The sequence below is a fragment of the Neisseria sp. S1 genome (assembly GCF_048060015.1).
GTDB lineage: Bacteria > Pseudomonadota > Gammaproteobacteria > Burkholderiales > Neisseriaceae > Neisseria > Neisseria arctica.
Window position 1 is genome coordinate 57,672 of sequence record NZ_JBLUPI010000005.1, and the last position, 115,343, is coordinate 173,014.

Genomic DNA, 115,343 nt, shown 5'->3' on the forward strand with positions numbered 1-115,343 from the left:
CGTTCGGCAGGTTTTGAGGTCCGCTTGGGCAGTTTGAATCCTGAAATTACGGAACCTACCGAATTAACCACAGCCTTAGGCGATAAGGTTTTGTTGGAACCTTTGCAATATACGCGCAACCGTGTTCATTTGGCAGACGGCTTTTCACCTTGTTTGGTGTTGTTGAATAATGATTTGTCCGCAGGTGTACCGGAAATTCTGAATGGCTTGAGCCAAAAAGTGCTGCCCCCGTTGCACGGTGGCTGGACTTCGCGTCGGAAAACGGCGCATTTTGCCGCCTATAATGAAGTGGCGGCAGAATTTGCCGAATTAATCGGCATTGACGAGTGGCAGATTAACCCGTATTTCGAACAAATCAGCGGTTTGAATTTCCAAGACCGTGAGGGTGAAGACGCACTGGCCGATGCGGTGGAGAGAATGCTGGCAAAGATTCAGGCCAAATACGATGAAAAAGGTATTACCGATAAGCCCTTCGTGATTGTAAAAGCGGATGCCGGCACTTATGGTATGGGTGTGATGAGCGTGAAATCGGCAGACGAAATTCGCGGGCTCAACCGTAAAAACCGCAATAAAATGGCCAAAGTGAAAGAGGGCCTAGAAGTTAGCGAGGTTATCGTTCAAGAGGGTATTTATACTTACGAAACCCTAAACGGCGCGGTTTCCGAACCGGTGGTTTATATGGTAGACCGTTTTGTTGTGGGTGGTTTTTTCCGTGTACACGAAGGCCGCGGCACGGATGAAAACCTCAATGCTTCGGGTATGCTGTTTGTGCCTTTAGAGCAAAATATTCCGGTAGCGGGCGACGAAAGCGGAGGGGAGGAACGCTGCAAACGGGTATTTGCCCAATGGGACAGCTTGGGCGTACCGCAAACCAACGGCGATCTTGATTGCGAATGCAACCGACTTTATGTTTACGGTGTATTGGCAAGGCTTTCATTGTTAGCCGCAGCATTGGAGCTTGAGCAGACCCAACCTGCCTCGTAAGTGCACACTATAAAAACATGCCGTCTGAAACTTTCAGACGGCATGTTTTTTATCTAAATGATAAATTAGTGTTTACAGCATTTTTTCATATCCAACACCATACGGCCTTGGATTTTACCATCGTGCATTTCTTGGAAAATGTCGCCTACTTCATCCAATGCGCGAGTCTGCACCACTGGCACGACCAAGCCGCGGGCGCCGAAGTCGAAGGCTTCCGCCAAGTCTTGGCGTGTGCCGACTAAGGAACCGACAACTTCGATGCCGTCCAAAACCGTGCGCGGGATAGACAAATCCATAGTTTCCACCGGCAGACCGACCGCAACCACACGGCCACCTGCGCGAACGCTGTCTACCGCGTTATTGAAGGCCACTTTGGATACCGCCGTAACGACAGCGCAATGACTACCGCCGTCGGTAATTTCTTTGATACGGGCGACGACATCTTCTTTAGCGCTGTTGATGACTACTTCAGCGCCTACTTCTTTGGCTAATTGCAGTTTGTCGTCATTAATATCAACGGCAATCACGCGCGCACCGAATACTTTAGCGGCGTATTGAACGGCCAAGTTGCCCAAACCACCTGCACCATACATGGCAATCCATTGACCGGGACGTACACCTGCTACTTTGGTGGCTTTGTAAGTGGTCACACCCGCACAGGTAATCGAGCTGGCTTGAGCCGGATCGAGATTATCCGGCACTTTAACCGCATAATCTGCTTCAACGACACAATATTCAGCCATGCCGCCGTCTACGGTATAGCCGGCATTTTTTACGGTACGGCATAAGGTTTCACGCCCGCTGTTGCAATATTCGCAATGCCCGCAGCTTTGGTAAAGCCAGGCGATGCTGACACGGTCGCCCACTTTTAAACTGGTCACATCAGGCGCGATTTCCTTAACGATGCCTATGCCTTCATGACCTAATACGCGACCGGGTTGTTTGCCGTAATCGCCGGCTGCCACATGAAGGTCGGTATGGCATACACCACAATACTCCACCTCAACCAAAGCCTGGCCGGAGCCTACTTGGGGAATGTCTTTTTCTACTACTTCTACGCCGTTACAGGCTTGATTGACAACTGCTGCTTTCATATCGTTACTCCTTATCAAAAAATATTGGAAACCGGTTGAATGAAACAGATGCAATAACCGTTTGATCGTAGCTGTCTTGCGGTAGGATTGTTGCTTCATTCGAAATAAGCAATCTTTTACAAGACAATATCAGTATTGCCTAAGCAGGTTGTTGATTCAAATTAAAAATCATAAAGGTTTTTCCAAAGCCGAAAAAATTGGCCAATGTGACTTTATAACGTTATGGTTGGCGGATAGGGTAGATATGTAAGTTTTGTATCACACACTGTTCTAGTATGTTATCAAACATATGTGTATCTAAAATGTAGGCTTAAATAGTGGTATTTCGCATAGCAGTGATGATTTTGCTATAATCAAAGACTTTAAGAGCCGGCTTTTCAGACGGCTGCCAATCGGAAAATAATCATGACTAAACGCGTATTGACGGGTGTTACTACCACAGGTATTCCACATTTGGGCAATTATGTCGGCGCAATCCGCCCCGCCATTCGGGCCAGCCAAGAAGAGAATACCGAATCTTTCTTATTCTTAGCCGATTACCATGGCCTGATCAAATGCCGTGATCCCGAAATGATTCATCAATCTACGCAGGCTGTTGCCGCTACTTGGTTGGCTTGCGGCTTGGATCCTGAGCGGACGACTTTTTACCGCCAGTCTGACATTCCCGAAATTATGGAATTAAACTGGATCCTCACCTGTATCACGGCCAAAGGCTTGATGAATCGCGCACACGCTTACAAAGCGGCTGTTCAGGCCAACGAAGAAGAGGGTAATGATCCCGATGCAGCGGTCGATATGGGTTTGTTTTGCTATCCGATGTTGATGAGTGCCGATATTCTGATGTTCCGCGCACATGATGTGCCGGTAGGTCGCGACCAAATCCAACATGTTGAAATGGCACGTGATATTGCAGGACGTTTTAATCATCTTTACCGTGATTTATTTGTATTGCCCGAAGCCAAAATCGAAGAAAACGTTCAAACTTTGGTAGGCTTGGACGGCCGGAAAATGAGTAAAAGCTACGGTAATACTATTCCGCTTTTTGAAACCGAGAAAAAATTGCAAAAAGCCGTGAATAAAATCGTAACCAATTTGAAAGAGCCGGGAGAGCCCAAAGGTACGGATGAAAGCCCTTTATTTGAAATCTACAAAGCTTTTGCTACCGAAGAGGAAACCGCTGCTTTTGCCGCTTCTCTTGCCGAGGGTTTAGCTTGGGGAGAAGCCAAAAAAATATTGGGTGCGAAGCTGAACGAAGAATTAGCCGACAAGCGTGAGCGCTATCACGAGTTGACCGCCAATCCTGCCAAAATCGAAGAAATTTTGTTGGCAGGTGCTGAAAAAGCACGTGCAGAGGCGCGTGAGCTTTTGGCACAAGTGCGCGATTCAGTGGGTATCCGCGTATTGAAGTAAATTTTTAACAATAGAATGAAAAGGCCGTCTGAAATTTTCAGACGGCCTTTTTGTTTTAGAATACCTACAGGTAATTGTTTTTAAAATAGTTCAATATCATTAGAATAGATTTTTAAATGTTGATTGAATAATAAAATTTTTTATTGGGAAAATCTCTGCATTGGTAAGGGCATATGAATTTACTCTTCTTATATTGGTTGGGTGTTATTTGAAAAGTAAACAGTGCCGTCTGAAATTTTCAGACGGCACTGTTTATCAGCTGTCATCAAGCAGGTTTGCTTGAATTGGGGGCATGAAGAATACAAATTCGGATTGGTTGATAGGACAACACGGTGTTTATAAAAAAGCAGGAGCTAAACGGGTAATCGTATCGCGCAGTGCAATTAGTTTGCCGTGGAAGAAATGAGAGGCTTGGGGTACGGTTATAACAGGAATGTCTTGGACAGCGGCCCATTTCAGCGCATTATTCAGGGGAACGACATCATCGGTTTCGCCGTGAATCAACAAGGTTTGCGCAGGTACGGGAGAAGCTGGTTCGCTCCGTTCATACATACCGACGGCAGGTCCCATTAACACTAGTAAATGGGGCGTTCGTGTTTGAGAGGCGAAAAGTGAGACATAACCGCCAAATGAAAAACCGCCAAGTACAAATTTGGGCGCATCAGGATGTTGGGTACGGGCATAATCGATTACAGCAATACAGTCTTCAGTTTCACCTTGGCCGTAATCATGTGTGCCATCGCTGTTGCCCACTCCGCGCAAATTAGGCAGGTAACAATGGAAGCCCAATTGACTGAGTGCTTTGGCAGCGGTTTGTATTACTTTGTTGGTATTGGTTCCGCCTTGGCGGGGATTGGGATGGTTGATAACCGCCACACCGCAAGCATTACCTTGGGCGGGAATATAAATGGTTTCCAGCAAACCTGCCGGACCGGGAATCATAATAGGAGTAGGGGCTTTTAGCATAATGTTTCGTTAATAGGGAGGCCGTCTGAATTTGGGTTAGAGGGGAGCAGAATGCGGTATTTATTCGGATGCCGGCGGATCAATCAATAAACGCTCGACAGCTTTGCCTTGTGCCAAATCTTGGGAAAGAATGTCTTGCAGATCTTCTTCATCAACATAGGTATACCAGCGGCCTTCAGGATAAATGACCATAGCCGGGCCGGATTCGCAGCGCCCGAGGCAGCCCGTGCTGCTGATACGCAGTTTGCCCGGGCCGATTAAGCCTTGCTGTTTGGCGCGGCCTTTTAAAAAATCAACTGCTGCATCACCTTCGCCGTTATCGTTACAGCTTTGTTTGCAGTTATCGTGGCGGGCATTGGTGCAGATAAATAAATGTCGTTCGAAATAGCTCATGAGATATCCTGTGGGTGCCGTCTGAAAAGTTTATAAAAATAAATTTTTACCGTTGTTCACATTATGTGATTTTATGGCTGAAAGCATACGCTTGAAATCCAAATTGTATTTTTCGCTCAATTTCTCGGCACGTTTTTTCAGATTGTCGAAATTTTGTTCGCGCGGAGCGCTTTGAAAAGCAAAAACCGCCATATTCCCGTGGCTTTCTGCAGGCAATTCCAACACACGACCTTCGAAGACGTCAAGCAGGCTTTCGACAAACCGTTGGTAGCGTTTGTCGCCGCTCCACCAGTTGGTTACGAATATACCGTCCGCCGATAAAGCGCGGCGGCAGTCGGCAAAAAAAGTTTCGCTTACCAGTGCATCGATAATTTGTTCACCGTCAAAGCCGTCTACTAAAATCACATCAGTACCGCCGCGTACGGTTTTAATATATTCGGCTCCATCTGCCTCAACGATTTCAAATTGCTCTCCTTCAAACGGCAATTCGAACAAACTGCGCGCGACACTGATAACTTGCGGATTAATATCTACAGCGGTTTGTTTGGTATGCGGCAGATAAGCATCAATCCAGCGTGCAAACGAACCACCGCCCAAGCCGATTTGGGTAATATGTTCGGGTTCCTTTTCGGTAAACAGTAGCCAAGCCATCATGGCACGACTGTAAGACAATACCAATTCGGCAGGGTAATCCAGATTCATAGAGCTTTGAATTGTGGCGCTGCCTAAATGCAGCGAGCGGATGTTGCCTTCTTCGGAAATACCTACTTCGGGCAATTCGAATTTCTGTGCCCTAAGGCGGCGGTAGGGATGTTGTGCCATAGATGAAAGCGATGGATATAAAGACGTTTATTTTAATACAAATCAGCTTTGCAGACAGATTTTTATCAGAAAAGGTAACTGGATTTATACTTTGTATAGCTTAATCTGAAAAATAATTCAGATAAAAAACATGATATTATATTTAATTTGTAAAATTTTTTACCGATATCGCTTGCCAATGTTAAAAAAAATAGGCATAATGCGTGCTTCTTTAGCCGGTATAGCTCAGTTGGTAGAGCAGCTGACTTGTAATCAGAAGGTCCCGAGTTCGACTCTTGGTGCCGGCACCAAAAAATTTAAAAATAGCCTAGTTTGATAACTAGGCTATTTTTCATATGTGGCCTGCTTAAGTTTGGGAAAATTTTATTAGATATTGGCAAACTCTTCATTGTGATTGATGTTTTGGGTAAGCGCGCTTTTTTATATTTTATAAATTTATATTTTATGAATAAGGCATTATTCAAATATTAAATAAATTTCAAATAAGGTAGTTGGCAAGTAGAATTGTAAAATCAGGCCGTCTGAAAATTATCATGATTGAACCAAAGTTGTAATCATCAAAAGTTACTTTGAAGTTAAAATGGCACAAAATATAAAAAGCCGCCCGGTAATTCCGGGCGGCTTTTTGTTGTGGATTTTTTATACCTCAGACATCGTCATCAGGCTGGCATTGCCACCCGCTGCGGTGGTATTGGTACTACGGCTGATTTCTTCGAAAAGCTGCAACGTATCCACGCCGGCTTGAGCATTGGCGATACGGATCAGTGCTCCGTCGGTTTCGGCCAGGGCGCGTTTGATTTCAACGGGTAAGCTTTCAAGTGCGACGATATGGCTGATGCCGGTTTGTTCCGGATAGGCCGATACTTCCAAATGATTGCCTAAATGCTCTTGCCAGATGGCCAATGGATGGGCGGGTAACACCGATGCCTTGATATTGGCTGCGCCCAAGTGGATAAGCGCGGCGTAAGCGCTTTCCAGTGTGCCGCCGTAGAGCCATACTTTTTTCGGTGCTTTCCAGGTTAGCACGTTGTTTTCTCCGGTAGGCCCGGTTAATACGGATTTGGCTCCGCGTAAAGTATTAACGCGGCATTTGCCCAATTCGGCGGCCAAGCGCAATTTGGTTTCTTGGTCGAAACCCATTTGGTGCATTTGGCTTTCCAATTCGGCCAGAGCTTTTTCATCCGCTTTTCCAATACGGTTGAGTGTCGGAGACTTCCAATATTCGGCTGCGGTAAGGCGTTGCAGGTAGAAAGGGCCGCCTGCTTTTGGTCCGGTACCTGATAGACCGTGGCCGCCGAAGGGTTGCACGCCTACTACTGCGCCGACAATATTGCGGTTCACATAGATATTGCCTGCTTCGATGCGTTCGGCGATATGCTCGATAGTGCTGTCGATACGGCTGTGGATGCCGTGAGTTAGGGCATAGCCTTTGGCATTGATTTGGTCGATCAGCTGGTCAAGCTCTTCTGCGCGGTAGCGTACGACATGCAATACGGGGCCGAATACTTCGCGTTGCAGCTCGTTGAGGTTGTTCAGCTCAAATAAAACCGGGGCTACGAAAGTAGCGTTTTCGGCACCTTCGGGCAGGGCGGTTTGATGATAAGCCTTGGCGGCTTTTTTCATCTTTTCAATGTGGGTGAGCAGATTATGCTGTGCTTCTGCATCAATCACCGGGCCGATATCGGTATGCAGCTTGATAGGATTGCCGACGCGTAATTCGTTCATGGCGCCTTTAATCATAGTCAGCATGTGATCGGCAATGTCTTCTTGCAAACAGAGGATACGGAGTGCGGAGCAACGCTGGCCGGCACTGTCGAATGCGGAATTGATGACATCGCCGCATACTTGTTCGGCTAAGGCGGTACTGTCGACGATCATGGCGTTTTGGCCGCCGGTTTCGGCGATTAATACGGGTGTATCCGCACGGTTTGCCAAAGTGCGGTTAATGAGCTTGGCCACTTCGGTAGAACCTGTAAAAATCACACCGTTGATACGTGAGTCTTGTGTCAATGCGGCTCCGGCCTCGCCTGCACCCAATACCAGTTGTAGGGCATCTTTAGGGATACCGGCTTCGTGCATCAGCCGTACGGCGTAATAGGCAATCAGGCTGGTTTGTTCGGCAGGTTTGGCGACTACCGTATTCCCTGCGGCCAAAGCGGCTACTACTTCGCCGGTAAAGATGGCCAGCGGGAAGTTCCACGGGCTGATGGCAACAATGGTACCGAGTGCGCGTTCGTTGCGCAGGGTTTGTTCTGCCTCCTCGGCATAGTAGCGGCAGAAGTCGATGGCTTCGCGCACTTCTGCAATGGCGTTTTGCAAGGTTTTTCCGGCTTCGCGCACTGCCAGCATCATGAGCTGTGGTGTGTGTGCTTCAAGCAAGTCGGCAAAGCGGCGTAGGCATTCTGCGCGCTCGGTTGCTGTTTTGGCTGACCATGTGGTTTCGGCGGTATTGGCGGCAGCGATAACGTCGCTGATAGAGGCCGTCTGAATAAAGGCCGCACTGCCTACCGTGTCATTATGGTCGGCCGGATTGAGCACCGGATGGGCGGGTTGGCTTTCTACCGGTACGGCGGTAATGGAAACAGCCTCGATCAGTTGGGCTGCCGCTTCATTCATTTCGCGCTCAATCGCTTGTAAAACAAACTCGTTACTTAAATCGACACCGGCAGCGTTCAGACGGCTTATGCCGTATAGATGTCGGGGCAGCGGCAGTGCGGCATGCATACGGCCTGCGGTTTGTTCGGCGGTATCAAGCGGGCATTTTACCAAGTCGTCTATGCTGACTTTTTCATCGACGATTTGGTTAACGAATGATGAGTTTGCACCGTTTTCTAGCAGGCGGCGTACTAAGTAGGCCAATAGGGTTTCGTGTGTGCCTACGGGCGCATAGATACGGCAGCGGCGGCCTAGGTTTTGCGGGCCGACAACTTGGTCGTACAGGGTTTCGCCCATACCGTGCAGGCATTGGTGTTCGAAGTCTTTGCCTTCTCCCATTTGGTAAATGGCAGCAAGGGTATAGGCGTTATGGGTAGCGAATTGGGGGAATATGGCATCTTGTGCCGCCAGAAGTTTGCGCGCACAGGCGAGATAAGAAACATCCGTATGTACTTTACGGGTGTAAACCGGATAGCCGTCTAAGCCGTCAACCTGCGCCCATTTGATTTCACTGTCCCAATATGCGCCTTTAACCAAACGGATCATGAGTTTTTGGTTATTGCGGCGGGCTAGGTCGATCAGATAATCGATGACAAAGGGGCAGCGTTTTTGATAAGCCTGTACGACAAAGCCGATACCGTGAAAGCCGGCCAAATCGGGATCGGACACCAGAGCTTCCATCAAATCAAGTGATAATTCAAGGCGGTTGGCTTCTTCGGCATCAATATTCAGGCCGATATCGTATTGTTTGGCCAATAGGAATAATTGTTTTAGGCGCGGCAATAATTCGTTCATCACACGCTCATGCTGGGCGCGTACATAACGGGGGTGAATGGCCGAGAGTTTGACTGAAATACCGTTGCCCTCGTATACGCCGGCTCCTGCGGCATCTTTGCCGATGGCATGGATGGCGTCAACATAGTCTTGGTAGTAGCGGTCAGCATCTGCTTGGGTCATAGCGGCTTCGCCGAGCATATCAAATGAGAAGCGGTAGCCCATTTTCTCGCGCTCTTTGCTGTTTTTCAGCGCTTCTTCAATGGTTTGTCCTGTAACGAATTGTTTGCCCAAAAGGCGCATGGCGTAATCGACGCCTTTGCGGATGAGGGGTTCGCCGCCTTTGCTGACAACGCGGGTTAGTGCAGAACCGAGATTTTGCTGTTTGGTGTTCGCAGAGGTGAGTTTGCCGGTAATCAACAAGCCCCAGGCGGCTGCATTGACAAACAACGACGGACTGTTGTTCAGATGGCTTTTCCAGTCGCCGCCGGAGAGTTTGTCTTGAATCAGTTTGTTACGGGTGGCGGTATCGGGAATGCGCAGCAGGGCTTCTGCCAAACACATTAAGGCAACGCCTTCTTCGCTGGAAAGTGAAAATTCGTGCATGAGGGCATCAACGCCGCTGGCTTTGCTGCGGTTTTCACGCACTTGGGTAACTAGGCGGCGAGCCAGTTTGGCGGCGGCCTCGCGCTCCAGCGAGGTCATTTGCGCTTGGTTGAGCATATCTGCAACGGCTTCGGCTTCATCGCGGCGGTAAGCGGCAGTGATGGCATTGCGTAATTCTGATTGAGAGTGAGAAAAGGCGAACATTTAGGTGTAATCCTTTTAATAACAGTGGAAAAGCACGGCTGGTTTATAAAACCGGCTTTTGTGGGTACAGGATGGCTATTTTACTTGGAAGGCAGCTTGTTTTGCCGTGTTTTCTTTTGTTCCAAGTCAATGTTCCGCATAGCTGTCATGCTATGTAGGTATATTGTTTTAAAAATAGTTTTTGTAAGCCATATTGTGCTAAACAAGCTTATATATCAGAAGCGGCCTGTTCGGGCAAGCAGGCCGTCTGAAAATATAGTTACCAGGTTGTATGCTTATTGGTTCTCATCGCGTGTATAAACTAAAACCGCGGCAGCCAGATCTTCGGCAGCTGTGCCGACCGCTTTATATACGGTAATCTCCTCCTCGCGGCTGCGCCCGGGATGTTTGCCTTGGCAGAGGCTTTCCAAATCGGCGCATACTTGTTCTCGTTTGAAAATGCCGGCGGCCATAGGCGAAAGCAAATCTCCGGCTTTATCGAGAGCCTCGTCCGTATCGACAAATACTGAGGTGTCGGCAAACATGGCATCATCCGTTTCGCGCATATCAGGCTTGAAACTGCCAATTAAATCAATGTGTGTGCCGGGACGGACCCATTCACGCAGAACCAGAGGGGCGGTAGATAAGGTAGCGCAGCTGACGATATCACTGCTTTGCACTGCACTTTGCAAATTTGTTACGGCCTCGGCATTGAAGCCTTGCTGCCGTAGCGTTTCGGCAAGCTGTTCTGCCTGTTTGGGATAGATGTTCCAAATAAGAATTTTTTCCAGACGGCGCACTTCCGCATATGCCGGAGCAATTTCACGGGCAACATTACCGGCTCCGACAATCAGTAAACGGGAAGCATCTTCGCGTGCCAAATATTTGGCGGCCAATGCCGAAGCGGCAGCAGTGCGGCGGCAGGTGATTTGGTTGCCGTCCATTACGGCAACGGGTACACCGTTTCGAGCGTCAAACAACGTGTAGGTGGAATGTAGGCCGGGCAATTGGAATTTGGCACTGTTATCCGGGTAAATGGTAACGTGTTTAATCCCCAGATATTTGTTTTTTTGCCAAGCAGGCATCAATAGCAGGGTGGCAGCAGTATCATCACTGTCGATAGCGTGTATGTGGCGGCGCGGTACGGTACAGCCTTCGTTGAAAACTGCGTGGATGGCTTCGATTAATTCGGGATAGGGCATGCGTTCGCCGGTGCTTTGGTAGTCGAAAATCTGCATATCGGATTCCTGAATGATTGTGAGATAGTAGGGAATAATCGTTATCTTATCATATTGTATATTTTCGTATAGTGGAATTTTTATAGATGCTTAAGTGCAAAACAGGGGTTGTGATAAAATGCGCTAGATTCAGCCCGCCGCGCATATAACTGGCTAACTTGCTCGGTGTGCTTTTATAAACCGCATATCAATAAAAATTGATTCCTCCTTATCGCCGATATTCCAAATTTATTATGAAAAACCAAGAACAAGCAGGAAGCACGCACGAACAAAGTAATAATTTTTTGGCCAACCGTTTACATACTTTGCGTAAGCAAGCCGGGTTGACTTTGCAGCAGTTGAGTGAAAAAAGCCATATTTCCGTATCGGCTCTTTCCAAGATTGAAAAGGGGCAGTTGTCGCCTACTTATGAAAAAATCGCTTCTTTGGCGCGCGGTTTGAATATCCATGTTGCAGAACTATTTCATGAAGAGACTGCCGCTATGCCAAACGGGCGCTTGACGGTTAGCCGTGCCGGTAGCGGGCGGATACACAGTACCGACCAATACGACTACCGGCCATTATGTGCGGAATTGAGCAATAAACAATTTGTGCCGCTGTTAACGCGTATCAAGGCCAGAAACGTGCATGAATTTCCTACCTTGCTGCAACACGAAGGGGAAGAATTTATTTATGTGTTGGAGGGCGAAGTAACACTCCATACCGATTTTTACCGTCCGACAATGCTGAGCCAAGGCGATTCCTGCTATTTCGATAGCGGTATGGGACATGCTTGTGTGGCGGGCTCGGAAGATGCTTTGGTATTGTGGGTATCTTCGCATACTTCGTTCGCTTAGATCCGTATGCAGTTTATCTAAAAAATATAACCGTTGATTATAGAGTAAAGGCCGTCTGAAACTTTCAGACGGCCTTTGTTTACCGGTTCGACAGATAGTTAATGATCCAGTTTTTTACCTGCCGCTTCACTTACCGCAACAATGGCCAACAACGATACCACGCCGGTAAAGATGATATAACAGGCAATCGGCACGTAAGAATGGTCAAACTCTTTAAGCAAGAATGTAGCAACCAACGGTGCTGTACCACCTGCCAAGGCCGCACCGATTTGATAACCCAGCGTAATACCGGTATATCGTACATTGCTTTTGAAAATTTCAGAAAACATCGTACCCAATACTGCGGTAGTAGGGGCCCAGATAATGCCCAAGCCGATTACAGTTGCCAATACCAGCATGAAAAACGATTGGCTTTGCAGCAACCAAAAATAAGGGAAGGCGTACAACATCATCAGCAGAACACCACCGATATACACGGTTTTACGACCGATTTTATCGGAAAGCGCACCCATCATCGGAATCAGGATAGTCGTGATGATGGTAGCAATGGTAACGGCATTAAGCACCTGAGTACGGCTGAAGTCCAGCTCTGTTGTCGCATAGTAAACAATGAAGGTAGACATGATATAAAAGGGAGCGGTTTCAACGAATTTCGCACCCACGGCAATTAATACTTCACGTTTGTGATGTTTGAGTGTTTCAAACAAAGGCACGGCTACTACATTGCCACTCTCTTGGTTTTTCTTGAAGGAAGGCGTTTCATCAATGCCTTTGCGAATCCACAGACCGACAAATACCAATACCGCGCTCAACACAAACGGCACGCGCCAGCCCCATGACAAAAATGCTTCGTCGGGCAGCATACTCATCACGGTAAGCGCCAAGGTAGCCAACAGCATACCGATGGTAACCCCCATTTGCGGTACGCTGCCGAAAAAGCCGCGTTTGTTATCGGGTGCGTATTCGACCGCCAACAACATAGCTCCACCCCATTCACCGCCAATGCCCAAGCCTTGCACCAAACGCAGCGTAACCATCAAAATCGGCGCAGCAATACCGATGGCTTGGTAAGTAGGCAGAAGCCCCATCAGTACAGTCGCACCGCCCATTAGAGACAGGGTGAGTACCAGCGTTTTCTTACGGCCGATTTTATCGCCGATATGACTGAAGATAATGCCGCCGAACGGGCGGATGAAAAACGACAAGGCAAATGAAGCAAATGCCAACATCGTGCCGACAGCAGGGTCTTCGGCAGGGAAAAACAATTGATTGAATACCAATGCCGCTACCGTGCCATAAAGGAAATAGTCGAACCATTCGATTGAGCTGCCGACCAAGCTGGCGAGCAATACCCGGTTGGATACTTTTTTACTGTGCATAGCTTCTCCTCTGATGCATGTTTTAAAAAATGTAAATTTATTTTATACGCTATTTAATTTTCTTAAAAGAAAATTTTATCGAAAAATATAAATCACATACTGATTTTTCAGACGGCCTTCAATTTAACTGCAAGACAAGCAGCGAAAGGCGTACAATGAACACATATTATTGATTTCGAATAGCTATGAATGCCCGTTTGCCTTCGAAGTGGCTGCCTTTGCTGCTGGCGGTTGCGATTTTTATGCAGTTGCTGGATGCCACAATTTTGAATACGGCCTTGCCTCAGATGGCGGTTGATCTGAATGCGTCGCCTTTAAATATGCAGTCGGCAGTGATTGCCTATGCGCTAACTTTGGCTTTGCTGATGCCTTTGAGCGGCTATTTGGCCGACCGTTTCGGTACGCGCAAAGTGTTTATTGTGTCGGTAGCGGTTTTTATGCTCGGTTCGACTATGTGTGCAGCCTCAACCAATGTTTCCGCTTTGGTAGCGGCAAGGGTGGTGCAGGGGATAGGCGGTTCGATGCTGGTGCCTATTCCGCGGCTGACTTTATTGAGGGTATATGAGAAGTCGCAATTGCTCAATGCGATTAATTATGCCGTTATGCCGGCTTTGCTCGGTCCTGTGTTGGGGCCTTTGGTGGGTGGTTATTTAGTGGAATATGCCGGTTGGCATTGGATTTTTCTGATTAATCTGCCGATTGGTGCATTAGGTATTGTGATTGCATTAAAAATTATGCCTGATGTCAGAGGTAAGCTGAGCCGTTTTGATTTGCCGGGCTTTTTATTGTTTGCTATTGCCGCATGTTCGTTCAGCTTGGGCGTTGAGTTGGCGACCCATTCGCGGGCTTGGTCGTTTTCTTTATTGTTGGCTTTAGCGGGAGTAGCGTCCGCTTGGCTGTATTGGCGGCATAGTGCCCATAGCAAAGCACCTTTGTATGCCCGCAATTTGTTCATGGTGCGTACTTACAGATTGGGTTTGGCCGGAAATTTATTCAGTCGTTTGGGTATCAGTGCGGTACCGTTTCTATTGCCGCTGCTTTTTCAAGTCGTACTCGGCTTGAGTGCGAGTTTGTCGGGTTGGCTGGTTGCGCCGCTTGCTATGGCTGCTTTGTTGATGAAGCCTTTGATTAAACCTGTGATGGATAGATTCGGTTATCGGCGGGTTTTGGTGTTTAATACCCGGCTGCTTGGCGTGCTTATTATGTGTTTGGCCCTGCCCGAGGGAGATGCTCCTTTGTGGCTGTGGGCGGTTTTGCTGTTTTTAATCGGCAGTAGCAATTCATTACAGTTTTCGGCAATGAATACCCTTACTATTTCTGATTTGCGCCCCTATCAAACGGGTAGCGGCAACAGCTTGATGGCGGTCAACCAGCAGCTGGCGGTTAGTTTGGGTATCGCATTGGGAGCCTTGGTATTGCAGGTTTTTAGTAAAAGTACCATCGGAGAAGAAAATCTGCATAATGCATTCAGATATACTTTTGTGTATATTGGTATGGTAACGTTTGCTTCTGCTTGGATCTTTGCACGTTTGCACCGTTCCGATGGTCAAAATCTCTTAGTAAAAACACCTAACCACTAATGAGAGGGGAATATCCGATGTCTTTTCCTATTCATAAATATCGTGCCGGCGGTAAAAAGCTGGATTTCAAACAACGTAGGCCTGATGATAAATCCGATGTGCCGCAAAAAAAGGCTGCCCGCCGTGCGGAAACCGAACAGCTGGGTCAAGAGCTCAATAGCTTGCAGGATATTCTTTATGCAGAATCAAAGCACCGTTTTTTAGTGGTTTTGCAAGGTATGGACACTTCGGGTAAAGACGGTACGATTCGTGCTGTTTTCAGAAGCGCAGATCCTTTAGGTATGCGTGTACAGGCTTTTAAGGCACCGAGTGAAGAAGAGAAGGCGCGGGATTATTTGTGGCGCGTACATCAGGTAGTGCCGAAAAACGGTGAAATCGTAATTTTTAACCGCAGCCATTATGAAGACGTTTTGGTTACGAAAGTGCGCGGTTGGATAGACGAAGCCGAATTTGAACGCCGTATCCACCATATTAATGATTTCGAACGTATGTTGGCTGAAACAGGCACTACGGTGATTAAAATCTTCTTGCATATTTCGAAAGAAGAACAACGTGAACGTTTGCAGGCCCGCTTAGATGAGCCTGATAAAAATTGGAAATTCAATCCCGGTGATTTGGAAGACAGGAAATATTGGGATGATTTTATGCAGACTTACCAAAACGTAATTGCCGCTACCGATAAAGATCATGCACCGTGGTATGTGGTACCGGCCGATTCCAAATCAGCGCGCAACGTGGTTATCGTTAATATTTTGCTTGAGCATTTGAAAAAGCTGAATCCGGCTTATCCTGTGGTCGATAAAACAAATTGGCCGGATAAAATCGAATGATATGGAATACTTCTATTAAAAATGCCGTCTGAAATTTTCAGACGGCATTTTTTGTAAAATCAATCATGCGTATTTTATTTTCAATAAAAAAGCAGTTGAAAATAAAACAGCTGCTTTGATTGAATGCAAAAGCAAAATTTATTTACGCAAAAGCTCTTCGGTTGCAGCGCGTGCTTTGTCGCGGATTTCTTCTGTGAGATAGGCCTTCATTTGGGAATAAACCAATGCGATGACGGCAATATCGTCGGTGAAGCCGAGCGGACCCAGTAAATCGGGAATGCTGTCGATAGGGCTGAAGAAATAAACCAGTGCGCCCAAAATAATCATCTTGGCGCGCTTAGGTGTGCTTGGCTCTTTAAACAGAAAATATAAGGCGTAAAGCTGTTTGATAGCCGGTGCGCCCAAGCGGCCGGCAAAGCGTGCCAGCTTGCGCAGGAAGCCAGGTTCGTCGAGCTTTTTACGGCGGAATTTGGGGATAAACTCTTCGGGCGAAGGGTTTTGCTTCATACGGCATCCTTTCTGAGTAAAACAGAGCCTTATCGGCATTAATGAAACCACGATAAGCAGCGGTAAGCCGGTTTGCTTTCGGGCTGAGTTCAAAATGGAGTAATGTGCTTGTTATTTCAAGACCCTGTGTTTTCAGGCGGCATTGAAAAATTATGTTTGGGAACGTTTGCGTCTTTTTTCACGGTTCATAAGGGCCAGATACATCATGGCGACATTAATCGAGTCGTTTAAGGCATCGTGGCGGGGCAGGTCGGGGATGCCGAGTTTTTCTACCATGGTAGCCATGCGTAGGTCGATATAGGCATTATGTATGGTTTTATTCATTTCTTGCTGGTAGAAAATACTGGAAACCTCTACCTGACGGTTGGGCAGTTTAATACCGAGCAGGGGTTTTAAAAATTTGTTAACCATGGCGATATCGTATTCCAAATAATAGCCGACCAAAGGCCGCCCGCCGATAAAGTTTAAAAAGCGGTGCAGGGCTTCTTCTATCGGCATGCCGTCTGAAAGATCTTTAGGCCGTAAACCATGTATGGTAACGTTGGCCGCCTCCATAATGCCTTCGGGCTTGACCAATACGTAAAAAGATTCGCTGGTTAAGATTTCGTTGCCGCGTATTTTGACTGCGCCGATGGAAATAATTTCACCTTCTTTCACATTCAGGCTGGTGGTTTCGCAATCAAAGCTGACCAATTCGGTAGGATGCTCTTCATAAAGAAAATCGTAGCGGGAATCGCGCAGTTTTTTACGCTCGCGCTGCTTGAAAAAGTTTTCAAACATCAGTGCACCCCCAAATGGAAATGATGGCTGACCATGGCTTTGAAGCGTTTGACTACTTGCAAGGCGTCTTTAAGCAAATCACGCTCAAGGGTGGAGAGCTGTTCGGTGTCGACTTGGTTAGGCTCGATCAGGCCATGCTCGCTTAATGCGCTCAAGCCGGATTTCAGGCGCAAGTCCATCAGATAGCCGAGTGCTTCGGCAGTATCTTTGCCCAATTGTTCATCCAATACTTTCAGCTGTACGAGTTTGGCGATGCGTTCGAAAGAGTTGGTTTCCTCTACCCGCGCTTCTAAAGCTAAGGCCCGGAGGCCGTGAACAACGGGGAAAGTTCCCATTTTTTTGATATCCATTTTATCGTGTTTGCCACGACCGAGAAGCTGGGTGAAAAATCCTTTGCTGTGGGTATCGAAAAGCTCAATGGCACGGGCAAAAGCCATCAGCATGCCGGCATCGTTGCTGAGGGTTTTCTGAAGATGCTGCTTCAATTCGGCTAACATATTTTCCGGGCCAGCAACGGCTTTGGCATCAATAAAAATAGCCAGATTCATCATGGATTCGGGGCTGGGCGAAAGGCACCAGCGGGTAAGCATTTTCTTAAATTCGGGCAGGGTTTTGCGCCATAACGGGTTGTTGACCATGATTTTGCCGTTGCAGGGCGGGTAGCCCAAACGCTCCAGTGTGGCGGAAAACTCGGCGGCGGTTTTTTCCGCCAAGGCCAAATCGGCTTGCTCGGTGAGGATAAGGGCGTTGTCTTGGTCGGTTTTGAGAATCTGTTCGCCCCGGCCTTCGGAGCCCATCACAATCAAACATGAGTTTTCATAAAGTTCGGGCGGAGCCAACAGCCGCCACACTTTTTCAAACAGGCTTGAATTCAATACCTGCATCAGTTGCGCTAATTGCGGCGCGCGCACGCCGTTGTTGCGTAAGATTTGTATGGACTGAGTCATTTGGGAGGCGATGTCGACCAGCTCGTCTATCGTTTCCGCACGTTCCAAACGCTGGGCGACAAGGTGGGTGTGGTTGGAGAAGTAGGCCAATACGTCGATTTGCTCCAATGCGCCGACAGGCTCACCGTCTTCCAACACAATCACCCGCTGGATTTGGAATTGGGTCATACGCAGCAGGGCGTTGAAAACAAAATCTTCAATATCAATAGCAATCAGGTTGAAAGTAGACCATTTGCTGACGGCTTCTTCGGCAGACGCGCCGGCAATCGTAATATCTCGAAATGCCGACTCGGTAAACAAGCCGACTTGGCCTTCATGCTTCACCAATACCGATTTGCTTTTACGCTCTTTCATCACCTTTGCGGCATCTAAAATACTGGCCGAGCCGTCTAACCATACCGTATTGTGGCGGTAGGCATCGCGCACTTTTGCTGTAAAGAGGCTTTCAAACTCGTGCTGTTTGCTGTTTACCGAAAGGCTGGACAGTTTTTCCGCAACGCTGGCATAGAAATAAGCGCCGAAGCGGGGATTGGATTCCATCAGCTGCATCACGGTAGCTTTGGGAATGGTGTAAACAAGCGCCTGTTCTTCTACGGCAAACTGGTGAGAACTCGCTCCTTCAACCAAAGCCCGAGCTTCGAAAGTATCCCGTGGGCGGTAGATAGCCAACACCTCGCCATCCGGCCCCGTTTCCTTAATCATGCCTTTAATCACGACATACAGATGATCGATATTTTGCTGCGGGCTGATGATGATTTCATCGTCATTAAAAAATGCGATATTCAGCGATTCTTGCAGGATTTTTTGCTCGGAATGACTGAGCATATCGTAAGGCGGATAGTCGAAATCGAAGCGTTCCATTAGCACATCCCTTGATAATAATCGGATTGACGAGAGGCCTGCGAAGCGGAAATACAAATAAGAAGTGAAGTTGTTTTGCGGGTTAAAATGCCCTTGTTATATTTCAATCGGGTATACCACCTACTATACATAAAATTTTCGGGATTCGGTTATGTTTTTTATAGTGATTAGGGAAGGGGAAGGGATTACTTTGATTGATAAAATAGGATTAGGGTAGGCATAAGGCCGTCTGAAAAAATACGTTTCAGACGGCCTTTTATTGATAAATAGCAGGATTAAGCAAGTTTACTGCTTACCCATCCTTCCACTCTATCTAATGCTTCAGCCAGCTTGCCGACTTCCGTACCGCCGGCCTGTGCCAAATCGGGGCGGCCGCCGCCTTTGCCGCCGATTTGTTCGGCGACGAATTTGACCAAATCGCCGGCTTTGACTTGAGCGGTTAAGGGTTTGGATACGCCCGCACACAGCGATACTTTACCGTCGTTCACCGCCGCCAGCAGCACAACGGCTTGGTTGGATTTTCCGGTCAGGTCGGTAACGATATCCCGCAGAGCGGCAGCTTCGGCGTCGATTTGAGCGACTACCAAGCGGGCGGTGCCCAAGTCTTTGGCGTTGTCGAGCAGTTTGGCAGCGGCGTGTACGGCCAGTTCGCCTTTGGCTTTGGCCAGTTCTTTTTCCACCGCTTTGGCTTGTGCGGCCTGGGCTTGGATTTTGCTCAAAACGTCTTTTTCGGTTTGCGCTTTCACTTCGCCGATGATGTCTTTAATCAGGCGTTCTTGGTTTTGCGCCCATTGCAGCGCGTTCAGACCCGTGATGGCTTCCAAACGGCGGACGCCTGCGGCGATACCGCCTTCGCTGATGATTTTAAACAGGCCGATGTCGCCGGTGCGGGCAACGTGGGTGCCGCCGCACAATTCGGTAGAGAAATCACCCATTTTTAATACGCGCACTTCTTCGCCGTATTTTTCGCCGAACAGCATCATGGCACCGGCGGCTTTGGCATCGTCCATGCTCATCACGGCGGCTTCAACGGGTACGTTGGCCAAGATGGCGGCATTGACGCGGCGTTCCACTTCGGCGATTTCTTCGGCGCTGACTGCTTGCGGGTGGGAAATATCGAAGCGGGTAAGTTCGGCGGTAACCAGCGAACCTTTTTGTTCGACATGGCTGCCCAATACATCGCGCAATGCTTTGTGCATCAAGTGGGTTGCGCTGTGGTTACGCATATTGGCATTGCGGATATTGTTGTCGATTTTGGCGGTAACGGTGTCGCCGACTTTCAGACGGCCTGAAACCAACACGCCGAATTGGCCGAATACGGTGGCTTTGATTTTTTGCGTATCGCGCACTTCAAAGCGGTTTTCGCCGGCAAAGATATAGCCGACGTCGCCGATTTGGCCGCCCGATTCTGCATAGAAAGGCGTAGTGTCGATCACGACGGCGCCGCTTTCGCCCTCGGCTAGTTCGTTAACGGCTTCACCATCTTTATAGAGTGCCAATACGGTGGCTTCGGTTTGGCGTTCGCTGTAACCGCGGAATTCGGTATCGCGGCCTTCGTAAGCCAGTTGCGCATCGGCTTTGAAGCTTTGGGCTGCGCGGGCGCGGGCGCGTTGGGCTGCCATTTCGCGTTCAAAGCCTGCTTCATCCATGTCGATACTGCGTTCGCGGCAGATGTCGGCCGTGAGGTCGTAGGGGAAACCGTAGGTGTCGTAGAGTTTGAAGATTACTTCGCCGTCAAGCTGTTTGCCGCCGTTTGCCAGGGCTTCTTCCAACAAGGCCATGCCGGTTTCCAGCGTTTGCGCGAAGCGGGTTTCTTCGTTTTTCAAGGCTTCGGTAATCTGCGCTTGCTTTTCTTTCAGTTCGGGATAAGCGCTGCCCATTTCGGCAACCAAGTCGCCCACGAGTTTGTGGAAGAAGGCTTGTTTTTGGCCGAGTTTGTAGCCGTGGCGTACGGCACGGCGGATGATGCGGCGCAATACGTAGCCGCGGCCTTCGTTGCTCGGCAACACGCCGTCGGCAATCAGGAAGGAGCAGGCGCGGATGTGGTCGGCAATCACTTTCAGGCTGGGCTGTTCCATGCTGAAGGGTGTGCTGGTTTCGCGGGCGGCGGCTTTAAGCAGGTTTTCGAACAGGTCGATTTCATAGTTGCTGTTCACATGCTGCATCACGGCGGCCATGCGCTCCAAGCCCATACCGGTATCAACCGAAGGCTTGGGGAGCGGATTCATATTGCCTTGTTCGTCACGGTTGAACTGCATGAATACGCAGTTCCAAATTTCGATAAAGCGGTCACCGTCTTCTTCCGGGCTTCCCGGAGGGCCGCCCCAAATATGGTCGCCGTGGTCGTAGAAAATCTCCGAGCAAGGGCCGCAGGGGCCGGTATCGCCCATTTGCCAGAAGTTGTCGGAGGCGTATTTGGCGCCTTTGTTGTCGCCGATGCGGATGATTTTTTCAGACGGCAGGCCTATTTCGTTTTGCCAGATATCGTAGGCTTCATCATCTTCGGCGTAAACGGTGGCCAAGAGTTTTTCTTTAGGGATGTTCAGCCATTCGGGCGAGGTGAGGAATTCCCAAGCAAAATGGATGGCATCGCGTTTGAAGTAATCGCCGAAGCTGAAGTTGCCCATCATTTCGAAAAAGGTATGGTGGCGGGCAGTGTAGCCGACGTTTTCAAGGTCGTTGTGCTTGCCGCCGGCGCGTACGCATTTTTGTGCGGTAGTGGCGCGGTTGTAAGGGCGTTTGTCGAAGCCTAGGAATACGTCTTTGAATTGGTTCATACCCGCATTGGTAAACAGCAGGGTGGGATCATCGTGCGGTACTAATGAAGACGAGGCCACAATCTGATGGCCTTTGCTTTCGAAGAATTTTAAGAATTTTTGGCGTAGTTCTGCGGTTTTCATGATGTTTTCTATTTGAAAGTAAGAGGTTTTTCGAAGCGGCGCATATTGCTTTGAGGCCGTCTGAAAATGAAAATAAAATCTTGCTAATATTACCGCAGATTTAGGCCGCCGCCTACCCAAAACAAGCCCGTTGCTTTATACTTTTGCGGAATATTCGAAGCCTGCGGTATGGTTGTAGCCGCGGGCTTGGTTATTTCCGACTAACCTTTTGCATAAGGAACTTTAATGATTAAAAAAATATCATTACTCGGCCTTGTGGTATTGGCGCTTTCGGCTTGCGGAGACAAGTCGAACGAAAAACCGCCTAGCACGGCTGCTTCTGCTGCTGAAAATACACAAGCTGCAACTGCCCTTCCTGAAACTGCTTATTTGAAAATCTATAACTGGTCGGATTATGTCGATCCGGAAACCGTAAGCGCATTTGAAAAGCAATACGGTGTCAAGGTTACGTACGATGTGTATAACAGCGATGAAGCACTCGAGGCTAAAGTGCTTTCCGGAAAATCCGGTTACGATATCGCCGGACCTTCCAATGCTTTTATCGGACGCCAAATTAAAGCAGGCACCTATCAAAAGCTCGATAAATCTTTAATTACCAATTATAAAAATATCAACCCTAAGCTGCTTGAGCTGATGCAGGAAGTGGATCCCGGCAATGAATACGCCGTGCCGTTTTTTTGGGGAACAAATACATTTGCTATTAATATAAACCGTGTAAAAAATGCTTTGGGTACCGACAAACTGCCTGATAACCAATGGGATTTGGTATTTAATCCCGAATATACGGCCAAGCTGAAAAAATGCGGTATTAGTTATCTGGATAGTGCCGCTGAAATTTATCCGATGGTATTGAATTATTTGGGTAAGAATCCCAATAGCAGTAATATTGACGACATTAAAGCCGCGACTGAATTGTTGAAGAAAAACCGACCCAATATCAAACGCTTTACTTCATCCGGCTTTATTGATGATTTGGCACGCGGTGATACCTGCGTTACCATCGGTTTCGGCGGTGATTTGAATATTGCTAAACGCAGAGCTCAGGAAGCTGGCGGTAAAGAAAACATCCGGGTGATGATGCCCAAAGAGGGGGTGGGTATTTGGATTGATTCTTTTGTGATTCCGAAAGATTCACAAAATGTACTGAATGCACACCGTTATATCAATCATGCTTTGGTGCCTGAAGTGGCGGCAAAAAATGCCGAGTATGTAACCTATGCACCTTCCAGTGTACCGGCGCGGGAATTGATGGATCCCCAATATCGTGATGACAATACTGTTTTTCCGACGGATCAAGATATGGAAAACAGTTTTATCATGGTGCCGATTGAGCCTGAAAGTTTGAAATTTATGGTACGCCAATGGCAGAGTATCAAAGCCGGTAAATAGTTTTCTTACTGAAAGAACCACTTAAAAATGTATAGCCCCTTGAAATGGTTTTTCATTTCGAGGGGCTATTTTTATGTGTAGGATAGTGAAAAAGTAGGCAATTTGTTCTTGGTAATTTATGGGGCGTTTGAATGGTAGTGATTGAAATGAGGTTTTTTTATATGGAGTAACGGGTTTGAAGATTGCTTTGGCAGGCTGTTTGGGAATAAATTTTTGAGACGGTTAGGAGCAATGAATCAGAAAATAGTTGGAAAGTTAAAAAATGCCGTCTGAAAAAGTTTCAGACGGCATCCATATATAAATTAAGTAAGGGGGTATTAATTAAACCATTGATGTTGGTTAAAAACGCCGCTTTAGTTTGCACATCTGCATGATGTTGACTGCCAGTTCCTCAACTGATTTATCCGTCGTATTGGTAAAGGGAATGTTATGGCGCCTGAATATGGCTTGGGCATCAGACACTTCGCGGCGGCATGTATTAATTTGGCTGTAGTTGGAATCGGGGCGGCGCTCTTGGCGTATGGCTTGCAGGCGTTCGGGCTGGATAGTCAGGCCGAATAATTTGTTTTTGTAAGCTTTTACCATGCGGGGTAAGTCGGTGCTTTCCAAATCATCGGGTGTAAGCGGGTAGTTGGCGGCTCGGATGCCATATTGCAGCGCAAGATAAAGGCAGGTTGGCGTTTTGCCCGAACGGGAAACGCCCATTAGAATCACATCGGCATCTTTTAAGTCTTTGCCGCTGATGCCGTCGTCGTGGTTGAGTGAGAAGTTTACCGCCTCCATACGTGCATCATATCTTTCGGTATCTGCGATGCCGTGGTTGCGGCCGGCTTTGTGGCGTGCGGGAACGCCTAGCTCGCACTCAATCTTATTTAAAAACGCATCGAAAAAACTTAAATGCATGCCGGCACTGGTTTTGACGATTTCGCGGATTTTTTCATCAATGATGCTTGTGAAAACCAAAGGGCGTTGGCCGCTTTGTTCTGCGGCATTATTAATAATATGTACTAAAGCCTGTGCTTTTTCAGGGGTATCGACGAAAGGATAGGTAGCCCGTTTAAAACTGATGCCTTCAAATTGATCAAGCAGGGCTTCTCCCATGCTTTCGGAAGTAAGGCCTGTACGGTCGGAAATAAAAAATGCAGGACGGCGTGCCATAGAGTTTCTCGCTTTAATATGGGTTCGGCTGTAAATGAAAACCGGCTTGTATTCTTTTAGGAAATAATAACTTGATTAATATATAGCCGATTGTGCAATTACATATCATACCAAGCCCGAAGGAGGGAATAAAGGGTTAAGCTGAAAACTACACATTATTACTAATGATTTTTAATAAAATGGAAATACACATATTTTTGAACTTTTTTGAATTTTTTTGGTATAAAATTGCAGAAATAAAACTTCATGTTATGCGGGGATAATTGTTAATTTATTCCGAAAGTCCTAATTTAACGGTGTTTAACATAGAAAAGTCGGTTATTGTAGTAGAGTTTCATTTAACTACAAATGCGAAAAGCCGCAATTTTAAAAGCCCGAAGGCCGATTCAGCAGCAAAGAAAAAGCATGACAGTCGGCAAGGGAATTAGGTAGAATAGCCGCGCATAATTCATTTCTTTTTTAACTGACATAACCTTGGATGAAAAATGTCTGCAAATTACGTTATCTGGTTTGAAAATCTACGCATGACTGATGTGGAAAGCGTAGGTGGTAAAAACGCCTCACTGGGCGAAATGATCAGTCAGCTTACCGAAAAAGGTGTGCGTGTGCCGGGCGGCTTTGCTACAACGGCCGATGCATATCGCGCATTCTTGGCACATAACGGCTTGAACGAACGTATTTCATCAGCACTGGCTACGTTGGATGTTGAAGACGTGGCGGAGCTGGCGCGGGTAGGCAAACAAATCCGTGAATGGATTTTGGAAACACCTTTCCCCGAACAGTTGGATGCCGATATTCAAACCGCTTGGGAAAAAATGGTGGCTGAAGCAGGCACCGATCAGATTTCGGTTGCCGTCCGCTCTTCTGCAACAGCTGAAGACTTACCGGATGCTTCGTTTGCTGGCCAGCAGGAAACTTTTTTGAATATCAATGGTTTGGAAAACGTTAAAGAAGCGATGAAGCATGTATTCGCCTCTTTGTATAACGACCGCGCTATTTCTTACCGTGTGCATAAAGGCTTCGCACACGATGTTGTAGCATTGTCCGCCGGCGTTCAACGCATGGTTCGTTCCGACAGCGGCGCGGCCGGCGTGATGTTCTCCATCGATACCGAAAGCGGCTTCGACCAAGTGGTATTTGTTACCTCTTCTTACGGTTTGGGCGAAACAGTAGTTCAAGGTGCGGTTAATCCTGATGAATTTTATGTTCACAAGCCGACTTTGCAGGCTGGAAAACCTGCTATTTTGCGTAAAACCCTCGGTTCTAAACTCATCAAAATGACCTTTACCGACCAGGCTCAAGCCGGTAAGTCGGTTCAAGTGGTTGATGTGCCGGAGAACGAGCGTAAGCAGTTCTCGATTTCGGACGAAGAAATTACCGAGTTGGCAAAATATGCGGTGATTATCGAGCAGCATTACGGCCGTCCGATGGATATTGAATGGGGTCGTGATGGTGTAGACGGCAAACTGTATATCTTGCAGGCGCGTCCGGAGACTGTGAAGTCGCAAGAAACAGGTGGTCGCAGCTTACGCCGCTACCGTATTGATCAAAAATCAACCGTATTGTGCGAAGGTCGTGCAATCGGCCAAAAAGTTGGCCAAGGCGTAGTACGTTTGGTAAAAGACGCTTCTGAGATGGAAACCGTAAAACCCGGCGACGTGTTGGTTACCGATATGACCGACCCGGATTGGGAGCCTGTTATGAAGCGTGCGGCTGCGATTGTTACAAACCGCGGCGGCCGCACCTGTCATGCTGCGATTATCGCCCGCGAGCTCGGTATTCCGGCTGTCGTAGGTTGCGGTAACGCAACTGAGGTATTGTCTGAAGGCCAAGAAGTTACCGTATCTTGTGCCGAAGGTGATACGGGTTTGATTTACGAAGGTTTACTGAATGTAGAAGTAAACGATGTGGCTTTGGATAATATGCCCAAATCACCCGTTAAGATTATGATGAACGTGGGTAATCCCGAGCTGGCATTCTCGTTTGCAAGTTTGCCTAGCGAAGGTATCGGTTTGGCACGTATGGAATTCATTATCAACCGCCAAATCGGTATCCATCCGAAAGCTTTGTTGGAGTTTGACAAACAAGACGAGGATTTGAAAGCGGAAATCAGCGAGCGTATCGCAGGCTACGCCTCACCGGTATCATTCTTCGTTGATAAGATTGCCGAAGGTGTTTCTACTTTGGCCGCTTCCGTATACCCGCGTAAAGTTATCGTACGTATGTCTGATTTCAAATCAAACGAATATGCCGGTTTGATTGGCGGTAATTTGTACGAACCTCATGAAGAAAATCCGATGCTGGGCTTCCGCGGTGCGGCTCGTTATGTGTCGGAAGACTTCAAAGACTGCTTTGCTTTGGAATGCCAAGCATTGAAACGTGTTCGCGACGATATGGACTTAACCAACGTGGAAATCATGATTCCGTTTGTCCGTACGCTCAGCGAAGCCGAACAGGTTGTTAAAGCGTTGAAAGAGAACGGCCTGGAGCGCGGCAAAAACGGTCTGCGCTTGATTATGATGTGCGAAGTGCCGAGTAATGCTTTACTTGCCGAGCAGTTCTTGCAATATTTCGATGGCTTCTCTATCGGTTCGAACGATATGACCCAGCTGACCTTAGGCTTGGACCGCGATAGCGGTGGTCCTATTGCAAGCACATTCGACGAGCGTAATGCCGCTGTTAAAGTAATGTTGCACTTGGCTATTTCGGCTTGCCGCAAGCACAATAAATATGTGGGTATTTGTGGCCAAGGTCCTTCGGATCATCCTGACTTTGCCAAATGGTTGGTTGAGGAAGGAATTGATACCGTATCTCTGAATCCGGATACCGTGATTGAAACCTGGTTGTATTTGGCAAAAGAAGTAGCTGCTAAATAAATGTGAAGGGTGAATCATCAACCCAAAAAACGCCGTATTTTTAGGATACGGCGTTTTTTATTTGCAGGAATGTTTTTTGCTTTAAATCAGAAGGCCGTCTGAAATTTGCTTTACAATCCCGTTTTCATAATAGCTTTTTTCAACAAAATATGTCTGATCTTTCTCCGCATGAAATTTTTAAGATAACTCTGGAAAAAGGTGTTGCCAAAACATCTGAGCGTATCGATACATTGGCAGTTTTAGGCTTCCTCGGCGGGGCATTTATTTCTATCGGTTATTTGGCTTATATTCGTGTGACGGGAGTGATGCCGGCGGAGTGGGATGGATTGGCCGCATTTTTAGGCGCCGCTGTTTTCCCCATTGGTTTGATTTGCATTTTGATTGGCGGTGCGGAATTGATTACGGGCAACATGATGGTTTTACCTGCTGCGTGGCTATCCCGTCGTATTTCTATGGGGCAATTGTTGCGGAACTGGTTGTGGGTGAGCGTGGCAAACTTGGTGGGTGCTATGTTTGTAGCATGGTTTTTCGGGCATTATGTTGGTTTGACGGAGGGGGCTGTTTGGCATAAAACTTTATCGGCGGCTCAAAGTAAAGTAGATGCCGGCTTCGGTAGGGCCTTGGTTTCGGGTGTTGGTTGTAATTGGTTGGTCGGTATGGGCGTATGGCTATGCTACGGTGAAAAATCATTTGCCGGTAAAATTCTCGGAATTTGGTTTCCGGTGATGATTTTCGTATTAGTCGGTTTTCAACACGTTGTGGCCAATATGTTTGTCATTCCTGCTGCGATTTGGGGAGGAGCGGGTATTGGATGGGATCAGTTTGCTTACAATATGCTTGCGGTGTATGTAGGTAATGCCATTGGCGGAGCGATTTTTGTGGCAGGAGCATATTGGTATGCCTACCGGAATAAAATTTAGAAGAGAGTTGGTTTGCCCTCAGGATTATTGATGTATTTGGAAAGTGATATGGCTAACAACCAAAACCAAATGTTATTTAGCAATGAAAAGGCCGTCTGAATTTTTCAGACGGCCTTTTCATTGCTAATAATTTGATTATTTGAGGATTATGTAGATTGGTGCAAACGGTGTACGTATTCTACTTCTTCACGGCTGCCCATGATAACCGATACGCGTTGGTGTAAGCCCTGAGGTTTGATATCCAGCATATTTTCGATGGCATTGCCGGAAGCGCCTCCCGCCTGCTCGAAAATCAGACTTAAAGGATTCGCTTCGTACATCAAGCGTAATTTACCTGGTTTTTGCGGATCACGGGCGTCTTGCGGGTACATGAATACGCCGCCGCGCATCAAAATGCGGTGGATTTCGGCCACCATGGAAGCTACCCAGCGCATATTGTAGTTTTTACCACGTACCCCTGTATCACCGGCTAACAGCTCGGCAATATATTGTTGCATAGGGGGGAACCAGTGGCGTTGGTTAGACATATTGATAGCGAATTCTTTGGTTTGTGCAGGTATTGAAGGGTTTTCCAGTGTTTTGATAAAGGTGTTGTTCTGATCTAGCGTGAAAACGAATACACCGTGTTTTAAGGTGAGAACCAATTGTGTTTGAGGGCCGTATAGAACATAGCCGCTGGCTACTTGATCGCGGCCTTTTTGTAGGAAAGATTCTGTATTCAGTTCGCCTTCGGGTTTGGCCAAAATAGAAAAAATAGTGCCGACCGAAATGTTGACATCGATGTTGGATGAACCGTCTAACGGGTCGAACAGTACCAGATAGCCGCCTGAGTCATTACATACAACGAATGTATCTTCTTCTTCACTGGCAATACCGGCTACATTATTGTCAGATTTTAGTGTCTGAATGAGTAAATCGTTGGCGATGACGTCTAGTTTTTTTTGGTCCTCGCCTTGGACATTGCCGCTTCCGGCTTCGCCCAACACACCGGCCAGTGCGCCCAACCGTACTTGGCTGTTAATATCAATACAGGCAGTTACGACCGACTGCAATACAGAGCCTAGCTCTTTAGGCAGATTGTTAGCTTGTAAATGTTGCGGGAGGAATTCGGCTAAAGTAGTCATTGGTTTCTCTCTGTTTCAAATGATTTTGAATTGGTATTTGGGTGTGCGCCGCTTTTTTGATATACGCTGCTGAAGCAGGAGCTGGCGGCTTCGATTAATTTGGCTCTTGCTTCTTCACTGATGCTGCCGGTAACGGCTTGTGCAATTTCAGTTGCAGTTAATTTTTCATAGGCATTTTCTGCCGAACATTCGCAGATTTTTTGGATTGGCTCGGTATTTCGTAATGCTGCAGGTGCGGCTGCAACACATTCTTGGGTAGATGCCGCAATAAATTTACTGCGGAAGGTATGGCTGAAAGATTGTTTGGCCTGCTCTTGTTCTTTAGTGCAAGCTCCTAGAAGGAGCGGCAATAAGAGAGTAGGCAAACATAAGAAGCGGGCAAGCATATATCGTATCAAAAAGTAAGTTTAGTTTGCGGTTATATTTTCGTATAGTGTAATCGAAGTGTTTCGGCTTGCATATCTTTCAATAAATAAAGGCATATATTGATACTTTAATTTTTAATATTTTGCTACCTATTTATAAGTTACCAAGCCGATAGTCTGGAGGCCGTCTGAAACGAATCATGTTTTCAGCGTATCTTTGGTTTCATTTGATTCGGTAATCAAGTTTAAATTCCGCTGCATGGTCTTGGGCTAGAATCTTCACCAGCTCTGGTAGTGTTGTTTTTAATTGTTCGGTCAAAACATAAGGCGGGTTGACGATAAACATCCCGCTGCCGTGCATACCGAAGCCGTCTGAGCGGGGAGCATGTACGTGGAGTTCGGCACAGAGATATTGCTCGGGAGCCAGTTTAGCCAATTGCTCGGGCAGTTTTCTGCTCTCTTCGCGTGAAAGGCAGGGATACCATACCATGTAACAGCCTTGGGCAAAACGCTTTAAGGCTTCTTGCAGGGTATGGGATACACGGCTGTAATCCTGCTTTTCTTCATATGGGGGGTCAATGAGTATGACGGCGCGCCGAGTCGGTGGCGGCAGCTGGGCGATAAGTTGCCGGTAGCCGTCGCCTTGGGCAACAGTGCCGCGTCTACCTAATTTGGCTTCGCGCATATTGTTTTGTAAATGGTTGAAGTCGGCAGGATGCAATTCGAATAAGCGGAGTTTGTCGCATGGGCGGGTTAGAGCTTGCGCAAGCCAAGGGGAGCCGCAATAGTAATTGCCTTGAGGTAGGATGGTATCAAGAAAGTTGAGAAAATCTACCAAAAGAGGGTCTGAAGGCTTTGCCTTTTTCAGGCGTCGGATACCTTGTTCGTATTCGCCTACTTTCTGTGCTTCTTTCGAAGCTAAATCATACAGACCGGCGCCGCTGTGGGTATCAATATACCAATAAGGTTTGTCTTTTCGGTTGAAGTAGTCCAACACCAAATAAAGCACGAAATGTTTGAGCATATCTGCATGATTGCCTGCGTGAAAAGCGTGTCGGTAGCTGAGCATGGTAAGTTGGGGCCGTCTGAAAAATAAAGCCGTATTTTACGGGATTACCGCTGCCGATAGAAAGGGGCATGTAAGGGTGATTTATTAAATAAAACGCGTTACAATGCTGGTTTGTTTGAGCTTCGGATTTTAAAAAACATTATGTTTTCAACAGTAGACAAATATAGCGGTGCGGCTAAGGTGCTGCTCGGATTGATTGCGCTGACTTTCGTCGGTTTCGGTGCCAGTACGGTAGCGGCGCCGGGTTCGGACTATATCGTTAAAGTAGGCGATATCAAAATTAGTGCGCAGGCCCTCAACGATGCAATGCAAAATGCGCAAGCCGCAGGCGGCCAGCAGAGCCGGGATGCAGTTTTTCAAGGACTTTTGCAGCGGGCTTATCTAACACAAGGTGCCAAGCTGATGGGCATTGGTGTGTCGCAAGAGCAGATTAAGCAAATTATTGTCGATGATCCGAGTTTTCACGATGCCTCCGGCAAATTCAGTCAAGCATTGCTGACCCAATATTTGCAACAGCGCAATATGAGCGAGGATCGTTTTGTAGAAGATATTCGGGAGCAGTTTGCTTTGCAGAATATGGTAAATTTGGTTCAAAACGGTGTGTTGGTAAGTGATGCGCAGGCAGCGCAGTTGGTTAATTTATTGCAATCCGAGCGCACTATCCGCTCGGTGACTTTCAGCCCGGAAGCTTTCGCAGTCCGTGTGAAAACTGATGACGTTACGTTAAAAAACTATTACGAAGCCAATAAAAAAGATTATGTGATTCCCCAGGCGGTCAAAATCGAATATGTTGAATTAAACATGAAGGATCTGGCCGATAAGCAAGCTGTTAGCGAAGAGGAAATCAAAAAAGCTTTCGAGCAGGAAAAAACTTCAGCTCAACCGCAGCGTGAAGTAGCGCATATTTTCTTTCCGGTAGCACAGGATGCAGACGAAGCAACCCGCAAAGCAGCAGAAGCCGAGGCGGAGAAAGTGCTGGCGCAAGTTAAAGCCAAACCGGCCGATTTCGCTGTCCTGGCTAAACAATATTCCAAAGATCCCGCCTCTGCAGACAATGGCGGAAATCTCGGGTATGTGAAAAAAGACGGCGGTTTGGGTGCGGCATTTGAAAACAGCGCATTCTCTTTGCCTAAAGACGAAGTGAGCGGCGTGGTGAAAACCGAATACGGTTACCATATTATCAAGGTTCTGAATATCAAAGACCAAGCTGTTTTGGATGATGAGGAAAAAGCCCGTATAACAGCTGAGTTGAAGCAGCGCAAAGCTTCCCAAGCATTTAACAAAGCCAAAGAAACATTGGCTGAAGAGGCATTCAATAATCCGAATGCTTTAACTGAAGTGGCCAAGAAAACCGGCTTGAAAGTAGCTGCTCCCGACGAATGGTTAAACCGTGAAAACGGCAAAGCGGCAGGAATGCCGGAGGAATTATTGAAAGTTATTTTCAGTGATGACGTATTAAAGAAAAAACATAATTCCGAGCCGGTAACGGTTAATGAAAATACCGTATGGGTTGTACGTGCCAAGGAGGTGCGTGAAGAAAGCACGGAAAGCTTTGAAAACGCCAAAGCACTGGTCAAGGCGAATTACCTGCGTTCGGAAACAGCCAAACTGGCAGAAGCCGAAGCCAAAAAAATGTTGGTCGACTTGAACAATGGTGAGAAACCTACCTTGGCTTGGTCACCGGTGGTTAAGCAAACAGCGGACGAAGCACGTCGCTCTATGCCGCCCGAAGCATATACTCAATTATTGAAAGCGCGTCCGGTTAACGGCAAGCCGGCTTACGTATTGTTGGAAGGCTTGCCTGCGCCGGTGTTGTTGGAAGTGCAAGCGGTGAATCCACCGGCCGATATTGAGGCGCAATTGCCGCTTGCCCGTCAAATGCTGGCGCAGGGTCAGGCAAACGGTATTTTTGAAAACCTAATGACTTACCTTCAGCGCACGGTGAAACAAAAGCAAGGTGCGCAGAAAGTTGCAGAAGGTACGGAATAGCGGTCGGTTGGTAAAATGCCGTCTGAACAGATTCAGACGGCATTTTTATTGTGCGGCTTAAGTATGGCTGTAATGATATTCGGTCATGGTTTGTATTAGCGGAAAAACAGTTTTTCCGCTAGAATAGTCAGTTATTTATCCTTAATATACTGCTTGTTTTGAAAATGCCCGATGCATTTTCAGACGGCCTTGATAAAATCTAACGGTTAGAAATAAATACATGAAAAATATCCGTAATTTCTCAATTATTGCTCATATCGACCATGGTAAGTCTACTTTGGCAGACCGCTTTATCCAATATTGCGGCGGCTTGGATTTGCGTGAAATGAGTACCCAGGTGCTGGATTCGATGGATATCGAAAAAGAGCGGGGCATTACCATTAAAGCGCAAACCGCAGCCCTAAATTATAAAGCACGTGACGGCCAAACCTATCAGCTTAATCTGATTGACACTCCCGGACACGTTGACTTTTCATACGAGGTATCCCGCTCCCTTTCTGCGTGTGAGGGTGCTTTATTGGTTGTGGATGCATCCCAAGGGGTAGAGGCGCAAACGGTTGCTAATTGCTATACCGCTATTGATTTGGGTGTGGAAGTGGTTCCTGTTTTAAATAAAATCGACTTACCGGCAGCCGATCCCGACCGTGTGTCTCAGGAAATCGAAGATATTATCGGTATCGATGCCGTGGGCGCCGTCACCTGCTCGGCTAAGAGCGGTTTGGGCGTGGAGGACGTACTTGAAGAAATCGTTAAAAAAGTTCCTCCTCCCGAAGGGGATGAAAATGCGCCGCTTCAAGCCATGATTATCGATTCTTGGTTTGATAACTATGTGGGCGTGGTGATGCTTATTCGCATTAAAAACGGTACGTTGAAACTAAAAGATAAAGTCCGTTTTATGAGCACGAAGGCGGAAACTCAAGTAGAACAATTGGGTATCTTTACACCTAAATCAGTGGCTAAATCGGAACTGAAGGCCGGCGAGGTGGGCTTTTTGATTACAGGTATCAAAGAGCTGGGTTCTGCGAAAGTGGGTGATACTGTTACAGCCGTAGCCAATCCTGCGGCAGAACCGTTACCTGGTTTTCAGGAGGTACAATCACAAGTATTCGCGGGCTTGTATCCGGTGGAGAGTCACGATTACGAAGCATTGCGTGATGCTTTGGAGAAACTCCAGCTTAACGATGCTTCGTTAAAATTCGAACCTGAAGTTTCGCAGGCGTTGGGTTTCGGTTTCCGCTGCGGTTTCCTCGGCCTGCTGCATTTGGAAATTGTACAGGAGCGGTTGGAGCGTGAATTCGATATGGATTTGATTACTACCGCCCCTACGGTAGTCTATGAAGTATTGATGAAAAATGGTGAAAAAATCGAAGTGGAAAACCCTTCGAAGCTACCGGATATCGGCAGCATCGAAACGATTTTCGAGCCGGTAATCACTGCTACTATTTTAGTTCCGCAAGAGTATGTCGGCAACGTGATGACGTTGTGCAACCAAAAGCGCGGCGTACAGGTAAATATGCAGTATTTGGGCCGTCAGGTAATGCTGACTTACGATTTGCCGATGAACGAAGTGGTTATGGACTTTTTCGATAAGCTGAAATCTACTTCGCGCGGTTATGCTTCTTTGGATTACAAATTTAAAGAATTCCAGCCGTCTGATCTGATTAAGTTGGACATTATGGTGAACGGTGAAAAAGTAGATGCGCTGAGTTTGATTGTGCACCGTCAAAGCGCTGTACACCGTGGTCGTGAGTTGGCTGCGAAAATGCGCGAGTTGATTCCGCGCCAAATGTTTGATATTGCCGTTCAGGCTGCCATCGGGAGCCAGATTATCGCCCGTGAAAACGTTAAAGCACTGCGTAAAAACGTATTGGCAAAATGTTACGGCGGTGACATTACGCGTAAGAAAAAACTGTTGGAGAAACAAAAGGCCGGTAAACGCCGTATGAAACAAGTTGGCAATGTGGAGATCCCGCAGTCCGCATTCTTAGCTATTTTACAGGTTGGGGATAAATAAATGATGAGTACGACATTGATCATGGCTGCCGTCGCCGCGTTTGTTGTGGGGTTGATTTTATTTTTCGCCAGTAGCAAGCAACGTGAGGCGAACGGAGAATGGAGTGGCGCACTTCAGTGGGGTTATTTGTTGATGATGGTGGGTGTGTTCGGCCTATTGTCATCAGTCATGAGTTTTACCGCCGTATTGCTGATTTTTGTGTTGTTCACCGGTATTATTTGGTTCGTACATAAGGGGCTGCAGCGTAATCCGAAGCATACCGACAGTAATCATTTTACCGATTATATGAGCGGTTTTTTTCCGATTATCCTGATTGTGTTTGTATTGCGTACGTTCGTGGCTGAGCCGTTCCAAATTCCTTCTAGCTCCATGCGTCCGGGTTTGGTAGTGGGCGACTTTATTTTGGTAAACAAATTTTCTTACGGTATACGCTTGCCGATTGCCAATAATGTTATTGTGCCGGTAGGTGATGTAGAGCGTGGTGATGTCGTAGTATTTAGTTACCCGGAAGATACTAAGATGAACTACATCAAACGTGCGGTCGGTATACCTGGTGATGTAGTCGAATACAAAAATAAAGTTTTGAGTATTAATGGCCAAGCGGTTGAGGATAAGGTTATCGGAACCCGCAGCTATGCAGAAAAAACCAGGCAGGGCATGGTAGAAATCAGTGCGGATGCTTTTCAGGAAAGCATTGGTAGCCATCAGTTTGAAATATTAAAGATGGCTCAAGTACCAAGCTTTTTACCTCAAGGAGTACGTGAAGATTTTGCTTTCAGAAATCAGTGTGAGTATGCCGAAGATGGTTCGTGGTTCCGCTGTACTGTGCCTGAAGGACATTACTTTATGTTGGGTGATAATCGGGACAATAGCGAGGATAGTCGTTATTGGGGATTTGTGAATGATAATTTGATTGTTGGTAAAGCATTTTTCATTTGGATGAATTTTGGTGATATGAGCCGTGTCGGTACCCGTATCGAATGATTTTCCAGATGAACCGATATTAATTAAGTATGGCGGAGCGGGCGATACCGTTCCGCTTTTTTTGCGTTTATAGCTACCAAAATATTAACAATGGGATATTTTTGAAAAATTTTATTAATAAAATCATTTCAATTGGTTGATATTGGCTTCCTGTTTTATCAGGCCGTCTGAAAAATATTGTTGAATACAGAAAAAGTTACAGACCACGTGGGAAGTATTTTTGAAAAATAGTGATGGTGTGATTGGCAAGGTAATGATTTATCCGTTATTGTATGGTTTATTTTTATGTTTGAAATCGGGTATTTACTCGAAATGATAATGAGGGAACGGCTATGACACATGTTGCTATTGTCGCTGCGAAACGTACGGCTGTCGGCAGTTTTCTGGGAAGCCTTCGCAATATCGGCGCGCCGGAGTTGGGAGCACTAGTTATTAAGGCGGTTTTGGATGAAGTAGGAATAGAACCGGCTTTGGTGGATCAAGTAATTATGGGAAATGTGCTAACTGCTGGTGTAGGGCAAAATCCGGCAAGGCAGGCTGCATTGGCAGCGGGCTTGCCGGTTGAAGTACCGGCTGAAACCTTGAATGTCGTATGTGGTTCGGGCTTGCGGGCGGTACATTTGGCAGTACAGAGCATCGTTAGCGGGGAAGCGCAGATTGTTGTTGCCGGCGGCCAAGAGTCAATGTCGCTGGCACCGCATTATTTAAACGGTTTGCGGGGCGGACAAAAAATGGGTAACGGCACTTTGGTCGATAGCATGGTTTCAGACGGCCTTACCGATGCTTATCACGGTTATCATATGGGAATAACGGCTGAAAATATTGCCGAAAAATTAAATATCAGTCGTGAAGAGCAAGATGGTTTTGCGTTGGAATCCCAAAAGCGTGCGGCAGCTGCCCAGGCAGCCGGAAAATTTAAAGATGAGATTGTGCCTGTTTCAATACCGCAGCGCAAAGGAGAACCTTTATTATTTGAGGAAGATGAATATATCAAACCTGATGCTGATGCGGCTGCCATGGCAAAATTGCGCCCGGCATTTAAAAGTGATGGCACGGTAACGGCAGCTAATGCTTCTGGCTTGAATGATGGGGCAGCAGCGGTTTTATTGATGAGCGCCGAAAAAGTGAAGGAATTAGGCATACGGCCCTTGGCTTGGATTAAGGCGTATGCGGCAACAGGAATTTCACCTGAAGTAATGGGGTTGGGGCCAGTAGCGGCAGTACGGAAAACATTAGAAAAAGCAGGTTGGCAGCTTGAGGAGGTGGATTTAATTGAGGCAAACGAAGCATTTGCCGCGCAAGCTTTGGGTGTTGCCAAGGAGCTTGGCCTGAATCTTCGGAAAACTAATGTAAACGGTGGCGCGATTGCGATTGGTCATCCGATAGGTGCGTCGGGTTGCCGTATTTTAGTAACCTTGCTGCATGAAATGAAACGTCGTGATGCGCAAAAGGGTTTAGCTACCCTGTGTGTCGGTGGTGGAATGGGTATCGCTTTGGCGGTTGAACGCCATTAAAGCATTAGATACTAGAAATACAAAAAACGGTTCTTTTTAAAGAACCGTTTTTTGTATATATAGATTGTTGAATATGCCTAGTTATATTTTTCAGGCGGCGGTTAGTGAGTTGAATACTTCGAAATAAGTGGGGAAGGTTTTGTGCGTGCACTTCGGATCATTAATGATGATCGGTACGCCTAAAAGTGATACTAAAGAAAAACACATAGCCATACGGTGGTCGTCATATGTATCGATTTCAGCATCGGCAACTAATTGTGCCGGTGGGATAATGTGGATGGCTTCAGGTTCTTCTGATACGGTAGCGCCGACTTTTCTCAATTCCGTAGCCATAGCCGTAATACGGTCGGTTTCTTTTACCCGCCAGCTTCCGATATTGCGTAATGTGCAAGGTGCTCCGCTTGCCAGGGCAACAATTGCCAAGGTCATTGCTGCGTCGGGAATATGGTTTGCATCCAAATCGAAGGCTTTTACTGGGGTGTTGATAGGACGTGAAACTTCGATAAAATTATCCCCCCAATTAACAGTGGCGCCGATCTTTTCCAATTCGAGAGCAAAAGCTATGTCGCCTTGGATACTGTTTTTCCCTATCCCTGTTACACGTATTGGCGTACCGGATATTAAGCCTGCGGCCAGAAAATACGAAGCACTGGAAGCGTCACCTTCTACATGTACAACATCCGGCGCATGGTAGCGGCTGTTGGCCGGAATTTTAAAACGGCGATATTCTTGGTTCTCAATATGAATACCAAATTGAGCCATTAATTTTAAGGTAATATCAATATAAGGTTTGGAAATCAGCTCGCCTACCACCTCGATTTCAAATGTTTCGCCCGTGAGCGGCAGAGCCATCAGAAGAGCGGTAAGAAATTGGCTGGATACATTCCCTTTAATCGGAATAATCCGGGTGCTGTTATCTGAACGTTCGTTAATTTGTAGCGGCGGATAGTTTTCATTACCTAAATAGCGGACATCTGCTCCTGTGATACGTAAGGCATCAACTAAGTCTCCGATTGGCCGTTCATGCATGCGCGGAACACCGTGCAAATGATAATCGCCGCCCAATATTGCTAATACGGCTGTTAGCGGGCGGAAAGCCGTACCTGCATTGCCTAGAAACAAATCGGCGCTACGGTTGGGGAATGAACCTCCGCAGCCGTGTATTTTCAGACGGCCTGCTTCTAAAAAATCGATTTTTACCCCTAATGCAGCCAGAGCCTCAAGCATTCGATCCGTATCATCTGATTTGAGTAGGGAGTGGATTTCACAAATATTATCGGATAGTGCCGCTAATAATAAAGTCCGGTTGCTGATACTTTTCGAGCCGGGAAGTGCAACGGTAGAAGGTTTTAAGATGGCGGCAGGCAGGTGGATGCATTCGGTCATAACAGCTTTCTAAATCGGTAAAATTTAAGAAAATACGAAGATGGAGCAAATAGTGTAATTTTGTTATTATGCCAAGAATTGTGCCAATAGAATATAGAGAAACTGCATGGATTTAATTCAAAACGTTATCGCCATCGATGGCCCCAGTGCTTCAGGCAAAGGAACTGTTGCTTCGCGTGTGGCAGCTGCTCTCGGGTTCGATTATTTGGATTCGGGTGCACTATATCGTTTGACGGCATTATATGCTCAAAAGAAAAACGTAGATTGGAATGATGCCGAAGAAGTGGCAAAGCTGGCTAAAGACTTACCGATAGAATTTGATGGGCAAATTGTGAGACTGGCGGGTGAAGATGTTTCTAAGGCAATCCGCCTTGAAAATATCGGTATGGGTGCATCGGCAGTCGCTTCGTTGCCGCCTGTGCGAGAGGCTTTGCTTCAGCGTCAACGTGATTTTCTTACTGAAAAAGGTTTGGTAGGCGATGGCCGTGATATGGGTTCGGTTATTTTTCCAAATGCAGTATTGAAAATTTTTCTGACGGCTAGTCCCCAAGTTAGAGCCGAGCGTCGGGCGAAACAATTGGGGCTGCCTATTTCTGGTTCGGATTTTGACCGTATTCTATCTGATATAGAGGCGCGGGACGAGGCCGACCGCCGACGTCCGGTAGCACCATTGGTGCAGTTGCCGGATGCTAAACTTTTGGATACATCAAATTTGACTATTGAAGAGTCTGTAAAAAAAGTACTTGATTGGTATGGTGAAAAATAAAAATTAATGTATAATTTACCGTTATCCGTTCAGACGGCCTTAATTTGTTTCGCAAGGCCGTCTGAAAAGCTTTAAGAAGTACCGTTTGCTGCGCCAAGGGCGGTAAACGTCCGTTAAACCAACCCCCGCACGCCTTGGCAGTGTATTGAAAAGAGATATTATGACTATGGAAAATTTTGCCCAGTTATTGGAAGAAAGCTTTACCCTTCAAGAGATGAATCCCGGTGAAGTGATTACTGCCGAAGTGGTGGCAATCGACAACAACTTCGTTACCGTAAATGCCGGTTTGAAATCAGAATCTCTGATTGACGTAAGCGAATTCAAAAACGCTCAGGGCGAGATTGAAGTTAAAGTTGGTGACTTCGTTACAGTAACCATCGAGTCTGTTGAAAACGGCTTCGGTGAAACCAAACTGTCACGCGAAAAAGCCAAACGTGCCGCTGATTGGATTGCGCTGGAAGAGGCCATGGAAAACGGCGACATTCTGTCTGGTGTTATCAACGGCAAAGTTAAAGGTGGCTTGACCGTTATGATCAATAGCATCCGCGCATTCCTGCCGGGTTCTTTGGTTGACGTGCGCCCCGTAAAAGATACTTCACACTTTGAAGGCAAAGAAATCGAATTCAAAGTTATCAAATTGGATAAAAAACGTAACAACGTGGTTGTATCGCGTCGCGCCGTTTTGGAAGCTACTTTGGGTGAAGAGCGTAAAGCCTTGCTGGAAAACCTGCAAGAAGGTTCAGTGGTTAAAGGTATTGTTAAAAATATTACCGATTACGGTGCATTCGTTGATTTGGGCGGCATTGACGGCTTGCTCCACATTACCGACTTGGCATGGCGCCGCGTGAAACATCCGAGCGAAGTTTTGGAAGTCGGCCAAGAAGTAGAAGCCAAAGTTCTGAAGTTCGATCAAGAAAAACAACGCGTATCTTTGGGTATGAAACAATTGGGCGAAGATCCTTGGAATGGCTTGGCTCGCCGTTACCCGCAAGCTACCCGCCTGTTTGGTAAAGTGTCCAACTTGACCGACTATGGTGCATTCGTTGAAATCGAACAAGGTATCGAAGGTTTGGTACACGTTTCGGAAATGGATTGGACCAACAAAAACGTACATCCGAGCAAAGTGGTTCAGCTGGGTGATGAAGTAGAAGTGATGATTCTTGAGATCGACGAAGACCGCCGCCGTATTAGCTTGGGTATGAAACAGTGCCAAGCTAATCCGTGGGAAGATTTCGCCGAGAATCATAATAAAGGCGATAAAATTTCAGGCGCCGTTAAATCTATTACTGACTTCGGCGTATTTGTAGGCTTGCCTGGTGGTATCGACGGCTTGGTTCACCTTTCTGATTTGTCTTGGACCGAAGCCGGTGAAGAAGCTGTTCGCAAGTACAAAAAAGGCGAGGAAGTTGAAGCCGTTGTATTGGCTATCGATGTCGAAAAAGAGCGTATTTCTTTGGGCATCAAACAGTTGGAAGGCGATCCCTTCGGTAACTTTATCAGCGTAAATGATAAAGGTGCTTTGGTAAAAGGTACTGTTAAATCAATCGATGCCAAAGGTGCGGTTATCGCTTTGTCCGATGAAGTAGAGGGTTACCTGCCTGCTGCCGAATGGTCTAGTGAGCGCGTTGAAGATTTGCGCAATGTGCTGAAAGAGGGTGATGAAGTAGAAGCCGTTGTGGCAACCGTTGATCGCAAAAACCGCAGCATCCGCCTGTCTGTAAAAGCCAAAGATGCTAAAGAAAACCGTGACGCTCTGAATTCGGTAAATTCTGCAGCTACAGCCAACGCTGGTACAACCAGCTTGGGTGATCTGCTGAAAGCCAAATTATCAGGCGAGCAAGAGTAAGGTGCGGTAATGACCAAATCCGAGCTTATGGTTCGCTTGGCTGAAGTATTTGCCGAGAAGAATGGTAATCAATTGGTGGCTAAAGATGTTGAATACAGCGTAAAGGTTTTAGTGGATACTATGACCCGTTCGCTGGCAAAAGGCCAACGTATTGAAATCCGTGGATTCGGAAGCTTCGACCTTAATCATCGTCCGGCACGTGTAGGACGTAACCCGAAAACAGGTGAAAAAGTGGAGGTACCCGAGAAGTATGTGCCCCATTTCAAACCTGGTAAGGAATTGCGTGAACGCGTAGATCAGGCATTTTTAGGTAAGTAAGAAATTTGTAATATAAACGCCGCAGTAATGCGGCGTTTTTGTATTGCGAAAATTTTATTAAAAAGAGAGTAATTCTTCATTGTTGAAAAAATAGTAAGCAATAGACTTCATGCCGTCTGAAATACTTTATAATGACCATTTGATTTCTGTAACGAATGGTTGATATGAATAATAATGAAAACCGTTTTACCCCACCGGATTTTGTCAATCACAGTCCGTTGACTTGGTACCAATCTGCTTCGGAACAACCTGCTTTTATCAAAGATGCAGCTCAAGCCAAAGCTATAGAACACCTAGATAAATTGTGGACTGAGCTTATGCTTTTCAAGCGTAAGCGCAACCGTTTTTTAGGACGGAGTTTACGTTCTCCACAATTGCCTAAAGGCCTTTATTTTTACGGAGGTGTAGGGCGTGGTAAAAGTTTCTTAATGGATGTTTTTTATGGCTGCCTACCGTATCGGCGTAAGCGGCGAGTTCATTTTCATGCTTTTATGGCAGAAGTTCACCAGCGTATGAAGGTGTTAAAAAGCGAGCCTAATCCTTTGAAGGCGGTGGCAAAGGAAATCGCACGAGAAACCCGAGTATTGTGTTTTGATGAATTCCATGTTAGCGATATCGCTGATGCTATGATCTTGGGCCGTTTGCTAGAGAATTTATTTGATGAGGGGGTAGTGTTGGTTGCTACTTCAAACTACGCACCTTCGGAATTATATCCTCAGGGGCAAAATCGCAGTAGTTTCTTGCCAACAATCGCTCTGTTGGAGGAAAAACTAACTGTACTAAATGTGGATGGGGGTGAAGATTACCGCTTACGTACTTTAAGACCTGCAGAGGTATTTTATGTGCCGGCTTCATTGGAGGCGGAGCAAAAGCTGGCTGAGCTTTTTAAAGGTGTAAGCGGCGGAGTAAGTAAAAAACCTCATGTCGTGACCATACTTGATCGGGATATCATGTGTAATGCGCGTAGTGAAAAAGCCATTTGGTTTGACTTTCGTGCATTATGTTTCGGCCCTCGTTCTCAGGCTGATTATCTGTATCTGGCCGAGAATTACGAAATGGTATTTTTGTCTGGTATTGAGAAAATGGATGAATCCCAGCGTGCGGAAGCTCGCCGTCTTACTTGGCTTATCGATGTCTTATACGATTTTCGAGTAAAACTGTGTGCAACTAGCGAGGTGGCTGCCGAAGAAATTTATGTTGAAGGTGATTTTGCTAATGAATTTGTGCGTACGGTTAGCCGGATTGTAGAAATGCAGTCGCAAGAGTATTTGTCTTTACCGCACCTTACGTTGGGAATGGATAAAAAATCTGCAAACAACTCACAAAAAATACAGAAATCTTGATAGAATACAGCGCCGTATTAATTAATAGTCATATTTTATTTGAGGAGTAGGTAAATGGCGATTGAACGTACCATTTCGATTATCAAACCCGATGCGGTAGCAAAGAATGTTATCGGTCAGATTTACAGCCGTTTTGAAGAGAATGGCTTGCGTGTTGTTGCTGCAAAAATGAAACACTTAAGTGAAAAAGAAGCTCAAGCTTTCTATGCCGTACACAAAGAGCGCCCCTTCTTTAATGACTTGGTTGCTTTCATGACTAGTGGTCCGGTTATGATTCAAGTGCTTGAAGGTGAAAATGCTGTTGCTAAAAATCGTGAATTGATGGGTGCAACCAACCCGAAAGAAGCTGCTGCCGGTACTATTCGTGCTGATTTTGCAGAGTCAATCGATGCGAATGCCGTTCACGGCTCAGACAGTTTGGAGAATGCAGCTATTGAAATCGCTTACTTCTTCAGCCAAAGTGAGATTTGTGCACGCTAAATGCTCTTAAATATCTTGCAAGGCTGTCTTGATTTAATCAAGGCAGCCTGAAGGTTTTTAAATTAAAGCCACTTTGCTTCTTTGTTGGTGTTTTCTTGTGAATTCAGTACAATGCGGTGAGGTGGTGTTTAATCTGAATACCTGCTTTTAGTCAAGCGGTCGGGTATTTTCGATATATTGAATATTTCAATATTTACCCTGACTGATATGGCGAGAATTATTACAAGAATTACATGAAAACCAATCTCCTGAATTTTGATTTAAACGGTCTGACGGAACACTTCTCTCAAATGGGAGAGAAACCTTTTCGTGCTAAACAGGTTATGCGTTGGATGCATCAATCGGGTGCATCTGATTTTGATGAGATGACTGATTTGGCAAAATCTCTGCGTACCAAGTTAAATGCGGAAGCTTGTATTCAAGTGCCTGAGTTAATGATGTCACAAGAATCTTCAGACGGCACGCGCAAATGGTTGCTGGATGTGGGCACAGGAAATGGCGTAGAAACGGTATTTATCCCGGAGGCCGAGCGCGGCACTTTATGTATCTCCTCTCAGGTAGGTTGTGCATTGGAATGTACATTCTGTTCGACGGGCCGCCAAGGTTTTAACCGTAACCTGACAGCTTCTGAAATTATCGGTCAGCTTTGGTGGGCCAATAAGGCTATGGGGGTTACTCCAAAAAATGAACGTGTAATTTCTAATGTCGTCATGATGGGGATGGGTGAGCCGTTGGCAAATTTTGATAACGTTGTCACCGCATTAAGCATTATGTTAGATGACCATGGTTACGGGCTTTCGCGCCGTAGGGTAACGGTTTCCACTTCAGGAATGGTGCCTCAGATGGATCGTCTGAAAGAAGTGATGCCGGTAGCCTTAGCTGTATCTCTGCATGCTTCTAACGATGCTGTACGTGATACTATTGTTCCACTAAATAAAAAATACCCTTTAAAAGAATTGATGGCAGCTTGCCAACGGTATTTGGTAAAAGCTCCCCGTGACTTTATTACATTTGAATATGTTATGCTTGACGGGGTAAATGACTTAGCTAAGCATGCTTATGAGTTGATTGATTTGGTTAAAGATGTACCGTGTAAATTTAATCTAATTCCTTTTAATCCATTTCCTAATTCGGGTTATGAACGCTCCAGTAATGAGAATATCCGGATTTTTAAAGATATATTGCAGCAAGCGGGTTTTGTGGTGACGGTACGTAAAACACGCGGAGATGATATTGATGCCGCTTGTGGTCAGTTGGCTGGCCAAGTGCAGGATAAAACCCGCAGGCAGCAGAAATGGCAGCAGTTGATTGTAGATCAAAAAGGGTAAGATCATGAGATTGAAATTCTGGCAGCCTTTGTTATTAGCGGTACTCTTGAGCGCTTGTGCGAGTAGTGGTTCTTCCAAGCCTAGTGCTAAAGAGCGGGCTTTGCAGGTTTCAAATATTAAAACCCAGCTGTCGGTTGAGTATATGAGGGCACAAGACTACCGCCAAGCTATAAAAAGTATTGACGAGGCCTTGGCATCTGATAGCCGTAATGCGAATGCTTGGTTAGTACGGGCACAAATTTATCAATACTTAAAAGTCTCTGATAAAGCTCAAGAAAGCTTTCTGAAAGTTTTAGATTTAAACCCAAATAGTGCAGAAGCCAATAACAATTATGGTTGGTTTTTATGCAGTATGCAAAATAGGCCGTCTGAAGCGATACCTTATTTTGATAAGGCTCTTGCCGATCCAACCTATCCCAACCCTTATGTTGCTTACCTGAATAAAGGGATATGCAGTGCTAAAACCGGCCAATATTCTTTATCTGAGGCATATTTGGAAAGAGCATTGGCTACTGAGCCGCGCTTTTATCCGGCAATCAAAGAATTGGCCCGTACAAAATATTTAGCAGGGCAGCTTAGCGATGCGGATTATTATTTCAGACAATATCAAAGCAAAGTGGATATGTTGTCGGCAGATGATTTATTGCTGGGATGGCGGCTGTCCCGTGCGTTAGGTAATATTCAAGCAGCATATGAGTACGAAGCACAATTGCGTGCGAATTATCCTTATACCGAAGAACTTCAAATGATTACAACAGGACGTTTGTAATGACTGATAACCAACAACAAAACGAACAGCTGTCGGGTAACGCGGCACAAGAATTGGGGCAGAAATTGAAAAATGCCCGTGAAAAGCGTGGTTTTTCAATTGGAGAAGTGGCTGAGCGCCTGAAATTACCGGCCCGCCAAATCGAAGGATTGGAGAGCGGAAATTATGAAGGTTTGCCAGAACTTGTATTTGTACGAGGTTTTTTGCGTACTTATGGTCGGTTTTTAGAGTTGGATGACCAAGAGGTGGCCGGCTATCTGGACCGCATTATGCCGCAAGCTCGCAGCAATACTTATGCCGTACAGCGTGAAAAAAATTCAGACGGCCTGAATTATCAACAAACAACTGTGAAAAAGCCTTTTCCTGCATGGGTTATTGGTCTATTGGGAGTTGTGGCGATTGCCGGCGGTATTTATGCATGGCAAAGCAAATCACAGGCGGAAAGTGCAAAACAGGCTACTGAAAGCCAAGTGGGCTTAGGAGAGGTTGCAGAACCAAATCTGAAAGCTAGCAATGTTTCTGTAGTTGCCATGGCAAGTGAAGAGAGTGCTTCGGTAGCTGCGCCTGCAGCTGCTTCTGCAACTACTGCATCAGCAGCCTCTGAATCTGTGTCATCGGCATCAGCGGTAGCCGAAGTCGGTACGATTGCATCAAATGAGTTGGTCGTAAAGGTGCGTTACCGTTCGAATTTGGTAATTAAAGATAAAAATGGGCAATTTGTTATTAACCGTATTGTCCCAGCCGGTAGCGAACACCGTTTCCAAGGCGGTGCGCCTTATGATGTATGGATTGGTTATGCAGTTGGCGCAAGTGCCAATTATGGCGGTAACGATATTAATGTAGGTCAGCATATGGTGACTAAGAAAACTTCTTCATTCAAAGCAGGACAGTAAACCGTAATGAGTACTATGCCATCTCGCCGTGCCACTTATCAGGTAGAAGTTGATCACATTACCGTAGGTTCTGAATCTCCGGTCGTAGTACAATCGATGACCAATACGGATACTGCCGATGCGGCCGGTACGGCAGAGCAAGTAAAGGCTTTAAGTGATGCCGGTTCCGAAATGGTACGTATTACAGTCAATAGTCCGGAGGCTGCTTCCAAAGTAGCAGAAATACGCCAGCGTTTGGATGATATGGGATGCCAAACACCGTTAATTGGGGATTTTCACTTTAACGGTGAGCGTTTGCTTGCAGAGTTTCCTGATTGTGCAAAAGCTCTGTCAAAATACCGGATTAATCCAGGCAATGTCGGTAAAGGTGCGAAAGGCGATGAGAAATTTGCTTATATGATTCGTACCGCTGCCGAACACAATAAAGCAGTCCGTATTGGGGTTAACTGGGGCTCGCTGGATCAGAGTTTGGCCAAGAGAATGATGGATGCCAATTTGGCTTCGGCAAACCCCAAAAGCCCCGATGAGGTGATGAAAGAGGCACTCATCGTATCAGCGCTTGAGTCGGCACAAAAAGCCATTGATTTAGGCTTGCCTGAGAACAAAATTATTTTGTCTTGTAAAGTAAGCTCTGTACAGGATTTGATCCAAGTTTATCGTGATTTGGGGGCGCGTTGTCGTTTCCCGTTGCACTTGGGCCTGACTGAAGCCGGTATGGGCAGTAAAGGTATTGTTGCTTCGACTGCGGCATTGGCGGTTTTATTGCAAGAAGGCATAGGCGATACTATCCGCATTTCGCTAACACCGGAACCGGGTAGCTCTCGCACGCAAGAAGTTGTGGTAGCGCAAGAAATTCTGCAAACAATGGGTTTGCGCTCATTTACACCGATGGTAACTGCCTGTCCGGGTTGCGGACGCACGACCAGCACGGTATTCCAAGAGTTGGCTCGTGACATCCAGCATTATTTACGGGAACAAATGTCGGTATGGCGTTGGCAGTATCCGGGTGTGGAAAGTTTGAATGTTGCTGTAATGGGGTGCGTGGTAAACGGCCCGGGTGAAAGTAAATTAGCCGATATCGGTATCAGCCTGCCAGGTACAGGGGAAACCCCGGTTGCCCCTGTTTATGTGGATGGTGAGCGAAAAGTTACACTCAAGGGCGATAATATGGCCGAAGAATTTTTAGCCATCGTACAAGAGTATGTGGAAACCAATTACGGAGAAGGCGGAGCGAAACGCTCAACTAAACGTGTCATTCCGATTCAGTCTTCTTAATATGTAATACTGGAAGGCCGTCTGAAGCTGTTTATGCTTTCAGACGGCCTCAGACATAGATTTATTAAAGATTAAAGATAGTGTGATATGGGAAAAAAAATCCAAGCTGTAAAAGGCATGAATGATTTACTGCCGGTGGAGCAGAAAGATTTTAAATTAACCGCTGCTTTGTGGCAGAAATTCGAAATGACCGTGAATAATTGGACACGGCGCTACGGTTACAACCAAATTCGTACACCTATCGTAGAGCAAACAGGATTGTTTGTCCGCTCAATAGGCGAAGAAACTGATGTTGTAGGAAAGGAAATGTATACGTTTTCCGATTCTAACGACAAGCTAAGTTTGACATTGCGCCCCGAAGGCACGGCATCATGTTTGCGTGCGGTCGTTGAGCATAATCTGCTGTATAACGGTCCTATGAAGCTTTGGTATATGGGACCGATGTTCCGCCGAGAGCGTCCTCAAAAAGGGCGTTATCGCCAATTTCATCAGGTAGGTATCGAAGCCCTAGGTTATGAAGGCCCTGATATTGATGCTGAGATTATCGCCATGTGTGCAGATTTATGGTGGGAGCTTGGTATTTCCGATTTACTTAAATTGGAAATTAACAGCTTAGGGAACAGGGAGGAAAGGTCTGTCCACAGAGAGGCGTTAGTAGCATATCTTGAGCAGCATGAAGCCATTCTGGATGAAGACAGCAAACGCAGAATGTATACAAACCCTTTGCGCGTATTGGATACTAAAAATCCGGCGCTGCAAAAAATGGCAGATGAAGCCCCCCGCTTGAGTGATTATTTAGGCGAGGCATCTCGTGCGCACTATGAAGGCTTCAAAAAATTTCTTGACGGCTTGGGGGTCGACTATTATGAAAATCCCCGTTTGGTTCGAGGCTTGGATTATTACAACCAAACCGTTTTTGAGTGGACAACAGACAAACTAGGCGCACAAGCGACAGTATGCGGAGGCGGCCGTTATGACGGTTTGATTGAAGAGTTGGGCGGAAAATCTGCACCTTCTATCGGATTCGCTATGGGTGTAGAACGTTTGCTTTTGCTAGTGAAAGAATTTGGTAGTTTGCAAGTAGATGCGGCAGCAGATATTTATGCCATATATCAGGGTGATGGTGCTGCCTTGCAAGTAATGCGGTATGCACAAAAGTTACGTGCTGCAGGTTTTGATGTAATTCAGCATTGTGGAAGCCAGAGCTTGAAAGCACAGATGAAAAAGGCGGATGCCAGCGGAACTCGTTTCGCATTAATTGTAGCCGGGGATGAATTGGCTACAGATACCGTTACACTAAAAGATATGCGGGGCGAAAGAGGGCAAGTTACTATTGCCTCGGCAGATTTGATTAATACTTTACAAGGATGGAAACAGGCGTAAATGGCAACTCATATCCAAGATCAAGAGGAACTTGAGAACTTCAAATATTTTTGGAAAAGCTGGGGGCGGTGGCTGTTTGCAGCATTAGTATTGGCTGCGTTGGCTTATTTTTCCTATGTAATGTATCAACGCCATCAGTTTAACCAAAATCAGGAAGCGGCGGCAGTAATGGCTGGGCTGGTGGAAAAAGCTCAAAATAAAGGTGATGAACAAGCCATTAATGCCGATTTACAGCAGCTTCAGCAAAATTATCCGGCCAGTATTTCGGCAGCACAGGCAACCCTAATGGTGGCAGCCGCTGAATTTGATAAAGGCCGCTATGATGCGGCAAGTAATCATTTAAATTGGGTATTGAAAAATCAAAAAGCTCCTTTGGTTCAAGCTATTGCCGCACAACGTTTAGCCGTTGTGCAGTTACAAGAGAAAAAATATACCGAAGCATTGGCAACATTAAATATACCGGTGGATGAGGCGTTTATATCGCTCTTTTTGGAAACCAAAGGTGATGTTTATGCTGCGCAAGGTAAAAATAAAGAAGCTTTGGAGGCTTACGAACAGGCATTAACAAAGTTGCCTAAAGAAGCTCCAAACCGAGAATTATTGCAACTTAAAGCTGACCAATTTAAATAATTTTCCTGTGGTATTACTGTAAAGACAGTGTATTGCTCAAAGGAGTGCATAACAGGCTTGCAAAGAGATCATCTCATGCAAGCCCGTTGTGTTTTAACCTGAATTCATACGTTGAGAATATTATGAAACCCACTATTGCCTTAGTAGGCCGTCCGAATGTCGGTAAATCGACATTATTTAACCGTTTAACCCGAACAAAAGATGCATTGGTTGCCGACATGCCCGGTTTGACCCGCGACCGACATTACGGGCATGGTCGTATAGGCAGTAAACCTTATTTGGTTGTTGATACGGGTGGTTTCGAACCGGTTGTTGACAGTGGTATTCTGCATGAGATGGCCAAGCATACTTTACAGGCAATTGATGAGGCAGATGCCGTTATCTTTTTGGTAGACGGTCGTAACGGACTGACACCGCAAGATAAAATTATTGCCGATCGCCTCCGTCAAAGCCCTCGGCCGGTTTTCCTAGCTGTTAACAAAGGAGAAGGGGCCAATCGTGCCGTGCTGGCTTCTGAGTTTTATGAACTGGCTTTAGGTGAGCCTGTTGTGATTTCAGGGGCGCATGGAGATGGTGTTTATCATTTGATAGAAGATGTATTAGAACACTTTCCTGACGTCGAAGAGGAAGTTGAAGCCGCCAAGCATCCGGTATTTGCCGTTATTGGCAGGCCGAATGTAGGTAAGTCGACTTTAGTAAATGCCATTTTAGGCGAAGAGCGTGTGATTGCTTTCGATATGGCGGGTACGACGCGTGACAGTATCCATATTGATTTTGAACGAGAGGGAAAGCCGTTTACCATTATTGATACGGCAGGCGTTCGTCGTCGCGGCAAAGTAGAAGAGGCAGTAGAAAAGTTTTCTGTAATCAAGGCTATGCAAGCTATCGAAGCTGCTAATGTAGCCGTATTGGTACTGGATGCGCAGCAGGACATTGCTGACCAAGATGCGACTATTGCCGGTTTTGCGCTGGAGGCAGGGCGTGCTTTGGTAGTTGCCGTCAATAAGTGGGATGATATTGATGAGGATCGGAAAAACCAAGTAAAGCGTGATATTGCCCGCAAGCTGTATTTCTTGGATTTTGCCAAGTTCCATTATATTTCTGCTTTGAAGGAGAGGGGAATTGACGGCCTATTCGGCAGCATTCAAGCTGCGTATGATGCGGCAATGATTAAAATGCCCACGCCGAAAATTACCAGAGTATTGCAAAGTGCGCTGGAACGCCAGCAACCGCCGAGAGCTGGCTTGGTACGCCCGAAAATGCGCTATGCACACCAAGGTGGTATGAATCCTCCGGTAATTGTAGTCCACGGTAACTCTTTACAGCATATTTCAGATGCATATACGCGCTATCTGACACAGACTTTCCGTAAAGCCTTTAATCTGCAAGGTACGCCTTTGCGTATTCAGTACAATGTTTCGGAAAACCCATATGAAGAAGCAGCCGATAAGCCTAAGAAAAAACCTTTGCGTCGGGTGGCTTTAAGCAACCGTATCGAAAAGCGTGAAGGGCGTAAAGAAGAGAAGAGCCGTTTTAAAAAGAAAAATAAAGTCAGCATAAAAAAATTACAGGCTAAAAAATAGTTAACTATGCCGTCTGAAATCAGGAACTTTCAGACGGCATAGCTTTCTGACATAAGCGACTGCTGTGTTTATGTCGTTAATTTAAAAAAATGTAGTCAACCATCGGCTTTTATAGTGCCATATTGCCTTTGGAAATTGTGGTATGTATTTGGAAAAATACGCCCCGGGTGCTATAAGCCTATTAGCCGGCCATATCTGCAAACCTCGTTTATAGTTGAGGATAATCATAAATGTTTGCAAAATGCACTATAAAAGTGTTGGTAAAAATTCGCATTCAAGGCTACAATCAGACGGCAATTTCCCGAAACTTTTAAAACATAATAACGGAGTATAAAATGACCGCTAAAGGACAAATGTTACAAGATCCTTTCTTGAATGCTTTGCGCAAAGAGCATGTGCCGGTATCGATTTACTTGGTAAACGGTATCAAACTGCAAGGCCAAGTAGAATCTTTTGACCAATATGTGGTTTTATTACGCAACACATCAGTTACCCAAATGGTTTATAAGCATGCTATTTCTACCATCGTGCCGGCACGAGCGGTAAGCCTTCAGCATGAAAACCGCCAGCAGCAGGCTGCACCGGTTCAAGTAGAAACCACACAGCCGGCAGAATAAAAACAACTTGTGTTGAGTGTAAACAAAAATACCTTACTTAACGGTAAGGTATTTTTGTTTTTGGTATTGGAAATAGCCTCAATGAGTAAAGGCTATTTCTGTTGCACTTTAGAGTGTTTACAATTCTTAACTTTTAAATGAGAAAACGGCTAAAGCAAAGCTGGCAATCTGCAAGCATTGAGCATGCAAGGACTTATGCTATTAAGCATGAAAAAGCTCAAACGAAGAGAGTATTTTTTTCGTATCTTGTCAAGACTGGCAGGCCGTCTGAAATTACTTTATATTGTGGTCTGTCTCTTGTGATACTACTGTATCTTGTGTTTTAACCTCAGTCGGAAATTTGTTATGAATGCAGCCGCCAACCTTAAAGTAACCAAACGTGACGGGCGTTTGGAGGATATTAATCTCGATAAAATCCATCGTGTAATTACTTGGGCGGCAGAGGGGTTGAATAATGTATCCGTATCACAGGTGGAATTGAAGTCACATATTCAATTCTACAACGGCATCCGTACCGATGATATTCACGAAACCATTATCAAAGCGGCGGCCGATTTGATTTCTCAAGAAACACCCGATTACCAATATTTGGCCGCCCGATTGGCCATTTTCCATTTGCGTAAAATTGCCTATGGCCAATTTGAGCCGCCTCATCTTTATGAACATGTGGTGAAGTTGGTTGAGGCGGGAAAATACGATCGTCATTTGTTGGAGGACTATAGTCGCGAAGAATTTAATGATCTCAATGACTATATTGACCATGAGCGCGATATGTCGTTTTCCTATGGTGCAGTCAAACAGCTGGAAGGTAAATATCTGGTACAGAACCGGGTCACCCGTGAGATTTATGAAACTCCGCAGTTTCTTTACATCTTGGTGGCTATGTGTCTCTTTGCCAAATATCCGAAAGAAACCCGCTTGAGCTATGTGAAGAAATTTTACGACGCCACCAGCTTATTTAAAATTTCTCTACCCACACCGATTATGTCGGGAGTTCGCACACCGACCCGCCAATTCTCCAGCTGCGTACTGATTGAGTGCGACGATAGCTTAGACAGTATCAATGCCACTACCAGTGCCATTGTAAAATATGTTTCCCAACGTGCCGGTATCGGTATCAATGCCGGACGCATCCGCGGCTTGGGTAGCGAAATCCGCGGCGGAGAGGCGCAACATACCGGTTGTATTCCGTTTTTCAAAATGTTTCAGGCGGCAGTTAAGTCATGCTCGCAAGGCGGGGTGCGAGGCGGGGCAGCTACTTTGTTTTATCCGCTTTGGCATATTGAAGTTGAGAGTTTGCTGGTACTGAAAAATAACCGGGGTGTAGAAGATAACCGTGTGCGCCAATTGGATTATGGCGTACAAATCAACCGCCTGCTTTATACCCGTTTGATTAAAGGTGGCGATATTGCATTGTTCTCACCGCAAGAAGTACCCGGTTTGTATGATGCTTTCTTTGCTGACCAAGACGAATTCGAGCGCCTGTATACAAAATATGAGCAAGATCCGAATATTCGTAAACGTGTGGTGCCGGCAACCGAGCTTTTTTCTATCCTCATGCAAGAGCGCGCGGGAACAGGCCGTATCTATATTCAAAACGTCGATCACTGTAATACCCATAGCCCGTTTGATCCGCGCGTCGCACCTGTCCGCCAGTCTAATTTGTGCTTAGAAATCGCCTTGCCGACCAAGCCTTTGAACGATATTAACGATGAGAACGGCGAGATTGCCCTGTGTACTTTATCTGCCTTCAATTTGGGTGCACTGGAAAGTTTGGATGAGTTGGAAGACTTATCCGATTTGGCGGTGCGTGCATTGGATGCCTTGCTTGATTATCAAGATTATCCGATTAAGGCTGCCCGTATCGCAACCATGAACCGCCGTACTTTGGGTATTGGTGTAATCAACTATGCTTACTATTTGGCGAAAAACGGTGCTCGATACAGCGATGGTTCTGCATTGGGCCTAACCCACCGTACTTTTGAAGCAATCCAATACTATTTGTTGAAAGCATCTGTTCAACTGGCAAAAGAATATGGAGCTTGCCCACTGTTTCACGAAACTACCTATGCCCAAGGCAAACTGCCAATTGATACCTACAAAAAAGACTTGGACACTATTTGCCAAGAGCCTTTACAGCTAGATTGGGAGAGCCTGCGTGCCGATATCGTGAAATACGGATTGCGTAATTCTACGTTGACTGCACTGATGCCGTCTGAAACCAGTTCTCAGATTGCTAATGCAACCAACGGTATTGAACCGCCGCGCGGCTTGGTATCTGTGAAAGCATCCAAAGACGGTATTTTGAAACAAGTGGTACCTGAATTTGAGCGTTTGCGTAATGCTTATGAGTTGTTATGGCAAATGCCGGGTAATGATGGTTACCTGCATTTGGTGGGTATTATGCAGAAATTTGTCGACCAAGCGATTTCCGCCAATACCAGCTACGATCCCCAGCGTTTTGAGGGCGGCCGCGTGCCGATGAAACAGATGCTGAAAGACTTGCTCACCGCATATAAATACGGTGTGAAAACCTTGTATTACCACAATACCCGCGACGGTGCCAACGATACCCAAACCGACCTGCAGGATGACGGTTGTGCGGGTGGTGCGTGTAAGATTTAATTAGAAATCAAGTTGTTCGGGTGTGTGAATAAGGCTTCAAAGGATTAGGAAGCCTTGGCTTGTCTTATCTAGAGCTCTGGTTTCTCAGTTACTCAAAGCTTTATTTGCATATGTAATTTGTTATTTTTATAAAAATATTTATGCAAAAAATATTTGATCATTCTTGGTTGTCTGCCTTCTTTTTTATGGGCTTTTTAGCTTTAATAATCTTTATTGTATATAGAGCACAAAGTATTAAGGTTTCTCATACTAATAAAGAAGGGAGCGCAACTATATTTGAATATAAAAGTAAATAAGTTATACCTCTAAAAGATTTGAATTGGATAAATCATGTCCTGCGAACATTTAGTTATGTCATACAGCACTTTCAGTAAAGAAAAAAATAATGCATTGCTGGAGCCGATGTTTTTCGGACAGCCGGTGAATGTGGCACGTTACGATCAACAGAAATACGAAATTTTTGAAAAGCTGATTGAAAAGCAATTATCTTTTTTTTGGCGTCCGGAAGAAATAGATGTATCGCGCGACCGTATCGACTATCAAAATCTACCCGAGCATGAACGGCACATTTTTATCAGTAATTTGAAATACCAAACCCTGCTTGATTCGATTCAGGGACGTAGCCCTAATGTCGGTTTGCTGCCGTTGGTGTCGATTCCGGAGTTGGAAACTTGGATTGAAACTTGGTCTTTTTCGGAGACCATTCATTCCCGTTCTTACACCCATATTATCCGCAATATCGTGAACGATCCTTCAGTGGTATTTGACGATATTGTTGATAATGAATATATCATCCGCCGTGCGGAAGATATTGCCTGCTATTACGATGATTTGATCGAATATACCCAGTACTATAATTTGCTGGGTGAAGGGCGGCATCAGGTAAACGGTAAAACGGTTTCTATCAGCTTACGCGAGTTGAAGAAAAAACTGTATTTGTGCTTGATGTGTGTGAATGTGTTAGAAGCCATCCGCTTTTATGTATCGTTTGCCTGCTCGTTTGCCTTTGCGGAGCGGGAGTTGATGGAAGGCAATGCGAAGATTATTAAGTTGATTGCCCGTGACGAAGCATTACATTTAACCGGTACGCAGCACATGTTGAATCTGATGCGTAGCGGGGCAGATGACCCTGAGATGGCGGAAATTGCCGCCGAATGCGAAGGCGAATGTTTCGAGTTATTTAAAAACGCAGCGATGCAGGAAAAAGAGTGGGCCGAATATTTATTTAAGGATGGTTCGATGATCGGCTTGAACAAAGAGATTCTCAGCCAATATGTTGAATACATTACCAATCTGCGTATGCAGGCAGTAGGCTTACAGCCGGCCTTTGAGAAAGCCAGTCAAAATCCGATTCCGTGGATCAACGCTTGGCTTTCTTCCGATAATGTGCAGGTAGCCCCTCAAGAGGTCGAAATCAGCTCTTATTTGATCGGGCAGATTGATGCCGAAGTGAAAGTAGAAGATTTAGGGGATTTTGAGTTGTAAACTTTTTGAATAACAGGCCGTCTGAAACAGTTGTGGTTACGGCAGCTTTTCAGACGGCCTTTATTTTTATAAAAATTTATGTAGCCCGGATCTTGAAGCTATATTCAAATGATTCATTAAAACGTCATCGTTTTTTTATAATCTTTTAAGACGGTATTTACCATCTGAATCGTATAGGAAAACGATGCTTGATAAAAACACATTATATTTTTCTTCACCCGGTTGGCCTTTGCAGACCAAATGTCGGGTTTTGACTAAGAGTATGACCTTAATCACCACCAGCGATAAAATTTTTGAACTGCAAGCAGGAGAAACACTTCTGGAAGGTTTAGAGCGTACCGGCCATGAAGTGGAATACCAATGCCGTAGCGGCTATTGTGGCTCGTGCAGGATACGCTTGGTTTCCGGCAGTGTAAGTTATGATGAATTGCCGCTGGCTTTTATCGGACCTAATGAGATATTACCTTGCTGTTGCCGTGTGCGAGAGCCGATAACAGTTGATTGCCATACGGTTTTGAGGGAAAAGGATCTGTTTGAGCCGGAGTTATTTTCGGATTAGTAGAAATGGGTGTAAGGTTGGCTTTTAGATTTGACTATCTGTCGTAAAGATAGATTGGGCATAAATTTTTAAGCGCTTTAATCTTTGTGTCGGTAGCTATGAAAGCCAAGCCGGGAAATTTTCTATAACGAAAATAGGCCGTCTGAAAAAAACTATGTTTTCAGACGGCCTATGGTTAAGGTAGAAGAAGTTGTTGTCGCTAGCAAAGCAGAAAAGAAAAATGGCAGATGAAATAATCTGCCATTTTTTAGGGGGCAAAGTTAGCCTAAAGCTTTACGGGCTCCTGCAAACAGTCGGTACCAGCCTGACAGCTCGCCCCAATTTTCCGGAGTCCAGCTCATCTGTGCCGTACGGTAAACACGTTCGGGATGCGGCATCATGATGGTTACGCGTCCATCGGCATTTGTAACACCGGCAATCCCCTGTGGAGAGCCGTTCGGGTTAAGCGGATAGGTCTCGGTAATTTGGTTTTGGCCGTCTACATATTGTAAAGCGATATTCAGGCCATCTGAAACGTTGCCGCTCAGATGGTTGAAATCGGCACGACCCTCGCCATGGCTAACGACTACAGGCAGGCTGGAACCGGCCATTTCTGCCAAGATCAGGGAGGGTGATTTTGGAATATTCACCATGCTCAAGCGTGCTTCAAATTGTTCGCTGAGATTGCGTTTGAATTTCGGCCAGCCGGTTGTACCGGGAATGATTTCGGCAAGGTTGCTGACCATCTGGCAGCCGTTGCAGACACCAAGGGTAAGGGTATCGGAGCGGTCGAAGAAGGCAGCGAACATATCACGCAAGGCGGGATGGAACAAAATAGATTTTGCCCAACCCTCACCGGCACCTAAAACGTCGCCGTAACTGAAACCACCGCAGGCAGCCAGCATTTTAAAGTCTGCCAAGTTGGTACGACCGGCCATTAAATCGCTCATATGCACATCATAGGCATCAAATCCTGCACGGGTAAATGCAGCGGCCATTTCAATTTGGCCGTTAACGCCTTGTTCGCGCAGTATGGCGATTTTGGGTTTGGCACCGCTGTTGATAAATGGTGCGGCAATGTCTTCCGTTGTATCGAAAGTGAGATTGGTAAATAGTGTGCTGCGCTTATCATCTGCCAATAGGGCAAATTCACTGTCTGCACAAGCCGGATTATCGCGTAAACGCTGCATCTGGTAGGAGGTTTCGCTCCAAGCTTTTTGCAGATCGAGGCGGTTTTCGCTGAGTAAAACGGTATTGCCGTTTTGAATCAATAAGCGGTCACTTTGGTTGATTGTACCGATTGCATGTAAAGTTTCGCTGATACCGGCTTCTTCAAAGGCAGTTTGTAGAGCGGTGATGTGCTCGTTAGCTACTTGGATGACAGCCCCCAATTCTTCGTTAAAGAGTGTTCGTGCAGCTGCATCTTGTAACTTGTGGTTGGCACTATTGGCATTGGTTTCGGCAATCATTTCAGCCAAATCGATATTCAGGCCGAGATGGGCGGCAAAACTCATTTCGGCCAAAGTGGCAAAAAGGCCGCCGTCGCCGCGGTCGTGATAAGCCAGTAATTTGCCTTCGCTAACCATTTGTTGGATAACGCGGTAAAAGTTTGTCAGTAAAGAAGGCGTATCTAAATCAGGGGCAGTACCCGCTATGTTTTTCCATACCTGGCTGAGCGCACTGCCGCCCATGCGGCTGCGACCTCTTCCTAAATCAATGGCAAACAAGGTGCTGTCAGGGTAGTTTTTAAGTTCCGGGGTAATGGTTTTGCGTACGTCGGCCACGGGGGCAAATGCCGAAATAATCAGAGAAAGCGGCGAGGTAACTGATTTTTGTTCGCCGTTTTCCTGCCAAACGGTTTTCATCGACAATGAATCTTTACCTACGGGGATGCTCAGGCCGAGTGCTTGGCAGGCTTCTGATACAGCCTCTACGGTACGGTAAAGTTTTTCGTCTTCGCCGGGATTGCCGCAAGCAGCCATCCAGTTGGCGGAAAGTTTGATATTGCCGATTTTTCCGATATTAACCGAAGCAATATTGGTGATGGCCTCGCCAATGGCCATACGGCCTGAAGCGGGTGCATCGAATAAGGCGACGGTGGGTTTCTCACCCATACTCATGGCTTCGCCCTTATAGGTGTTGAACCCCATCATGGTTACAGCGGCATCGGCTACGGGCGTTTGGAATGGTCCTACCATTTGGTCGCGGTGGGTCAGGCCGCCCACGCTGCGGTCGCCGATGGTGATCAGGAAGTTTTTCGAAGCAACGGTAGGCAAGCGTAATACACGATAGGCCGATTCGCGTAAGTCATAACGTCCGGCATCGAATATTTGTTCGGCAGCAGCGGTTTTATTATCGCTGCGGGTGGTTTTGGGCGGTTTTCCGAGCAGAACATTCAAAGGTAAATCAACCGGATGGTTGTCGAACAAATCATCACGTACCTGTAGGTGGCCGTCGTCGGTAGCAGTGCCGACTACGGCAAACGGGCAGCGTTCGCGTTCGCAGATAGTACGGAAGGCTTCCAAATCTTTTTCCAAGATGGCTAATACATAACGTTCTTGGGCTTCGTTACACCAAATTTGCATTGGGGTAAGGCCGTGCTCTTCCAGAGGAATATCGCGCAGTTTGAATACGGCTCCACGACCGGCATCGTTCACCAATTCGGGGAAGGCATTGGATAGGCCGCCCGCGCCGACGTCATGAATCGAGATAATCGGGTTATTGCTGCCGAGTTGCCAGCAGCGGTCGATTACTTCTTGGGCACGGCGTTCGATTTCGGGATTGCCGCGCTGTACCGAGTTAAAGTCTAAGTCGGAATGGTTAGTACCGGTATCCATGCTGGATGCGGCGCCGCCGCCTAAACCGATAAGCATACCGGGGCCGCCGAGTTGGATAAGCAGGGCACCCTCGGGAATTTCGTTTTTATGGGTTTGTTGCGCTTGGATGTTGCCTAAGCCGCCGGCAATCATGATGGGTTTGTGGTAGCCGCGAATCTGGCCGTTATGCTCTTCTTCGAAAGTGCGGAAGTATCCCAAAAGATTAGGGCGGCCGAATTCGTTGTTGAACGCAGCTCCTCCGATGGGTCCTTCGAGCATGATATCGAGTGCGCTGCTGATGTGGTCGGGCTTGCCGTAAACGGGTTCGTTCGGATTGTATTGCTCCCAAGGCTGCGGAGCATCGGGGATATTCAGGTTGGAGACGGAAAAGCCCGTTAAGCCTGCTTTGGGGCGGGAACCTTTGCCGGTCGCACCTTCGTCACGGATTTCACCGCCCGCACCGGTAGCTGCTCCGGCAAAAGGAGCGATAGCCGTGGGGTGGTTGTGCGTTTCCACTTTCATGATGATGTGCGTTGGTTCTTCATGGAAGCGGTAGGCTTGGTTTTCGTTTGCGCTTGGGTAGAAACGTTCGATGGTAGCGCCTTCGATAACCGAAGAATTGTCTTTATAGGCGACTACCGTGCCTTCAGGGTGGGCATTATGGGTATCGCGAATCATGCCGAATAATGATTTGGGTTGCTTTTCACCGTCGATGATGAAATCGGCATTGAAGATTTTATGGCGGCAGTGTTCGGAGTTGGCTTGGGCAAACATCATGAGTTCAACATCGCTGGGGTTGCGCTTGAGGGCGCGGTAGTTTTCAACCAGATAGTCGATTTCATCTTCTGAAAGTGCGAGACCAAGGCTGCTGTTGGCTTCGACCAATGCCGCACGGCCGTTTTCCAATACGTTTATGCTACCGAAGGTTTGTGCTTCGGGATGGTTGAACAGGCGTGATGCGGTTTGAAAATCGGGCAGTACGCTTTCGGTCATGCGGTCATGCAGCAGATCTGCCCATTGTTGTTTTTCAGATTCGTTCAGACGGCCTGAAACCCATACGGCCATGCCGCGTTCGATACGCAGTACGGATGATAAACCGCAATTGTGTGCGATGTCGGTTGCTTTGGAAGCCCAGGGTGAAATAGTACCGATGCGGGGCGTGATCAAAAATAAATGCAGGCCGTCTGAAGCGGTAGGCGTGGTATTTACGCTTTCGGCTGCCAGTAGGGCCTGCAATTTTTCAACGGTTTCTTTTTCAAGTGGATCGGTACTATTAACAAAGTACCAGTATTCGCTATTGATTTCGGTGTGCGGTAAGCCGGCTGATGCGGCTTTTTGTATGAGTTTTTCAATACGGAAATCGGATAAGGCAGTAACGCCGCGTAAGGGCAAAACGACAGACATGGAATTCGGCTCACAAATGCGGTTGGAAAGAATTTGGATTGTACGCGAAATCGGCCTTTTTTGCTTGGGATTTTTCGGTGTCTGGCAATTGAATTCGGGCTTTCTTTGTGTTAACGTAACAGCATAAATTGCAAACAATTTTCTATCTGTTTTGATATCGTAAGGAAAGCTGCCATGAAAAAAATCGAAGCTATTATCAAGCCCTTTAAGCTCGACGATGTAAGGGAAGCTTTAACGGAAATCGGTATTACGGGCATGACTGTCAGTGAGGTGAAAGGGTTTGGCCGCCAAAAAGGGCACACTGAAATTTACCGTGGGGCAGAATATGCCGTCGATTTCTTGCCTAAGGTTAAATTGGAATTGGTTTTGAGCGATGATCAGGTAGAGAATGCCGTTGAAGTAATTGTAGAGGCTGCCCGTTCCGGAAAAATCGGAGATGGTAAGATTTTTATCCTACCTGTTGAGGAGGCCGTACGTATCCGTACGGGCGAACGTTCGGATGCGGCCGTATAAGCATATATTTGATTTTCCGTATTTTAAATATGCCGTCTGAAAATTTTCAGACGGCATGTTTTTAATCGGCTTTGATTAAGTTGGCGCAGAGCCCTCTTTGCGGGAGGTTGGTTAATGAAAGCCTTAGGCCGTGTAATGCGGCAATGCTTTCTACGATTGAAAGCCCTAAGCCGCTGCCTTGCTGGCTTTGCCCGGCCGGTCGGAAAAAACGCTCTCTAATACGGGGCATATCTGCTTGGGCAATACCGGAACCTTCGTCGCATACTTCTATGCTGTGAGGATTTAGAACAAGGCTGACTTTGCTGTTTTCAGGGCTGTAGCGGATGGCATTATCAAGGAGGTTTCGTATCATTAATTGCAATAGCACCGGGTTTCCTTCCTTCGGGCAGACATTCTCAAAACCGCAAGGGCATTCCAGCTTGAGTTGTACGCGCTTTTCACGGGCTTGGAGGTTCACGCTTTTAAGTGCCTGATGGGCGGTTTCCTGCCAGTTTATAGGCATGGGATCAGGAAGAGCCTGCATAGGGTCGAGACGAGACAGAATGAGGAGTTGCTCTGTCAGGCGATGGGCACGGTCTATACTTTCGCGGATGTGGTTTAGATGATGTTGTTGTTCATGTTCATCATTACTGATTGCCAGTACTTCCGTTTGGACTTTCAATGCAGCCAGAGGGCTGCGTAGTTCATGAGCAGCGTCGGATGTAAAGCGTTGTTCTCTTGCCAATGTAGCGGAAACGCGCTCCAACAGGCCGTTTAGTGCCCGTATCATCGGTAGGGTTTCGGTAGGTACGTTTTCGGATGCAGCTTGCAGACTTTGTGCATCGCGTGCTTGTAATTCTTGAGCCAGTTCGTCCAGAGGCTCCAAACCTTTGCGTATGCCGTATGAAATCAGCCAAAGTAAAGCAGGCAGTAATATAAGAGATAGCCCTAACTGTACCCATAAGGCATTAGTTAGTGTGGCAAAACGTTCTTTCAAATTTTGAGATACGGCAACGGTATGTCCGCTTTGAGGATCATGAAGATAGAGGTAACGCCATGCGTTGCCCTTCCAAAAGGTATAGTTGTTATGGAATCCCTCTGTTTGTCGGTACTCAATTTCTTTACCGTGCAGATTGGCCGTTAGTAAATGTCCTTGTTTGTTCCAGATAGCAAATCCGCTGTTATGGTCTTCATGAAAGCTGTTTTCTGGCAAACCGGCTCGTATAACGCTGTTTTCTTCCTGTTCGCTAAGCGGGCGGGATAGTTGTAGTAGTGAGCGAGCCAGTTGGCTCATTTGATGATCGGCCATTTCATTGATTTCATGCATGGCTATGGCCGCACTGCCGACAGCAGTCGCCAGCCATAATGCTAAGAGGCCGCCGCTCAAATAACTGATGAGACGGCGGCGGATACTGATTGTTGCTACGGGACGGCTCATTTAAGGCATCTCTCCGATTTTATAACCCAAACCGCGGTGGGTTTGAATGAAGCAGCTGCCGATTTTTTTGCGTAAATGGTGGATGTGTACTTCTACGGCGTTGCTTTCGACTTCTTGATCCCAACCGTAAAGTTTGTCTTCGATTTGTGCACGACTATGGATATGAGTCGGTTGTGACAGTAATAGTTCAAGTAGCATATATTCGCGCTGTGTCAGAACAAGTGGAGCACCGTGTAGGGTGGCGCTTTTTGCAGTGGTGTCAAGGCTGAGATTGCCGTAAGTTAATGCACTACTGGCACGGCCGTGGCTGCGGCGGATAAGAGCCAGCAGTCGGGCGGCAACTTCATCTAGGGCAAAAGGCTTGCAGAGGTAGTCGTCTGCTCCAGCGTTTAATCCGGCCAAACGGTCAGGTAGTGCGTCTCGGGCGGTAAGGATTAAAACGGGAGTATCGGATTTATTGGCGCGCCAATGAGCCAAAATATCCATTCCGTCGATATGGGGAAGTCCCAAATCCAATACGACGGCATCGTAGGGGGCTGCCGACAAGGCATCGCGGCCATGTTTGCCGTCTTTAAACCAGTCAACGATAAAGCCGTGTTTCAAAAGGCCATGGTATAGGCCGTCGCCGATATGACGGTCATCTTCAATCAATAAAATACGCATAATTTTTTTACTATACCATTCAAAAGTTGCCGACATGCATTCAGTAGGACAGACGGATGGGGTTGCAAAAGGAGTTAAGCCAGCTGAAAGTGCTGTTTTGCTAGTAAAGCAAGTAAGACTTAAAAGAATCTTAAGTTTAGGCGGTTTATTTTCAGACGGCCTGCTGTGTTGTTAGCGGGCCGTCTGATAGCTACTTTACTGGATTAGCGTAACGCGGGTAAGGTATTAAGGATAGCTGAAAGAGTTGCTTCGCCTAATCGTAGTGAGCGCTGGCCGTTCCAACCGAAATCATCATCCGGGATATTGTTGTTGTCTTTGAAAGGCATTTCCAAGGTATAAGCCAAGCATTTAAATTCTTCGCCTACCCATGAGGTAGCCATGCTGAGGTCGGCTTTGCCGGGCTTTGATTTCGGGTAACCGTGTTCGTCTTGGAAATCCGGGCTGGCTGCTTGAAGTGCGTTTTTGAAACGGGTTTCCAAATCGGCAATGCGTTGCGAGTAACTGGGCACGCCTTCTGTTCCGGCAACGAAAATATAAGGTATGCTCTCGTCTCCATGGATATCGAGGAATAGGTCTACACCGGTTTCGCGCATTTTATTGCGGACATAATATACTTCCGGGCTTTTCTCGATGCTGGGAGACAGCCATTCGCGGTTTAGATTGGCGCCGGCGGCATTGGTACGCAAGTTACCTAAAGCCGAACCGTCTGGATTCATATTGGGAACGATGTAAAAAGTGGCTTGGTCGAGTAGGGCGCGCGCAGTCGGATCCTGCGGATCAAGCAGACGGGCCAATAGGCCTTCTACAAACCATTCGGCCATGGTTTCGCCCGGGTGTTGGCGAGCCGTAATCCAAATTTTCAAATCGCTTTCGACTTGGTTGCCTATGGTAAGCAGGTTGATATCGCGCCCTTGCACGGTGCTGCCCAAATCATCGATTTGGCATAGGCCACTGCCTTGGGCATCACCTAGTAGGTTAAGGTGCTGTTCGCTGGAGTAGGGTTCGAAGTAGGCGTAGTAAATGCTGTTTGACAGAGGTGTATGCTCAATAGTCAGCACGCCGTTTTCATATTTGGTGGGGACGCGAAACCAGTTTTGGCGGTCGTAAGATGCACAGGCCTGATAGTCTTCCCAACCTTCCGGATAGGCTGAAGATGCTGCGTTTTCAAAGTGCATAATGCAGTTTTGGTAGGCAGCTCCCTGTAGGCGGAAGTAAAACCATTGGGCAAAGTCTGAAGCGTTGTCGGGGCGGAGCCGAAGCCGTATATTCTGAGGATTTTGCAAATCTACAACGGTTATCGAACCGGCATCGAATTGGGCACTGATTTTCATGTAAGTTTCACCATTTGATAGGCATAAAGCGTTATTGTACTGCTTGTGCCGTATTTTGACAGTAATTTGTTACCACCTTGATTGTATAAACGACGGTTTATAGGGAAATGATGATGTTGGCAGAGCAATACCGCCGATTGTGGATGATTTTCAGTGTGTTTTTGCGTTTGGGCTGTACGTCTTTCGGCGGCCCCATAGCACATCTGGCTTATTTTCATGAAGAATTTGTCCGAAAACGCCGTTGGCTGGATGAAGCGGAATATACCGATTTGGTAGCGTTGTGCCAGTTTTTACCCGGACCTGCAAGCAGTCAGGTCGGCTTGGCTTTGGGGTATCGTAAGGGCGGATACGCAGGTGCTTTTGCCGCTTGGTTGGGTTTTACTATGCCTTCGGTGCTGATTTTGCTGCTGTTTGCTTTAGGTATGGTAAAGGGGGGATTATTTAATGATACGGTGTTGCATGGTTTGAAAATTGTGGCTATGGCTATTGTGATTCAGGCCTTGTGGCAGATGGGACAAAAAAACTGTAATACAAGAGCCAAATTTGCCGTGATGTTGATTGCTGCGGTGTTGATGTCAGTTTTTGTCTCGGCATGGATGCAGTGGCTGTTGATTGTATTTTCCGCGCTAGCGGGGGCGTTATTGTTTAGACAGCCTGAGCAAAAAAGGCCGTCTGAAAAGAGAGTGTGCAGTCGTGGATGGGTCTGGCTGGCAACCTTGTGTTTATGCGGGGTGGTTTTGTATGCTGCTGCTGTTTGGCTGGGGGGCGTTTGGCAAATTGCCGATATTTTTTATCGTGTCGGTGCAAGTGTGTTTGGCGGCGGGCATGTTGTGCTGCCTATGTTGCAAACGGAGCTGGTGTCGACAGGTAAATTATCGGCAGATTGGTTTTTAGCAGGTTATGGTTTGGCACAGGCTGTGCCGGGGCCATTATTTACGCTGGCGGCATTTTTGGGTGTGGCCGCTTTGCCGCAAATGCCTTTATGGGGAGGGGTGGTTGCGGTGGTTGCCATTTTTGCACCTTCGTTTTTTCTCGTATTCGGTGTTTTGCCATATTGGCAGAAGTGGCGGGAAACTGATACGGCCCGGGCTGCTTTGACAGCAGTCAATGCGGCGGTAACGGGATTATTGTTGGCTGCTTTATATCGGCCTGTGTTTACTGAAACGATTGGTTCGGCCGTTGATATCGTATGGCTTGCTCTTGCTTTGTGGGTGCTGGTGCGCTTCAAACTTCCGGTTTGGTTGGTGGTGTTGGCGGGCGCATTGGCAGGTTATTTAGTTGGAGTGCTGGTAGCTTGATGATTTACCTATTTCAGTCATTAAAATGCCGCCGAAACATTTGTTGTTGCCGGCGGCATTTTGATAACTATATATTTAAGTTAGGGTAAGGCCGTCTGAATTTCTTGGCGCAATTTGTTTAGGAATCTTCCTTGACGAACATAAACTGCTGCATTTTCATAGTTTTGCTCTGTAAAAGCCGAGACAAGTTTTTGATACAGACTGTTTTGCTCATTATTGATTTCGGTATCAAGTTTTAGTAGGGCGGTTTCATTCTGATCGGCACGGGCATCTTCCAGGGCTTCTCGCCATTCCATCTGTTGCATTAAGAATTCAGGGGCGAAGGCGGTGTGTTCGGGAGCATCTGCATCAATATTATGTTGTTTCAGTAAATAAGCGGCTCTATCAATGGGAGATTTTAAAATCCGGTAGGCTTCGTTGATTGTTGATGACATCATCATTGCTTGCTTTTGTTCGAATACTGATGCGGAGGAAAACTTATCAGGATGAAATTTAGCCGCCAAGGCATGATATGTATTTTCAAGGGCTGTGCTATCAATATCAAACTGGGCAGGCAGTTGGAAAAGTGTGAAATATTGGTTCATGCTCATGATGTCGGTATCGGTAGTATGGCTATTGTATCAGGCCGTCTGAAAATTTTCAGACGGCCTGTATTGGATTTCAGGGTTTATTTTGTAAAGATTAAAGTAATGACGCTTCGTTTTCAAACGTGGAAGCTTTCACCGCAGCCGCATTCGTCTTTAACGTTCGGATTTTGGAATTTAAAGCCTTCTTGCAAACCTTCTTTGGTGTAATCCAGTTCGGTACCGTCAAGGTAAACGTGGCTTTTGGGATCTACAAATACTTTAACACCGTGGCCTTCGAACACCAAGTCTTCAGGTTGGATTTCATCTGCAAATTCGAGCGTATAGGCCATGCCTGAGCAGCCGCTGGTTTTTACGCCTAAGCGGATACCTTCGCCTTTGCCACGTTTGGTTAGAAAGCTTTGAATGTGCTGGGCGGCATTTTCTGTCAGGGTAATCATGGTTTATCCTTTGAAAATCATAATGATTTAAAAATTTTTAGACGGTTTGGTTTTTATTGTTTTCATGGTGAAGCTGTTGTTTTGCCCAATCGATAGCCGTTTTTATCGCTTTGTATGCTTGCGGGCTGTTTCTCCAACAAGATGATCCGGTTATTTGGGAACCTTGCTCTAATACATGCTCAATATCTGCATTAGCCAAGGCTTCAAGATTATCCAGCCCCATTTGTTGCAAGCGTTGCAAAATAGTAGGCCCAATGCCTTTTTGTGCCAATAAATCGCGTTGTTCTTCCAGAGTAAACGGCATTTTTGATTTTCTTTAGCTTTTGAGGAGTTAATCGGGAAAATTTAAAACACACCGTATTGACAAATTTTGCTAAATCAGCTTGCAATGTACTATTTTATAAATACAGCTTAAAGGGCTTGATTGGGCAAGGATTGGTGTATGCGGAGGATAGCTATCCTCCGCAATTTGCCGGGCAGGCTTTTTAGCCTGCGAGCTTATTCACCTTTTTTCTTTTTATAGTCGGATACTGCAGCTTTAATTGCATCTTCCGCTAAAATCGAGCAGTGTACTTTTACCGGAGGTAGCTCCAGTTCCTCTGCGATTTCACTGTTTTTAATCGCCATGGCTTCGTCCAAGCTTTTGCCTTTTACCCATTCGGTAATTAAGGAAGAAGAAGCAATAGCAGAACCACAGCCGTAAGTTTTGAATTTTGCATCTTCGATAATGCCGGCTTCGTTTACTTTGATTTGCAGTTTCATTACGTCGCCGCAAGCAGGTGCGCCGACCATGCCGGTGCCGACGTTATCGTCATTTTTATCGAATGATCCGACATTGCGGGGATTTTCGTAGTGATCAATCACTTTGTCGCTATAGGCCATGGTGTGTTTCCTTATTTAAAATTTGATAGATTTTTTGTTTGGCCGGCCAAAGGGTAAATTTCAGACGGCATGTTTTACGGATGGTGTAATATTAATGTGCAGCCCATTCTACGGTATTCAAGTCGATACCGTCTTTAAACATTTCCCACAAAGGTGAAAGTTCGCGCAGTTTGCCGATTTTTGATTTGATCAGTTCGGCGGCAAATTGTACTTCTTCTTCGGTAGTCATGCGGCCGAAAGTGATGCGCAATGATGAATGTGCCAGCTCGTCGTTACGGCCGAGTGCGCGCAATACGTAAGAGGGTTCGAGTGAGGCGGAGGTACAAGCCGAACCGCTGGATACGGCCAACTCTTTCACTGCCATAATTAGGCTCTCACCTTCAACAAAATTGAAACTTACATTCAAATTGGTGGGAACGCGTTGTTCCATATCGCCGTTGATATACACTTCTTCGATACCTTCGATGCCTTTAAGGAAGATATCGCGTAATTTCAAAGCATGGGCACGGTCTTGTTCCAATTCTTCGCGGGCTAAGCGGAAGGCTTCGCCCATACCGACGATTTGATGGGTAGGCAATGTACCGGAGCGGAAACCTCGCTCATGACCGCCGCCGTGCATTTGCGCTTCTAAGCGAACGCGGGGTTTGCGGCGTACATATAATGCGCCAATACCTTTGGGGCCGTAGATTTTATGTGCGGACATTGACAATAAATCTACTTTCGCCTCTTCAACGTCAATCGGGGTTTTACCGCAGGCTTGCGCTGCGTCAACATGAAAAATGATTTTCCGTTCACGGCAGATTTCGCCGATGGCAGGAATATTTTGGATAACACCGATTTCGTTGTTTACCCACATTACCGAGATCAGGATGGTATCTTCGCGGATAGCCGCTTTCAGCTCTTCCAAATCCAACAGGCCGTTTTCTTGAACGCCCAGATAGGTAACCTCGAATCCTTCGCGCTCCAGTTCGCGCATGGTGTCCAAAACCGCTTTGTGCTCGGTTTTAACGGTAATCAGATGCTTACCTTTGCTTTGGTAAAAATGAGCGGCACCTTTAATCGCCAAATTGTTGGATTCGGTTGCGCCGCTGGTAAATACGATTTCTTTGGCGTCGGCATGAATCAGTTTGGCAATTTCCGCACGGGCATTTTCTACTGCTTCTTCAGCAGTCCAGCCGAAGCTATGGCTGCTGGATGCAGGATTACCGAATTGTTCGGTAAGATAAGGAATCATTTTTTCAGCTACCCGTTTGTCTACCGGAGTGGTGGCGGCATAGTCGAGGTAAATAGGGGTTTGTACGGTCATGGCAGTGTTCTTTCTTTGTTTTATTCGCTGTGGAATGTGTTTGTTGGGGACTTTCAATCAATATGGGTGAAAGTGACAATATGTTTGGTGGTTTCAGACGGCCTTTGCTGGTTTAAAATGCTTTGCAGGGTCACGCTGCTGAGATAATCATTGATGGTTTTGTTTAAATTTTCCCACAAATCATGGGTAAGGCATGGGGCGCCTTCATGGCAGTTGGCGCGGCTTTTACATTGTGTGGCGTCTAGGGTGTCTTCGGCGGCGGCAATGATTTGTGCGACATTAATCTCGGAAGCTTCGGCAGCCAAAATATAACCGCCGCCGGGGCCGCGCACGCTCTCTACCAAATGGGCGCGGCGCAATTTGCTAAAGAGTTGCTCCAAATAGCAAAGCGAAATATGCTGCCGTTCGCTGATGGCGTTTAGTTTGACAGCGCCGTTTTGCGCATGCATGGCCAAATCTATCATCGCTGTAACGGCGAAGCGTCCTTTGGTAGTCAGTTTCATAAATCTCAGGCCGGTTGTTGTTTTTAATTGTTTGGAGATTTTAGAATATCCGAGTGAATTAGTCAACAATAGCGGGATAGGTGATTGTTTTTTCTTATCGGTATGATTTTATTATAATTATTATGCTACTTTGTTGCCTTTAAATTTGACTGAAGATTGACTGAAGATATTGTGTTTACGGCGCATCATTTTTTAAAGAGGAAGGTCGGTTCTATTCGAAGCTGTTTGGCGCAGTAGGGATATATTTGTAGTGCTTTGTTATAAATTTCTCAAAAACAGTCGGCACAATATGTATTTTTATGTTAAAGTTTGGTTTTAATAATATAGGCAAATTTATTGTGCCTTTTGGGGCTGTTTCAGTTTGAACATACGACATTTTTCAGCATCTATTTGGTGCGGGTTCGTTTTTTGGCGGACAGGTCGGTGCTTAAGCAAAACAGCCCTCAATTTCGTTTACAGGAAGAGATTCAATGCAGTCTTGGCAATTACCCGAGCATATCGCCGACATACTGCCCTCTGCCGCACGGGAGTTGGAAAGTGCAAAAGAGCAGCTGTTGGCTTTATTTCGTGTGCATGGTTATGAATTAGTGCATCCGCCGATGATGGAATACAGTAACTCGCTGTTGACTCATATCGATGCGGGTTTGTCGTTGAAAACCATTCGGGTGGTTGATCAGCTTAGCGGCCGCCAATTAGGTATGCGTGCAGACATTACTCCGCAAGTGGCGCGTATTGACGCACATTTACTTTCTGCCAATAACGGTATCAACCGTCTTTGTTATGCGGGTACAGTACTGCATGCGCGTCCCGATGGCTTTTTAAGTACACGAGAACCTTGGCAGGTGGGAGCCGAATTGTACGGTTTGGAAGGCATTGAGGCTGATATCGAGCTGATCGACCTGATGCTCAAAAGTTTAAATGTGGGTCGTGTGGGTGCTCTGATGCTTTCTCTCGGGCATATTGGTGTCTTCCGTGCGTTGGCAGGGGCGGCTGAATTAAATGAGCAACAATCGGCGCAGCTGTTGTCACTGATGCAAAATAAAGATGCCGAGGCAGTTAAAGCCCAAGTAAACACTTGGAAACTAGACGGTATGTGGGCGAAGGCTTTTACGTTACTGCCGACATTATATGGTGATCGTGTGGTATTGGATAAGGCGCGCGCTCTTTTGCCTGATTTGTTTGCGGTAGGTGCAGCGCTGGATGATCTGAAAGCAGTATGCGATGCCTTTCCTGCACAAGATGTTCATATTGATTTATCCGAATTGCGGGTAGATAACTATCATACCGGCCTTTTATATGCCGCTTATGGAAACGAATGCCATGATGCAGTTGCCCGTGGAGGACGTTATGACGGTTTGGGCGAATATTTCGGCCGTGCACGTCCTGCAACCGGTTTTAGTTTTGACTTGCGAACTTTTATCGGCCGGTTACCCCCCGGAGAGCGTATGCCGGTAATCGCCGTAGCAAAAGAAGATATGGCGGCTGCAAGGGAAACTATTGAGAAACTGCGTGCCGAGGGACATTGTGTCGTGATTGATTACGGTATCGTTTCCAACTCATCAAGTGATGTCAAAAACCGTTTGACATCTGAAAACGGCAAGTGGGTTGTTGTTCCGAATACTTAAAACGGATTGTAGTTTAATTGTTGGTTAAAAAATTTAAGGTGTTGAAATGGTAAAAAATGTTGTTGTAATCGGCGCCCAGTGGGGTGATGAGGGCAAGGGTAAGATTGTCGATTGGCTTGCAGAGGAAACCAGTGGTGTTGTTCGTTTCCAAGGTGGTCATAATGCAGGGCATACTCTAGTAGTCGGCGGTAAAAAAACCATTTTGCGTTTGATTCCAAGCGGAATTTTGCATGAAAAATTGGATTGTTTTATTGGTTCGGGTGTAGTAGTCAGTCCGGAAGCTTTGTTGGGTGAAATCGACGAATTGAACGCGGCAGGTGTAAAAAATGTAGAAGGCCGTCTGAAAATTGCGCCGACCTGTACCGTTATTTTGCCGTATCACGTTGCACTTGACCAAGCTCGAGAGGCTTCTCGCGGAGCTGGAAAAATCGGTACGACCGGGCGTGGTATCGGCCCCGCTTATGAAGATAAAGTTGCCCGCCGCTCTATTCGGATGGTCGATTTACTTGATATGGATAAACTGAAAGCCAAGCTGGAATCGGTATTGACTTATTACAATGTCCAATTACAACATTTGCATGATGCCGAACCGGTAAAATTTGAAGACGTAATGGCCGTCATCGAAAAAGTCGCTCCACGCATTAAGCCGATGTTGGCAGATGTATCGCGTACGCTTTACGATAAAAATCAAAAAGGTGAAAAGTTACTGTTTGAAGGTGCTCAGGGTACTTTGCTGGATATTGATTATGGCACATATCCTTATGTTACTTCATCCAATTGTTTGGCTGGTGCGGCTGCAGCAGGTGCAGGCGTACCGCCGCAAATGCTGAATTATGTGCTGGGTATCGTTAAGGCGTATACCACACGTGTTGGTTCTGGTCCTTTTCCCACCGAGTTGTTTGATGAGGTGGGAGCCGGTTTGGCCAAGCGAGGCAATGAATTCGGTTCGGTAACAGGCCGTGCCCGTCGTTGCGGTTGGTTTGATGCTGCTGCTTTGAAACGCTCTATCCAAGTAAACGGTATTTCAGGTATGTGTATTACCAAGTTGGATGTAATGGACGGTATCGAAAATATTCAAATTTGTGTAGGCTATGAGTTGCCAAACGGTGAAAAAACCGACATTCTGCCTTTCGGTGCGGATGCAGTGGAAGCATGCAAACCGATTTACGAAACTTTGCCGGGTTGGTCGGAATCAACCGTAGGTGTGAAAAGCTATGATGCGTTGCCGGAAAATGCCAAAGCATATCTGAAGCGAATCGAAGAGGTTTGCGGTGCTCCGATTGCGATTGTGTCTACCGGTCCTGATCGAGAGGAAACGATCGTGTTGCAGCATCCGTTTGCTTAAAAGCATATAATGGCTGCTTAAAAACCAAGGCTGATTCACTCGGCCTTGGTTTTTTAATTGCCTAAAGAAAAACAGCCCTGTCGATCATTATCGGCAGGGCTGTTTGGCTATATGATAAAAATTATTTCAGCAGATGGGCAACACCGGCTTTTTCTTCTTCCAGTTCATTTAATGTAACGTTGATGCGTTCACGGCTGAAATCATCGATTTCCAAATCTTTTACTAATTTGTATTCACCGTTTTCGCAGGTTACCGGGAAACCGAACATAGTACCTTCGGGAATGCCGTATGAGCCGTCTGAAGGCACGCCCATGGTTACCCATTTACCGTTGGTACCCAATACCCAATCACGGATATGATCGATAGCGGCATTTGCAGCAGAGGCGGCAGAAGAGAGGCCGCGGGCTTCAATAATAGCAGCACCGCGTTTGCCTACGGTCGGCAGGAATACATCGGCATTCCATGCTTGATCGTTGATCATTTCTTTTACGCTTTCACCGTTAATGGTGGCGAAACGGTAATCGGCATACATGGTAGGAGAGTGGTTGCCCCATACGCACAGTTTTTCAATATCAGCCACTGCTTTGCCGGTTTTTTCCGCGATTTGGCTCAATGCACGGTTGTGATCTAAGCGCAGCATGGCGGTAAAGTTTTTGGCGGGCAGATCCGGAGCTGATTTCATAGCGATATAAGCATTGGTATTGGCAGGGTTGCCGACTACCAATACTTTCACGTTACGGTCCGCCACTTTATTGAGTGCGGCACCCTGAACGGTGAAAATTTCGGCATTTGCCTGCAGCAAATCGGCACGTTCCATACCTTTGCTGCGTGGGCGAGAACCGATCAAGATGGCGATTTGCGCATCTTTGAAAGCTTCTTCAGGATTATCGGTAGTGAACATGCCGGCCAACAGGGGGAATGCACAGTCTTGCAATTCCATCATGACGCCTTTTACGGCATTTTGAGCCTGAGGCAGGTCGAGCAATTGTAAGATGACAGGTTGGTCTTTACCCAACATTTCGCCACTGGCAATACGGAACAGAATAGCGTAGCCGATTTGGCCGGCTGCACCTGTAACGGCAACACGAACGGGTGATTTCATACCTAAATTCTCCTGAATGATTTAGTGGTGGTTAAGCGGGCTGGAACAATACGTTTATTAACGAAGTATTAGTTTTTAATACCTTTGAAACAGCCTGTTTGATGCGTGGATACTGCTTGAATAAGGCAGAATACCGCCATGGCTTCAGTAGCATGCCGCTATAAATTATTCATATGGCATGATTTGTAAAGCGAGCCAGAGTAAGAGCCTTAACGGTGCTTATCATACCAAATTTACCGCAGGGGGCAATATTATTTTGTAATCGTTTGGCTTTTTTTATGAGTTGGCTGGATTTGCGAATATATTTTTGAGCTATACGGCAATGTTTTTTAATATGAAAACATTATTTTGATTATCTTTTATTTATTATTTTTTATGATGGGGTTTGGATTTCACTGACATTTTTAACAGAATCTTCATTATCCCATAAGCTTTGCTGGCAACCTTTGGGAGTAAGATGGCCTACGCCGATGCCTATGAGGCGGTAAGCGGTATCTTCTGGGGAGGATACTCTTCCTGCTAATTTGTATGCGGCTTGATAAAGGGCTGCGGCGTCGGGCAATACCGAAGAATAAGTATGGGAGCGGGTAATCACCCTGAAATCAGTGGTTTTGAGTTTTAATGTGATACTGCGGGCCTGCACCTGTTTTCGGGTGATTTGTTGCCATAAATCTTGGGTAAGGTAAGGAAGGTGAGTCATGATGCCCGTTAAAGATAAATCTTCCGGAAGGGTAATTTCAGTAGATATCTGCAGGCGCTCGCGGTTGGGTTTGACCGGCCGCGGATCTTCGCCGCGTACCAAATCATAGAGTCGGTAACCGTAACGACCGAAGAGATGAAGTAACTCTCCGCGTGTTATTTTACGGAGATCGCCCGCTGTAAACAGACCAAGGGAGTGCATTTTTTTTAAGGTAACTTTGCCTACGCCTGGAATTTTGCCCAAAGGCAGGGTTTCTAAAAATGCTTCTATTTTTTCCGGAGGTAGAACAAATTGGCCGTTTGGCTTGCGCCAGTCGGAAGCGATTTTGGCTAAAAATTTATTCGGGGCAATACCGGCTGAAGCGGTCAGCCCCGTAGTCTCGAATATTTCGGTACGGATACGGCGTGCCGTCTCACTGGCATAAGGGATATTTTGCAGGTTGCTTGTAACGTCGAGGTAGGCTTCATCAAGAGACAACGGCTCAATGAGATGGGTATAGCGGGCAAAAATATCGTGTATTTGTTTGGAGGCTTCACGATAAAGGTCGAACTTAGGTGGAATATATATGGCTTGGGGGCAGAGCCGTTTGGCAGTGCTTACAGACATAGCGGAATGCAGGCCGAATTGGCGGGCCTCATAGGAAGCCGCACAAATAACGGAGCGGGGGCCTTCCCAAGCAACGACAACCGGTTTGCCTTTTAAATGCGGTTGTTCCCGCAGTTCTACCGAGGCGTAGAAAGCGTCCATATCGATATGGATGATTTTTCTGGTCTGCATCTTATGTTAAAAGCTAGGAGCGGTATGGGAAGGTAAGTGTAGCTGAGATTATAGCTTGCTAAAATCGGATAAAAACAGCTTTTCGGTAGGTTTGTACGGATTTGCCTAGGGGGCTGGATTTTATTGTGGAGTAAGGTAAATTGGAGTACGAAAGTTGCTTTTTATTATACAAGGCCGTCTGAAATATTTTCAGACGGCCTTGTATAAAAATTTTTAATAATTTGTCATATGTTGCGATTTCTCTGAATGCTTCCGGCTCCAACGTCGGCAACTGCGAAGAAGCGGGGATGCCGCCAAAGTGGCAGCGGCCAGCAGCAGGGTTACCATTAGAGGTAAAGGGCGCAGCCAAATATCAAAATCAAACCAATGAATTGCAAGTATTGCAATCAGGATGGTAAAAACAGCGATATAGATGATGCTGACTGCCGGCAATAATATTCGGGCAATGATGTATCGCATGTCATAATAGCTTTATACTGAGGTGAGTGATGCAGGGTGGCGCTCAATGTCCAAGCTGCCTTTTTATTTGAGTTTATTATAGAACTTTGGCTTTAAAATACAGTTAGGCTTTGGCAAAGATACGGCTATGGGAAATCAATTTAGGATAATGGCTATGGAATATTTTGATATAAGCTGTTGAATAAATTTGATTTTAATAAAAATTCATACGGCATGAACCGCCGTTGTCCTGCCGTATGATGTAGAGAATTTTAAAGGTATTTGGTTTGATATTTTAAGCGTTGACCGGTTTTAGGGTGAGGTTTAGATTTTCTTGTTTTACTTTGAACAGTAAATCGATATTGGGGTGTTTGCCAGGGTTGGTTTCTGCATCCGCTACGTGTTCGGCAAAAAGCGATAGGCCGTATTCTGCTGCTTCCGCATTGAGTGTATTACTAAATTTTTCAGCCAAAGCATTGTATAGTTTGAGTGAACCGAGTTTGCCCGGAGCAGCGGGAATGTGGTGGATAACATTCCCGGCATTGTCGGTGATATTCAGGCCGCTTAGATGGTCGATGGAAGGAAGGGTAGCGAGGTTTTCTTGAAAGCTCATGTGTTTTCCTTTTATTTTAAATAATTGTACTGTTTTGGGTAAGGGTGGTAGAAATTTACAGGCCGTCTGAAAGTTTTCAGACGGCCTTACCAAATTAGCGGGTACCGAAAATTTTATCGCCGGCATCGCCTAAACCTGGGATGATGTAGCCGTGTTCGTTAAGGTGGCTGTCGAGGGCGGCCGTGTAGATGGTAACGTCCGGATGGGCATCGTTAACCAGTTTTACCCCTTCAGGTGCCGCTACTAATACCAATGCTTTGATGTTGCGGCAGCCTTTACTTTTGAGCAGGTCGATGGTGGCGACCATTGAGCCGCCGGTGGCCAGCATGGGGTCAATGATCAAGGCCGGGCGCTCTTGCATGCTATCGACCAGTTTTTCAAAATATGGAACCGGCTGAAGGGTTTCTTCATCACGTTGCAGGCCGACTACGCTTATTTTAGCGGTAGGAATCAAGTCTAATACACCGTCAAGCATGCCCAGGCCGGCACGCAGAATCGGTACGACGGTCAGTGTTTTTCCTTTGATACGCGATCCTTCGAGTTCGCCGCACCAGCCGTCTAGGATAAAGGTTTCGGTTTCGAAATCACGACTGGCTTCATAAGCCATCAGACGGGCAAGCTCTTTGGTAAGGGTACGGAATTTGTAAGTGCTGCAATCGGCTTCACGCATCAGGGTGAGTTTGTGTTTGACCAATGGATGGTCGATAATGGTGATGTTCATGAATCTGACTTTCTCTGTTATTTTCAGACGGCATTATGAATAAAATTTGGTACGGATTATAATGTTTTTCAAGTTTGCTTGTGAATATGCAAGCTGTAAAAAAACCTGCTTGCGGCAGGTTTTTCGGGCTTAGGCTTTTAAAATATCTTGCAGTTCGCCTGCTTCATACATTTCCATCATGATGTCGGAACCGCCGATAAATTCGCCGTTTACATATAGTTGCGGAATAGTCGGCCAGTCGCTGTATTCTTTGATACCTTGGCGTACTTCGTCGTTTTCCAATACGTTTACGGTAACGAAGTCGTTACAGCCGGCTGCTTGCAGGATTTGTACTGCACGGGAAGAGAAACCGCATTGGGGAAATTGTTTGGTGCCTTTCATGAATAAAACGACACGGTGTGTGGTAACGACTTCTTTGATTTGTTCTTGAATGCTCATAGGTATTCCTAGATGGTAAGGGGTTGCGGGGAGCGTGTAGCGGGGATCCGCTCAACTGCTTTTTTCCAATACGGCGGCGAAGAAGCCGTCAGTTTGGTGGCAGGCGGAATCCAACCGTAAGTATACACCTGTATCCAACCCGATTTTATAGTTACTTAGTAGGGCAGCGCAATCGACAACATGCCATTGCGGATGTTTTTCTAAGAAACGGGCAATCTGCATTTCGTTTTCTTCGGGTAGGATACTGCAGGTGGCGTAAACCAATCTGCCCTTTTCGTTAACAAGTTTTGCAGCTTCGGTAAGAATCGAGGCCTGTTGCTCTTGCAGGGCAGCAACGGTATCGGCGGATTGCCGGTATTTGAGATCGGGATTACGGCGTAATGTGCCGAGGCCGGAGCAGGGGGCATCAACCAATACACGGTCGGCTTTGCCTGAAAGACGGTTGATCCGTGGATCGGTTTCACTACTGATACGCTCGGGATGGATATTGGTCAGCCCGGCCCGAACCATACGGGGTTTGAGATTGGCCAAGCGTTTTTCGGCAATGTCGAAAGCATAGATACGGCCCTTGTTAGCCATCATGGCACCGATAGCCAAAGTTTTTCCGCCCGCTCCAGCACAGAAATCCACGGCTATATCGCCGCGCTTGGCACCCAGCAGTAAGGCCAATAATTGGCTGCCTTCGTCTTGCACTTCCAGCGTGCCGTCAAGAAAGCGCGGGTGTTTGTTGAGGGCGATTTTATTTTTCAAACGGATTCCCCAAGGTGAATATGGGGTGGCTTCCGCATCCAAGCCCTCGGCTTGCAACTCGGCAAGTATTTTTTCACGTTTGCCTTTAAGGGTATTAACGCGTAAGTCTAGCGGAGCCGGCTGGTTGACGCTACGGCCGAATTTGAGAATATCTTCTTCAGAATAGTGTGTGCTTAATTGTTCGATCAGCCATTGCGGTAATTCGGCGGCGGTATTAAGGCCGTCTGAAAACTCGTTTTTACGGGCTTTTAGGTTACTTAGAAAGGTTTTTTCGTCTTCATCCAACAGCTCTTCAAGCTGGCTGATATTCATGCTGCGGCCTAAAACTAAGGCAGCTAGCGCGGCTTTTTTTGCTTGAGCATGGGGGCGGCGTAAGGCGGAGGAGATTTTTTGATAATGGCGGAGTGCGGCAAACGCGGTTTCCGCAATTTCATGGCGGTCTGCACGTCCGAGTTTGTTGTGCTGGCGGAAATAGGCCGATACGACTGCATCGGCAGGTTGTTTGAAGGTTAGCATTTCCGCCAGTACGGCGGAGGTGTGTTCGAGTTGGTTAGCATTCATAGTTGGTTTTTACATCGGACTGATGGCGGAATTATACGCGATATTGGCTGATAAGGGTTTCAGACGGCCTATTTTAAGAAGTGGTTATAAAAACACCGTATCCCGTTAGTAGGATACGGTGTTGAGGGAAGGGAAATAAATTTAAGGATTAACGGTTTGGCCGTTGATTTTGATGGAGGTTAGTTTCAGATCATAGGTTTTGCCATCGTCTGTATAGCTGATTTGTGCAGGAATGTTGCCCAAAGCAGGTGCGAATGCATATGTGATGGTATCCTCGCCGCGGCGGACACGGTAACGGCTTACATTGGCATTTCGGCCGCCGATTTTTACTTGCCCGCTGCCGATCTTATTTAAGTTGCCAACGCTATATAGTTTTTTACCGTTGGTAATCTTAAGGCCGGCAGGCAGGCGGGCATCGTTGGCAGCCAGTTGCCATGCGAGGGTAAACAAGTCCATAGTCGGACCGGATACGTTTTCGGTTTTTTGTTCGCCTACTTTGCCGTAGGTAACTTTGCCACCGCTGAAGCGTGCCTCGGCATAGGGTTTACCGCCGCGTATATCTTTATAGTAGCTGGGGCGCAGGGTGTTGCCTGAAATGGTGCCGCCTGATTCGAAGCGGATACGGTAAAGCGGTACTTTGATGTTGGAAACCACCGTGTAACTGTTGCCGCTGCGGTTAAATGTCATAGTGGCAGGAATACCGTAGCTGCCTGAATATTGTAGTTCTGCCGATTGGGGCAGTTCTGCCGCCAATGCCGGCGTAACTGCTAATACGGAGGTAGCCAAGATAGTGCTTAATACGGTTTTGCGGTTCGACATAGGTTTTCCTTTTCCTATTGTGAGGATGGTGTTAGGCCAAAAGAGGGGTTTGGCTGTGCTGCTGTTCTGTACGGATAACGCGGTTGCCTTGGATACTTAGACGGCCGGCGGCAAAGTCGTCAACGGCTTGGGGTAGAAGCCGGTGTTCTACTTCCAGTACGCGTGCGGCCAAATCATCGGCTGTATCATGATCTAAAACGGGTACGGCGCCTTGGGCAATAATGGGGCCGCAATCAAGCTCGGGGGTAACGAAGTGAATGGTACAACCGGCAATACGGCATCCGGCTTCTATAGCGCGCTCGTGGGTGTGCAGTCCGGTGAACGAGGGCAGCAGCGAAGGGTGAATATTAATCAAGCGGCCTTCATAATGGCGGCAGAATTCGGGAGTGAGAATCCGCATAAAGCCTGCCAATACTACCAAATCGGGTTGATAAGCATCGATTTTTTCCATCATGGCTTTATCGAAAGCCAAGCGGTCTGCAAAGGCTTTGTGGTCGAGGCTGTCGGTCTGAATTCCACGGCTTGCCGCCCATGCCAAACCGGCGGCTTGGGCATTATTGCTTAATACGGCGGCAATTTGAATGTTCTGAATGTCGGCTTCGACAATGGCTTGCATATTGCTGCCTCTGCCGGAAATTAAAATAACGATATTTTTTTTAGATTGCATTTTTTCAGACGGCCTTTTAAGCGGATAGCTGAATAAAAGTTAAAATTAAGGGGTGCGCCGGTTTGAAACAAGCGTTTTAGCTTAATTTAACGGCTTTTTAAATCTTTGTGGTGGTTTATTGTAATCGAAATGCATTGGATCGATGAAGTAAATCGGAGAGTGAGATTGCGTAATAATTGAAAGAAGTAAAGTTTGCGAAGGTTTGCCACATTGAATGGGCCGTCTGAAAGGCATCTAAATTGCAACTATTTTTCAGACGGCATGAGATATTTTTCTACAACCAGTTTGCCCAAAGAGGGTGCAGCAGGCCGTAGGCCAGATAAAACATCATTACGGCAATCAGGCTATCGAGAATCCGCCATACTCTTTCGCGCTTGAACAATGGTTGCAGCAGGCGGCTGCCATAACCTATGCTGATGAACCAAATGCCCGATGCTAAAACGGCGCCGATAAAAAAAGCAGTTTTATCTGAGTGGCTTAAGTTTGCAGCACTTCCTCCGATTAATACGACTGTATCTACATAGGCATGCGGATTCAGCAGAGTGAGTGCCAGAGCAGTTGCCGCAGTGCGTAATGCGGAAACTTCGTTGGCAGACGCAAAAGCCGCGGTCAGTTTGTTTCCGCCACGCAATGCCCGTTTGACGCTCAGTAAACCGTAGGCCAGTAGAAAGAGCCCGCCTGCCAAAGAAAGCCAGTTACCGGCGACGGGGTTGCCCGAAAGCAATAAGGCCAGCCCGAATACGCCGGCACCGATCAGAATAACGTCACATAGCCAACAGAGGATAACCACCACTCCGATATGTTGTCTGAGAAGCCCTTGTTTCAAAACAAAAGCATTTTGTGCCCCAATGGCGACAATCAGGCCGCCTGAAATCAGAAAACCGTTGAAAAAAGCGTTCATGATAAGATTTTGATGTATGGATGGGGCGCATTGTGTGGTATATAGCCGCTTTTCGCTACAAAGTACATTATTTTTCAGGCTGCCTGAAAAATATTCAGGATTAAAAATATGAATTGGGATTTTAAACAATGGTCGGCATTATCGGCGGCGGCAGATTGCGGAAGCTTCGAACAGGCTGCCGGTATCTTGGGGATTACCGCCTCGGCGGTTTCCAAGCGTATCCGTGAATTGGAGGAAGCTGTCGGAGCTGTATTGCTTACCCGCAGCCGCCCGTGCAGGCCGACGTCGGAAGGGAGGCGGCTATTGCGTTATTGGCGGCAGATTCAAGGGTTGCAGCAGTCTTTAGAAAGCGAATTACAGGCGAGGCCGGCTGTATTGTCGTTGGCGGTGAATCATGATTCGCTGGATACCTGGCTGCTGCCGGTGTTGGCGGAAACAATCGGGCGGGAAAATATGTTGCTCGATATCCAGGCAGACGATCAAGACTACACCTTGCAGCTTTTGGCTGAGGGGCGCGTAACGGCGGCTGTTAGCAGCTCCTCCGAGCCGATAAAGGGGTGCGAAGCGCATTTAATCGGAGCATTGCGTTACCGCTTGACGGCCTCTCCCGATTTTGTTGAAAAATGGTTTTCAGACGGCCTCACTATTAAGGCTTGCAAGAAAGCTCCTTTATTGATGTTTAACCGAAAAGACGATTTACAAAACAGCTTTTTACATCAGCATTTCGGTATAGATGCCGCAATATGTCCTGTTCATTATATTCCCGCCTCTTATGCGTTTACCCAAGCGGTTTATCTTGGACTGGGCTATGGTATGCTGATGGATGTGCAGATTGCAGAGGCTATCGGGCAAGGACATTTAATCGACTTGTGTCCGGGAGCTTATTTGGATGTTCCGCTTTATTGGCATTGTTGGCAAATGCAGCCGCCGCAATTGGCCCGCCTGCCCCAATTGATACGTGAAGCAGCAGCGGTATATTTGGTTTAGGCATTTGGGTATCGCAAAACTAAACCGGCTGATTGGATTGAAACCATGTCTGGTTTTCAGACGGCCTCGTTCATAAACCATATAAGCGAAAGAATTTATACAGATTGTTTATAAGGGATGACTGTTTTAAACATTGCACGGAATGCGTAGAGGAGCATTTAGAGATAAAAAAATCTTTTTCTTTGATATTTTAAGAATAAAACCGCCTGAAACAGTCAGGCGGTTTTATTTAAATAAAGGATACAGATTATTTGTCCGCACCCACTTTAACGAGTTTTACATCAAACACCAAAGTGCTGTTCGGGCCGATTTTGTCGCCCATAGCTTGCTCGCCGTAAGCCAGTTTGGCAGGAATAAAGAACGTATATTCGGCACCTTCTTTCATCAGCTGTACGCCTTCAGTCCAGCCCGGAATCACTTGGTTCAGCGGGAAAGTAACGGGTTTGTCGCCGTGTTGTTTGCTGCTGTCGAATACCGTACCATCAATTAAACGGCCTTCGTATTCAACGCTGACGGTATCGGTTGCTTTAGGTTGGGATCCGTTACCTTCGGTTTTTACGATATATTGCAAGCCTGAGGCAGTAGTTTTAACACCGGGCTTGGTTGCATTTTCTTTCAGGAAGGCTTCGCCTTTGGTTAAATTGGTTTTGGCATCTTCAGCTTGCTTGGCTTGAGCTTTTTGTTGCTGTTCGGCCAAGAATGTCATCATTACTTCTTGTGCTTGTGCTTCGCTCATTTTCGGCTCTTTACCATCGATCATGGTTTGGATGGCTTCGTTAAAGAGCTTGAGATCTACTTCGCTACCTTGATCTTTCATTTGTTTCAGAGTGCGACCGATATCGATACCCATTGCGTAACTGGCTTGTTGGATAGGCGTACCCAAAGATGAACCGGCAGCTTGGGTGCTTGATGCCGCGCTACCTGTCGCAGCTTGGTTTTCTTGTTTGCAGGCTGTTAGCGAAAGGGTGGCGGCAATAATGGCGGCACTGATTTTTAGGGTTTTATTCATATGATTACTTCCTGAAATTTAAAAATGCAAAGAATAATTATAGGCGAAATTTACGTTAATATGGATTAAGGCCGTCTGAAAAATGAAAAGGTATTTCAATTTCAGACGGCCTTTCAGAGGGTGGTTTACTGCTTATTTTTCTTTATCTTCGGTTTCTTTTTTCGGAGCCGGTTTTTTAGCTGCCAACCCTAAAGACTTCTGCCATTGGGCAGGTGATTTAACCAATTCTAATGCTTTACGCAGTTGGTCGTCTTTAGCAGGGTTAGGAATACGGCGGGAGCCGATATCCTCTTCTTTGTCGTTTTTCGCAGATGAGGCGGCCTCTTCTACGGGCGTGCTGTGCTCTAAAGTACGGCCGCTGACTTCATTGCCGCCCAAAGGGTTGCCGATATGGCCGACCAAATCTGCTTCGCGACTCTCGTAAGTACGCTTTTTATCCACCACTTCTACATCGGGCACGATACCTTGGGCTTGGATGGAGCGGTCGTTCGGCGTGTAGTAAAGCGCGGTAGTCAGCTTAACCGCACTGCCGTTAGATAGGGGAAGAACGGTTTGCACCGAACCTTTGCCGAAGCTTTGCGTACCCACGATAACGGCACGTTTATGGTCTTGCAGTGCACCGGCCACGATTTCGGAAGCCGAAGCCGATCCGGAGTTAATCAATACGGTGAGCGGAATAGATTTTAATTCGGCAGGCAAGCCGGCTAAAGGATCTTTGCCTGAAGCCAGCATGTAATCTTCAGGATTTGCTTTTAATTTCATGCCGTCTTTACCGTTGCGGCCTTTGGTGCTGACTACCGCCGCATCTGCGGGAAGGAAGGCGGCGGATACGCCGACTGCTCCGTTGAGCAGACCGCCCGGGTCGTCACGCAAGTCTAAAACCAAACCTTTTAACGGTCCGCCGTTTTGTTTTACCAGTGCTTTGGCGGATTCGTTTAATGCCGGCACGGTACGCTCTTGGAACTGGCTGATTCGGATATAGCCGTAGCCCGGCTCCAGTAAGTGGTGGCGGACACTTTTTACTTTAATAATCGCGCGGGAGAGCTTAACAACGATGGGTTGCGGAGCATCTTTGCGGGAAATGGTCAAGGTGATGGAAGTGCCGGGTTTGCCGCGCATTTGTTTAACAGCTTCGCTGACTGTCATACCACGTGTGGAAGTATCGTTGATTTTAACAATCAAATCTCCGCTTTTGAGGCCGGCACGCTCAGCAGGAGTGTCTTCAATAGGAGCAACAATTTTGATAAAGCCGTCTTCCGCGCCAACTTCCATACCAAGACCGCCGAATTCACCACTGGTGGATTCTTTCAAATCAGCATAGTCTTTTAAGGTCATATATTCGGAATGAGGGTCTAATCCTGCCACCATTCCCTTCATAGCACCTTCGAGTAACTCAGCGTCTGTTTTGTCCTGATAATAATTGGCTTTAATCTGGCCGTATACTTCGGCCATGGTACGGATGGATTGAACCGGCAAAGCTTCTTTATTTTTATCGGCATTGGCGGCATAACTTTGTATGCTGAGGCTCAGAATCACGCCGCTAAAAGCACCGAAAGTGTAGAGGGCGGCTTTTTTTAAAGTAGATTTTCCCATTGGTTTGATACTTTCCTTTTATTTCGGAGAAGGATTCGGAGGGTCCGATACTCAAATTGTACGAACTTTATTTGAATTGACGGTAATCGGCAACTTTATAGAGGGTAAAAAAACGCTAACTGTCCACTTACCGATATTATCTGACCCAAGACAACGGGTTCATGGCTTGTTGGCGGTGGCGTATTTCAAAATATAGCCCCTGTTCACCGCTCGGTAGCGTACCGCTGGTACCGATACGGCTGCCGGCAGAAATACGGCTACCGTTGCCGACGGCTATATTGCTAAGGCCTGAATAAACACTCAGATAGCTGTCGCCGTGATCGATAATGACGATATTGCCGTATCCGCTGAGCGAGCCTGCATAAGCAACCGTGCCTGAAGCGATGCTTTGCACCGGCGCAGGGGCAGTTGCAAAAAATACGCCGCGCCAATTCCCGCCGCTGGGGCGGGCCTGGCCGAACCGGCCGCTGATACTACCGCCTACAGGGCGGCGCAGGCGCCCCTGCATGGTACTGAAGCCGCCTGATACGGTTTGTATTTCAGCCGGCGCTTGTAATGCGCGGTCTTCCGCGGTGAGGGTTGATTGGGGAATAGGGCGTGAAGTGGTTGCGACTGTTTTTTTATCGTTATTTTTAGAATTTGATTGCGCGGTTGCGCGGCCTTTTTTCGCTGCTTCCACCCGCGCTTTATTCGCAGCGGCGATACGCGCTTCGGCAGATTTTTTACGCGCAGCAGCTTCTTGACGGCGCTTTTCGGCATTACGGCGGGCGATATCGGCTAAAAGATTGTTTAGCTTTTGTTCGTCCGCACGCAATTTTGCAATACGTTGGGTTTGGCTGTCTATTTGGGCCGAAAGCCGGCGGCTTTCTTGTTGGGCACTGGAATTATTGCGGTTGAGTTTGCCTAGTGCTGCCTGTTTTTGCGCTTTTAGTTTGTTTAGGCGGGCTACTTCGGCATCAATCGCCGCTTCTTGGCTGCCCAAGGCTTGTTGTTGGCTAATCAAGTCATTGATAACTTTTTGGTTAGCTTCGTTAATATAGCGGGTATATTGTAAATAGCGTGCTTTTTGACCAGGCTCGGCGTTTTTCAAAAACAGCATAACGGCATTGGGTTGGCGGTTTTTATAATGTCCCGCAAGCAGGCGGGATACTTGTGCTTTCGCACCGCTTACTTCTATTTTCAGACGGCCTAATTCGTTTTGCAGTGCTTGCAGTTTTTCCCAAGCGGCACGTTGCTTTTTATTGACTTCATTTAATTCTTGTTGTGCTTTGCTAAGGGCGGCACGGCTTTTTTCCAAGGCTTGTTGGGCGCTTTTTTGTGCCGCTTGTTTTTCACGCAAATCTGCTTGTGCCGCACTGATGGCTTTTTGGATTTCCTGCAAATCTCCGGCCGTTGATTCGGGAGCGGCCGATACGGGCAGGGACAAGCCGATTAGCACGGCAAGCAATAAAGGTTTTAACAACATAAATCAGGCAGTGTGAATAAAAGTAAAAACGGTTTGATTATACTGATTTACCTGAAAATCTGAAAGCATGGGGTGCAAAAGCCGCTTGTATTCTTTTTATAACCGATAAAATGGCAGGTAATGAATCGGAAGTTACCAAACAAATGTTCCGGAAAAATGTGACGAGGCCGTGGAATGGTTTTAAATTGCCAAGAGGAATGTATACCGTGTCAGCGTGAAATTTTCAGACGGCATTTTAGAGAAGGGCTGTTGGCAGTTACTCTTGCAAAAGCAGTATTCTGCCTCTATATTTCGGCGCAAATATAGGAAAATAACGCATTATGAATTTATCTGATCATTTTCTGATAGCCATGCCCTCTATGGAGGATCCTTTCTTTGAAAACAGCGTTGTCTACATCTGCCAACACGACGAACAAGGTGCGATGGGCATGATTATCAACAAACCTTCACCGGTAACTATGGATTTGGTGTTTGCAGCATCTGAACATGAGGTACCGGATCGCTTCAAGCATGAATGGGTGATGATGGGCGGGCCTGTGCAGCTTGACAGGGGGTTTGTCGTACATACGCCTGTCGGTTCATGGCAAAGCAGTTTGCAGGTTAACGAGAATGTGGCCATGACTACGTCACGAGATATTATTGAAAACCTTGCCAAACCGGAGGCGGTTGAGCGTGCGGTGGTAAGTATTGGTTATTCCAGTTGGAGCAAAGGCCAATTGGAGCGCGAGCTTGCGGAAAATGCCTGGCTGACGGTACCTGCCGACAGCCGTATCCTTTTTGAACTGCCTTATAACCAACGTTATGATGCGGCGTTGGCAAAACTGGGGATAAGTGCTACGGTATTAATGAGCGGAGCCGGGCATGCTTAGTGCGAAAAAAGGAACGACTTTGGCATTTGATTTCGGCGAGGCCCGTATCGGTGTGGCGGAGGGAGACGCAGAAGTAGGGATCGTTCATCCTTTGGTTACCGTTAGCGGCGACAGTAATGCGGCCAAGTTTGATGAAATTGCCCGTTTGATTAAAGAATGGCAACCGGTTCAATTGGTAGTAGGACTGCCGACACACAGTGATGGCACCGAGCATGAATTGACACGCTTAAGCCGTAAATTCGGACATCGCCTACATGGTCGTTTCAAGCTGCCTGTATATTGGGTAGATGAGAGGATGAGCTCTCTTTATGCCGAGAGCCTGTTGGCGGAAGCCCAAGTATTTGGCCGCAAACAGAAAGCTGTATTGGATCAGGTGGCCGCCCAGGCGATATTGCAAGGCTTTTTTGAAGGTGGTGCCATTGAATACTTTAATGGTGCGGAACCGGAGGAATAAGTTTGAGAGAAAGTGCGATTGAGGCAGGCTTGAAGGAAACAGGATTTGGCTGAAATCTTACTACTTATCTTTTACTCGAATGGTTTGAATTTCAAAGTAAAAGCCGTCTGAAATTTATTTTCAGACGGCTTTTACTTTTTATAAAATTTAACTGTTGAATCGTTATATTTATTTGTTTTCGCAGTGCATTTAGCTCTTTTCCATTCAATCAACTATAATAAATTTACATCATAGACAATGGTGATTTTTTAATTTAAAGCCACTTTAGGAAGCACAATTATGAATATCATTGGTATTGCCATACGCACGACTAATCAAAATAAACAGGCCGCGCAAGATATGACTGCACTTTGGCAACAGTTTTTTGCGGAACACATTTTGGAAAAAATTCCCAATAAGTTAAACACACATATTGTTTCTATTTATACAGATTACAAAAGTGATTACACGGGTGCTTATACAGCAATTTTAGGCGCAGAAGTCAACAGCCTGGACACCATTCCTGAAGGTATGGTTGGGCGCACATTTCCCGAACAAAAATTTCAAACTTTTCTTGCCAAAGGATGTATGCCCGGTGCAGTTGTAACAACTTGGCAAAGTATTTGGCAGCAAGATGAACAATTAAATCGTGCCTATACTTATGATTATGAACTGTATACTGAACGAGCACAAAGCGGTGAACAATCAGAAGTACCTATTATGATTGCAATCAAATAGGTTGGCATTGATTTGCATGATTGTCCAATACGATGCCGGTAAGTATATTTTAATGGCGAAGTTTTAGGTAGCACTGATAACAATATATATCTGATTAATATACCGGGCTTAAGTAGCGTAATTATTAATAAAACTTAACGGCCGGAAGCAGTTTGCGCGGGGCGGTATTGCTCCGGTTTAGGATTGGTTTTGAAAGCACGCTTGGCGGCTTGGAAAATACTTTGTCGTCTACGATGTTGCATCATTATGCTCCTTTCATTGTCATTGTTTTACCTGTGCGCTCTTAGGCTGCAAATTGTCAGGCTGTCTTATCGGAGAAGTTGGGTTTTGATTTGATAAGACAGCATTTGTATTGATATGTTCCTTATGGTATTTAAAATCAACAAATATCAACGTATTGATTACATAAAAATTATAAATTGTGCATATGACTATATGATGAAAGCGGCAAATGATTTGAAAAATGTTTGGATAGAGGAAATAAGCTTGTGAAGGCTAAACCACAAATTGAAAGGCCGTCTGAAATAATTGTTTCAGACGGCCTCAAGTTAAATACGGTATTGGTTATTCTTTAAGTGTAGCTTGAAATAAACCAAACCAAATCGCCTTTTAAGGCCATAACCATGCCCATACGCGCCGCCCTTCGCTTTGTAAAATCATAATGGTGCGACAGGCTGCTGCGGTCGACATGCTTTCCAAGCCAACTCCTTTAGCTGCTAATGCGGCATTGATTTTAGGATGCAGAAATAGCTGTTTCTCTCCTGTACCGACAATCACCACTTCGGGTAGGGGTGTTGACACATGGTTTAAAAAATCGTTTTCGGTGAGGTCGGCCGGTTGGCGGTTTTCTAAAATTTGTACGCCGTTTTCGGTAAGGATGACGGCTTCGGTATAAACATGGCCGTTTACTTCCAAATGGCCGGAACTATGGGCGGTAATATTATACCCGCCGCTTTGGCGGTTTTCTTCGATCAGCATGGCGGTAGTCCGTAAAATCAGGTGCAAAAACAGATAAATTCGGGTAGGATAAAGCCCTTTTATTTTAGAGCAATAATACGTATCCATACTAACACACAACGGCTTAAGGAGACACGATGAAGCCTATCAATATCGGTATTTTGGGTTTGGGAACAGTCGGTAGCGGCGCTGTCGGCGTTTTGCGCAATAATGCAGCAGAAATCAGCCGCCGTTTGGGCCGTGATGTGAATGTATTGATGGTAGCTACGCGCAGCGAAGAAAAAGCCCGTGCGGTGTGTACGCCTGAAACAAAGGTGACGGCAGACCCTTTTGATGTGATTAAACACCCTGAAATCGATATTGTGGTGGAGTTGTTCGGCGGAACCGATATTGCCAAAGATTTGGTCTTGCAGGCGATTGAAAACGGCAAGCATGTGGTAACCGCCAATAAAAAGCTTTTGGCCGAGTACGGCAATGAAATTTTTGCTTTGGCCGAACAGAAAAACGTGATGGTGAACTTTGAAGCCGCCGTGGCAGGCGGTATTCCGATTATTAAAGCTTTACGTGAAGGTTTGTCGGCTAATAACATCCGAACGATTGCAGGTATCATCAACGGTACAAGCAATTTTATTCTCAGCGAAATGCGCGAAAAAGGCAGCGATTTTGCCGATGTATTGAAACAGGCTCAAGCGCTGGGTTATGCCGAAGCTGATCCTACTTTTGATATTGAGGGACATGACGCAGGTCATAAAATTACCATCATGAGCGCATTGGCTTTCGGCACGCCGGTCAATTTCAATGCTTGCTATCTGGAAGGTATCAGCAAACTGGATAGCCGTGATATCAAATATGCCGAAGAGTTGGGTTATCGTGTGAAGCTGTTGGGTATTACCCGTAAAAGTGAAAAAGGTATTGAATTGCGGGTACATCCGACCTTAATCCCCGAATCCCGTCTTTTAGCCAATGTAAACGGCGTAATGAATGCCGTGCGCGTAGATGCCGACATGGTTGGCGAAACTCTGTATTATGGTCCGGGCGCAGGTTCATTACCGACAGCCAGCGCCGTTGTGGCGGATATTATTGATATCAGTCGTTTGATTACCGCCGATTCGGGTAACCGCGTACCGTACTTGGCCTTCCAAGCCAGCGAAGTGAAAGCACAAAGAATGCTGGATATGGATGAAATCATCAGCAGCTATTACTTGCGTGTTGAAGCAGACGATAAACCAGGTGTGCTAGGACAAATTGCTAATTTGTTGGCAAAAGAAAACGTATCCATCGAAGCATTGATTCAAAAAGGTGTTATCGATAAAACCAATGCCGAAATCGTTATCTTGACCCACAGCACCATTGAAAAACAAATTAAAAACGCCATTGCCGAAATCGAGGCTTTGGACAGTGTAAATACGCCCGTTGTAATGATCCGCATGGAGAGCCTGCATGACAAACGAGGCGAATAATTCCAAAAATACCGAAAATACCGAAGAGCAGCGCCGTAAGGCTAAAGCTAAAATCCGTACCATACGCATTTGGTTTTGGGTAATACTCGGCTTGCTTGCAGGTACGTTTTTCTTATCACAATGTGCTATGTCCAAGCCGCGTGCCAAGCAAGCGATTTACGAATCGTGTGTAAAAAATATTCCATTTTCCGAAAAGTGGCAGGCTGATTTGAAACAACATGGGCTTGCCGATGAAAAAGGCCGTTTAGTTACCCAATATTGTGCCTGTATGTGGGATGAACCACTGGATAAGCTGACTGAAAAGCAGTTGCGATCGTTTGGTAAGATCAGCCCGCAAGAGCAGTTGGAGTTATTGGGCGGAGCTTCTGCTTTTGAAGCACGAGACCGCCAGTGTATTGCAGGTTTGGGTACTGAATAAACATACGATTATATAAAATGCCGTCTGAAAAATCGGTTCAGACGGCATTTTTTATGTTTTGCCAAGTTATGAGGTTGTTTAAGCATGATTTAAGGTATCGAAATTAAAATTTGAGTCATGGATTTGCTATAAATTACATAGAGTAAAATGATATTTCGCAAACGGATATTTTACTACTATGTAGTTTAATAGGTTGGCTCAAATAAATGGGTATAGAAAATTCTTTTTTATTACATGATATTGCTGCCTTAATTAATAATAAATGATATCTATTGATGTATATATGGCAATTTACGGGTGGATAAACAGTGTATTTATTTCGCTTTGAAAGCGGAGTATGATAATACGATTAATTACTCGGGAAGTGCGCTATGAAAGTATTGTTTATTGCCGATCCGATGGCCGGTTTCAAAACCTATAAAGATACTACTTACGCCATGATGCGTGAAATGGCTAAGCGGGAATGGCAGCTTTACCATACCCTCAGCAGCGAATTATCAATACACAGCGGTATTGTGAAGGCTCGGGCGGCTTCCTTTGAGTTTATCGGTGCCCAAAATGATCACGACAAAGCTTGGTTTTTAACAGAAGAGGTGCAAGAAAGCGCATTAAAAGATTTTGATGCGGTGATTATGCGCACTGATCCTCCTTTTGATATGCAGTATCTTTATAGCACCCAGCTGCTTACACTTGCAGAGGCACAAGGAGCAAAGGTTTTTAATAGCGGTCAGGCGATGCGCGATTTCAATGAGAAATTGGCTATTTTGAATTTCAGCCGTTTTACTGCTCCGACGTTAGTTACCACACGTAGTGCGGATGTGCGTGCTTTTCTAGCCGAACACGGTGATATTATCGTAAAACCTTTAGATGGTATGGGCGGTATGGGTATTTTCAGGCTTACACAGGCTGATCCCAATATCGGCAGTATTTTGGAAACACTAATGCAGCTAGATAGCCGTACCATTATGGCACAACGTTATATCCCTGAAATTGTGCACGGAGACAAGAGGATTTTAGTAATTAACGGCGAAGTCGTTCCGTTTGCATTGGCACGGATTCCGCAAAACGGTGAAACACGCGGTAATTTGGCTGCCGGAGGGCGCGGTGTGGCACAAAAACTCAGTGATCAGGATAAGAAAATTGCCGAAACACTGGCTCCGGAACTAAAACGGCGCGGAATTTTATTGGCCGGATTGGATGTTATCGGCGATAATCTAACTGAGGTGAATGTAACTAGCCCGACGGGTTTCCAAGAAATTATGAAGCAGAAAGATTTCGATGTAGCCGCAATGTTCGCCGATGCAGTAGAATCGGCATCCAAAACCGTGTAGGCCGTCTGAAAACAGTTTTCTCATTATAATTATTTTATCTGTCGCTTTTCTTATAAATAAAGAAGCAATAGTTACAGAAGAAAGCAGGAATTATGTCTGAACAAGATTATGCCGAACAGCTGAAAGGTAAGCGAGGTTTCCGCCGTATTGTGAATGCCGCAGGCTATTCTCGAGACGGTTTGACTGCTGCTTACCGTTATGAAAGTGCCTTCCGTCAGTTGGTGTGGCTAAACGGTATATTGATTATTTTGGCTTTTATATTGGATTTCGGCCCGGCCAGCCGTATGATTTTAGTCGGTGCATCCTTTTTGTCGTTGATTGTCGAGCTTTTGAATACTGCTATTGAGGCGGCTGTCGACCATACGTCTACAGCAAAGAATGAATTGGCTAAACGCGCCAAAGATGCCGGATCTGCCGCACAAATGTTGAGCATGACGTTAATGGCTATTTTATGGCTGATGGCTTTATGGCGGGAATACGGTTTTAATATTTTTTAAACCTTTTAGGCTGCAAGATTTTATAAAAGTAGTTACAATGCTTTTTTAGTATATGTCCGTAAAGGGCAATGGTAAGTAACCCGAAAGGAAACCACCATGAAAAAATTATTAGCGGCATTGGCTTTAGCCGGCATGTTTCAAACAACCTCTGCAGCGGGCATCGAAATCGATGATGCTTGGTCACGCACTACCGTACAAGGTATGAGTATGGGAGGTGTATTTATGGATATTGAAAACGATGGTAAAACTGATGATGTGTTAACTGGTGGCAGTACCCCCGTAGCTGAAAAAGTAGAGATACATACCCATGTAAACGATAACGGTGTTATGCGTATGCGTGAAGTTGAGGGTGGTTTGGCTTTGCCTAAAGGCGGTGAAGTGAAATTAAAACCGGGTGGCTATCATGTTATGTTGATGGGGCTTAAGGCACCTTTACAGGCAGGGCAAAAGTTTCCGCTTACTTTGAACTTTAAAAATGCCAAATCGCAAACTGTAACGGTAGAAGTAAAAAATCTGGCTGCGAGCCAAAATACCCAGAAGCAACATGGGGCACATCATCATTGATATCATCTTTTAGAGATAAGTAAATATAAAAACATGCCGTCTGAAAATTTTCAGACGGCATGTTTTTATATGGTTTGAATGAAATAGCCCGGCATTTATACTTATCAAATATTCTGACTCATCATGGCCAAGCGTGCTTGGGGCGGCAGTAGCAATTCATATGCGGGGATTCCTAAGGCATTTGCCATTTTCTCTATATTTGATAAGGCAATATTCCAACGTTTGCGTTCTATTGCCGAAACATAAGTCCGATCAAGCCCGCATTGTCTGGCCAGCTCTTCTTGTGACCATCCTTTATTTACACGAAATAAACGTATATTGTAGGCTAAAACAGCGCGTAAGTCGTTTTCATCGGGTAGCTCGGCAGGGATTGTCAGTTTGTTGGCCATAGTAGTTTAATCTCTATATGTATTGTTTGCTTTAACGGATTTTACTTCACATATAGGCAAATGAGAAGTGCGATTTGAATGAAAATTTGTTCTAAGAAAGTAAGGGAAGTATAAACATGCAAACGATAACAAGGCCGCCTGAAGTTTTTCAGACGGCCTTGATGATTGATAAAAACAGCTTGCCTTGGTTATTTATCCAAACCGTTTTGCACCATTTGGGCCGCTCTCAAAACGGCACGGGCTTTATTTTGGGTTTCCTGCCATTCAGCTTCTTCATCCGAATCAGCCACGATGCCGCCGCCACTTTGTACAAATAGGGTTTGATCTTTAATCACTGCCGTACGGATGGCGATGGCTAAATCCATATCATTGTTGAAGCTCCAGCAACCGACCGCCCCTCCGTAGATACAACGTTTGGCAGGCTCAAGCTCTTCGATGATTTCGAGGGCGCGTACTTTTGGGGCACCGGATAATGTACCGGCCGGAAAGGTTGCAGCCAAAACATCCATATTAGAAATGCCGGGCTTGAGTGTGCCTTCTACATTGGAAACAATGTGCATCACATGAGAATAACGCTCTACAACCATTTTTTCGGTTACGTTGACTTTACCGGTTTGGCTGACGCGTCCGACATCGTTACGCCCCAAATCAATCAGCATAACATGTTCGGCAATTTCTTTAGCATCACTGAGCAAATCTTGCTCTAATGCCGCATCCTCTGCGGGAGTTTTGCCGCGCAGGCGCGTACCGGCAATCGGACGGACAACAATTTGATTGCGTTCGCGTCTTACCAAAATTTCAGGAGAGGAACCGACAATATGGAAATTACCGAAATCGTAATAAAACATATAGGGTGACGGATTGAGCGTACGCAGTGCGCGGTAAAGACTGAGGGGGTTATCAGTATATTTCAACTTCATCCGCTGGCTGGGTACGACTTGCATACAGTCGCCGTTTAAAATGTATTCGCGGATTTTACGAACATAGCTTTTGTATAATTCTTCGCCTATTTCATGCTCCGGATTGGCGGCTGTGCTACCCAAAGAAAGAGGAATGGCACAGGTTTGCCGTAATTCAATACGCAGGCTTTCCAAGCGTTCGCGCGCTTTTTGATAACTTTCGGGTTGGGAAGGATCTGCATAAACAATCAGGTATATTTTTCCGCTTAGGTTATCGACAACAGCCAGTTCTTCGGAAAGCATCAGCAATATATCGGGCGTACCAATGGTGTCGGGTTTATTATTTTGGCGGAAACGATGAGCGAAGTGCTCGAAGTGGTATATGGTTTCATAACCGAAATAGCCAACCAAACCGCCGGTAAAGCGCGGCAGCCCCGGAATCTCCGGTGTTTTAAAACGATTGTGAAAGGCTTCGATAAAGTGAAGAGGATTACCTTCGTAATGCTCAATTGCCTCACCGTCTCGATAAACTTCAACTTGTTTGCCGGAGGCTTTCAGGTAAGTACGGCAGGGCAAACCGATAAAAGAGTAGCGGCCGAAACGTTCGCCGCCTACGACAGATTCCAATAAGTAAGTGTAAGGGCGGTTGGCAAGTTTGAGGTAAAGTGAAAGCGGGGTATCAAGATCGGCCAAAAGCTCTTGTACCAGAGGAATACGGTTGTAACCGGCTTCGGCCTGTTGTTGGAACTGTTGCAGCGTAATCATGTTTCAAACAGCCTGATGTAATGTAAATTTATCTTGGCGAGTATAGCAGTTTTTAGATAAAAGTTGGAAAAAGGCCGTCTGAAAATCATGTTTCAGACGGCTAGGGGTAGTTAGGTAAACCTGATGTTATTCTTCGGGCATCTCGCCGTCCGTATCATCCAGCTTACCTTCCGTAATTTCCATATCAACGCCTACGGCAGAGCGGATTTTCGCATCAATTTCGTTGGCGATTTCAGGGTTTTCCTTCAACCAAATACGTACGTTATCTTTGCCTTGGCCGATTTTTTGGCCGTTGTAGCTATACCATGCGCCTGATTTTTCAATAATATTGTGTTTTACACCGATATCGATCAATTCACCTTCCCAGCTTACGCCTTCGCCATACAGAATATCGAATTCAGCTTGGCGGAAAGGGGGAGCGACTTTATTTTTGATAACTTTTACTTTGGTTTCGTTACCAATAACGTCTTCACCTTTTTTAATTTGGCCGGTACGGCGGATATCCAAGCGGACGGATGAATAGAATTTCAACGCATTACCGCCGGTAGTCGTTTCGGGGCTGCCGAACATTACGCCGATTTTCATACGGATTTGGTTGATGAAAACAACTAAGGTATTGGTTTTTTTGATATGACCGGTGAGCTTGCGTAAGGCTTGGCTCATCAGCCGGGCTTGCAAGCCGACGTGGCTATCGCCCATTTCGCCTTCGATTTCTGCTTTGGGTACCAATGCGGCAACAGAGTCGACCACAACCATATCCACACCACCGGAGCGAACCAGCATATCGCAGATTTCCAGCGCCTGCTCACCGGTATCAGGTTGGGATACGAGAAGGTCTTCTACTTTTACCCCGAGTTTTCGGGCATAAATCGGGTCGAATGCGTTTTCTGCGTCAATAAACGCACAGACGCCGCCGTTTTTTTGGCACTGTGCGATTGTTTCCAAGCAAAGAGTGGTTTTACCTGAAGATTCGGGGCCGTAAATTTCTACGATACGGCCTCTGGGCAGGCCGCCTACGCCGAGAGCCAAATCCAATCCGAGCGAACCGGTGGAGATGACTTCGAGATTTTCATCTTTGTGGCTGCCGTCCATTTTCATAATGGAACCTTTGCCGAAGCTTTTTTCAATTTGTGCAAGGGCGGCGGCTAGTGCTTTACTTTTTTCGTCTGACATATTGGCTCTCGTTGGGGTTAAATATTTTCTTATTTATTATCTCATAAAATAAGAAAAAGTATACAAAAAATTTACTTTTGTTTTATTTTGATGAAATTTTCAAATCGCTTTGGTTGCATATTATCCGCTTTAAAATAAAAAACAGCGATATTGTCAAGCCGCATATTTATATGCGACTGTATATCCAATGCTTGATTTTCTGCGTTCGGCCGATATTTGTAAAGTTGCTTTTCGGTCTTTATCCGCTTAAGCCGTCTGAAAAATTAACCGATTATTATGGGAAGTAATTTTTCAGACGGCTTACTATTTTAGGTAAGGCAAACTGCCTGTGTGATTGTACGGGGGATAATATGCTTTATTTTCCTTGCAGTTTCTTCAAAACGGTTTTTACGGTTTGGATGCGTGTATCAATATTGTCCATGACTGCTTCTACCCGTAGTTTGTCTTGCCCGGCAAGACGGTAGTTTTTATTGTTTTGGATCAGTAGGATGATTTCCGTAGGATCAATAGTGTGGTTTTTGCCGAAGGTGAGGGTTAAGGCATCGCTGTTTGCATCAATGGCATCAATACCGAGGGCTTTGGCTTCAAGGCGTAGGCGGTGGCTTTCGAGTAGGGTTTTAACAGGTTGCTCGGGGAGTCCGAAACGGTCGACAAGCTCTTCGTGTATGGTGTTGATACAGGCTTGGTTATCACAAGCAGCCAAGCGTTTGTAGAGTACGAGGCGTTCATGGATGTCCGGACAGTAGCTTTCGGGCAGTAGTGCGGGGCTATGCAGTTTGATATCGGTGGTTACGCCGAGAGGGGCGTCCAAATCAGGTACGCGGCCTTTTCTAAGATCACGCACGGCTTGTTTGAGCATTTCGGTGTATAGGGTAAAGCCAACTTGCATCATTTCACCGCTTTGCCCTTCGCCGAGAATTTCGCCGGCACCCCTAATTTCGAGGTCTTGCATGGCTAGGGTAAATCCGGCTCCGAGTTCGTCGGCAGCAGCAATGGCATCTAAGCGTTTTTCGGCGTCTTTGGTGATGTATTCGGGTGTGAGCAGGTAGGCATAAGCCTGGTGATGGCTGCGTCCTACGCGTCCGCGTAATTGGTGTAGCTGTGCCAGGCCGAATTTGTCGGCGCGGTTAATAATGATGGTGTTGGCATTGGGTATGTCGATACCTGTTTCGATAATGGTGGAACAGAGCAGGATATTGAAACGTTGTTGCAGGAAGTCGCGCATGACTTGTTCCAGTTCGCGTTCCCTTAATTGTCCGTGAGCAACGCCGATGCGGGCTTCGGGTAGGAGTTCGGCGAGGCGCTCGTGCATGTTCTCTATGGTGTCGACTTCATTATGTAAGAAGAAAACCTGTCCTCCGCGTTTGAGTTCGCGCAATACGGCTTCGCGCACGGTGGCCTCGCTGAAGGGTTTGACAAAGGTTTTGACGGCGAGGCGGCGGCTGGGTGCGGTGGTAATCAGCGAAAAGTCACGCAAGCCGTCCAAAGCCATACTGAGGGTGCGCGGAATCGGGGTGGCAGTCAGGGTAAGTATGTCGACATTGGCACGCAAGCGTTTGAGCTGTTCTTTTTGGCGGACGCCAAAACGGTGCTCTTCGTCAATAATAACCAAGCCCAGGTTTTTAAATTCGATATCGGGCTGAACGAGTTTGTGGGTGCCGATAACGATGTCGACTGTTCCATCGGCCATGCCTTGCAAGGTTTCTTTGGTGGCTTTGCTTGTGTTGAAACGGGATAGTTGGGCAACTTTTACTGGAAAATCGGCAAAGCGGTCGGCAAAATTTTGCGCGTGTTGTTCGACGAGTAGCGTGGTGGGGGCGAGCACTGCCACTTGTTTGCCACCCATCACGGCAACAAAAGCGGCGCGCAGTGCCACTTCGGTTTTACCAAAGCCGACATCTCCGCACACCAGCCTGTCCATCGGTTTGCCTTGGGTAAGGTCTTTCAATACGGCGGCGATGGCAGCGGCCTGGTCTTCGGTTTCTTCATAACCGAAGCCGTCTGCAAAAGCTTGGTAATCGACTTCATTCAGTTCGAATTTATGACCCTCTTGCGCGGCTCTTTGTGCATAAAGGTTGAGCAGTTCGGCCGCGGTATCACGGGCTTTTTCGGCAGCTTTGCGTTTGGCTTTACTCCAGCTGCCGCTGCCCAGTTTGTGCAGTTGTACGTTTTCGGCGGAGTGTCCGGCATAGCGGCTGATTAGGTGCAATTGGGATACGGGAACATACAATTGTGCTTCATCGGCATATTCCAGCAACATCATTTCACTGTTGCCTTCTCCCAAATCCATATTGACTAAGCCCATGTAGCGGCCAATGCCGTGATCTTCGTGTACAACGGGGTCGCCGATATTGATCTCGGCCAGGTCACGTAAAAGGCCGTCTGAAACGGCGGTGTGTTTTCGGCGCCGGTGATTGCTGCGTGCTACATATTGATATAGAGCGGACTCGGTAATCACCGCTATCTTTTTATCGGGCAAGCAGAAACCGAAAGACAGCGGGGCAACGGTGAGCATCAGTTCCGCACTATCGGAAAGGAAGCTTTGCCAATCGGCGGCGAGTTTGATTTTAAGACCGTGCTGCTGCATAAAACCAAGCATGGTTTCCCGCCGCCCAAGGCTTTCGGCACATAAGAGAATACGGCCGTCGAATCTGGCTTGAAAATCTTTTAAAGCTTCAAGAGGCATATCTGCCTGGCGGTTTACCGCGACGTTGGGCAGAGTATGGGTAGGGCTGTCGATATCGGGTTGGATTTGAGGGTAGGTTTTCAGACGGCTGGAAAACTCGTTATCACTGAGATACAAATGCCGTGGATGCAAAGGCGGATAAGTTTCGTCGCCTTGTGCCATGGTAAACCGTGTTTTTACATCTTTCCAAAACCGTGTGGCTGCCGCATGTACATCGCCGATACAAACAACAATGGCTTCTTCTCCTGCATAATCAAACAGGTTGGCACACTCTTGTTCGAAAAAAAGCGGCAGGTAGTATTCGACGCCCGCACCGAAATGGCCTTTGCTGACACTTTTATAAACCGCTGCTTCCGAAGGATCGCCCTCGATTTCTTCGCGGAAACGGGTACGGAAGATTTTTTGCGCTTCGTTATCGGTTGGGAATTCATGAGCAGGCAGTAGGCGGATTTCGCTTACGGGAGAAATCGTGCGCTGGCTGTCGGGATCGAAGGTTTTGATGCTGTCGATTTCATCATCAAACAAATCCAAGCGGTAGGGCATTTCGCTGCCCATTGGAAACAGGTCGACTATACCGCCGCGTACGGCAAATTCGCCGCTTGCAACCACATTGCTCACACTGTTGTAACCTGCTTCGACCAAATTTTCACGCAAGGCGTTGATATCGAGTGTTTGTCCGGTTTTCAGCCAAAAGGTGCGCGCGCTCATAAACGATGCGGGAGCAAGTTTCTGCATGGCGGTGGCAACCGGTACGAATAAAACATCGGCTTGACCGTTTTTCAACTGCCATAATGCCGCCAACCTTTCCGAAACCAAATCTTGGTGCGGTGAAAAGCGTTCGTAAGGAAGGGTTTCCCAGTCGGGTAAGAATACGCATATATCATGGGGTTTGAAGAAACGCCATGCCGCTTGGAGCCGCAAAGCCTGTTCCGTATCTTGGGTAAGAATGATTTTTAACGGCTTACCCGGTAGGTTTTGTGTGAGATATAAGGGCAGGCTGCCACGGGAAAGACCGGGCCAGAAGGTTTTTTGAGCGGGAGCGGGAACGGTGTAATTCATAAATAGCAGTGAAGGCGTATTGTAGGTGCCGTTTAGATATATTTTCAGACGGCCTCGATTGCAATAAAGTTGTATTTTAACAGTTTTCTTTTGTATCGAAAGCTGGCGGAATGTTGGCGGCTAATGAGCGGCACAGCTTGGTGTAAAGTAGGGCCGGATGGGGGCGTTTTAAAGGCAGACATTCGGGCAATTTTTCATCGGGCAATGCCGGCATAGCAAAATGAATCTAAGATATATTGCAATGCCGTCTGAAAATATTTAAAAGCATTTGATGTCCGGTTCGGATTTGCATCGACTATGTAAGCCTGATTCAGAATCAGCCGCGCTTCAATATTTTCAACAATATTTCCAGCCATTTGCCATAAGGCGGGGCAAGCCAAGAGGCGGTGTTGGCTTTGGCTTGGTAAAAAACAGGCTTGAGATGTGAAAACGTATCAAAACCGGTTTGTCCATGATACGCGCCGATACCCGAAGCACCGATTCCGCCGAAGGGTAAGTTTTCTTGGGCGGCATGAAAAATCGTGTCATTCACAGAAACTCCACCGGATACGCTTTGGCGTAATACGTTTTCGATTTCTCCCTTGTTTTGCCCGAAAACATACAGTGCCAAAGGCCGTGGGCGGGAGCGGATATATGATAGCGCATGACTGGGTGTTTCATAAGTCACCAGCGGCAGTAGCGGGCCGAATATTTCCTCTTGCATGAGTGCGGTTGTATCGGGGGCATTTCTGATCAGATGCGGCGGCAGACAATTGCTGTTTGCGGATACCGTACCCAATGCCTCGATTTCCGCACCGGCGGCTTGGGCTTCGGCAAGCATGGCTTTCAGACGGCCGGTTTGTTTTTCATTGATGATGTGGGTGTAATCGGGATTGTTTTCATAATCGGGATAGTGCTGCCGTACCCAATGGCGTGCTAGAAGGGTAAATTCATCAACGCGGTTTGGCGGCAGTAAAACATAATCGGGAGCGATACAGGTTTGCCCGGCGTTGAGTAGTTTTCCCGCCATAATGCGCGCGACAGCGTGAGGTAAGTCGGCATCGGGCAGCACCAATGCCGGTGATTTGCCGCCTAATTCGAGCGTGACCGGCGTGAGATTTTCAGCGGCGGCCTGCATAACTTTTCTGCCGATTTCTGTTGAGCCGGTAAATAGCAAATGATCGAAAGGCAGGGAACAAAACGCAGCGGCAGTGTCAGCCCCGCCGTTGATAACGGCAACTTCATCTTCTGCAAAATATTGCGGTACGGTTTCTGCAAGCCATTGGGCAAAAGCGGGAGCAAATTCGGATGTTTTAATCATAACGCGGTTGCCTGCCGCCAGTGCGCCGACCAACGGTCCGGTGGTAAGAAACAACGGATAATTCCAAGGAGCGACTATGCCGATAATACCCAAAGGCTGTGGAATAATTCGGTTACGGGCAGGCCAAAACCACCAGTCTGTAGCAACTTTCCGCGGCTTCATCCAACGACGGCCGTGTTTGAGAGCATGACGGATAGCAGCCAGAGTAGGAAAAACCTCCAATAGAGCGGTTTCGTACCGGCTGCGGTTGCCGAAGTCTGTACAGATAACTTTAACCAACGCGGCTTCGTTGTCCCGCACCATGTGTTCCAGCCGTTGCAACCTTTGGGCACGCAAAGCCCAAGCTACATCGGTTTGCATCCGTGAGGCTTGGAAAATTTCGTTGAAGCGTTTTTGTAAATCGTTATTATTCATTTTATTTTATAAGGTTTGCGATACTTCAGACGGCCCGCAGTATCCAAACATCATTTCAGCTCCACCGTATCTATTATGGTTTGCGGCCTATTTTGATTTGGTATAAGCCGCTTATTGCGAAACAGGCCGTCTGAAATTACCGCTTACAAACCCAAGGCATCGGCATGGAATTCGATATGCGTACCGATAAAGCTGGCTACAAAGTAGTAGCTGTGGTCGTAGCCGGGGCGGAGGTTATATTGAACGTGGAAGCGGTTGGCACGAGCGGCGGCTATAAATTTTTCCGGTTGTAATTCATGCGGATAAAATTCATCGGCATCGCCTTGATCAATCAGTATCGGCAGCGGGTGTGCGCAGCGTTTAACAAGTGCCGTACTGTCGTAGGCCAGCCAATTTTCAGTTTGGCCGCCCAAATAAGCTGAGAATGCTTGCTGTCCCCAAGGTGTTTCACTCGGATTGACGATCGGTGCGAATGCCGATACGGCGGCATAGCGCGTGGGATTTTTTAGTGCGATTTGCAGGGCACCGTGTCCGCCCATGCTATGACCGGAGATACTGCGTTGGTCGCTGACGGGAAATTCGGTTTCAATCAGGGCCGGCAGCTCGTGCGTAATATAGTCGTACATTTGATAGTGTGCGACCCAAGGTTTTTTGGTGGCATTCACATAAAACCCCGCGCCTTGCCCCAAATCATAACGGTCGTCATCAGCAATATCGCTGCCCCTCGGAGAAGTGTCGGGTATAACCAAAGCCATTCCCCATTGTGCCGCATAGCGTTGCGCCCCGGATTTGGTTGAGAAATTTGCATCGGTACAGGTTAGCCCTGAAAGCCAGTAGAGAACGGGAACGCGGTAACCTTGCAATGCTTGCGGCGGCAGGTAAATGGAGAAAGTCATCTCACAGCCGTTTGCATTCGAATAATGACGGTGACGCTCATGGTGGCCATTGAACATTTTATGGCGGCTAAGCAAAGTAGTAGGCATAACGGGACTTTCATGAAAATAAAAATGGCTGTTGTGCCGTATTGAAAGAATACAGAGGCGGAACGGCCTGATGATTATAAAAGTTTTTTTACTTTTTCGGGAAAAGATCAGCCGGTATGGGCCTGTTTTTGCAGCGGTGCGGCCGCACGCCAACGAGGTTATAATATGCTACTTTTTATTTGCTTGTTTGAAGTCTATGCAGAAACCTACCGATGCTTTTAACCGCCTGATTGATGCCTTGAAAATATTACCCAATGTCGGCCCGAAATCGGCACAACGTATGGCATACCAACTTTTGCAGCACAACCGGAGCGGTGCGGCCGAATTGGTTGAAGCGTTGCAATATGCCTTGAAACAAGTACGCCATTGCGCCGGTTGCAATACGTTTTGCGAACATGAATATTGCGATATATGCGCCGATGAAAAACGCGACCACCGCCGTTTGATGATTGTGCATATGCCGGCGGATGTGGCGAGTATGGAGGCGGCGCATTGTCACGACGGCTTGTATTTTGTATTGATGGGACAGGTTAACCCCGTGCAAGGGATGGATTTGAGCCATATTGCATTAGAGCGGCTGGTAGAGCGGCTGAAGGAAAGCGAAACCGAAGAAATCATTATCGCCACCAATTTTACAGCCGAAGGCGATGCGACCGCCTATATATTGTCGGAGCTGTTTAAAAACCTGCCGTATAAAGTAAGCCGTTTGGCACGCGGGATGCCTTTGGGTGGCGAACTGGAATATGTGGATGCGGGTACGTTGGCGCAAGCGGTATATGAGCGGCGTTTGTTGAAAGAATAATACCGGTTTAGAGGTAAATTCATTGAAAAGGCCGTCTGAAAATATGTTTTCAGACGGCCTTTGGGTTTGTTGTGACTTTAGCGTCGTGCCAATACGGCGTTGCTTAGATAACTGCGAATGCCTTGGGCGATTGCATTTGCACTTTGCTGGCGGAATGAGGCGCTGGCCAATAGTTTTTCTTCGGTAGGGTTTGATAGGAAAGCCGTTTCTACCAAAATAGAGGGAATATCCGGGGCGCGCAAAACGGCGAAGTTGGCTTGGTCAACGTAACCTTTATGCAGTTTGTTGAGCTTGCCCAGCTCGTCCAACACCCTGCGGCCGAGTACTAAGCTGTCTTTGATTGTAGCCGTTTGGGTCATATCAAGCAGAGCGCTGTCGACTTGTTTGTTTCCCACTTTTTGTACGCCGCCGATTAAGTCGGCATTATTTTGCGTTTGCTCGAGAAAGCGGGCGGCCGCACTGGTCGCGCCGCGTGTGCTGAGCGCATAAACGCCTGTGCCGCGTGCCGAAGGGCTGGTAAAAGCATCGGCATGGATAGACACGAAAATATCCGCTTTAAGTGATCGGGCTTTGGCGACACGCACGCCTAATGGGATGAAAACATCTTCATTACGCGTCATATAGGTTTGGTAGCCCATAGCGTCCAATCGTTTTTTGGTTTCGCGGGCAATTGCCAAGACAACGTTTTTTTCACGTAGGCCGCTGGGGCCGATAGCGCCCGGATCTTCGCCGCCATGACCGGGATCAAGCACGATAATCGGTTTGCGGTTACTGCGGCGGGTATCCGTAGGCGGCGGAGTGTCGACAATAGCGGGTTGGCGGTCTTGGACAGGGGGGACGGTGCCGCCGCTACCCGTGCCGTCGCTGCGGATGCGGCCTTGCGTATAGTCTTCGAGCAGCGCCATTAAAGGATCGTTTGCTTCGGCGGCAGCCGCTACGGCAGCAGATGGGTAAAGGTCGATAACCAAGCGGTTTCGGAAATTAGCGATCGGTGCCAGAGTAAATACTTGCGGGTTGACCGTTTGTTTCAAATCAATCACAACCCGTACGGTAGTCGCGGTATTTTGTCCAACCCGTATGTTGGCGATATAAGGGTCGCTTTTTTGAACTTTGGTATTGATGCTTTGCAATACATTGTTTAATGTCGAACCCTCGATATCCACTACCAAACGGGACGGGTTACTTAGGGTGAAGTGCTTGTATTTGAGCGCTTGGGAGGCTTCGAGCGTGATACGGGTGTAGGCGTTGGCAGGCCAGATGCGGACAGCTACAAACTCAGGAGCGGCTTTTGCCAGTGCGCCTAATGGTGTAACTGTGAACAACAAGCCGGCGGCACTGCTTAAAACGCGGCGGCGGGTAATTGGTTTGACCATACTTCTAAACTTTTTCTGCCGATATCGGTATGTGCGGTTAGGGTGAGGGAGCGGCCGTCGCCTGAGCGTTTGAGGGCGGCGGTAAGGTCGGCAGGCGGTACGAAACCTTCTGCCTGTTGCGGCCATTCGATGAGGCATATGCTGCGGTTGTCGAATAATTCATCTAAACCGGCATCATCCCATTCTTCGGGGCTGCCAAAGCGGTAGAGATCGAAATGATGAAGGGTAAACCGCTCAAGCGGATAAGATTCGACCAATGTATAGGTAGGGCTTTTAACTGCGCCTTGATGGCCGAGTCCGCGTAATAGGCCGCGGGTAAAGGTAGTTTTGCCGGCACCGAGATCACCATCCAGATAAATCACCAGAGGCGCCGTCAGGCCGGGCGCCAAGCTGCCGCCCAGAGCCAAAGTGGCCGCCTCGTCGGTCAGGTAGTGTGTTATCGGAGTGGATGCTGTCATGGTATGTGCCTTGCCGGGCAACCCCGGTAAATATTTCGGAACAAACGCTAATTATGCGGTAATTGTAACGGTTTGCAAACCTTGTAAATCGCTAAATTTGTTTAAATAGACTAAAAAATACCTGATTTTTCATGATTCGGTCATATTTTAGCGGCTAAAACTATTGTTTGCTTTGTTTTGCGCCCGCAGTGGCGGCGTTTGTTTCGGGTATTCGGAAACGGGAGTACAATACGATGCCTTAGGGGGATAAGCTTCATGCCGTCTGAAAAATAAGATGGCAGGCTTTTGCCAGATATTGATTGTTTGGGAAGCATTTGGTTTCATAACATTGGATTTTTAGCTTTTCCATTAGGCTGGATAATGATGCGAGCTTCTTGAATAATTGTTGTAATGTAAAACACTTTTTAATCGGATATTTTGGTTGAGTAATGAATAATAAGCAGCGTCCTATCGGTGTGTTTGATTCTGGCGTGGGCGGCCTTACCAATGTGCGTGCATTGATGGAGCGTTTGCCGATGGAGAATATCGTTTATTTCGGTGATACGGCCCGTGTGCCATATGGTGTGAAGTCCCGTTCCACGATTGAATCTTTTACCGCTCAAATTGTTGATTTTCTTTTGCAAAATGATGTTAAGGCCTTGGTGATCGCCTGTAATACCATTGCTGCCGTTGCAGGTCAGAAGGTGCGGACAATGGCGGGTAACATGCCGGTATTGGATGTGATTACGGCGGGGGCTGAGGCAGCGCTCAATACTACGCAAACCAACTATATCGGCGTTATTGCGACAAGCACTACGGTAAACAGCAACGCATATGCCCGTGCTATTCACAGCCGCAATGCCGATACGCGGGTGCAGTCGCAAGCGGCGCCTTTGTTGGTGCCTCTGGTAGAAGAAGGTTGGCTTGACCATGAGGTAACGAGGTTAACGGTACGCGAATATCTCAAACCTCTGTTGGCAGAAGATATTGATACGCTGGTGTTGGGTTGCACGCATTATCCATTATTGAAACCCCTTATCCGTAGGGAAGCACCCGGTATTGCATTGGTGGATTCCGCCATCACAACAGCCGAAGCGACCGCACGTGCATTGGCTGAAGCAGACTTGCTTAATACCGATAACCCGGCGCCCGATTACCGTTTCTATGTTAGTGATATCCCCTTGCGCTTCCGAACTATAGGCGAGCGTTTTTTAGGCCGCAGCATGGAGCAGATTGAAATGGTTTCATTGGGTTGATACGCCTCGCCGAGAAATTATTTTTCAGACGGCCTTCCGGTTTGACGGAAGGCTGTTTTCTTTTGTAAATTAAGTGTTTGAATAAGATTAAGGATTCGAATTGTAAGAGGTATTTGTTGCTTACGTTAGAAATAATTTGAACTTTTTACTCTAGAGCCTTTCTGAAAGATACATGTTAACAAAACATGTCGTTTCTCAAATTTTAAATGAAGAGAGGATTTTTAGTTATGAAAAAAATCGCCGTATCCTTATCAGTATTGGCTTTGGTTGGCGTTGCTGTAGCCGCTCCTACTATCCAAGTGCAAACCGAATCGGCACAACCGGCTGTTCAAAGTGCTTCTGCTGCTTCGCCAGCTGATGTTCTGAATGGTCAAAATTTGCAAACCGAAGCTTCTGCCGCTGATGCTTCTGGTGCGGCTTCTTCAGTAGAAGCACCTGCAGAAGGTGCTTCGGTTTCCGCCAATTAATAGAAATTCACAAAAACCGCCAGAAATATTCGATTTCGGGCGGTTTTTTTATTAAAACATGCAAGTGAGAAATTTTTTAGACAATTATGCGGTTGATTTTTTACAAGTGCATAACGGCTGTTAACCCTGATCGGTCTATGATTCGTTCCAACACGGCAGGGCAATATGCACCGCGGTGCTTTCACTAAATATTAGGAGTATCACCATGAAAAAATTCACCACTTTTGTTTCTTTATTGTTTGTTTCCGCAGGTCTCATGGCCGCACCGATGAAACAGCCTGTGCCGCAAGATGCGCCCAACGGCAAACAGCCGGTTGCCCAGCAGTTAAATAAGCAAGCTCCTAAAAAGCATGGGGCAAAAGAAGCGCATGGTAAGAAAAAAGAACATCATCAAAAAGAAGCCCGCCACGGCAAAAAAGAGCATGGAAAAGAACATGGCAAACAAGAGATGAAAGAGCAGCGCGCCAAACACCAAGGGGCGGCTAAAGAACCCGTTTCTTTAAAACCTGCCAACTAAATAGAAAAATTAGGAAGCAATCGGAAATTGAGGTTCTCGGATAACCCATTTTTCAACCGGGCTTAAATATACGCGATCTGAATAACAAATCTTGAGAGGCCGTCTGAAAAAATTTCAGACGGCCTGCTTATTGGTATAGAAATATTCAGCAGACAGAGAAACCCATTTATTTCATTCCATGAATTTACAGGGTTTTTTGTTTTGTGATTTGGATGCTATCAGTTAGAATAAGCACCAATTTTTCACTTTCAGACGGCCTCATTCCAACCGGCGTAACATGCCGTCTGAAAAACGATTGTTTATTTCAAGCAGAGAGCAATATGGCCCAATATGTATATTCTATGCTGCGCGTGAGCAAAGTAGTTCCGCCGCAGAAAACCATTATCAAAGATATTTCATTATCATTTTTTCCGGGCGCTAAAATCGGCCTTTTGGGTTTGAACGGTGCGGGTAAATCTACCGTGTTGCGGATTATGGCCGGGGTAGATAAAGAGTTTGAAGGCGAAGCCGTGCCGATGAGCGGTATCAAAATCGGCTATTTGCCGCAAGAGCCGGAACTTGACCCTGAAAAAACCGTGCGCGAAGAGGTAGAAAGCGGCTTGGGTGAAGTGGCCGATGCGCAAAAGCGTTTGGAAGAAGTTTATGCCGCTTATGCCGATCCTGATGCCGATTTTGACGCTTTGGCAGAAGAGCAGGGGCGTTTGGAAGCGATTATCGCCGCCGGTTCCAGCACAGGCGGCGGTGCCGAGCATGAATTGGAAATTGCGGCAGATGCCCTGCGCCTGCCCGATTGGGATACCAAAATCGGCGTATTATCTGGCGGTGAAAAACGCCGCGTGGCTTTGTGCAAATTGCTGTTGTCCAAACCCGATATGCTGTTGTTGGACGAACCGACCAACCACTTGGACGCCGAATCGGTAGAATGGCTGGAGCAATTCTTGGTGCGCTTCCCTGGAACGGTAGTGGCGGTTACGCACGACCGCTACTTCCTTGATAATGCCGCCGAGTGGATTTTAGAGCTCGACCGCGGCCACGGTATTCCTTGGAAAGGTAACTATTCTTCATGGCTGGAGCAAAAAGAGCAGCGTTTGGCCAACGAAGCCAAATCCGAGGCTGCCCGTATCAAGGCTATGAAACAGGAATTGGAATGGGTTCGCCAAAATGCCAAGGGCCGCCAAGCCAAATCAAAAGCCCGTTTGGCGCGTTTTGAGGAAATGAGTAATTACGAATACCAAAAGCGCAATGAAACACAAGAAATCTTCATTCCTGTGGCTGAGCGTTTGGGTAACGAAGTGATTGAGTTTGTAAATGTTTCCAAGTCATTCGGCGATAAGGTACTGATTGACGACTTGAGCTTTAAAGTGCCGCCCGGTGCGATTGTCGGCATTATCGGCCCCAACGGTGCCGGTAAATCGACCCTGTTCAAAATGATTGCAGGTAAAGAGCAGCCTGATTCGGGTGAAGTGAAAATCGGCCAAACCGTCAAAATGAGCTTGATTGACCAAAGCCGCGAAGGTTTGCAAAGCGATAAGACCGTATTCGATACCATCGCCGAAGGCCGCGATATTTTGCAGGTAGGGCAGTTTGAAATTCCCGCCCGTGCTTACTTGGGCCGTTTTAACTTCAAAGGCAGCGACCAAAGTAAATTTGCCGGCAATCTTTCGGGTGGTGAGCGCGGCCGTCTGCACTTGGCCAAAACCCTTTTGGCGGGCGGCAACGTATTGTTGCTGGACGAACCCTCCAACGATTTGGATGTAGAAACCCTGCGTGCCCTTGAAGATGCTTTGCTGGAATTTGCCGGCAGCGTGATGGTGATTTCGCACGACCGCTGGTTCCTTGACCGCATTGCCACACATATTTTGGCATGCGAAGGTGATTCGAAATGGGTGTTCTTCGATGGCAACTATCAGGAATACGAAGACGATAAAAAACGCCGTTTGGGTGAAGAAGGTGCGAAGCCGAAACGGATTAAATATAAACCGGTAACACGTTAAATTTATTTTAAAAGGCCGTCTGAAAATTTTCAGACGGCCTTTTTAATCATAAAAAGCGCGGTGAATAAACCTTTGTGTTTTTAAGTCGAAGGGCATTGGCTAATACGGATACCGAACTTAAAGCCATAGCGGCTCCGGCGATAATCGGATTGAGCAGGCCAAATGCCGCCAGCGGAATGCCTAAAATATTATAGATAAATGCAAAAAATAGATTTTGTTTGATATTTTTCAGCGTGGCGCGAGAAATTAACAGGGCATCAACCATTTGGTTGACTGAGTGCTGCATCAATGTGGCGGCGGCGGCGGATTCCGCAATATCTGCTCCGTTTTTCATGGCAAAACCAATATTGGCAGCAGCTAATGCAGGTGCATCGTTAATGCCGTCTCCCACCATGGCTACGGTTTGGCCTGCCTGGCGTAAAGCTTGGATAGCGGCTGCTTTTTCACGCGGAGTCATATTGCCTTTGGCATGTTTGATAGCTAGTTTATTTGCAATATAAGATACCACCTCCGGGCGATCACCGCTCATTATATGAATATCGATATTTTTCTCCCGAAGACGGCGGATAGCTTCGGCAGTGTCTGCTTTCAATTCGTCTGCCAATGCAAATACACCGATAGGGCGGTTATCGGCGGATACCGCAACCAAACTCGAAATCTGCCAAACGGCATCCGTGTCTTGTGGCGGAGAGATACCGCACCATTCCGGCTTGCCAACACGAACCCTACCATATTCCGGAACATCGGCGGAAATACCCGCTCCGGCCTCTATCACAATATTTTCGGCTTCAGGAATATCCAACTGCCGTTCTTTGGCTGTCTTAACCACTGCATCGGCCAAAGGATGTTTGGCATATTGTTCGACTGCCGCAGCAGCACGGTAAAGGCTGTTTTCATCATAAATACTGCCGGGTGCAAGCCATGCGGCGGCAACTTGCGGACGGCCTTGTGTGAGCGTGCCTGTTTTATCAAGCACGACAGTATCGACACGGGCGGCTTCTTCCATGGCGGCAGCGTCTTTAAACCAGATACCGTGCTTAACCGATTTACCCATTCCCACCATGATGGCGGCAGGCGTCGCCAAACCGAGTGCGCACGGGCAGGCAATCACCAAGACGGCAACGGCATTCATCAGGGCGTTTACCCAATCGGATGTAAGATATCCCGTGATGACAAACGTTAACAGCGCAATACCGACTACTGCCGGTACGAAAACGGCTGCCATTTTATCCGCCACACGGGCTATAGGGGCTTTACTGCCTTGTGCTTCGGCCAGTGCGGCCATCATATCGCCCAATAGGGTTTGGCTGCCGAAATGTTCGGCTCGGTAGGTGATGCTGCCTCCAGTTATCATAGCGCCTGCCAATACCCTACTGCCTACGGTTTTTGCTTCGGGATTGGATTCTCCCGTAAGATGGCTTTCATCGGCCCAGCCATTGCCGCTTTCCACAACGCCATCTGCGGCTATGCGCTCTCCCAAACCGGCACGGATAAGTTCTCCGGTGCGGACTTGGTTTAAGGGTAAGGTTTGCCAACTGCCGTTTCGCTCCACATTGACTTGTTTGGGTGTAAGGGTGAGCAGTTCGCCCAAACTGTTGAGGCTTGCTTTTTTTGTACGCTGTTCTAAAAACTTACCCAAGCTGACAAAGCCGATAACCATCACACCGGCTTCAAAATAAACATGGGCTTGCGTGCCGTGGCCGGACGGATGGGCGAACAAAATAAATGCGGAATACAAATAAATAGCAAGCGTGCCGAGTGAAACCAAGACGTCCATATTGGCCAAACCGCCTTTTACCGATGCCCATGCGCCACGATAAAAGGGTATGGCAAGCCAAAGTTGGACGATGCTGGCCAAGACAAATTGCCATATAGGCGGCAGCATCCAATGATGCTGCCCGAGCAGCATACCGGCCATGCCGATGATAAACGGGATATTGATGGCTAACAGCAGCCATAGGTGTAAATGGGAGGGATGTTCGGCAGCCGTATTAGTGGTTGGCCCGCTTTCGGTTTGCAAAGTAGCCTCAAAGCCGGCTTGGCGGATAATGGCGGCGATGGCCTCATTATTGCTGATTTCGCCGTCAAAAGTAACGACGGCTTCTTCACTGGCGAAGTTGACGTTTGCTTCGCTGATAAAATCTTTTTTGTTCAGCACTTTTTCAATTCGGCTGGCGCAGGCTTGGCAGGTCATGCCGCTGATGCTGAAACGGGCTTTTTGCTGCATAGTCGCTCCGTTGGCGTGAGCCGTTTTTTAACGGCAGAATGCGGGAATACGGAAGCGTAGGCTGAAATTTTTTTATAAATATTCCGAAATGGAAAATGCTTTAGATTCGGCCGCGCTTTGTAAGTTTTGCGTGCTGCCATTCTGTATTGGCATTACCGCATTGATAATCCGAAAAGATGGTTTTCAGACGGCCTGTAAGTTTTTTGACAGGCCTTCCGAATATGATATTTAAATTTAATTAGGCAGGGGATTCATGCAGGCAGAGATGCGTCGAACCCGGCATTTTCAATTGCTTCAATTAGTTGGGTTGTATCGGTTTTACCTTCCGCGATATTAATAACGGCACGGCCCGAGGCCAAGTCTACTTGTACTTTTTCCACGCCTTCTATTGCTTCAAGTACGCGTGTAACACTGTTAACACAACCGCCGCAAGTCATGCCTTCGATATTTAAGGTAACCGTTTTCATTGTGTTTTCCTAAAAAATGTTTTCAGACGGCTATACTATAAACCTTTACGCGGGGTTAGGGTCAAGAGGCCAGAGAATTGATAAGTGTTCCGCAAACTTTAAGATAGGGCTGATAAGGTATTCAAAAATAGCAGTCGTTTTCATATAACCGGTATGGCGTAGATGACTTATTTTGCAAAGTTTGTCTTTTAAAAAATGCCGTCTGAAAATTTTTCAGACGGCATTTTTTTTAGTAAGGCTCGGGATAAGTGCCTTTTATCAAAATGTTTTTATCTACGTCGGCAAGATTTCGATGACCGGTAAATGCCATAGTGATATCCATTTCTTTATAAAGTATTTCCAACGCTCGGGTAACGCCTTGTTCTCCGTATGCGCCCAAACCGTAAAGATAAGCGCGGCCTGTCATAAAACCGCGGGCGCCAAGAGCCCAGGCTTTGAGCATATCTTGGCCGCTGCGTATGCCGCTGTCCAGCCATACTTCGGTTTTGCTGCCGACAGCCTGTACGATATTGGGCAGGGCGCGGATGGTTGAAAGCGCGCCGTCGAGCTGGCGGCCTCCGTGGTTGGATACAACAATGGCATCTGCACCGTGTTTGACGGCCATTTCCGCATCTTCGGTATCTAAAATACCTTTGATGATCAGCTTCCCGCCCCATAAATCTTTAATACGGGCAACGTCGTCCCAGCTTAAACGGGGATCAAATTGTTCGGCTGTCCATGAAGACAACGAGGAAACATCGGTAATGCTTTTTGCATGGCCGACGATATTACGGAAAGTACGGCGTTCGGTATTGAGCATGCTTAAGCACCACTCCGGCTTGGTGGCCAAATTGAGCCAATTTTTCAGGGTGGGTTTCGGTGGGGTGGAGAGGCCGTTTTTAATATCCCTGTGGCGTTGACCGAGTATTTGCAGGTCGGCGGTGAGAATTAAGGCGGAACACTGTGCGGCTTGGGCGCGGCGGATAAGGTTTTCCATAAACTCGCGATCGCGCATTACATATAATTGAAACCAGAAGGGTGCCGAGGTGTTTTCGGCAATATCTTCGATTGAGCAGATCGACATGGTGGAGAGCGAAAAGGGGATGCCGAATTTTTCTGCTGCGCGTGCGGCCAGAATTTCGCCGTCGGCGTGCATCATGCCGGTTAGTCCCGTAGGAGCGGTTGCCAAAGGCATGGTATATGTTTGCCCCAACATGGGGGCAGACAGTGAACGGCCCTCCATATCAACCAATACTTTTTGACGCAGTTTGATGGCTTGGAAATCATCACTGTTTGCCCGGTATGTGGATTCCGTCCATGAGCCTGAGTCGATGTAGTCGTAAAACATTTTCGGCATTTTGCGCTTGGCTACACGGCGTAAGTCTTCTATACAGGTAATTTTACTTAAATCTTGTTTCATAGGTTCCGCCTCTCTAAGATATCTCCGGCAGGCTGCCGATATGGTGTGATTGTATCAGGGTGAGAGTAATTCTAAAAAATACTGTTTGTAGTCAGGACGTATTTTGAAGTTGGGATATCATATCCTTTTAAAACAATGCCGTCTGAAAGATTATTCAGACGGCATCGGCTTTAAATCGGGCTTTATTGTGCTTCTTCAATCCATGCTTGTTGGATGGCTTCGAGAATACGCTCGCCGCAACGTGAGGGATCGTCATCAAAATCAGGTAATGCCAAAACCAGTTCGCGCAATTGGGTAAAGCGGATGGTTTGAGGGTCAATATCATTATGATTGTCGTAAAGCTCTTCGGCTATGCGTTGGGTGTCAGTCCATTTCATGGCATGTTTTCCTTATGGTTTGGTGTGTTTGTATATTGTAGCAAATAGATGGCGCCCTACATAGGAAATAGATCTAAGCCGTGTTAAGCTGCCGGTAACTGGTGAAGGCAGCCGCGTTTGTAAAGCCCTTAAAATTTTGATGATTAAACGGGTGAAATTATGATTAAAGTAGTTTATACCTATCGTACTAAAACAGAGGATTTAAACGAATTGATGGAAAAGTTTGCCCGCTCGGCTTTGCCGCAGTTCGATTCACAACCCAATAATTTAAAAATCGAGATGAGCCGCCGTGATGAGGGCAGGGATACTTATATTCGTTTGGATATTTATTATAACTGTATAGAAGATTATCAAGTCCGCAACCGGCAAGAGCGAAGTTGGCCGCAGTGGCAGGAAATTTGGTTCAATCCTGATAATAAACATACGGAGGTATCGGTAGAGGTTTACGAGGTATTGCATACCGGTTGAATTTTCCTATGATGTAATAAAAATCCCCGGTTTTTCCGGGGATTTTTATTTGCAATCAAAGATGAATCAGTGCTGCTCGGTATGCTCGAGTGAAGAGTGATGAAGAATAATACGGATACGGCCGTCATCTCCCTTAATAAACTGCCAAGTTTTATCAACGGTAACACCATGGCCGTCTTTATTGGTGAAATGTACTTTACCCATGGTGGTGGCGGTATTGCCGGAAATAAAAAGCGCGGCGTTTTCAGGTTCGCATTTGGTCCAACCCTTGAGAGCGAATCCTTTATCGGTAGGAAAGTTTTTATTACCGCCCACGAAGTAGGATAGAGCGCCTTCAGGAGTGGTACGGAATGTTTGTGGTTTTACGGATAATGTGGGTTTGAATAAAACCGGACCCATATCGTAGCCATATAAATCTTCGATGGCTTTTTGAGCTGATTTTTCTGCTGCTTTGCGGCCTCTTTGCTCATATGTGTTGCCGATATCCAATAATGAGCGACACCATTGGTTTTGTGCGTTTAAGACTTCGTTTTCCGAAATGGTT

The 115,343-nt window shown here is 46.7% G+C and carries 100 protein-coding genes and 1 tRNA gene (2 of these 101 cut by a window edge); 48 read left to right on the plus strand and 53 right to left on the minus strand.

Features of this window, described 5'->3' with window-relative positions; translation table 11 throughout:
* Window positions 1-984, plus strand: the 3' portion of a protein-coding gene (gshA, locus tag ACEPPX_RS05025; protein ID WP_416623181.1) for a glutamate--cysteine ligase. 363 nt of this gene lie to the left of the window's left edge; 984 of the gene's 1,347 nt are visible here — the last part of the coding sequence; its start codon lies off the left edge, out of view; the stop codon is at window positions 982-984.
* A gap of 65 nt (window positions 985-1,049) precedes the next feature.
* Here the strand turns inward: gshA and adhP are convergent, their stop codons facing one another.
* Window positions 1,050-2,078, minus strand: coding sequence for an alcohol dehydrogenase AdhP (gene adhP, locus ACEPPX_RS05030; RefSeq protein WP_416623182.1), 1,029 nt, complete (start codon window positions 2,076-2,078; stop codon window positions 1,050-1,052).
* A gap of 402 nt (window positions 2,079-2,480) precedes the next feature.
* Here adhP and trpS point away from each other — a divergent pair, with 402 nt between their 5' ends.
* Complete coding sequence (gene trpS, locus ACEPPX_RS05035) at window positions 2,481-3,488, plus strand: tryptophan--tRNA ligase (protein WP_416623262.1); 1,008 nt, start codon at window positions 2,481-2,483, stop codon at window positions 3,486-3,488.
* 336 nt (window positions 3,489-3,824) lie between these two features.
* Here trpS and ACEPPX_RS05040 read toward each other — a convergent pair whose 3' ends face one another.
* The 3 genes from ACEPPX_RS05040 to ACEPPX_RS05050 are packed head-to-tail and all read right to left on the minus strand — an operon-like array spanning window position 3,825 to window position 5,669.
* Window positions 3,825-4,454, minus strand: a complete 630-nt coding sequence (locus tag ACEPPX_RS05040) for an alpha/beta hydrolase (protein ID WP_416623183.1) — start codon at window positions 4,452-4,454, stop codon at window positions 3,825-3,827.
* 60 nt (window positions 4,455-4,514) lie between these two features.
* Window positions 4,515-4,847 (minus strand): (2Fe-2S) ferredoxin domain-containing protein, encoded by a 333-nt coding sequence (locus ACEPPX_RS05045; RefSeq protein ID WP_047760523.1) that lies wholly within the window; start codon window positions 4,845-4,847, stop codon window positions 4,515-4,517.
* Between the two features lie 30 nt (window positions 4,848-4,877).
* Window positions 4,878-5,669, minus strand: coding sequence for a polyamine aminopropyltransferase (locus ACEPPX_RS05050; RefSeq protein ID WP_416623184.1), 792 nt, complete (start codon window positions 5,667-5,669; stop codon window positions 4,878-4,880).
* A gap of 214 nt (window positions 5,670-5,883) precedes the next feature.
* Here ACEPPX_RS05050 and ACEPPX_RS05055 point away from each other — a divergent pair.
* Window positions 5,884-5,959: transfer RNA gene (locus ACEPPX_RS05055), tRNA-Thr, on the plus strand.
* Window positions 5,960-6,308: 349 nt separating this feature from the next.
* On the opposite strand, the gene putA is transcribed toward ACEPPX_RS05055, so the two are convergent.
* Both putA and ACEPPX_RS05065 read right to left on the minus strand, forming a co-directional pair.
* Window positions 6,309-9,908 (minus strand): bifunctional proline dehydrogenase/L-glutamate gamma-semialdehyde dehydrogenase PutA, encoded by a 3,600-nt coding sequence (putA, locus tag ACEPPX_RS05060; RefSeq protein WP_416623185.1) that lies wholly within the window; start codon window positions 9,906-9,908, stop codon window positions 6,309-6,311.
* Between the two features lie 275 nt (window positions 9,909-10,183).
* Window positions 10,184-11,125 (minus strand): ornithine cyclodeaminase family protein, encoded by a 942-nt coding sequence (locus ACEPPX_RS05065; protein WP_416623186.1) that lies wholly within the window; start codon window positions 11,123-11,125, stop codon window positions 10,184-10,186.
* A gap of 233 nt (window positions 11,126-11,358) precedes the next feature.
* On the opposite strand from ACEPPX_RS05065, the gene ACEPPX_RS05070 reads away from it, so the two are divergent.
* Window positions 11,359-11,961 carry a helix-turn-helix domain-containing protein gene (locus ACEPPX_RS05070; protein ID WP_416623187.1) on the plus strand — a complete coding sequence of 201 codons (603 nt, stop codon included), beginning with the start codon at window positions 11,359-11,361 and terminating at the stop codon, window positions 11,959-11,961.
* Window positions 11,962-12,059: 98 nt separating this feature from the next.
* Here ACEPPX_RS05070 and ACEPPX_RS05075 read toward each other — a convergent pair whose 3' ends face one another.
* Window positions 12,060-13,340: an MFS transporter gene (locus tag ACEPPX_RS05075; protein WP_416623188.1), complete on the minus strand. Its 1,281-nt coding sequence runs from the start codon at window positions 13,338-13,340 to the stop codon at window positions 12,060-12,062.
* Window positions 13,341-13,525: 185 nt separating this feature from the next.
* Here ACEPPX_RS05075 and ACEPPX_RS05080 point away from each other — a divergent pair, with 185 nt between their 5' ends.
* Window positions 13,526-14,920 carry a DHA2 family efflux MFS transporter permease subunit gene (locus tag ACEPPX_RS05080; protein WP_416623189.1) on the plus strand — a complete coding sequence of 465 codons (1,395 nt, stop codon included), beginning with the start codon at window positions 13,526-13,528 and terminating at the stop codon, window positions 14,918-14,920.
* Window positions 14,921-14,937: 17 nt separating this feature from the next.
* Complete coding sequence (locus ACEPPX_RS05085; RefSeq protein ID WP_416623190.1) at window positions 14,938-15,750, plus strand: PPK2 family polyphosphate kinase; 813 nt, start codon at window positions 14,938-14,940, stop codon at window positions 15,748-15,750.
* A gap of 138 nt (window positions 15,751-15,888) precedes the next feature.
* On the opposite strand, the gene ACEPPX_RS05090 is transcribed toward ACEPPX_RS05085, so the two are convergent.
* From ACEPPX_RS05090 to alaS, 4 genes are all read right to left on the minus strand, one after another.
* Window positions 15,889-16,257 (minus strand): YkvA family protein, encoded by a 369-nt coding sequence (locus ACEPPX_RS05090; protein ID WP_416623191.1) that lies wholly within the window; start codon window positions 16,255-16,257, stop codon window positions 15,889-15,891.
* A 150-nt stretch (window positions 16,258-16,407) separates the two neighbouring features.
* Complete coding sequence (locus tag ACEPPX_RS05095; RefSeq protein WP_416623192.1) at window positions 16,408-17,037, minus strand: 3'-5' exonuclease; 630 nt, start codon at window positions 17,035-17,037, stop codon at window positions 16,408-16,410.
* Complete coding sequence (locus ACEPPX_RS05100) at window positions 17,037-18,845, minus strand: DUF294 nucleotidyltransferase-like domain-containing protein (protein WP_416623193.1); 1,809 nt, start codon at window positions 18,843-18,845, stop codon at window positions 17,037-17,039. The genes ACEPPX_RS05095 and ACEPPX_RS05100 overlap by 1 nt, the downstream gene beginning before the upstream one ends.
* Window positions 18,846-19,120: 275 nt before the next feature.
* Window positions 19,121-21,745, minus strand: coding sequence for an alanine--tRNA ligase (gene alaS, locus ACEPPX_RS05105; RefSeq protein ID WP_416623194.1), 2,625 nt, complete (start codon window positions 21,743-21,745; stop codon window positions 19,121-19,123).
* 225 nt (window positions 21,746-21,970) lie between these two features.
* On the opposite strand from alaS, the gene ACEPPX_RS05110 reads away from it, so the two are divergent.
* Complete coding sequence (locus ACEPPX_RS05110) at window positions 21,971-23,134, plus strand: polyamine ABC transporter substrate-binding protein (RefSeq protein ID WP_416623195.1); 1,164 nt, start codon at window positions 21,971-21,973, stop codon at window positions 23,132-23,134.
* A 339-nt stretch (window positions 23,135-23,473) separates the two neighbouring features.
* On the opposite strand, the gene ACEPPX_RS05115 is transcribed toward ACEPPX_RS05110, so the two are convergent.
* Window positions 23,474-24,292, minus strand: coding sequence for a pyruvate, water dikinase regulatory protein (locus tag ACEPPX_RS05115; RefSeq protein ID WP_416623196.1), 819 nt, complete (start codon window positions 24,290-24,292; stop codon window positions 23,474-23,476).
* Window positions 24,293-24,777: 485 nt separating this feature from the next.
* Here ACEPPX_RS05115 and ppsA point away from each other — a divergent pair, with 485 nt between their 5' ends.
* The gene (gene ppsA / locus ACEPPX_RS05120; protein ID WP_416623197.1) at window positions 24,778-27,168 is read left to right on the plus strand and encodes a phosphoenolpyruvate synthase; all 2,391 of its coding nucleotides are present in this window, start codon (window positions 24,778-24,780) and stop codon (window positions 27,166-27,168) included.
* A 149-nt stretch (window positions 27,169-27,317) separates the two neighbouring features.
* Complete coding sequence (locus ACEPPX_RS05125) at window positions 27,318-28,088, plus strand: formate/nitrite transporter family protein (protein ID WP_416623198.1); 771 nt, start codon at window positions 27,318-27,320, stop codon at window positions 28,086-28,088.
* Between the two features lie 146 nt (window positions 28,089-28,234).
* Here ACEPPX_RS05125 and ACEPPX_RS05130 read toward each other — a convergent pair whose 3' ends face one another.
* From ACEPPX_RS05130 to ACEPPX_RS05140, 3 genes are all read right to left on the minus strand, one after another.
* The gene (locus ACEPPX_RS05130) at window positions 28,235-29,212 is read right to left on the minus strand and encodes a class 1 fructose-bisphosphatase (protein ID WP_416623199.1); all 978 of its coding nucleotides are present in this window, start codon (window positions 29,210-29,212) and stop codon (window positions 28,235-28,237) included.
* Entirely contained in the window at window positions 29,209-29,598 is a 390-nt protein-coding gene (locus ACEPPX_RS05135; RefSeq protein ID WP_047761634.1) for a hypothetical protein, read from the minus strand. Before ACEPPX_RS05135 ends, ACEPPX_RS05130 begins: the two co-directional genes overlap by 4 nt.
* A 202-nt stretch (window positions 29,599-29,800) precedes the next feature.
* The gene (locus ACEPPX_RS05140; protein ID WP_416623200.1) at window positions 29,801-30,646 is read right to left on the minus strand and encodes a 23S rRNA (adenine(2030)-N(6))-methyltransferase RlmJ; all 846 of its coding nucleotides are present in this window, start codon (window positions 30,644-30,646) and stop codon (window positions 29,801-29,803) included.
* A 141-nt stretch (window positions 30,647-30,787) separates the two neighbouring features.
* On the opposite strand from ACEPPX_RS05140, the gene ACEPPX_RS05145 reads away from it, so the two are divergent.
* The 4 genes from ACEPPX_RS05145 (at window position 30,788) to ACEPPX_RS05160 (ending at window position 37,147) form a co-directional block, all read left to right on the plus strand.
* On the plus strand, window positions 30,788-32,635 hold the full coding sequence (locus tag ACEPPX_RS05145) for a SurA N-terminal domain-containing protein (protein ID WP_416623201.1): 1,848 nt from the start codon (window positions 30,788-30,790) through the stop codon (window positions 32,633-32,635).
* Window positions 32,636-32,855: 220 nt separating this feature from the next.
* Window positions 32,856-34,649, plus strand: coding sequence for a translation elongation factor 4 (gene lepA, locus ACEPPX_RS05150; RefSeq protein ID WP_416623202.1), 1,794 nt, complete (start codon window positions 32,856-32,858; stop codon window positions 34,647-34,649).
* A 3-nt stretch (window positions 34,650-34,652) separates the two neighbouring features.
* Window positions 34,653-35,633, plus strand: coding sequence for a signal peptidase I (gene lepB / locus ACEPPX_RS05155; protein WP_416623263.1), 981 nt, complete (start codon window positions 34,653-34,655; stop codon window positions 35,631-35,633).
* 332 nt (window positions 35,634-35,965) lie between these two features.
* Entirely contained in the window at window positions 35,966-37,147 is a 1,182-nt protein-coding gene (locus tag ACEPPX_RS05160) for an acetyl-CoA C-acetyltransferase (RefSeq protein ID WP_416623203.1), read from the plus strand.
* A 90-nt stretch (window positions 37,148-37,237) separates the two neighbouring features.
* Here the strand turns inward: ACEPPX_RS05160 and aroA are convergent, their stop codons facing one another.
* Window positions 37,238-38,533: a 3-phosphoshikimate 1-carboxyvinyltransferase gene (gene aroA, locus ACEPPX_RS05165; RefSeq protein WP_416623204.1), complete on the minus strand. Its 1,296-nt coding sequence runs from the start codon at window positions 38,531-38,533 to the stop codon at window positions 37,238-37,240.
* 106 nt (window positions 38,534-38,639) lie between these two features.
* Between aroA and cmk the strand changes: the two genes are divergently transcribed.
* The 16 genes from cmk to yfaE all read left to right on the plus strand — a co-directional run bounded on the left by cmk (window position 38,640) and on the right by yfaE (window position 56,433).
* Window positions 38,640-39,299, plus strand: a complete 660-nt coding sequence (gene cmk, locus ACEPPX_RS05170; protein ID WP_047761641.1) for a (d)CMP kinase — start codon at window positions 38,640-38,642, stop codon at window positions 39,297-39,299.
* Window positions 39,300-39,459: 160 nt separating this feature from the next.
* Entirely contained in the window at window positions 39,460-41,145 is a 1,686-nt protein-coding gene (rpsA, locus tag ACEPPX_RS05175; RefSeq protein ID WP_416623205.1) for a 30S ribosomal protein S1, read from the plus strand.
* Between the two features lie 9 nt (window positions 41,146-41,154).
* Window positions 41,155-41,463: an integration host factor subunit beta gene (locus ACEPPX_RS05180; protein ID WP_047761642.1), complete on the plus strand. Its 309-nt coding sequence runs from the start codon at window positions 41,155-41,157 to the stop codon at window positions 41,461-41,463.
* A 164-nt stretch (window positions 41,464-41,627) separates the two neighbouring features.
* Window positions 41,628-42,806, plus strand: coding sequence for a cell division protein ZapE (gene zapE, locus ACEPPX_RS05185; protein ID WP_416623206.1), 1,179 nt, complete (start codon window positions 41,628-41,630; stop codon window positions 42,804-42,806).
* 54 nt (window positions 42,807-42,860) lie between these two features.
* Window positions 42,861-43,286, plus strand: a complete 426-nt coding sequence (ndk, locus tag ACEPPX_RS05190) for a nucleoside-diphosphate kinase (RefSeq protein ID WP_416623207.1) — start codon at window positions 42,861-42,863, stop codon at window positions 43,284-43,286.
* A gap of 233 nt (window positions 43,287-43,519) precedes the next feature.
* Window positions 43,520-44,614, plus strand: a complete 1,095-nt coding sequence (gene rlmN / locus ACEPPX_RS05195; protein ID WP_416623208.1) for a 23S rRNA (adenine(2503)-C(2))-methyltransferase RlmN — start codon at window positions 43,520-43,522, stop codon at window positions 44,612-44,614.
* 4 nt (window positions 44,615-44,618) lie between these two features.
* A complete protein-coding gene (gene pilW, locus ACEPPX_RS05200; RefSeq protein ID WP_416623209.1) occupies window positions 44,619-45,383 on the plus strand; it encodes a type IV pilus biogenesis/stability protein PilW in 765 nt (254 codons plus the stop codon).
* Window positions 45,383-46,276, plus strand: coding sequence for a RodZ domain-containing protein (locus ACEPPX_RS05205; protein WP_416623210.1), 894 nt, complete (start codon window positions 45,383-45,385; stop codon window positions 46,274-46,276). The genes pilW and ACEPPX_RS05205 overlap by 1 nt, the downstream gene beginning before the upstream one ends.
* A 6-nt stretch (window positions 46,277-46,282) precedes the next feature.
* Entirely contained in the window at window positions 46,283-47,551 is a 1,269-nt protein-coding gene (gene ispG / locus ACEPPX_RS05210; protein ID WP_047761648.1) for a flavodoxin-dependent (E)-4-hydroxy-3-methylbut-2-enyl-diphosphate synthase, read from the plus strand.
* Between the two features lie 87 nt (window positions 47,552-47,638).
* Complete coding sequence (gene hisS / locus ACEPPX_RS05215) at window positions 47,639-48,934, plus strand: histidine--tRNA ligase (RefSeq protein WP_416623211.1); 1,296 nt, start codon at window positions 47,639-47,641, stop codon at window positions 48,932-48,934.
* A complete protein-coding gene (locus ACEPPX_RS05220; protein ID WP_416623212.1) occupies window positions 48,935-49,564 on the plus strand; it encodes a YfgM family protein in 630 nt (209 codons plus the stop codon).
* 122 nt (window positions 49,565-49,686) lie between these two features.
* Entirely contained in the window at window positions 49,687-51,147 is a 1,461-nt protein-coding gene (gene der, locus ACEPPX_RS05225) for a ribosome biogenesis GTPase Der (protein WP_416623213.1), read from the plus strand.
* Window positions 51,148-51,482: 335 nt separating this feature from the next.
* A complete protein-coding gene (gene hfq, locus ACEPPX_RS05230; RefSeq protein ID WP_047761652.1) occupies window positions 51,483-51,764 on the plus strand; it encodes an RNA chaperone Hfq in 282 nt (93 codons plus the stop codon).
* 345 nt (window positions 51,765-52,109) lie between these two features.
* The gene (nrdA, locus tag ACEPPX_RS05235; protein WP_047761653.1) at window positions 52,110-54,389 is read left to right on the plus strand and encodes a class 1a ribonucleoside-diphosphate reductase subunit alpha; all 2,280 of its coding nucleotides are present in this window, start codon (window positions 52,110-52,112) and stop codon (window positions 54,387-54,389) included.
* 351 nt (window positions 54,390-54,740) lie between these two features.
* Complete coding sequence (nrdB, locus tag ACEPPX_RS05240) at window positions 54,741-55,874, plus strand: class Ia ribonucleoside-diphosphate reductase subunit beta (RefSeq protein ID WP_047761660.1); 1,134 nt, start codon at window positions 54,741-54,743, stop codon at window positions 55,872-55,874.
* Window positions 55,875-56,136: 262 nt separating this feature from the next.
* Window positions 56,137-56,433 (plus strand): class I ribonucleotide reductase maintenance protein YfaE, encoded by a 297-nt coding sequence (gene yfaE / locus ACEPPX_RS05245; protein WP_047761661.1) that lies wholly within the window; start codon window positions 56,137-56,139, stop codon window positions 56,431-56,433.
* A 260-nt stretch (window positions 56,434-56,693) separates the two neighbouring features.
* Here the strand turns inward: yfaE and purL are convergent, their stop codons facing one another.
* On the minus strand, window positions 56,694-60,632 hold the full coding sequence (gene purL, locus ACEPPX_RS05250; protein ID WP_416623214.1) for a phosphoribosylformylglycinamidine synthase: 3,939 nt from the start codon (window positions 60,630-60,632) through the stop codon (window positions 56,694-56,696).
* 174 nt (window positions 60,633-60,806) lie between these two features.
* Between purL and ACEPPX_RS05255 the strand changes: the two genes are divergently transcribed.
* Window positions 60,807-61,145, plus strand: a complete 339-nt coding sequence (locus ACEPPX_RS05255) for a P-II family nitrogen regulator (RefSeq protein ID WP_047761655.1) — start codon at window positions 60,807-60,809, stop codon at window positions 61,143-61,145.
* Window positions 61,146-61,206: 61 nt separating this feature from the next.
* Here ACEPPX_RS05255 and ACEPPX_RS05260 read toward each other — a convergent pair whose 3' ends face one another.
* The 3 genes from ACEPPX_RS05260 to ACEPPX_RS05270 form a co-directional block, all read right to left on the minus strand.
* Entirely contained in the window at window positions 61,207-62,562 is a 1,356-nt protein-coding gene (locus ACEPPX_RS05260; RefSeq protein WP_416623215.1) for an ATP-binding protein, read from the minus strand.
* Window positions 62,563-63,225 carry a response regulator gene (locus ACEPPX_RS05265; RefSeq protein ID WP_047761657.1) on the minus strand — a complete coding sequence of 221 codons (663 nt, stop codon included), beginning with the start codon at window positions 63,223-63,225 and terminating at the stop codon, window positions 62,563-62,565.
* Window positions 63,226-63,428: 203 nt separating this feature from the next.
* The gene (locus ACEPPX_RS05270; RefSeq protein WP_416623216.1) at window positions 63,429-64,556 is read right to left on the minus strand and encodes a M14-type cytosolic carboxypeptidase; all 1,128 of its coding nucleotides are present in this window, start codon (window positions 64,554-64,556) and stop codon (window positions 63,429-63,431) included.
* A 107-nt stretch (window positions 64,557-64,663) separates the two neighbouring features.
* Between ACEPPX_RS05270 and chrA the strand changes: the two genes are divergently transcribed.
* Window positions 64,664-65,854, plus strand: coding sequence for a chromate efflux transporter (gene chrA / locus ACEPPX_RS05275; RefSeq protein ID WP_416623217.1), 1,191 nt, complete (start codon window positions 64,664-64,666; stop codon window positions 65,852-65,854).
* An 80-nt stretch (window positions 65,855-65,934) separates the two neighbouring features.
* Here the strand turns inward: chrA and hscB are convergent, their stop codons facing one another.
* From hscB to iscR, 6 genes are all read right to left on the minus strand, one after another.
* Complete coding sequence (gene hscB, locus ACEPPX_RS05280; protein WP_047761367.1) at window positions 65,935-66,438, minus strand: Fe-S protein assembly co-chaperone HscB; 504 nt, start codon at window positions 66,436-66,438, stop codon at window positions 65,935-65,937.
* 119 nt (window positions 66,439-66,557) lie between these two features.
* Window positions 66,558-66,878, minus strand: coding sequence for an iron-sulfur cluster assembly protein IscA (gene iscA / locus ACEPPX_RS05285; RefSeq protein WP_416623218.1), 321 nt, complete (start codon window positions 66,876-66,878; stop codon window positions 66,558-66,560).
* Window positions 66,879-66,915: 37 nt separating this feature from the next.
* Complete coding sequence (locus tag ACEPPX_RS05290) at window positions 66,916-67,182, minus strand: recombinase RecA (RefSeq protein ID WP_416623219.1); 267 nt, start codon at window positions 67,180-67,182, stop codon at window positions 66,916-66,918.
* 194 nt (window positions 67,183-67,376) lie between these two features.
* Window positions 67,377-67,760 carry a Fe-S cluster assembly scaffold IscU gene (gene iscU / locus ACEPPX_RS05295; RefSeq protein WP_047761290.1) on the minus strand — a complete coding sequence of 128 codons (384 nt, stop codon included), beginning with the start codon at window positions 67,758-67,760 and terminating at the stop codon, window positions 67,377-67,379.
* A gap of 91 nt (window positions 67,761-67,851) precedes the next feature.
* Entirely contained in the window at window positions 67,852-69,066 is a 1,215-nt protein-coding gene (locus ACEPPX_RS05300) for an IscS subfamily cysteine desulfurase (protein WP_047761291.1), read from the minus strand.
* A 53-nt stretch (window positions 69,067-69,119) separates the two neighbouring features.
* Window positions 69,120-69,569 carry a Fe-S cluster assembly transcriptional regulator IscR gene (iscR, locus tag ACEPPX_RS05305; protein ID WP_047761292.1) on the minus strand — a complete coding sequence of 150 codons (450 nt, stop codon included), beginning with the start codon at window positions 69,567-69,569 and terminating at the stop codon, window positions 69,120-69,122.
* 470 nt (window positions 69,570-70,039) lie between these two features.
* On the opposite strand from iscR, the gene ACEPPX_RS05310 reads away from it, so the two are divergent.
* On the plus strand, window positions 70,040-71,194 hold the full coding sequence (locus tag ACEPPX_RS05310) for an ATP phosphoribosyltransferase regulatory subunit (RefSeq protein WP_047761293.1): 1,155 nt from the start codon (window positions 70,040-70,042) through the stop codon (window positions 71,192-71,194).
* A 46-nt stretch (window positions 71,195-71,240) separates the two neighbouring features.
* Window positions 71,241-72,539, plus strand: coding sequence for an adenylosuccinate synthase (locus tag ACEPPX_RS05315; RefSeq protein ID WP_416623220.1), 1,299 nt, complete (start codon window positions 71,241-71,243; stop codon window positions 72,537-72,539).
* 121 nt (window positions 72,540-72,660) lie between these two features.
* Here the strand turns inward: ACEPPX_RS05315 and ACEPPX_RS05320 are convergent, their stop codons facing one another.
* The 10 genes from ACEPPX_RS05320 to ACEPPX_RS05365 form a co-directional block, all read right to left on the minus strand.
* Window positions 72,661-73,641 carry a malate dehydrogenase gene (locus tag ACEPPX_RS05320; RefSeq protein WP_416623221.1) on the minus strand — a complete coding sequence of 327 codons (981 nt, stop codon included), beginning with the start codon at window positions 73,639-73,641 and terminating at the stop codon, window positions 72,661-72,663.
* A gap of 373 nt (window positions 73,642-74,014) precedes the next feature.
* A complete protein-coding gene (gene dinB, locus ACEPPX_RS05325; RefSeq protein ID WP_416623222.1) occupies window positions 74,015-75,118 on the minus strand; it encodes a DNA polymerase IV in 1,104 nt (367 codons plus the stop codon).
* Window positions 75,119-75,331: 213 nt separating this feature from the next.
* Window positions 75,332-75,577 (minus strand): hypothetical protein, encoded by a 246-nt coding sequence (locus ACEPPX_RS05330; RefSeq protein ID WP_047761297.1) that lies wholly within the window; start codon window positions 75,575-75,577, stop codon window positions 75,332-75,334.
* A 274-nt stretch (window positions 75,578-75,851) separates the two neighbouring features.
* Window positions 75,852-76,169, minus strand: coding sequence for a DUF2322 family protein (locus tag ACEPPX_RS05335; protein WP_416623223.1), 318 nt, complete (start codon window positions 76,167-76,169; stop codon window positions 75,852-75,854).
* Between the two features lie 94 nt (window positions 76,170-76,263).
* On the minus strand, window positions 76,264-76,890 hold the full coding sequence (gene upp / locus ACEPPX_RS05340) for a uracil phosphoribosyltransferase (protein WP_047761299.1): 627 nt from the start codon (window positions 76,888-76,890) through the stop codon (window positions 76,264-76,266).
* 129 nt (window positions 76,891-77,019) lie between these two features.
* Window positions 77,020-77,328 carry a Grx4 family monothiol glutaredoxin gene (grxD, locus tag ACEPPX_RS05345; RefSeq protein WP_047761300.1) on the minus strand — a complete coding sequence of 103 codons (309 nt, stop codon included), beginning with the start codon at window positions 77,326-77,328 and terminating at the stop codon, window positions 77,020-77,022.
* Window positions 77,329-77,379: 51 nt separating this feature from the next.
* Window positions 77,380-78,639 (minus strand): RsmB/NOP family class I SAM-dependent RNA methyltransferase, encoded by a 1,260-nt coding sequence (locus ACEPPX_RS05350; protein WP_416623224.1) that lies wholly within the window; start codon window positions 78,637-78,639, stop codon window positions 77,380-77,382.
* A 141-nt stretch (window positions 78,640-78,780) separates the two neighbouring features.
* Window positions 78,781-79,458: a DUF3108 domain-containing protein gene (locus ACEPPX_RS05355; protein WP_416623225.1), complete on the minus strand. Its 678-nt coding sequence runs from the start codon at window positions 79,456-79,458 to the stop codon at window positions 78,781-78,783.
* A gap of 31 nt (window positions 79,459-79,489) precedes the next feature.
* Window positions 79,490-80,125 carry a phosphoribosylglycinamide formyltransferase gene (gene purN, locus ACEPPX_RS05360; RefSeq protein WP_416623226.1) on the minus strand — a complete coding sequence of 212 codons (636 nt, stop codon included), beginning with the start codon at window positions 80,123-80,125 and terminating at the stop codon, window positions 79,490-79,492.
* Window positions 80,126-80,399: 274 nt separating this feature from the next.
* Window positions 80,400-81,026 (minus strand): LysE/ArgO family amino acid transporter, encoded by a 627-nt coding sequence (locus ACEPPX_RS05365; RefSeq protein ID WP_416623227.1) that lies wholly within the window; start codon window positions 81,024-81,026, stop codon window positions 80,400-80,402.
* 108 nt (window positions 81,027-81,134) lie between these two features.
* Between ACEPPX_RS05365 and ACEPPX_RS05370 the strand changes: the two genes are divergently transcribed.
* Window positions 81,135-82,013: a LysR family transcriptional regulator ArgP gene (locus ACEPPX_RS05370; RefSeq protein ID WP_047761305.1), complete on the plus strand. Its 879-nt coding sequence runs from the start codon at window positions 81,135-81,137 to the stop codon at window positions 82,011-82,013.
* A gap of 247 nt (window positions 82,014-82,260) precedes the next feature.
* On the opposite strand, the gene ACEPPX_RS05375 is transcribed toward ACEPPX_RS05370, so the two are convergent.
* The 3 genes from ACEPPX_RS05375 to ACEPPX_RS05385 all read right to left on the minus strand — a co-directional run bounded on the left by ACEPPX_RS05375 (window position 82,261) and on the right by ACEPPX_RS05385 (window position 86,080).
* Window positions 82,261-83,022, minus strand: a complete 762-nt coding sequence (locus ACEPPX_RS05375; protein ID WP_416623228.1) for an FKBP-type peptidyl-prolyl cis-trans isomerase — start codon at window positions 83,020-83,022, stop codon at window positions 82,261-82,263.
* 132 nt (window positions 83,023-83,154) lie between these two features.
* Entirely contained in the window at window positions 83,155-84,615 is a 1,461-nt protein-coding gene (locus ACEPPX_RS05380; RefSeq protein WP_047761307.1) for a S41 family peptidase, read from the minus strand.
* A gap of 136 nt (window positions 84,616-84,751) precedes the next feature.
* Entirely contained in the window at window positions 84,752-86,080 is a 1,329-nt protein-coding gene (locus tag ACEPPX_RS05385) for a murein hydrolase activator EnvC family protein (RefSeq protein WP_416623229.1), read from the minus strand.
* A 320-nt stretch (window positions 86,081-86,400) separates the two neighbouring features.
* On the opposite strand from ACEPPX_RS05385, the gene ACEPPX_RS05390 reads away from it, so the two are divergent.
* The 3 genes from ACEPPX_RS05390 (at window position 86,401) to ACEPPX_RS05400 (ending at window position 88,120) form a co-directional block, all read left to right on the plus strand.
* Window positions 86,401-86,949: a YqgE/AlgH family protein gene (locus ACEPPX_RS05390; protein ID WP_416623230.1), complete on the plus strand. Its 549-nt coding sequence runs from the start codon at window positions 86,401-86,403 to the stop codon at window positions 86,947-86,949.
* On the plus strand, window positions 86,942-87,403 hold the full coding sequence (gene ruvX / locus ACEPPX_RS05395) for a Holliday junction resolvase RuvX (RefSeq protein ID WP_047761310.1): 462 nt from the start codon (window positions 86,942-86,944) through the stop codon (window positions 87,401-87,403). The genes ACEPPX_RS05390 and ruvX overlap by 8 nt, the downstream gene beginning before the upstream one ends.
* Before the next feature lie 279 nt (window positions 87,404-87,682).
* Complete coding sequence (locus ACEPPX_RS05400) at window positions 87,683-88,120, plus strand: GyrI-like domain-containing protein (protein ID WP_416623231.1); 438 nt, start codon at window positions 87,683-87,685, stop codon at window positions 88,118-88,120.
* A gap of 609 nt (window positions 88,121-88,729) precedes the next feature.
* Here the strand turns inward: ACEPPX_RS05400 and ACEPPX_RS05405 are convergent.
* Complete coding sequence (locus ACEPPX_RS05405) at window positions 88,730-89,098, minus strand: Mth938-like domain-containing protein (protein ID WP_047761312.1); 369 nt, start codon at window positions 89,096-89,098, stop codon at window positions 88,730-88,732.
* A 116-nt stretch (window positions 89,099-89,214) separates the two neighbouring features.
* Here ACEPPX_RS05405 and ACEPPX_RS05410 point away from each other — a divergent pair, with 116 nt between their 5' ends.
* From ACEPPX_RS05410 to ACEPPX_RS05430, 5 genes are all read left to right on the plus strand, one after another.
* A complete protein-coding gene (locus tag ACEPPX_RS05410; RefSeq protein ID WP_416623232.1) occupies window positions 89,215-90,537 on the plus strand; it encodes a homoserine dehydrogenase in 1,323 nt (440 codons plus the stop codon).
* On the plus strand, window positions 90,518-90,955 hold the full coding sequence (locus tag ACEPPX_RS05415; protein ID WP_047761314.1) for a hypothetical protein: 438 nt from the start codon (window positions 90,518-90,520) through the stop codon (window positions 90,953-90,955). The genes ACEPPX_RS05410 and ACEPPX_RS05415 overlap by 20 nt, the downstream gene beginning before the upstream one ends.
* A gap of 371 nt (window positions 90,956-91,326) precedes the next feature.
* Window positions 91,327-92,286, plus strand: a complete 960-nt coding sequence (gene gshB / locus ACEPPX_RS05420) for a glutathione synthase (RefSeq protein ID WP_416623233.1) — start codon at window positions 91,327-91,329, stop codon at window positions 92,284-92,286.
* 92 nt (window positions 92,287-92,378) lie between these two features.
* A complete protein-coding gene (locus tag ACEPPX_RS05425; protein WP_047761316.1) occupies window positions 92,379-92,783 on the plus strand; it encodes a diacylglycerol kinase in 405 nt (134 codons plus the stop codon).
* Window positions 92,784-92,879: 96 nt separating this feature from the next.
* A complete protein-coding gene (locus ACEPPX_RS05430) occupies window positions 92,880-93,347 on the plus strand; it encodes a copper chaperone PCu(A)C (protein WP_416623234.1) in 468 nt (155 codons plus the stop codon).
* Window positions 93,348-93,451: 104 nt separating this feature from the next.
* Here the strand turns inward: ACEPPX_RS05430 and ACEPPX_RS05435 are convergent, their stop codons facing one another.
* The 6 genes from ACEPPX_RS05435 to fghA all read right to left on the minus strand — a co-directional run bounded on the left by ACEPPX_RS05435 (window position 93,452) and on the right by fghA (window position 103,015).
* Window positions 93,452-93,736 (minus strand): helix-turn-helix domain-containing protein, encoded by a 285-nt coding sequence (locus tag ACEPPX_RS05435; protein ID WP_416623235.1) that lies wholly within the window; start codon window positions 93,734-93,736, stop codon window positions 93,452-93,454.
* A gap of 188 nt (window positions 93,737-93,924) precedes the next feature.
* Window positions 93,925-95,400, minus strand: coding sequence for an anthranilate synthase component I (trpE, locus tag ACEPPX_RS05440; RefSeq protein ID WP_416623236.1), 1,476 nt, complete (start codon window positions 95,398-95,400; stop codon window positions 93,925-93,927).
* A gap of 126 nt (window positions 95,401-95,526) precedes the next feature.
* Window positions 95,527-96,573, minus strand: coding sequence for a recombinase RecA (gene recA, locus ACEPPX_RS05445; RefSeq protein ID WP_416623237.1), 1,047 nt, complete (start codon window positions 96,571-96,573; stop codon window positions 95,527-95,529).
* A 355-nt stretch (window positions 96,574-96,928) separates the two neighbouring features.
* Window positions 96,929-100,318 (minus strand): transcription-repair coupling factor, encoded by a 3,390-nt coding sequence (gene mfd / locus ACEPPX_RS05450; RefSeq protein WP_416623238.1) that lies wholly within the window; start codon window positions 100,316-100,318, stop codon window positions 96,929-96,931.
* 316 nt (window positions 100,319-100,634) lie between these two features.
* The gene (locus ACEPPX_RS05455) at window positions 100,635-102,032 is read right to left on the minus strand and encodes a coniferyl aldehyde dehydrogenase (protein WP_416623239.1); all 1,398 of its coding nucleotides are present in this window, start codon (window positions 102,030-102,032) and stop codon (window positions 100,635-100,637) included.
* Window positions 102,033-102,175: 143 nt separating this feature from the next.
* Complete coding sequence (gene fghA, locus ACEPPX_RS05460; RefSeq protein WP_416623240.1) at window positions 102,176-103,015, minus strand: S-formylglutathione hydrolase; 840 nt, start codon at window positions 103,013-103,015, stop codon at window positions 102,176-102,178.
* 196 nt (window positions 103,016-103,211) lie between these two features.
* On the opposite strand from fghA, the gene recR reads away from it, so the two are divergent.
* Window positions 103,212-103,817 carry a recombination mediator RecR gene (gene recR, locus ACEPPX_RS05465; protein WP_416623241.1) on the plus strand — a complete coding sequence of 202 codons (606 nt, stop codon included), beginning with the start codon at window positions 103,212-103,214 and terminating at the stop codon, window positions 103,815-103,817.
* Window positions 103,818-103,894: 77 nt separating this feature from the next.
* On the opposite strand, the gene ACEPPX_RS05470 is transcribed toward recR, so the two are convergent.
* Window positions 103,895-105,190, minus strand: a complete 1,296-nt coding sequence (locus ACEPPX_RS05470) for an N-acetylmuramoyl-L-alanine amidase (protein WP_416623242.1) — start codon at window positions 105,188-105,190, stop codon at window positions 103,895-103,897.
* Window positions 105,157-105,648, minus strand: coding sequence for a tRNA (adenosine(37)-N6)-threonylcarbamoyltransferase complex ATPase subunit type 1 TsaE (tsaE, locus tag ACEPPX_RS05475; protein WP_047761324.1), 492 nt, complete (start codon window positions 105,646-105,648; stop codon window positions 105,157-105,159). Before tsaE ends, ACEPPX_RS05470 begins: the two co-directional genes overlap by 34 nt.
* A 428-nt stretch (window positions 105,649-106,076) precedes the next feature.
* Here tsaE and murI point away from each other — a divergent pair, with 428 nt between their 5' ends.
* From murI to ettA, 4 genes are all read left to right on the plus strand, one after another.
* The gene (gene murI / locus ACEPPX_RS05480; protein WP_416623243.1) at window positions 106,077-106,883 is read left to right on the plus strand and encodes a glutamate racemase; all 807 of its coding nucleotides are present in this window, start codon (window positions 106,077-106,079) and stop codon (window positions 106,881-106,883) included.
* A 227-nt stretch (window positions 106,884-107,110) separates the two neighbouring features.
* Window positions 107,111-107,350, plus strand: coding sequence for a hypothetical protein (locus tag ACEPPX_RS05485; RefSeq protein WP_416623244.1), 240 nt, complete (start codon window positions 107,111-107,113; stop codon window positions 107,348-107,350).
* A gap of 205 nt (window positions 107,351-107,555) precedes the next feature.
* Window positions 107,556-107,867, plus strand: coding sequence for a hypothetical protein (locus ACEPPX_RS05490; protein ID WP_416623245.1), 312 nt, complete (start codon window positions 107,556-107,558; stop codon window positions 107,865-107,867).
* A 320-nt stretch (window positions 107,868-108,187) separates the two neighbouring features.
* Window positions 108,188-109,861, plus strand: coding sequence for an energy-dependent translational throttle protein EttA (gene ettA, locus ACEPPX_RS05495; RefSeq protein WP_416623246.1), 1,674 nt, complete (start codon window positions 108,188-108,190; stop codon window positions 109,859-109,861).
* A gap of 46 nt (window positions 109,862-109,907) precedes the next feature.
* Here ettA and ACEPPX_RS05500 read toward each other — a convergent pair whose 3' ends face one another.
* The 4 genes from ACEPPX_RS05500 to iscX all read right to left on the minus strand — a co-directional run bounded on the left by ACEPPX_RS05500 (window position 109,908) and on the right by iscX (window position 114,331).
* A complete protein-coding gene (locus tag ACEPPX_RS05500; protein ID WP_416623247.1) occupies window positions 109,908-112,088 on the minus strand; it encodes a heavy metal translocating P-type ATPase in 2,181 nt (726 codons plus the stop codon).
* 251 nt (window positions 112,089-112,339) lie between these two features.
* Window positions 112,340-112,555, minus strand: a complete 216-nt coding sequence (locus ACEPPX_RS05505) for a heavy-metal-associated domain-containing protein (RefSeq protein WP_416623248.1) — start codon at window positions 112,553-112,555, stop codon at window positions 112,340-112,342.
* Between the two features lie 229 nt (window positions 112,556-112,784).
* The gene (locus ACEPPX_RS05510) at window positions 112,785-113,954 is read right to left on the minus strand and encodes an alpha-hydroxy acid oxidase (protein ID WP_416623249.1); all 1,170 of its coding nucleotides are present in this window, start codon (window positions 113,952-113,954) and stop codon (window positions 112,785-112,787) included.
* Between the two features lie 182 nt (window positions 113,955-114,136).
* The gene (iscX, locus tag ACEPPX_RS05515; RefSeq protein WP_047761332.1) at window positions 114,137-114,331 is read right to left on the minus strand and encodes a Fe-S cluster assembly protein IscX; all 195 of its coding nucleotides are present in this window, start codon (window positions 114,329-114,331) and stop codon (window positions 114,137-114,139) included.
* Window positions 114,332-114,490: 159 nt separating this feature from the next.
* Here iscX and ACEPPX_RS05520 point away from each other — a divergent pair, with 159 nt between their 5' ends.
* The gene (locus tag ACEPPX_RS05520; RefSeq protein ID WP_416623250.1) at window positions 114,491-114,799 is read left to right on the plus strand and encodes a hypothetical protein; all 309 of its coding nucleotides are present in this window, start codon (window positions 114,491-114,493) and stop codon (window positions 114,797-114,799) included.
* Window positions 114,800-114,865: 66 nt separating this feature from the next.
* On the opposite strand, the gene ACEPPX_RS05525 is transcribed toward ACEPPX_RS05520, so the two are convergent.
* A protein-coding gene (locus ACEPPX_RS05525) for a hypothetical protein (RefSeq protein ID WP_416623251.1) crosses the window boundary here: on the minus strand, window positions 114,866-115,343 show its 3' portion. It continues 110 nt past the right edge of the window; only the last 478 of its 588 coding nucleotides appear in the window; the start codon falls outside the window, past its right edge; it ends in the stop codon at window positions 114,866-114,868.

Excerpts from the sequence above, each read along its gene's own strand:
- hfq (WP_047761652.1), top strand. The coding sequence starts at position 51,483 with ATGACCGCTAAAGGACAAATGTTACAAGATCCTTTCTTGAATGCTTTG.
- recA (WP_416623237.1), bottom strand. The coding sequence starts at position 96,573 with ATGTCAGACGAAAAAAGTAAAGCACTAGCCGCCGCCCTTGCACAAATT.
- ACEPPX_RS05085 (WP_416623190.1), top strand. The coding sequence starts at position 14,938 with ATGTCTTTTCCTATTCATAAATATCGTGCCGGCGGTAAAAAGCTGGAT.
- ACEPPX_RS05255 (WP_047761655.1), top strand. The coding sequence starts at position 60,807 with ATGAAAAAAATCGAAGCTATTATCAAGCCCTTTAAGCTCGACGATGTA.
- ACEPPX_RS05320 (WP_416623221.1), bottom strand. The coding sequence starts at position 73,641 with ATGAAATCACCCGTTCGTGTTGCCGTTACAGGTGCAGCCGGCCAAATC.
- iscA (WP_416623218.1), bottom strand. The coding sequence starts at position 66,878 with ATGATTACCCTGACAGAAAATGCCGCCCAGCACATTCAAAGCTTTCTA.
- ettA (WP_416623246.1), top strand. The coding sequence starts at position 108,188 with ATGGCCCAATATGTATATTCTATGCTGCGCGTGAGCAAAGTAGTTCCG.
- ACEPPX_RS05355 (WP_416623225.1), bottom strand. The coding sequence starts at position 79,458 with ATGTCGAACCGCAAAACCGTATTAAGCACTATCTTGGCTACCTCCGTA.
- der (WP_416623213.1), top strand. The coding sequence starts at position 49,687 with ATGAAACCCACTATTGCCTTAGTAGGCCGTCCGAATGTCGGTAAATCG.
- ACEPPX_RS05490 (WP_416623245.1), top strand. The coding sequence starts at position 107,556 with ATGAAAAAATTCACCACTTTTGTTTCTTTATTGTTTGTTTCCGCAGGT.
- ACEPPX_RS05375 (WP_416623228.1), bottom strand. The coding sequence starts at position 83,022 with ATGAATAAAACCCTAAAAATCAGTGCCGCCATTATTGCCGCCACCCTT.
- ACEPPX_RS05070 (WP_416623187.1), top strand. The coding sequence starts at position 11,359 with ATGAAAAACCAAGAACAAGCAGGAAGCACGCACGAACAAAGTAATAAT.
- ACEPPX_RS05410 (WP_416623232.1), top strand. The coding sequence starts at position 89,215 with ATGAAGCCTATCAATATCGGTATTTTGGGTTTGGGAACAGTCGGTAGC.
- ACEPPX_RS05330 (WP_047761297.1), bottom strand. The coding sequence starts at position 75,577 with ATGCGATACATCATTGCCCGAATATTATTGCCGGCAGTCAGCATCATC.
- tsaE (WP_047761324.1), bottom strand. The coding sequence starts at position 105,648 with ATGACAGCATCCACTCCGATAACACACTACCTGACCGACGAGGCGGCC.
- recR (WP_416623241.1), top strand. The coding sequence starts at position 103,212 with ATGCAGAAACCTACCGATGCTTTTAACCGCCTGATTGATGCCTTGAAA.
- ACEPPX_RS05075 (WP_416623188.1), bottom strand. The coding sequence starts at position 13,340 with ATGCACAGTAAAAAAGTATCCAACCGGGTATTGCTCGCCAGCTTGGTC.
- ACEPPX_RS05425 (WP_047761316.1), top strand. The coding sequence starts at position 92,379 with ATGTCTGAACAAGATTATGCCGAACAGCTGAAAGGTAAGCGAGGTTTC.
- ACEPPX_RS05140 (WP_416623200.1), bottom strand. The coding sequence starts at position 30,646 with ATGCTCAGCTACCGACACGCTTTTCACGCAGGCAATCATGCAGATATG.
- lepB (WP_416623263.1), top strand. The coding sequence starts at position 34,653 with ATGAGTACGACATTGATCATGGCTGCCGTCGCCGCGTTTGTTGTGGGG.
- dinB (WP_416623222.1), bottom strand. The coding sequence starts at position 75,118 with ATGCAGACCAGAAAAATCATCCATATCGATATGGACGCTTTCTACGCC.
- adhP (WP_416623182.1), bottom strand. The coding sequence starts at position 2,078 with ATGAAAGCAGCAGTTGTCAATCAAGCCTGTAACGGCGTAGAAGTAGTA.
- purL (WP_416623214.1), bottom strand. The coding sequence starts at position 60,632 with ATGTCTGTCGTTTTGCCCTTACGCGGCGTTACTGCCTTATCCGATTTC.
- ACEPPX_RS05160 (WP_416623203.1), top strand. The coding sequence starts at position 35,966 with ATGACACATGTTGCTATTGTCGCTGCGAAACGTACGGCTGTCGGCAGT.
- mfd (WP_416623238.1), bottom strand. The coding sequence starts at position 100,318 with ATGAATTACACCGTTCCCGCTCCCGCTCAAAAAACCTTCTGGCCCGGT.
- nrdB (WP_047761660.1), top strand. The coding sequence starts at position 54,741 with ATGTCATACAGCACTTTCAGTAAAGAAAAAAATAATGCATTGCTGGAG.
- nrdA (WP_047761653.1), top strand. The coding sequence starts at position 52,110 with ATGAATGCAGCCGCCAACCTTAAAGTAACCAAACGTGACGGGCGTTTG.
- ppsA (WP_416623197.1), top strand. The coding sequence starts at position 24,778 with ATGTCTGCAAATTACGTTATCTGGTTTGAAAATCTACGCATGACTGAT.
- iscR (WP_047761292.1), bottom strand. The coding sequence starts at position 69,569 with ATGAAACTGACTACCAAAGGACGCTTCGCCGTTACAGCGATGATAGAT.
- putA (WP_416623185.1), bottom strand. The coding sequence starts at position 9,908 with ATGTTCGCCTTTTCTCACTCTCAATCAGAATTACGCAATGCCATCACT.
- ACEPPX_RS05260 (WP_416623215.1), bottom strand. The coding sequence starts at position 62,562 with ATGAGCCGTCCCGTAGCAACAATCAGTATCCGCCGCCGTCTCATCAGT.
- hisS (WP_416623211.1), top strand. The coding sequence starts at position 47,639 with ATGGGAAAAAAAATCCAAGCTGTAAAAGGCATGAATGATTTACTGCCG.
- pilW (WP_416623209.1), top strand. The coding sequence starts at position 44,619 with ATGAGATTGAAATTCTGGCAGCCTTTGTTATTAGCGGTACTCTTGAGC.
- ACEPPX_RS05205 (WP_416623210.1), top strand. The coding sequence starts at position 45,383 with ATGACTGATAACCAACAACAAAACGAACAGCTGTCGGGTAACGCGGCA.
- grxD (WP_047761300.1), bottom strand. The coding sequence starts at position 77,328 with ATGAGCATTCAAGAACAAATCAAAGAAGTCGTTACCACACACCGTGTC.
- ACEPPX_RS05145 (WP_416623201.1), top strand. The coding sequence starts at position 30,788 with ATGTTTTCAACAGTAGACAAATATAGCGGTGCGGCTAAGGTGCTGCTC.
- fghA (WP_416623240.1), bottom strand. The coding sequence starts at position 103,015 with ATGCCTACTACTTTGCTTAGCCGCCATAAAATGTTCAATGGCCACCAT.
- ACEPPX_RS05430 (WP_416623234.1), top strand. The coding sequence starts at position 92,880 with ATGAAAAAATTATTAGCGGCATTGGCTTTAGCCGGCATGTTTCAAACA.
- ndk (WP_416623207.1), top strand. The coding sequence starts at position 42,861 with ATGGCGATTGAACGTACCATTTCGATTATCAAACCCGATGCGGTAGCA.
- ACEPPX_RS05520 (WP_416623250.1), top strand. The coding sequence starts at position 114,491 with ATGATTAAAGTAGTTTATACCTATCGTACTAAAACAGAGGATTTAAAC.
- ACEPPX_RS05470 (WP_416623242.1), bottom strand. The coding sequence starts at position 105,190 with ATGGTCAAACCAATTACCCGCCGCCGCGTTTTAAGCAGTGCCGCCGGC.
- ACEPPX_RS05390 (WP_416623230.1), top strand. The coding sequence starts at position 86,401 with ATGAATTTATCTGATCATTTTCTGATAGCCATGCCCTCTATGGAGGAT.
- ACEPPX_RS05095 (WP_416623192.1), bottom strand. The coding sequence starts at position 17,037 with ATGTTTGAAAACTTTTTCAAGCAGCGCGAGCGTAAAAAACTGCGCGAT.
- ACEPPX_RS05115 (WP_416623196.1), bottom strand. The coding sequence starts at position 24,292 with ATGGCACGCCGTCCTGCATTTTTTATTTCCGACCGTACAGGCCTTACT.
- ACEPPX_RS05380 (WP_047761307.1), bottom strand. The coding sequence starts at position 84,615 with ATGGGAAAATCTACTTTAAAAAAAGCCGCCCTCTACACTTTCGGTGCT.
- aroA (WP_416623204.1), bottom strand. The coding sequence starts at position 38,533 with ATGACCGAATGCATCCACCTGCCTGCCGCCATCTTAAAACCTTCTACC.
- upp (WP_047761299.1), bottom strand. The coding sequence starts at position 76,890 with ATGAACATCACCATTATCGACCATCCATTGGTCAAACACAAACTCACC.
- ACEPPX_RS05045 (WP_047760523.1), bottom strand. The coding sequence starts at position 4,847 with ATGAGCTATTTCGAACGACATTTATTTATCTGCACCAATGCCCGCCAC.
- ACEPPX_RS05090 (WP_416623191.1), bottom strand. The coding sequence starts at position 16,257 with ATGAAGCAAAACCCTTCGCCCGAAGAGTTTATCCCCAAATTCCGCCGT.
- ACEPPX_RS05135 (WP_047761634.1), bottom strand. The coding sequence starts at position 29,598 with ATGCTTGCCCGCTTCTTATGTTTGCCTACTCTCTTATTGCCGCTCCTT.
- ACEPPX_RS05500 (WP_416623247.1), bottom strand. The coding sequence starts at position 112,088 with ATGCAGCAAAAAGCCCGTTTCAGCATCAGCGGCATGACCTGCCAAGCC.
- ACEPPX_RS05125 (WP_416623198.1), top strand. The coding sequence starts at position 27,318 with ATGTCTGATCTTTCTCCGCATGAAATTTTTAAGATAACTCTGGAAAAA.
- alaS (WP_416623194.1), bottom strand. The coding sequence starts at position 21,745 with ATGAAAACCGCAGAACTACGCCAAAAATTCTTAAAATTCTTCGAAAGC.
- rpsA (WP_416623205.1), top strand. The coding sequence starts at position 39,460 with ATGACTATGGAAAATTTTGCCCAGTTATTGGAAGAAAGCTTTACCCTT.
- iscX (WP_047761332.1), bottom strand. The coding sequence starts at position 114,331 with ATGAAATGGACTGACACCCAACGCATAGCCGAAGAGCTTTACGACAAT.
- purN (WP_416623226.1), bottom strand. The coding sequence starts at position 80,125 with ATGCAATCTAAAAAAAATATCGTTATTTTAATTTCCGGCAGAGGCAGC.
- ACEPPX_RS05485 (WP_416623244.1), top strand. The coding sequence starts at position 107,111 with ATGAAAAAAATCGCCGTATCCTTATCAGTATTGGCTTTGGTTGGCGTT.
- ACEPPX_RS05100 (WP_416623193.1), bottom strand. The coding sequence starts at position 18,845 with ATGGAACGCTTCGATTTCGACTATCCGCCTTACGATATGCTCAGTCAT.
- ACEPPX_RS05180 (WP_047761642.1), top strand. The coding sequence starts at position 41,155 with ATGACCAAATCCGAGCTTATGGTTCGCTTGGCTGAAGTATTTGCCGAG.
- ACEPPX_RS05370 (WP_047761305.1), top strand. The coding sequence starts at position 81,135 with ATGAATTGGGATTTTAAACAATGGTCGGCATTATCGGCGGCGGCAGAT.
- ACEPPX_RS05510 (WP_416623249.1), bottom strand. The coding sequence starts at position 113,954 with ATGAAACAAGATTTAAGTAAAATTACCTGTATAGAAGACTTACGCCGT.
- chrA (WP_416623217.1), top strand. The coding sequence starts at position 64,664 with ATGATGATGTTGGCAGAGCAATACCGCCGATTGTGGATGATTTTCAGT.
- ACEPPX_RS05415 (WP_047761314.1), top strand. The coding sequence starts at position 90,518 with ATGACAAACGAGGCGAATAATTCCAAAAATACCGAAAATACCGAAGAG.
- hscB (WP_047761367.1), bottom strand. The coding sequence starts at position 66,438 with ATGAACCAATATTTCACACTTTTCCAACTGCCTGCCCAGTTTGATATT.
- ACEPPX_RS05300 (WP_047761291.1), bottom strand. The coding sequence starts at position 69,066 with ATGACCGTACAAACCCCTATTTACCTCGACTATGCCGCCACCACTCCG.
- ACEPPX_RS05335 (WP_416623223.1), bottom strand. The coding sequence starts at position 76,169 with ATGAGCTTTCAAGAAAACCTCGCTACCCTTCCTTCCATCGACCATCTA.
- ACEPPX_RS05065 (WP_416623186.1), bottom strand. The coding sequence starts at position 11,125 with ATGCAGATTTTCGACTACCAAAGCACCGGCGAACGCATGCCCTATCCC.
- ACEPPX_RS05435 (WP_416623235.1), bottom strand. The coding sequence starts at position 93,736 with ATGGCCAACAAACTGACAATCCCTGCCGAGCTACCCGATGAAAACGAC.
- ACEPPX_RS05220 (WP_416623212.1), top strand. The coding sequence starts at position 48,935 with ATGGCAACTCATATCCAAGATCAAGAGGAACTTGAGAACTTCAAATAT.
- lepA (WP_416623202.1), top strand. The coding sequence starts at position 32,856 with ATGAAAAATATCCGTAATTTCTCAATTATTGCTCATATCGACCATGGT.
- ACEPPX_RS05315 (WP_416623220.1), top strand. The coding sequence starts at position 71,241 with ATGGTAAAAAATGTTGTTGTAATCGGCGCCCAGTGGGGTGATGAGGGC.
- gshB (WP_416623233.1), top strand. The coding sequence starts at position 91,327 with ATGAAAGTATTGTTTATTGCCGATCCGATGGCCGGTTTCAAAACCTAT.
- ACEPPX_RS05265 (WP_047761657.1), bottom strand. The coding sequence starts at position 63,225 with ATGCGTATTTTATTGATTGAAGATGACCGTCATATCGGCGACGGCCTA.
- ACEPPX_RS05080 (WP_416623189.1), top strand. The coding sequence starts at position 13,526 with ATGAATGCCCGTTTGCCTTCGAAGTGGCTGCCTTTGCTGCTGGCGGTT.
- ACEPPX_RS05405 (WP_047761312.1), bottom strand. The coding sequence starts at position 89,098 with ATGCTGATCGAAGAAAACCGCCAAAGCGGCGGGTATAATATTACCGCC.
- ACEPPX_RS05455 (WP_416623239.1), bottom strand. The coding sequence starts at position 102,032 with ATGAATAATAACGATTTACAAAAACGCTTCAACGAAATTTTCCAAGCC.
- ACEPPX_RS05040 (WP_416623183.1), bottom strand. The coding sequence starts at position 4,454 with ATGCTAAAAGCCCCTACTCCTATTATGATTCCCGGTCCGGCAGGTTTG.
- trpE (WP_416623236.1), bottom strand. The coding sequence starts at position 95,400 with ATGATTACGCTGCAACAGTTCCAACAACAGGCCGAAGCCGGTTACAAC.
- ACEPPX_RS05350 (WP_416623224.1), bottom strand. The coding sequence starts at position 78,639 with ATGAATGCTAACCAACTCGAACACACCTCCGCCGTACTGGCGGAAATG.
- ACEPPX_RS05050 (WP_416623184.1), bottom strand. The coding sequence starts at position 5,669 with ATGGCACAACATCCCTACCGCCGCCTTAGGGCACAGAAATTCGAATTG.
- ACEPPX_RS05365 (WP_416623227.1), bottom strand. The coding sequence starts at position 81,026 with ATGAACGCTTTTTTCAACGGTTTTCTGATTTCAGGCGGCCTGATTGTC.
- ACEPPX_RS05110 (WP_416623195.1), top strand. The coding sequence starts at position 21,971 with ATGATTAAAAAAATATCATTACTCGGCCTTGTGGTATTGGCGCTTTCG.
- ispG (WP_047761648.1), top strand. The coding sequence starts at position 46,283 with ATGAGTACTATGCCATCTCGCCGTGCCACTTATCAGGTAGAAGTTGAT.
- ACEPPX_RS05310 (WP_047761293.1), top strand. The coding sequence starts at position 70,040 with ATGCAGTCTTGGCAATTACCCGAGCATATCGCCGACATACTGCCCTCT.
- ACEPPX_RS05400 (WP_416623231.1), top strand. The coding sequence starts at position 87,683 with ATGAATATCATTGGTATTGCCATACGCACGACTAATCAAAATAAACAG.
- yfaE (WP_047761661.1), top strand. The coding sequence starts at position 56,137 with ATGACCTTAATCACCACCAGCGATAAAATTTTTGAACTGCAAGCAGGA.
- rlmN (WP_416623208.1), top strand. The coding sequence starts at position 43,520 with ATGAAAACCAATCTCCTGAATTTTGATTTAAACGGTCTGACGGAACAC.
- murI (WP_416623243.1), top strand. The coding sequence starts at position 106,077 with ATGAATAATAAGCAGCGTCCTATCGGTGTGTTTGATTCTGGCGTGGGC.
- ACEPPX_RS05130 (WP_416623199.1), bottom strand. The coding sequence starts at position 29,212 with ATGACTACTTTAGCCGAATTCCTCCCGCAACATTTACAAGCTAACAAT.
- ACEPPX_RS05505 (WP_416623248.1), bottom strand. The coding sequence starts at position 112,555 with ATGAAAACGGTTACCTTAAATATCGAAGGCATGACTTGCGGCGGTTGT.
- ACEPPX_RS05290 (WP_416623219.1), bottom strand. The coding sequence starts at position 67,182 with ATGCCGTTTACTCTGGAAGAACAACGCGATTTATTGGCACAAAAAGGC.
- cmk (WP_047761641.1), top strand. The coding sequence starts at position 38,640 with ATGGATTTAATTCAAAACGTTATCGCCATCGATGGCCCCAGTGCTTCA.
- ACEPPX_RS05270 (WP_416623216.1), bottom strand. The coding sequence starts at position 64,556 with ATGAAAATCAGTGCCCAATTCGATGCCGGTTCGATAACCGTTGTAGAT.
- ACEPPX_RS05385 (WP_416623229.1), bottom strand. The coding sequence starts at position 86,080 with ATGTTGTTAAAACCTTTATTGCTTGCCGTGCTAATCGGCTTGTCCCTG.
- ruvX (WP_047761310.1), top strand. The coding sequence starts at position 86,942 with ATGCTTAGTGCGAAAAAAGGAACGACTTTGGCATTTGATTTCGGCGAG.
- iscU (WP_047761290.1), bottom strand. The coding sequence starts at position 67,760 with ATGGCCTATAGCGACAAAGTGATTGATCACTACGAAAATCCCCGCAAT.
- zapE (WP_416623206.1), top strand. The coding sequence starts at position 41,628 with ATGAATAATAATGAAAACCGTTTTACCCCACCGGATTTTGTCAATCAC.